The sequence below is a fragment of the Metabacillus arenae genome (assembly GCF_014773385.1).
Classification (GTDB): Bacteria; Bacillota; Bacilli; order Bacillales; family Bacillaceae; genus Metabacillus_D; species Metabacillus_D arenae.
The window spans coordinates 1-115,343 of record NZ_JACXAI010000015.1 but is presented as its reverse complement, the minus strand read 5'-3'; the positions used below and the strand labels follow the sequence as shown (position 1 = coordinate 115,343).

At 36.7% G+C, this 115,343-nt stretch carries 106 protein-coding genes, 1 tRNA gene, 7 pseudogenes and 1 riboswitch (1 of these 115 running past the window's edge); of the genes and pseudogenes, 41 read left to right on the top strand and 73 right to left on the bottom strand.

The window, feature by feature from the left end:
• From iolD to iolA, 4 genes are all read right to left on the bottom strand, one after another.
• Positions 1 to 1,857: the 5' portion of a 3D-(3,5/4)-trihydroxycyclohexane-1,2-dione acylhydrolase (decyclizing) gene (gene iolD, locus IC621_RS12855; protein WP_191158739.1), read on the bottom strand. It extends 60 nt beyond the left edge of the window; 1,857 of the gene's 1,917 nt are visible here — the first part of the coding sequence; it begins with the start codon at positions 1,855 to 1,857; the stop codon falls past the left edge of the window.
• The gene (gene iolC / locus IC621_RS12850; protein WP_191158710.1) at positions 1,851 to 2,861 is read right to left on the bottom strand and encodes a 5-dehydro-2-deoxygluconokinase; all 1,011 of its coding nucleotides are present in this window, start codon (positions 2,859 to 2,861) and stop codon (positions 1,851 to 1,853) included. The genes iolD and iolC overlap by 7 nt, the downstream gene beginning before the upstream one ends.
• Positions 2,862 to 2,889: 28 nt before the next feature.
• On the bottom strand, positions 2,890 to 3,705 hold the full coding sequence (gene iolB, locus IC621_RS12845) for a 5-deoxy-glucuronate isomerase (protein WP_191158709.1): 816 nt from the start codon (positions 3,703 to 3,705) through the stop codon (positions 2,890 to 2,892).
• A gap of 213 nt (positions 3,706 to 3,918) precedes the next feature.
• Complete coding sequence (gene iolA, locus IC621_RS12840) at positions 3,919 to 5,382, bottom strand: methylmalonate-semialdehyde dehydrogenase (RefSeq protein WP_191158708.1); 1,464 nt, start codon at positions 5,380 to 5,382, stop codon at positions 3,919 to 3,921.
• A 534-nt stretch (positions 5,383 to 5,916) separates the two neighbouring features.
• Between iolA and IC621_RS12835 the strand changes: the two genes are divergently transcribed.
• Both IC621_RS12835 and IC621_RS12830 read left to right on the top strand, forming a co-directional pair.
• Positions 5,917 to 6,672, top strand: a complete 756-nt coding sequence (locus IC621_RS12835) for a DeoR/GlpR family DNA-binding transcription regulator (RefSeq protein ID WP_191158707.1) — start codon at positions 5,917 to 5,919, stop codon at positions 6,670 to 6,672.
• A gap of 104 nt (positions 6,673 to 6,776) precedes the next feature.
• A complete protein-coding gene (locus IC621_RS12830; protein WP_191158706.1) occupies positions 6,777 to 7,166 on the top strand; it encodes a tautomerase family protein in 390 nt (129 codons plus the stop codon).
• 187 nt (positions 7,167 to 7,353) lie between these two features.
• Here IC621_RS12830 and IC621_RS12825 read toward each other — a convergent pair whose 3' ends face one another.
• From IC621_RS12825 to IC621_RS12800, 6 genes and pseudogenes are all read right to left on the bottom strand, one after another.
• Positions 7,354 to 8,373, bottom strand: a complete 1,020-nt coding sequence (locus IC621_RS12825) for a MupG family TIM beta-alpha barrel fold protein (protein WP_191158705.1) — start codon at positions 8,371 to 8,373, stop codon at positions 7,354 to 7,356.
• Positions 8,370 to 9,731, bottom strand: coding sequence for a PTS transporter subunit EIIC (locus IC621_RS12820; RefSeq protein ID WP_191158704.1), 1,362 nt, complete (start codon positions 9,729 to 9,731; stop codon positions 8,370 to 8,372). Before IC621_RS12820 ends, IC621_RS12825 begins: the two co-directional genes overlap by 4 nt.
• A gap of 320 nt (positions 9,732 to 10,051) precedes the next feature.
• Positions 10,052 to 10,900 carry a MurR/RpiR family transcriptional regulator gene (locus IC621_RS12815; RefSeq protein ID WP_191158703.1) on the bottom strand — a complete coding sequence of 283 codons (849 nt, stop codon included), beginning with the start codon at positions 10,898 to 10,900 and terminating at the stop codon, positions 10,052 to 10,054.
• A gap of 11 nt (positions 10,901 to 10,911) precedes the next feature.
• Entirely contained in the window at positions 10,912 to 11,820 is a 909-nt protein-coding gene (gene murQ / locus IC621_RS12810; RefSeq protein ID WP_191158702.1) for an N-acetylmuramic acid 6-phosphate etherase, read from the bottom strand.
• 1,412 nt (positions 11,821 to 13,232) lie between these two features.
• The gene (locus IC621_RS12805) at positions 13,233 to 13,412 is read right to left on the bottom strand and encodes a hypothetical protein (protein WP_191158701.1); all 180 of its coding nucleotides are present in this window, start codon (positions 13,410 to 13,412) and stop codon (positions 13,233 to 13,235) included.
• 213 nt (positions 13,413 to 13,625) lie between these two features.
• A pseudogene (locus tag IC621_RS12800) lies at positions 13,626 to 13,709 on the bottom strand (FtsW/RodA/SpoVE family cell cycle protein); the annotation flags it as partial.
• A 389-nt stretch (positions 13,710 to 14,098) separates the two neighbouring features.
• Here IC621_RS12800 and IC621_RS12795 point away from each other — a divergent pair.
• The 3 genes from IC621_RS12795 (at position 14,099) to IC621_RS12785 (ending at position 16,109) form a co-directional block, all read left to right on the top strand.
• Positions 14,099 to 14,425: a cyclic-phosphate processing receiver domain-containing protein gene (locus IC621_RS12795; protein WP_191158700.1), complete on the top strand. Its 327-nt coding sequence runs from the start codon at positions 14,099 to 14,101 to the stop codon at positions 14,423 to 14,425.
• 168 nt (positions 14,426 to 14,593) lie between these two features.
• Positions 14,594 to 14,743: a hypothetical protein gene (locus IC621_RS12790; protein ID WP_191158699.1), complete on the top strand. Its 150-nt coding sequence runs from the start codon at positions 14,594 to 14,596 to the stop codon at positions 14,741 to 14,743.
• Positions 14,744 to 14,852: 109 nt separating this feature from the next.
• The gene (locus tag IC621_RS12785) at positions 14,853 to 16,109 is read left to right on the top strand and encodes an ATP-binding protein (RefSeq protein ID WP_191158698.1); all 1,257 of its coding nucleotides are present in this window, start codon (positions 14,853 to 14,855) and stop codon (positions 16,107 to 16,109) included.
• A 25-nt stretch (positions 16,110 to 16,134) separates the two neighbouring features.
• Here IC621_RS12785 and IC621_RS12780 read toward each other — a convergent pair whose 3' ends face one another.
• The 3 genes from IC621_RS12780 to IC621_RS12770 form a co-directional block, all read right to left on the bottom strand.
• Positions 16,135 to 16,761: a DUF1648 domain-containing protein gene (locus tag IC621_RS12780; protein ID WP_191158697.1), complete on the bottom strand. Its 627-nt coding sequence runs from the start codon at positions 16,759 to 16,761 to the stop codon at positions 16,135 to 16,137.
• Position 16,762: 1 nt separating this feature from the next.
• Positions 16,763 to 17,032, bottom strand: a complete 270-nt coding sequence (locus tag IC621_RS12775; RefSeq protein ID WP_191158737.1) for an autorepressor SdpR family transcription factor — start codon at positions 17,030 to 17,032, stop codon at positions 16,763 to 16,765.
• 958 nt (positions 17,033 to 17,990) lie between these two features.
• The gene (locus tag IC621_RS12770) at positions 17,991 to 18,617 is read right to left on the bottom strand and encodes a metal-dependent hydrolase (protein ID WP_191158696.1); all 627 of its coding nucleotides are present in this window, start codon (positions 18,615 to 18,617) and stop codon (positions 17,991 to 17,993) included.
• A 689-nt stretch (positions 18,618 to 19,306) separates the two neighbouring features.
• On the opposite strand from IC621_RS12770, the pseudogene IC621_RS26495 reads away from it, so the two are divergent.
• Positions 19,307 to 19,402 (top strand): annotated as a pseudogene (locus tag IC621_RS26495) (YjcZ family sporulation protein); the annotation flags it as partial.
• Positions 19,403 to 19,526: 124 nt separating this feature from the next.
• On the opposite strand, the gene IC621_RS27025 reads toward IC621_RS26495, so the two are convergent.
• Entirely contained in the window at positions 19,527 to 20,369 is an 843-nt protein-coding gene (locus IC621_RS27025; RefSeq protein ID WP_191158694.1) for an STAS domain-containing protein, read from the bottom strand.
• 328 nt (positions 20,370 to 20,697) lie between these two features.
• Here IC621_RS27025 and IC621_RS12755 point away from each other — a divergent pair, with 328 nt between their 5' ends.
• Both IC621_RS12755 and IC621_RS12750 read left to right on the top strand, forming a co-directional pair.
• A complete protein-coding gene (locus IC621_RS12755) occupies positions 20,698 to 21,498 on the top strand; it encodes an SDR family NAD(P)-dependent oxidoreductase (protein ID WP_191158693.1) in 801 nt (266 codons plus the stop codon).
• 51 nt (positions 21,499 to 21,549) lie between these two features.
• The gene (locus tag IC621_RS12750) at positions 21,550 to 22,053 is read left to right on the top strand and encodes a cupin domain-containing protein (RefSeq protein WP_191158692.1); all 504 of its coding nucleotides are present in this window, start codon (positions 21,550 to 21,552) and stop codon (positions 22,051 to 22,053) included.
• 87 nt (positions 22,054 to 22,140) lie between these two features.
• On the opposite strand, the pseudogene IC621_RS26485 reads toward IC621_RS12750, so the two are convergent.
• From IC621_RS26485 to IC621_RS12720, 6 genes and pseudogenes are all read right to left on the bottom strand, one after another.
• Positions 22,141 to 22,236, bottom strand: a pseudogene (locus IC621_RS26485) (metal-dependent hydrolase); the annotation flags it as partial.
• Positions 22,237 to 22,356: 120 nt separating this feature from the next.
• Positions 22,357 to 22,638 (bottom strand): AbrB/MazE/SpoVT family DNA-binding domain-containing protein, encoded by a 282-nt coding sequence (locus IC621_RS12740; RefSeq protein WP_191158691.1) that lies wholly within the window; start codon positions 22,636 to 22,638, stop codon positions 22,357 to 22,359.
• A gap of 342 nt (positions 22,639 to 22,980) precedes the next feature.
• Positions 22,981 to 23,334, bottom strand: coding sequence for a VOC family protein (locus IC621_RS12735; RefSeq protein WP_191158690.1), 354 nt, complete (start codon positions 23,332 to 23,334; stop codon positions 22,981 to 22,983).
• Positions 23,335 to 23,488: 154 nt separating this feature from the next.
• Positions 23,489 to 24,019 carry a chromate transporter gene (locus IC621_RS12730; protein ID WP_191158689.1) on the bottom strand — a complete coding sequence of 177 codons (531 nt, stop codon included), beginning with the start codon at positions 24,017 to 24,019 and terminating at the stop codon, positions 23,489 to 23,491.
• On the bottom strand, positions 24,016 to 24,570 hold the full coding sequence (locus IC621_RS12725) for a chromate transporter (protein ID WP_191158688.1): 555 nt from the start codon (positions 24,568 to 24,570) through the stop codon (positions 24,016 to 24,018). The genes IC621_RS12730 and IC621_RS12725 overlap by 4 nt, the downstream gene beginning before the upstream one ends.
• A gap of 97 nt (positions 24,571 to 24,667) precedes the next feature.
• Positions 24,668 to 24,889 (bottom strand): annotated as a pseudogene (locus IC621_RS12720) (Lrp/AsnC family transcriptional regulator); the annotation flags it as partial.
• A gap of 228 nt (positions 24,890 to 25,117) precedes the next feature.
• On the opposite strand from IC621_RS12720, the gene IC621_RS12715 reads away from it, so the two are divergent.
• Complete coding sequence (locus IC621_RS12715; RefSeq protein ID WP_191158686.1) at positions 25,118 to 25,453, top strand: DUF3889 domain-containing protein; 336 nt, start codon at positions 25,118 to 25,120, stop codon at positions 25,451 to 25,453.
• Between the two features lie 368 nt (positions 25,454 to 25,821).
• On the opposite strand, the gene IC621_RS12710 is transcribed toward IC621_RS12715, so the two are convergent.
• Positions 25,822 to 26,949 (bottom strand): 2-methylaconitate cis-trans isomerase PrpF family protein, encoded by a 1,128-nt coding sequence (locus IC621_RS12710; protein ID WP_191158685.1) that lies wholly within the window; start codon positions 26,947 to 26,949, stop codon positions 25,822 to 25,824.
• A 145-nt stretch (positions 26,950 to 27,094) separates the two neighbouring features.
• On the opposite strand from IC621_RS12710, the gene IC621_RS12705 reads away from it, so the two are divergent.
• Positions 27,095 to 27,958 (top strand): LysR family transcriptional regulator, encoded by an 864-nt coding sequence (locus tag IC621_RS12705; RefSeq protein ID WP_191158684.1) that lies wholly within the window; start codon positions 27,095 to 27,097, stop codon positions 27,956 to 27,958.
• 267 nt (positions 27,959 to 28,225) lie between these two features.
• Complete coding sequence (locus IC621_RS12700; protein WP_191158736.1) at positions 28,226 to 29,533, top strand: CitMHS family transporter; 1,308 nt, start codon at positions 28,226 to 28,228, stop codon at positions 29,531 to 29,533.
• Between the two features lie 360 nt (positions 29,534 to 29,893).
• Here IC621_RS12700 and yyaC read toward each other — a convergent pair whose 3' ends face one another.
• Both yyaC and IC621_RS12690 read right to left on the bottom strand, forming a co-directional pair.
• A complete protein-coding gene (gene yyaC, locus IC621_RS12695) occupies positions 29,894 to 30,478 on the bottom strand; it encodes a spore protease YyaC (RefSeq protein WP_318153038.1) in 585 nt (194 codons plus the stop codon).
• A 316-nt stretch (positions 30,479 to 30,794) separates the two neighbouring features.
• Complete coding sequence (locus IC621_RS12690) at positions 30,795 to 31,931, bottom strand: AbrB family transcriptional regulator (RefSeq protein WP_191158683.1); 1,137 nt, start codon at positions 31,929 to 31,931, stop codon at positions 30,795 to 30,797.
• A 171-nt stretch (positions 31,932 to 32,102) separates the two neighbouring features.
• On the opposite strand from IC621_RS12690, the gene IC621_RS12685 reads away from it, so the two are divergent.
• Positions 32,103 to 32,975 carry a LysR family transcriptional regulator gene (locus tag IC621_RS12685; protein ID WP_191158682.1) on the top strand — a complete coding sequence of 291 codons (873 nt, stop codon included), beginning with the start codon at positions 32,103 to 32,105 and terminating at the stop codon, positions 32,973 to 32,975.
• Positions 32,976 to 33,208: 233 nt separating this feature from the next.
• On the opposite strand, the pseudogene IC621_RS12680 reads toward IC621_RS12685, so the two are convergent.
• Positions 33,209 to 33,578: pseudogene (locus tag IC621_RS12680) on the bottom strand (hypothetical protein).
• 304 nt (positions 33,579 to 33,882) lie between these two features.
• Here IC621_RS12680 and liaG point away from each other — a divergent pair.
• A complete protein-coding gene (gene liaG / locus IC621_RS12675) occupies positions 33,883 to 34,734 on the top strand; it encodes a LiaG family protein (RefSeq protein WP_191158681.1) in 852 nt (283 codons plus the stop codon).
• 229 nt (positions 34,735 to 34,963) lie between these two features.
• Here the strand turns inward: liaG and IC621_RS12670 are convergent, their stop codons facing one another.
• Complete coding sequence (locus IC621_RS12670; RefSeq protein ID WP_191158680.1) at positions 34,964 to 35,821, bottom strand: VOC family protein; 858 nt, start codon at positions 35,819 to 35,821, stop codon at positions 34,964 to 34,966.
• Between the two features lie 110 nt (positions 35,822 to 35,931).
• Entirely contained in the window at positions 35,932 to 36,567 is a 636-nt protein-coding gene (locus IC621_RS12665; protein ID WP_191158679.1) for an FMN-dependent NADH-azoreductase, read from the bottom strand.
• 227 nt (positions 36,568 to 36,794) lie between these two features.
• On the opposite strand from IC621_RS12665, the gene IC621_RS12660 reads away from it, so the two are divergent.
• Complete coding sequence (locus IC621_RS12660; RefSeq protein WP_191158678.1) at positions 36,795 to 37,205, top strand: Rrf2 family transcriptional regulator; 411 nt, start codon at positions 36,795 to 36,797, stop codon at positions 37,203 to 37,205.
• 42 nt (positions 37,206 to 37,247) lie between these two features.
• Here IC621_RS12660 and IC621_RS12655 read toward each other — a convergent pair whose 3' ends face one another.
• From IC621_RS12655 to IC621_RS12620, 8 genes are all read right to left on the bottom strand, one after another.
• Complete coding sequence (locus tag IC621_RS12655; protein WP_191158677.1) at positions 37,248 to 37,448, bottom strand: hypothetical protein; 201 nt, start codon at positions 37,446 to 37,448, stop codon at positions 37,248 to 37,250.
• Complete coding sequence (locus IC621_RS12650; protein ID WP_191158676.1) at positions 37,449 to 38,225, bottom strand: SDR family oxidoreductase; 777 nt, start codon at positions 38,223 to 38,225, stop codon at positions 37,449 to 37,451. It abuts the gene before it with no gap.
• 330 nt (positions 38,226 to 38,555) lie between these two features.
• A complete protein-coding gene (locus IC621_RS12645) occupies positions 38,556 to 39,539 on the bottom strand; it encodes a 2-hydroxyacid dehydrogenase (protein ID WP_191158675.1) in 984 nt (327 codons plus the stop codon).
• Positions 39,540 to 40,170: 631 nt separating this feature from the next.
• The gene (locus IC621_RS12640) at positions 40,171 to 41,280 is read right to left on the bottom strand and encodes a histidine kinase N-terminal domain-containing protein (protein ID WP_224752500.1); all 1,110 of its coding nucleotides are present in this window, start codon (positions 41,278 to 41,280) and stop codon (positions 40,171 to 40,173) included.
• Between the two features lie 637 nt (positions 41,281 to 41,917).
• Positions 41,918 to 42,976: an N-acetylmuramoyl-L-alanine amidase gene (locus IC621_RS12635; protein ID WP_191158674.1), complete on the bottom strand. Its 1,059-nt coding sequence runs from the start codon at positions 42,974 to 42,976 to the stop codon at positions 41,918 to 41,920.
• Positions 42,977 to 43,264: 288 nt separating this feature from the next.
• Positions 43,265 to 43,717: a hypothetical protein gene (locus tag IC621_RS12630; protein ID WP_191158673.1), complete on the bottom strand. Its 453-nt coding sequence runs from the start codon at positions 43,715 to 43,717 to the stop codon at positions 43,265 to 43,267.
• A 384-nt stretch (positions 43,718 to 44,101) separates the two neighbouring features.
• Complete coding sequence (locus tag IC621_RS12625; protein WP_191158672.1) at positions 44,102 to 45,127, bottom strand: serine hydrolase domain-containing protein; 1,026 nt, start codon at positions 45,125 to 45,127, stop codon at positions 44,102 to 44,104.
• A 322-nt stretch (positions 45,128 to 45,449) separates the two neighbouring features.
• Positions 45,450 to 46,049: a histidine phosphatase family protein gene (locus IC621_RS12620; RefSeq protein ID WP_191158671.1), complete on the bottom strand. Its 600-nt coding sequence runs from the start codon at positions 46,047 to 46,049 to the stop codon at positions 45,450 to 45,452.
• Positions 46,050 to 46,295: 246 nt separating this feature from the next.
• Here IC621_RS12620 and IC621_RS12615 point away from each other — a divergent pair, with 246 nt between their 5' ends.
• Positions 46,296 to 47,726: a Na+/H+ antiporter NhaC family protein gene (locus IC621_RS12615; RefSeq protein ID WP_191158670.1), complete on the top strand. Its 1,431-nt coding sequence runs from the start codon at positions 46,296 to 46,298 to the stop codon at positions 47,724 to 47,726.
• 46 nt (positions 47,727 to 47,772) lie between these two features.
• Here IC621_RS12615 and IC621_RS12610 read toward each other — a convergent pair whose 3' ends face one another.
• The 9 genes and pseudogenes from IC621_RS12610 to ssuE all read right to left on the bottom strand — a co-directional run bounded on the left by IC621_RS12610 (position 47,773) and on the right by ssuE (position 55,071).
• A complete protein-coding gene (locus IC621_RS12610) occupies positions 47,773 to 48,372 on the bottom strand; it encodes a hypothetical protein (RefSeq protein WP_191158669.1) in 600 nt (199 codons plus the stop codon).
• Positions 48,373 to 48,472: 100 nt separating this feature from the next.
• Positions 48,473 to 48,634, bottom strand: a complete 162-nt coding sequence (locus IC621_RS12605; protein WP_191158668.1) for a Fur-regulated basic protein FbpA — start codon at positions 48,632 to 48,634, stop codon at positions 48,473 to 48,475.
• A gap of 170 nt (positions 48,635 to 48,804) precedes the next feature.
• Entirely contained in the window at positions 48,805 to 49,827 is a 1,023-nt protein-coding gene (locus tag IC621_RS12600) for an aliphatic sulfonate ABC transporter substrate-binding protein (protein ID WP_191158667.1), read from the bottom strand.
• Between the two features lie 23 nt (positions 49,828 to 49,850).
• A complete protein-coding gene (locus IC621_RS12595; protein WP_191158733.1) occupies positions 49,851 to 51,182 on the bottom strand; it encodes an LLM class flavin-dependent oxidoreductase in 1,332 nt (443 codons plus the stop codon).
• A gap of 25 nt (positions 51,183 to 51,207) precedes the next feature.
• The gene (locus tag IC621_RS12590) at positions 51,208 to 52,056 is read right to left on the bottom strand and encodes an ABC transporter permease (protein WP_191158666.1); all 849 of its coding nucleotides are present in this window, start codon (positions 52,054 to 52,056) and stop codon (positions 51,208 to 51,210) included.
• 15 nt (positions 52,057 to 52,071) lie between these two features.
• A complete protein-coding gene (locus IC621_RS12585) occupies positions 52,072 to 52,848 on the bottom strand; it encodes an ABC transporter ATP-binding protein (RefSeq protein ID WP_191158665.1) in 777 nt (258 codons plus the stop codon).
• 11 nt (positions 52,849 to 52,859) lie between these two features.
• Positions 52,860 to 54,066: pseudogene (locus IC621_RS27340) on the bottom strand (LLM class flavin-dependent oxidoreductase).
• Positions 54,067 to 54,345: 279 nt separating this feature from the next.
• Positions 54,346 to 54,528, bottom strand: a complete 183-nt coding sequence (locus tag IC621_RS12575) for a YezD family protein (RefSeq protein ID WP_191158664.1) — start codon at positions 54,526 to 54,528, stop codon at positions 54,346 to 54,348.
• Complete coding sequence (gene ssuE / locus IC621_RS12570) at positions 54,529 to 55,071, bottom strand: NADPH-dependent FMN reductase (RefSeq protein WP_191158663.1); 543 nt, start codon at positions 55,069 to 55,071, stop codon at positions 54,529 to 54,531.
• A gap of 565 nt (positions 55,072 to 55,636) precedes the next feature.
• Here ssuE and IC621_RS12565 point away from each other — a divergent pair.
• Positions 55,637 to 55,945 carry a PadR family transcriptional regulator gene (locus IC621_RS12565; RefSeq protein WP_191158662.1) on the top strand — a complete coding sequence of 103 codons (309 nt, stop codon included), beginning with the start codon at positions 55,637 to 55,639 and terminating at the stop codon, positions 55,943 to 55,945.
• Between the two features lie 15 nt (positions 55,946 to 55,960).
• Positions 55,961 to 57,151 (top strand): chromate transporter, encoded by a 1,191-nt coding sequence (locus tag IC621_RS12560; protein ID WP_191158661.1) that lies wholly within the window; start codon positions 55,961 to 55,963, stop codon positions 57,149 to 57,151.
• 44 nt (positions 57,152 to 57,195) lie between these two features.
• On the opposite strand, the gene IC621_RS12555 is transcribed toward IC621_RS12560, so the two are convergent.
• Entirely contained in the window at positions 57,196 to 58,215 is a 1,020-nt protein-coding gene (locus tag IC621_RS12555; RefSeq protein ID WP_191158660.1) for an LLM class flavin-dependent oxidoreductase, read from the bottom strand.
• A gap of 307 nt (positions 58,216 to 58,522) precedes the next feature.
• On the opposite strand from IC621_RS12555, the gene IC621_RS12550 reads away from it, so the two are divergent.
• Both IC621_RS12550 and IC621_RS12545 read left to right on the top strand, forming a co-directional pair.
• The gene (locus tag IC621_RS12550) at positions 58,523 to 59,320 is read left to right on the top strand and encodes a sporulation protein (RefSeq protein ID WP_191158659.1); all 798 of its coding nucleotides are present in this window, start codon (positions 58,523 to 58,525) and stop codon (positions 59,318 to 59,320) included.
• A gap of 436 nt (positions 59,321 to 59,756) precedes the next feature.
• Positions 59,757 to 60,377: a protein kinase family protein gene (locus tag IC621_RS12545; protein ID WP_224752498.1), complete on the top strand. Its 621-nt coding sequence runs from the start codon at positions 59,757 to 59,759 to the stop codon at positions 60,375 to 60,377.
• 490 nt (positions 60,378 to 60,867) lie between these two features.
• On the opposite strand, the gene bglA is transcribed toward IC621_RS12545, so the two are convergent.
• Together bglA and IC621_RS12535 are read right to left on the bottom strand one after the other, a co-directional pair.
• Positions 60,868 to 62,307 (bottom strand): 6-phospho-beta-glucosidase BglA, encoded by a 1,440-nt coding sequence (bglA, locus tag IC621_RS12540; RefSeq protein ID WP_191158658.1) that lies wholly within the window; start codon positions 62,305 to 62,307, stop codon positions 60,868 to 60,870.
• A gap of 13 nt (positions 62,308 to 62,320) precedes the next feature.
• Positions 62,321 to 64,198 (bottom strand): beta-glucoside-specific PTS transporter subunit IIABC, encoded by a 1,878-nt coding sequence (locus IC621_RS12535; protein WP_191158657.1) that lies wholly within the window; start codon positions 64,196 to 64,198, stop codon positions 62,321 to 62,323.
• Between the two features lie 174 nt (positions 64,199 to 64,372).
• Between IC621_RS12535 and IC621_RS12530 the strand changes: the two genes are divergently transcribed.
• From IC621_RS12530 to IC621_RS12500, 7 genes are all read left to right on the top strand, one after another.
• Positions 64,373 to 65,083 (top strand): GntR family transcriptional regulator, encoded by a 711-nt coding sequence (locus tag IC621_RS12530; protein WP_191158656.1) that lies wholly within the window; start codon positions 64,373 to 64,375, stop codon positions 65,081 to 65,083.
• A gap of 258 nt (positions 65,084 to 65,341) precedes the next feature.
• Positions 65,342 to 66,043, top strand: coding sequence for a response regulator transcription factor (locus IC621_RS12525; protein WP_191158655.1), 702 nt, complete (start codon positions 65,342 to 65,344; stop codon positions 66,041 to 66,043).
• Positions 66,040 to 67,014 carry a sensor histidine kinase gene (locus IC621_RS12520; protein WP_191158654.1) on the top strand — a complete coding sequence of 325 codons (975 nt, stop codon included), beginning with the start codon at positions 66,040 to 66,042 and terminating at the stop codon, positions 67,012 to 67,014. The genes IC621_RS12525 and IC621_RS12520 overlap by 4 nt, the downstream gene beginning before the upstream one ends.
• Positions 67,015 to 67,227: 213 nt before the next feature.
• A complete protein-coding gene (locus IC621_RS12515; RefSeq protein ID WP_191158653.1) occupies positions 67,228 to 67,998 on the top strand; it encodes an ABC transporter ATP-binding protein in 771 nt (256 codons plus the stop codon).
• A 61-nt stretch (positions 67,999 to 68,059) separates the two neighbouring features.
• Positions 68,060 to 69,916 (top strand): FtsX-like permease family protein, encoded by a 1,857-nt coding sequence (locus IC621_RS12510; RefSeq protein ID WP_224752497.1) that lies wholly within the window; start codon positions 68,060 to 68,062, stop codon positions 69,914 to 69,916.
• Positions 69,917 to 69,931: 15 nt separating this feature from the next.
• Positions 69,932 to 70,534, top strand: coding sequence for a DedA family protein (locus IC621_RS12505; RefSeq protein ID WP_191158652.1), 603 nt, complete (start codon positions 69,932 to 69,934; stop codon positions 70,532 to 70,534).
• 244 nt (positions 70,535 to 70,778) lie between these two features.
• A complete protein-coding gene (locus IC621_RS12500) occupies positions 70,779 to 71,609 on the top strand; it encodes an undecaprenyl-diphosphate phosphatase (protein WP_191158651.1) in 831 nt (276 codons plus the stop codon).
• A gap of 421 nt (positions 71,610 to 72,030) precedes the next feature.
• Here the strand turns inward: IC621_RS12500 and IC621_RS12495 are convergent, their stop codons facing one another.
• From IC621_RS12495 to IC621_RS12485, 3 genes are all read right to left on the bottom strand, one after another.
• Complete coding sequence (locus IC621_RS12495; RefSeq protein WP_191158650.1) at positions 72,031 to 73,254, bottom strand: cation:proton antiporter; 1,224 nt, start codon at positions 73,252 to 73,254, stop codon at positions 72,031 to 72,033.
• Positions 73,255 to 73,256: 2 nt separating this feature from the next.
• Entirely contained in the window at positions 73,257 to 73,751 is a 495-nt protein-coding gene (locus IC621_RS12490; protein WP_191158649.1) for a cation:proton antiporter regulatory subunit, read from the bottom strand.
• A 357-nt stretch (positions 73,752 to 74,108) separates the two neighbouring features.
• The gene (locus IC621_RS12485; protein ID WP_191158648.1) at positions 74,109 to 74,432 is read right to left on the bottom strand and encodes a hypothetical protein; all 324 of its coding nucleotides are present in this window, start codon (positions 74,430 to 74,432) and stop codon (positions 74,109 to 74,111) included.
• A gap of 170 nt (positions 74,433 to 74,602) precedes the next feature.
• Between IC621_RS12485 and IC621_RS12480 the strand changes: the two genes are divergently transcribed.
• Positions 74,603 to 75,088, top strand: coding sequence for a cation:proton antiporter regulatory subunit (locus IC621_RS12480; RefSeq protein WP_191158647.1), 486 nt, complete (start codon positions 74,603 to 74,605; stop codon positions 75,086 to 75,088).
• A gap of 348 nt (positions 75,089 to 75,436) precedes the next feature.
• Here the strand turns inward: IC621_RS12480 and IC621_RS12475 are convergent, their stop codons facing one another.
• Complete coding sequence (locus tag IC621_RS12475) at positions 75,437 to 77,494, bottom strand: catalase (protein ID WP_191158646.1); 2,058 nt, start codon at positions 77,492 to 77,494, stop codon at positions 75,437 to 75,439.
• A gap of 626 nt (positions 77,495 to 78,120) precedes the next feature.
• Between IC621_RS12475 and IC621_RS12470 the strand changes: the two genes are divergently transcribed.
• From IC621_RS12470 to cotJC, 3 genes are read left to right on the top strand one after another with little or no spacing between them, the layout of a single operon-like run.
• A complete protein-coding gene (locus IC621_RS12470; protein WP_191158645.1) occupies positions 78,121 to 78,369 on the top strand; it encodes a spore coat associated protein CotJA in 249 nt (82 codons plus the stop codon).
• Positions 78,362 to 78,625, top strand: a complete 264-nt coding sequence (locus tag IC621_RS12465) for a spore coat protein CotJB (protein ID WP_191158644.1) — start codon at positions 78,362 to 78,364, stop codon at positions 78,623 to 78,625. Before IC621_RS12470 ends, IC621_RS12465 begins: the two co-directional genes overlap by 8 nt.
• 22 nt (positions 78,626 to 78,647) lie before the next feature.
• Positions 78,648 to 79,217 (top strand): spore coat protein CotJC, encoded by a 570-nt coding sequence (gene cotJC, locus IC621_RS12460; protein WP_191158643.1) that lies wholly within the window; start codon positions 78,648 to 78,650, stop codon positions 79,215 to 79,217.
• 308 nt (positions 79,218 to 79,525) lie between these two features.
• Here cotJC and IC621_RS12455 read toward each other — a convergent pair whose 3' ends face one another.
• The gene (locus IC621_RS12455; protein ID WP_191158642.1) at positions 79,526 to 79,867 is read right to left on the bottom strand and encodes a general stress protein; all 342 of its coding nucleotides are present in this window, start codon (positions 79,865 to 79,867) and stop codon (positions 79,526 to 79,528) included.
• Positions 79,868 to 80,374: 507 nt separating this feature from the next.
• Between IC621_RS12455 and IC621_RS12450 the strand changes: the two genes are divergently transcribed.
• Both IC621_RS12450 and IC621_RS12445 read left to right on the top strand, forming a co-directional pair.
• Positions 80,375 to 81,031 carry a CPBP family intramembrane glutamic endopeptidase gene (locus IC621_RS12450; protein WP_191158641.1) on the top strand — a complete coding sequence of 219 codons (657 nt, stop codon included), beginning with the start codon at positions 80,375 to 80,377 and terminating at the stop codon, positions 81,029 to 81,031.
• Positions 81,032 to 81,277: 246 nt separating this feature from the next.
• Positions 81,278 to 81,880 (top strand): YczE/YyaS/YitT family protein, encoded by a 603-nt coding sequence (locus tag IC621_RS12445; RefSeq protein ID WP_191158640.1) that lies wholly within the window; start codon positions 81,278 to 81,280, stop codon positions 81,878 to 81,880.
• A 184-nt stretch (positions 81,881 to 82,064) separates the two neighbouring features.
• On the opposite strand, the gene IC621_RS12440 is transcribed toward IC621_RS12445, so the two are convergent.
• The 5 genes from IC621_RS12440 to IC621_RS12420 form a co-directional block, all read right to left on the bottom strand.
• A complete protein-coding gene (locus IC621_RS12440) occupies positions 82,065 to 83,690 on the bottom strand; it encodes a M4 family metallopeptidase (protein ID WP_318153035.1) in 1,626 nt (541 codons plus the stop codon).
• A gap of 282 nt (positions 83,691 to 83,972) precedes the next feature.
• Positions 83,973 to 84,686, bottom strand: a complete 714-nt coding sequence (locus IC621_RS12435) for a class I SAM-dependent methyltransferase (RefSeq protein WP_396653015.1) — start codon at positions 84,684 to 84,686, stop codon at positions 83,973 to 83,975.
• Between the two features lie 40 nt (positions 84,687 to 84,726).
• Entirely contained in the window at positions 84,727 to 85,209 is a 483-nt protein-coding gene (locus tag IC621_RS12430) for a DinB family protein (protein ID WP_224752496.1), read from the bottom strand.
• Between the two features lie 187 nt (positions 85,210 to 85,396).
• A complete protein-coding gene (locus tag IC621_RS12425) occupies positions 85,397 to 85,906 on the bottom strand; it encodes an RNA polymerase sigma factor (RefSeq protein ID WP_191158637.1) in 510 nt (169 codons plus the stop codon).
• A gap of 376 nt (positions 85,907 to 86,282) precedes the next feature.
• Positions 86,283 to 86,747: a DUF523 domain-containing protein gene (locus IC621_RS12420; RefSeq protein WP_191158636.1), complete on the bottom strand. Its 465-nt coding sequence runs from the start codon at positions 86,745 to 86,747 to the stop codon at positions 86,283 to 86,285.
• 211 nt (positions 86,748 to 86,958) lie between these two features.
• On the opposite strand from IC621_RS12420, the pseudogene IC621_RS12415 reads away from it, so the two are divergent.
• Positions 86,959 to 87,159 (top strand): annotated as a pseudogene (locus IC621_RS12415) (KGG domain-containing protein); the annotation flags it as partial.
• 423 nt (positions 87,160 to 87,582) lie between these two features.
• On the opposite strand, the gene IC621_RS12410 reads toward IC621_RS12415, so the two are convergent.
• From IC621_RS12410 to IC621_RS12385, 6 genes are all read right to left on the bottom strand, one after another.
• Positions 87,583 to 88,032 (bottom strand): GNAT family N-acetyltransferase, encoded by a 450-nt coding sequence (locus tag IC621_RS12410; protein WP_191158634.1) that lies wholly within the window; start codon positions 88,030 to 88,032, stop codon positions 87,583 to 87,585.
• A gap of 35 nt (positions 88,033 to 88,067) precedes the next feature.
• Entirely contained in the window at positions 88,068 to 88,256 is a 189-nt protein-coding gene (locus tag IC621_RS12405; RefSeq protein WP_191158633.1) for a hypothetical protein, read from the bottom strand.
• Between the two features lie 18 nt (positions 88,257 to 88,274).
• Positions 88,275 to 89,009 carry an ABC transporter permease gene (locus tag IC621_RS12400; RefSeq protein WP_191158632.1) on the bottom strand — a complete coding sequence of 245 codons (735 nt, stop codon included), beginning with the start codon at positions 89,007 to 89,009 and terminating at the stop codon, positions 88,275 to 88,277.
• Positions 88,990 to 89,922, bottom strand: a complete 933-nt coding sequence (locus IC621_RS12395) for an ABC transporter ATP-binding protein (RefSeq protein ID WP_191158631.1) — start codon at positions 89,920 to 89,922, stop codon at positions 88,990 to 88,992. Before IC621_RS12395 ends, IC621_RS12400 begins: the two co-directional genes overlap by 20 nt.
• A 299-nt stretch (positions 89,923 to 90,221) precedes the next feature.
• A complete protein-coding gene (locus IC621_RS12390) occupies positions 90,222 to 90,359 on the bottom strand; it encodes a hypothetical protein (protein ID WP_191158630.1) in 138 nt (45 codons plus the stop codon).
• A gap of 155 nt (positions 90,360 to 90,514) precedes the next feature.
• Positions 90,515 to 91,198 carry a DUF421 domain-containing protein gene (locus IC621_RS12385; protein WP_191158629.1) on the bottom strand — a complete coding sequence of 228 codons (684 nt, stop codon included), beginning with the start codon at positions 91,196 to 91,198 and terminating at the stop codon, positions 90,515 to 90,517.
• A 733-nt stretch (positions 91,199 to 91,931) separates the two neighbouring features.
• Here IC621_RS12385 and IC621_RS12380 point away from each other — a divergent pair.
• Complete coding sequence (locus IC621_RS12380) at positions 91,932 to 93,125, top strand: glycosyl hydrolase family 28-related protein (RefSeq protein WP_191158628.1); 1,194 nt, start codon at positions 91,932 to 91,934, stop codon at positions 93,123 to 93,125.
• A gap of 226 nt (positions 93,126 to 93,351) precedes the next feature.
• Here the strand turns inward: IC621_RS12380 and IC621_RS12375 are convergent, their stop codons facing one another.
• Both IC621_RS12375 and IC621_RS12370 read right to left on the bottom strand, forming a co-directional pair.
• A complete protein-coding gene (locus IC621_RS12375) occupies positions 93,352 to 94,302 on the bottom strand; it encodes an acetylxylan esterase (protein ID WP_191158627.1) in 951 nt (316 codons plus the stop codon).
• Between the two features lie 154 nt (positions 94,303 to 94,456).
• The gene (locus tag IC621_RS12370; RefSeq protein ID WP_191158626.1) at positions 94,457 to 95,320 is read right to left on the bottom strand and encodes a sugar phosphate isomerase/epimerase family protein; all 864 of its coding nucleotides are present in this window, start codon (positions 95,318 to 95,320) and stop codon (positions 94,457 to 94,459) included.
• A 605-nt stretch (positions 95,321 to 95,925) separates the two neighbouring features.
• Here IC621_RS12370 and IC621_RS12365 point away from each other — a divergent pair.
• The 3 genes from IC621_RS12365 (at position 95,926) to IC621_RS12355 (ending at position 97,490) form a co-directional block, all read left to right on the top strand.
• Positions 95,926 to 96,336 (top strand): VOC family protein, encoded by a 411-nt coding sequence (locus tag IC621_RS12365; RefSeq protein ID WP_191158625.1) that lies wholly within the window; start codon positions 95,926 to 95,928, stop codon positions 96,334 to 96,336.
• Positions 96,337 to 96,802: 466 nt separating this feature from the next.
• Positions 96,803 to 97,111 carry a hypothetical protein gene (locus IC621_RS12360; protein WP_191158624.1) on the top strand — a complete coding sequence of 103 codons (309 nt, stop codon included), beginning with the start codon at positions 96,803 to 96,805 and terminating at the stop codon, positions 97,109 to 97,111.
• Positions 97,112 to 97,160: 49 nt separating this feature from the next.
• Positions 97,161 to 97,490, top strand: coding sequence for a hypothetical protein (locus IC621_RS12355; protein ID WP_191158623.1), 330 nt, complete (start codon positions 97,161 to 97,163; stop codon positions 97,488 to 97,490).
• A 549-nt stretch (positions 97,491 to 98,039) separates the two neighbouring features.
• Here IC621_RS12355 and IC621_RS12350 read toward each other — a convergent pair.
• Positions 98,040 to 98,345 (bottom strand): hypothetical protein, encoded by a 306-nt coding sequence (locus IC621_RS12350; RefSeq protein WP_191158622.1) that lies wholly within the window; start codon positions 98,343 to 98,345, stop codon positions 98,040 to 98,042.
• A 384-nt stretch (positions 98,346 to 98,729) separates the two neighbouring features.
• Between IC621_RS12350 and IC621_RS12345 the strand changes: the two genes are divergently transcribed.
• The 3 genes from IC621_RS12345 to IC621_RS12335 all read left to right on the top strand — a co-directional run bounded on the left by IC621_RS12345 (position 98,730) and on the right by IC621_RS12335 (position 100,443).
• On the top strand, positions 98,730 to 98,954 hold the full coding sequence (locus tag IC621_RS12345) for a helix-turn-helix domain-containing protein (protein ID WP_191158621.1): 225 nt from the start codon (positions 98,730 to 98,732) through the stop codon (positions 98,952 to 98,954).
• Positions 98,955 to 98,964: 10 nt separating this feature from the next.
• Positions 98,965 to 99,105, top strand: coding sequence for a hypothetical protein (locus IC621_RS12340; protein ID WP_191158620.1), 141 nt, complete (start codon positions 98,965 to 98,967; stop codon positions 99,103 to 99,105).
• A 762-nt stretch (positions 99,106 to 99,867) separates the two neighbouring features.
• Positions 99,868 to 100,443: a hypothetical protein gene (locus tag IC621_RS12335; protein ID WP_191158619.1), complete on the top strand. Its 576-nt coding sequence runs from the start codon at positions 99,868 to 99,870 to the stop codon at positions 100,441 to 100,443.
• Between the two features lie 1,111 nt (positions 100,444 to 101,554).
• On the opposite strand, the gene IC621_RS12330 is transcribed toward IC621_RS12335, so the two are convergent.
• From IC621_RS12330 to IC621_RS12310, 5 genes are all read right to left on the bottom strand, one after another.
• Positions 101,555 to 101,627 (bottom strand) — tRNA-Val (locus IC621_RS12330).
• Between the two features lie 286 nt (positions 101,628 to 101,913).
• On the bottom strand, positions 101,914 to 105,489 hold the full coding sequence (locus IC621_RS12325) for a heparinase II/III domain-containing protein (RefSeq protein ID WP_191158618.1): 3,576 nt from the start codon (positions 105,487 to 105,489) through the stop codon (positions 101,914 to 101,916).
• 371 nt (positions 105,490 to 105,860) lie between these two features.
• The gene (locus IC621_RS12320; protein WP_191158617.1) at positions 105,861 to 107,834 is read right to left on the bottom strand and encodes a TRAP transporter permease; all 1,974 of its coding nucleotides are present in this window, start codon (positions 107,832 to 107,834) and stop codon (positions 105,861 to 105,863) included.
• Entirely contained in the window at positions 107,821 to 108,351 is a 531-nt protein-coding gene (locus IC621_RS12315) for a DUF1850 domain-containing protein (protein ID WP_191158616.1), read from the bottom strand. Before IC621_RS12315 ends, IC621_RS12320 begins: the two co-directional genes overlap by 14 nt.
• A 221-nt stretch (positions 108,352 to 108,572) precedes the next feature.
• Positions 108,573 to 109,565 carry a TAXI family TRAP transporter solute-binding subunit gene (locus IC621_RS12310; protein WP_224752495.1) on the bottom strand — a complete coding sequence of 331 codons (993 nt, stop codon included), beginning with the start codon at positions 109,563 to 109,565 and terminating at the stop codon, positions 108,573 to 108,575.
• 652 nt (positions 109,566 to 110,217) lie between these two features.
• Here IC621_RS12310 and IC621_RS12305 point away from each other — a divergent pair.
• Complete coding sequence (locus IC621_RS12305) at positions 110,218 to 111,825, top strand: alkaline phosphatase D family protein (protein ID WP_191158615.1); 1,608 nt, start codon at positions 110,218 to 110,220, stop codon at positions 111,823 to 111,825.
• 588 nt (positions 111,826 to 112,413) lie between these two features.
• Here the strand turns inward: IC621_RS12305 and metC are convergent.
• From metC to IC621_RS26480, 3 genes are all read right to left on the bottom strand, one after another.
• Positions 112,414 to 113,598, bottom strand: coding sequence for a cystathionine beta-lyase (gene metC / locus IC621_RS12300; RefSeq protein WP_191158614.1), 1,185 nt, complete (start codon positions 113,596 to 113,598; stop codon positions 112,414 to 112,416).
• Entirely contained in the window at positions 113,585 to 114,709 is a 1,125-nt protein-coding gene (locus IC621_RS12295; RefSeq protein ID WP_191158613.1) for a methionine biosynthesis PLP-dependent protein, read from the bottom strand. The genes metC and IC621_RS12295 overlap by 14 nt, the downstream gene beginning before the upstream one ends.
• A 92-nt stretch (positions 114,710 to 114,801) precedes the next feature.
• A riboswitch (SAM riboswitch) is annotated at positions 114,802 to 114,923 on the bottom strand.
• A 236-nt stretch (positions 114,924 to 115,159) separates the two neighbouring features.
• Positions 115,160 to 115,343, bottom strand: a 184-nt coding sequence (locus IC621_RS26480; RefSeq protein ID WP_224752494.1) for a hypothetical protein, incomplete at its 5' end; no start/stop codon positions are given.

Genomic DNA, 115,343 nt, shown 5'->3' with positions numbered 1-115,343 from the left:
TTCTCGTTCTGACACTTCAGGTACTCCAAGATTCCACCAGCTGCCTTCATAGCCATCTGACATCGTTTTTGGAAGGACCTTCATTTCAATTAAAGTTGATTTATCTTGTTTCATTGCATCTTCTAAGGCTGCTTTTAATTCTTCTACAGTATTTGCACGATATGCTTTAGCCCCATATCCTTCTGCGATTTTTGCATAATCTATATTTAAAATTTGATTGTCATCTGTTCTAAATTCACAATAGTAGCTGCCATTTCCGAAATCCATCTGTAAATTATTAATGCAGCCATATCCAGAATTATCGAAAAGAAGCACATTGATCTTTTTATTGTATTGAATCGCTGTAATCAATTCAGAGTGCAGCATTAGGAAACTGCCGTCTCCAACAATTGTGTATGCTTCTTTTGATGGATCTGCTAATTTCATCCCTAATGTCCCTGACACTTCATAGCCCATACACGAATAACCGTATTCAAGATGGTACGTGTTTGGCACATTTGAATGCCATAGACGCTGCAGATCTCCTGGAAGTGACCCGGCTGAACAAATAATCATACTATCCGGATCGATCGTGTCATTAATGGCAATCAAAGCTGTCGTTTGGGCAAGTTCCGTATTTAATACATCCGCATATTCGTTTAATACATCCTGTGAAAAATGATTTTTAATCTCAGGATCGAAATTCTCTCTGTTAAATGTCACTTTACCTAAACGGTCACGCTCGGCTAACCATTCTTCTTTTAGCTCAGTGATCACTTCACCAAACTCACTCATGTACCCTTCAAGCATTGGAATTAATGCCTCAAAGGTTGTTCTAGCATCTGCCGCAACTGGAAACGCATCCAATTTATATGCCTGCATGCGGCTAACATTGATATTTAAGAATTTTGTTGTTTCAAAGTCAAAAATCGTTTTTGAGGAAGTCGCGAAATCGGTGAATCTCGTACCAACACCAATAATTAGATCCGATTGACGCGCTGCTTTATTTGCTGCTAATGTTCCAGTGATTCCCAGTCCTCCTAAATTGTTTTTGAACGAGGATTCAACCGTTGATTTACCAGCTTGAGTTTCTACTAATGGAATATTGTATCTTTCTGAAAATTCCATTAAAACCTCGCGCGATTCTGAATATTTCGCCCCGCCGCCCACTACAATTAATGGTTTTTGACTAGCTTTAATTAATTCAGCTGCGCCGATTAATTCACGCTCTGTTGGTATTTTACGATCAATATAATGGACACGTTTTTCGAAGAACTTCACATCATAATCGAATGCTTCCCCTTCAACATCTTGTGAAATACAAATTGTCGCAGGGCCAGCCTTTGCTGGATCTGTCATGACTTCAAATGCCCGAATTAAACTAGACATTAATTGCTCAGGGCGAGTAATACGGTCCCAATATCTCGACACTGGCTGAAGTGCATCATTTGTTGTAATCGCAATGCTGTGTTCTTGCTCCATTTGTTGTAAAACAGGATCAGGTTGGCGTGTCGCATACGTATCAGCCGGCAACAATAAGACAGGAATGTTATTTGCCAGTGCTGTACCTGCTGCAGTGACCAAATTGGCTGAACCTGGTCCGCTTGAACTCGTAACTGCATAGATTTTTTTACGCAGCATTTGTTTACTATAAGCAATGGCTGCATGTGCCATTCCTTGTTCGTTTTTCCCTTGAATGACCTTTAAATGTCCTGAATCTCGTTCAAGCGCCTCACCGATTCCTAATACATTTCCATGTCCAAAGATATTGAAAATCCCTTCGACAAAAGGAAATTCTTCGCCGTCAATATGAACATATTGCTGATTCAAAAACTTGATTAATGCTTGTGCTGTTGTTAACCTAACTGTTTTCATAATCGATTCACCTCAGGTGAAGAAGAAATGGTTTCATTTTTAGCAATTAATTGCTCGATTTCTTCTATTGTCGGCATCGCTTCTGAAGAACTATGTTTACTTACTACAATTGAAGCTGAGGCACTCCCGTATTTTAATGCGGTTTCAACATCTTTCCCTCTGATTAAAGCGTATAAGAAAGCTGAAGCATACGAATCACCTGCACCAAAGGTTTTTAATACTTTGGTTCGATAGGCTTGGCCTTTATAAGTTTCACCTGATTTCATATAAGCATATGAACCATCTACTCCATGTTTAATGACAATCAGTTCAGGTGAATAATCAAACAAATGACTGATCGTCATTTCGTTATTTCCTTCTTCGATATTTTCCATCACATCGAATTCATCACGGGTACCAATTACAACATCTGCCTGCTGTGCTACCAATGAATAATAAACAGCTGTTTCATCAGAAGAATCCCATGAATATGGACGATAATCCAATTCAAAAATAACCTTTACTTCATTTTTCTTAGCCAGGTTGACTGCTTTAAGCACGGCCTCACGGGATGGACTTTTTGACAAGGCTGTTCCTGAAACAAGCAGGATTTTTGATTTTTTTATATAATCCTCATGAACCTCGGACGATGCCAGATAAAGATCAGCTACTTCCTCCCGGTACATTAAAATACTGCACTCTTCAGGACTCTTAATTTCTGTAAAGGTTAACCCTGTTTTATGCCCGTCTTTATCGACTACAAGATTTGATGTATCTATTCCAACACTTTTCATATACTGCTCGATAAAGCGTCCATGCTGGTCATCAGAAATTTTACCAATAAACCCTGTTTTTAGGCCTAATTTCGAGCTGCCAATGACGATATTTGCAGGCGAACCTCCAACATATTTTGTAAATGTCATGGTTTCTTCCATTGGACGGTTATACTCTTTTGCATTTAAATCGATGCATGCACGGCCAATCGCAATAATGTCAAATTCTTTTTCAGTATTAAATTCATATTTCATCCCAGTAACAGCTCCTCTGCATTTATTGTTATCGCTTTACGATCCACTCATGATCTGGATCATTGTAAAATTTCCAAATCCTTGTCGGGCCCGCCATTACATTTAAATAATAGGACGTATAGCCATCTGGAACCCCTACTGGATGATATCCTGATGGTACGATTACAACATCACCGGACTCTACCGTCATCGTTTCATCAAGGGAACGATCATCCGTATAAACACGCTGAAAAACAAAGCCTTGCTGCGGGTTCATTTCATGATAATAGGTTTCCTCTAAAAATGACTCATCCGGCAAGTTATCACGATCATGCTTATGCGGCGGATAGCTTGACCAGTTCCCGCTTTCTGTGTACACTTCAACAACTAACAAACTATTAGCAGATGGATCAGAATCTGGTAAAATATTGTGTACCGTCCTTTTATTGTTCAGAATTCCTCTATTTTCTATTCCAATATCTGCAGCTTTAATCAGTCTAGTAGGCAATTGTTTTTTTGAAGGTGAATAGCATAATGCTACACGAGCTTGGGTTACCGCCTCTATTTCAAAACGGCGATCATTTGAAACGTATACACTGTCTGTTGGCACCTTCTCGAATACGCTCTCACGGGTACCTAGGTTTTTGAACGTTTCTTCATGATCTGTGACGTTTATTTTTCCCGTTAGGGCCACAATGCAGCACTCTTGCTTCCCTAATAATTCTGAAAATTTTGCACCTGGGGCTATTTCAACTAGTTTAAATTCAACATATTCTAATTGAGAATTTTCGGCCGTGACTTCCTGAACAAGAGTAACTCCCTGTGTAATTTCCCTTTTTTCTGGTTTTCGAAGTAGTTTACTCATATATCCTCCTTATATCACCCTGGAAATGTACCATCTTTTCACTATATTAGCCACAAGAAGGGTTCTGCGGGCTTTAGCTGCTTACAAGGTCATGATTTAAAGATCCGCCCCATTATATTTTTCACAAATATAATGGGCCGGTTGTTCGAACTTCAAATCGTCATTTTTTACTAAATCTATTAATCTAATAAATTTGCCTGGATGAACGATTACTTATTCAAATGTAGGCGCTTTGTAGCGTGCTGTAACAACTTTTTTCCGTGTATAGAAATCGACACTATCTTTTCCGTTTGCATGCAAGGTTCCAAAGAATGACGATTTCCATCCAGAGAATGGGAAGAACGCCATTGGAGCTGGAACGCCTAGGTTAACCCCTAACATACCTGCATCGATATTTTCACGGAAGTAACGGATGGACGAAGCATTTGTTGTAAATAAACATGCACCATTTGCAAATTCTGATTGATTGGCAACTTCAACAGCTTCTTTTATATTCTTCACACGCATAATAGACAATACCGGAGCAAAGATTTCATCCTTCCAGATGGTCATATCTGTTGTGACATCATCAAAAATGGTAGGCCCAATGAAAAACCCATCATCCATAGAACGTTCACGTCCGTCACAAACTACACTTGCTCCTTCTTCAATGCCTTTTTCAATATAATTGATTGTGCGTTTTTGATTTTCTTCCCTGATGACAGGACCGAGCAATACACCATCATCCAGTCCATTGCCCATTTTAATGGCTGCCGTTTTCTCTTTCAACTTAGCAATAAACTTATCTGCAATTCCTTCTTCCACAGTTACAACTGCGCATGCCATACAGCGTTCACCAGCTGAACCAAATGCGGATGCGATAATATCTGTGATCGTCTGATCCAAATCAGCATCATTTAAGACGATGGTATGGTTTTTAGCACCTGTTAATGCTTGGACACGTTTTAGATTCTCACTTCCTCGTTTAAATACGTATTCTCCAACAGGCTTAGAGCCAACAAAGGAGATCGCTTTAACTTCAGGGTGATCTAATATTCCGTTCACAACATCATGTGCACCGTGAACAATGTTAAATACGCCTTTTGGAAGTCCTGCTTCTGTAAATAACTCTGCTAATTTTTCTGTTAAAAGCGGAGTTCTTTCTGATGGTTTTAAAATAAACGTATTTCCAAGCGAAATAGCCATTGGAAACATCCAGCATGGTACCATCATTGGGAAGTTAAATGGTGCAATTCCACCGACAACCCCAATTGGATAACGGTAATTTGTTGCTTCGACATCTGTAGCAATCGAAGATAGTGAATCTCCCATCATTAAAGTAGGTGCCCCCGCTGCAAATTCAACATTTTCTATTCCGCGCTGGACTTCGCCTAATGCTTCTGACAGGCTTTTTCCATTTTCCATTGTGATCAAATGGGCCAATTCTTCTTTATGCTTTATCAGTAATTGCTGATAGTTAAATAGAATTCTTGCACGCCGGGGAACTGCTACTCTTTTCCACTTTTCAAATGCCTCTGCTGCAACTTCTGCCGCATATTCAATATCCTCTTTAGTTGATATCGGAACTTGGGCTATGATTTCTTTTGTAGCTGGATTAAAAACATCCTCATATTTATTTGTTTTACTTTCAACCCATTCACCATTTATATAATTTTTTAATTTAATTGCTTCCGTCATGTTTTCTGCCTCCTTGGAAAATTTGTTTTATTTCTTAAATTAGTAAATCTTTAGATTGTATTCTGCAAATTTAGATAAGCCTTCCTTAATTCATTTCACAGTCCAAACTATATTTTTCTCTTTTCACCTCTTCTTGGAGAACTTTTGTTATGTTTTGGTTAAGTTTTGGTGATTTCTGATTTCATGATAATATTAAAAGCGTTTTCAGTCAACTATAGTTTTTAAATTTTTTCGAGATTCGAGTAAAAAATGATAATTCGTGATTTAAATTCGAGAATCCTCCCTTATCACCAACTAAAAAAGCAAAATTTACTCATTTTTACAAGTTTTATAGTGATTTTTCCAAAAAAAAAGCAATTATTATAAAAAGAATGGGTAATTTTTGGGTAACTATTGATAAAGCAAAGTAGAACATTTATAATTTTACTAGAAGTACATTTCTGGCTCTATTGGAAGTAACTATACATTTGTCATCGTGCATTTTTTGTCACCACCTATTCATTCATATAAATAAAGGAAACAAGAGGGGTAAATATGTTAAAAACAAAACGAATTGAACAAATACAGGAATATGTGTTGGAACATCAAACAGCATCCTTAGATGAGCTGGTCAAGAAGTTTGATGTATCAAAAAATACGATAAGACGTGATGTTCAGCAGTTGGTTGAACGAGGGGAAATTAAGAAAGTCTATGGCGGGGTAGCTGTAAATCATGCAACACTTAAAACATTTAACGAAAGGCAAACACGTAACCAAAAACAAAAAGAGGCGATTGCAAGAGCTGCAGCTAATTTTGTGGAAGATGGGGATATTATTTATATTGATTCGGGAACGACAACATTAGAAATGGTGGAATATTTACAGACAAAACATGTAACGATCATTACTAGTAATCTAGATTTTATTACGAATTCTCTTCCTTATCATAATTTAAATGTCATTTCAACAGGCGGAGTCCTTGACCGTAAGACAAAATCGTTTGTTAGTTTTAAAAACATGGATTTATTAAAAGCTTATAATATCAACAAAGCTTTTATGGCCTCGACCGCCATTTCCATTACAAATGGGGTGACTAATTCATCCCCTCTTGAAAGTGAGATAAAGCAAACGGTTGTCAGGCGGAGCTCAGAAGTGTATTTGCTTGTCGATCATTACAAATTTGATAAAGCTGCTTTGATGACCTATTGTGGTCTGGATGAAATTGATTATATTATTACGGATACTCAGCCAAGCAAAAATTATCAAGAATATGCAAAAAAGCATGATATTGAGCTTATAATCTCCGAATAACTAAATGTATAGCAAACACCAGTTATTTTGAAGTAGAAGAAAATTGTTTGAAACAAGCCTTTGGCTATTCCCAATAATAAAGCTTTTAAGGAGGAAATACCTATATGCCATTATTACGTTTTGATTTAATAGAAGGCCGTGACGAAAAGTCTTTAAGAAAATTATTGAATACTGCACATAACGCTATGGTTGAAGCATTTAATGTACCCGAGCGAGATCGTTATCAAATTGTCCATCAGCACCCTTCCAATGAACTAATTATCGAGGATACAGGATTAGGTTTGAAAAGGAGCAGCAATTTAGTCATCATAAGTATTGTTAGCAAAGCAAGGACTATCAGCCAAAAAGAAAAATTATATGCTTTGCTTGCACAAAAACTTGAATCCGAGTGTGGTGTTTCACCCGAGGACTTAATGATTTCCATTACAGAAAATGGAGATGCCGACTGGAGTTTTGGACTCGGGGAAGCACAGTTTTTAACAGGGAAATTGTAATTTATATACAACCTAAGAACAAAGAATCCACCTGGAATAAATAAAAGCTGTTCCAAAAAGACAAATCCATTACTAATTAAAAGTTAGAACCATTGCTATAGCCGCTTTACTGAAATACTAAAGGGGGTCTCTAAGACGAAAAATCGACTTATGAGATCCCCTTTTAACTACTTCTTCTAAAAAGCTTTCACTTACTAATCTCTTTTAATTCCAATTTTTGTCCAGGCTGAATAAGTGAAAGGAGCGGCAAATCTTCAGAAATGACCTGCCCAATGACATTGACTCGTTCATCAGCCGGAAGATCCTTTAAAGCAATTTGCACTTCCCCCCGATAACGGCCATAACGATCATTATCCATCGAAATCGTTCCTCGAAAACGCTCTGCCATATTTTTCGGATGAACGGATTTTGTACTTCGTGTATCCATTAAGCGAAGCACATCTCGTGCAAAGTCTGGACGGGGGCGATACTCACCCTCTTGCAAGCCGGACGATTGAATGCGGATAGGCATTACTTTATCTCCGTCGTATTTTATAAGCTGTTCTAAAAGCCCCTGTCCAGGATCCGGATCACCGATAAAGACATCCGTAATGCCGTGATGGTACTGGTCAACAGCTGCAACAAATGGGTCTATATCACGGTGTTGCTCCAAAGTAGGGAGACCATCGTATAGGGGTCCTCTTTTCTCCCCCCGCCCTGGAACATATGCGTAGACTGGAATCTCAAAGCTTTTGAACAAATCCGTTTGATCTTTGAAAAAAGCATCAGCAAGTCCTGTTTCACGGCGCGGGTAAAAGTTATGCCAAGCGATTAACCTTTTACGGTCAATCCCGCTCGATAGCAAAGTATTGAGGTCCTGCTTTAAAATAATGCTTGCATTGAGAGCAATGTGAAACTGCTTCGACAACCTAATGATTGTTTCATGATCAAAAAAATCATCCAAGCGAAGTCCGATAACCCCAAGAGATGTTAAATCTTCTAAAGTTTGAATCCCTAAATGCTTTGGTGTTTTCAATGAAACATCTGCATATACTTTGATTTCATGATCCTTTGCCACATGAAGTAAATGTTTTGCACGGCTTGCAAGGTCACCTTTTTCTTCAGGGATGTGAAGCGAGGTAAATGCCCGCTTCACCCCCTTTTGACCTGCCTCAGCAATACGCTGCTCTGCTAAAGGGTCACTTAAATAAAATGAAATTCCGATCAATCAAATTCACCTGCCATATCATCATGAAACCCAAATAAATAGGTAAAGATAAAACCAGCTACATAAGCGATCAGTAATCCAATCAAATATAAAAGAATCTGATGGGCATGTACAAGGAAGCTTAGCGGCAATCCGGAAACACCAACGGCTATCGTTGCAATATTAAAGTATGCTTGAAATGCACCGCCAACCCCTGCTCCAAGACATGCTGTTAAAAACGGCCGGCCAAGCGGCATCGTCACCCCGAAGATTAACGGTTCCCCGATCCCCAGCATCCCTGAAGGAAGAGCTCCTCCTATTGCTCGTTTTAAACGTGCTTTCTTTGTTTTCATATAAATGGCAAAAGCTGCACCAACTTGTCCAGCACCGCCCATTGCTAAAATCGGAAGGAGCGGATCATCGCCAATTGAGTTAATGAGCTCAAGGTGAACGGGTGTTAAGCCTTGGTGTAAGCCGGTTACAACAAGAGGTAAAAATGTTGCGCCCAACACAAAGCCTGCAACAATTCCGCCGACTTCTAAAATAGAAAGCAAACCATTTGTAATCCCATCTGAAATAAATCCGCCAATTGGCATAAATACAATATAAGTCACGATTCCTGTAATGAGTAATGCTATCGTGGGAGTAACAATAATATCAAGTGACTGAGGGATAAAACGGCGAACACGCTTTTCTACTGTTGCCATAAAAATTGCCGCAAATAAAACTCCGATTAATCCGCCGCGACCTGGCAATAATTCTTCACCAAAGAGGGTAATGCCAGCAACAGCCGGGTTAATCACTAAAATACCAGCAAGTCCGCCTAATGCAGGAGAACCGCCAAATTCCTTCGCCGCATTGACCCCTACAAGAATGCCAAGGTATGCAAACAGCCCTCCGCCAATTACTGTTAAGATTGTGGCAATTTGTGAATCCGCCGGCAACCATCCTGCTTGAACAACTGCCTTTGTAATACCTGTAATCAATCCTGATGCAACAAGAGCAGGAATCAGCGGTATGAAAATACTTGCAATTCGACGTAAAAACATCTTAAATGGAGTAGCATTTTTTTGTTTAAGCTCTGATTTTTTCTGTGCCGCCCGCTCTCCTAAATCAATACCTCCAGATGCTTCAATCAGTTGTCCGAACTCTTCTGTCACTTTATTTACTTTTCCAGGACCTAATATAATTTGCAGCGTTTCTTCTTCAACGAGTCCTAAAACGCCATCAATCTTTTTTAAATCTTCTTTATTTACCATGGTTTCATCTTTTGGTGTTACACGGAGACGAGTCATACAGTGTGTATAGGACTCAATGTTTTGAGCTCCGCCAAGTTGTTCTAATATCTCATTTGCTAAAACTTTATTTTCCCCTGCCATTTCAAATCCCCCTCTTTTTACAAAAAATGTCTCTATCAGGATCTTTAAACGAAAAGCTCAGAGGCGCTAGTCCTTCGGCAACAAGCATTCGGGCGAGCCGGCAGAAAGGTTGTTCTTTAACCTTTTGACGGATTAGCTTATAACCTAAGGTCCGATGGCGCCTGGAGCTGGACAAGAATAACTAACTTTAATGCATTAATACTTTCATCTACTTAAATTTTCTGAAACAACAAAAATTGCAATTCCATTTCATTGAAAACGCTTTTTTAAAAACGTTATATAAAGCACAATCCATTTGAAGCAACAACAAAACAATTGACTTATTTTTTCAAAAATTTTATTGCTTCCCTTGTTTTATCAATATAATCAACTGTCTCCTCATACTGCTTGGTGGCCATACATAAAAATAGGATATCAATGACATAAAGCTGGGCAAGGCGAGAAGATGTTGCTGCACTCCGAAAGGGTGCTTCAGTTGAATAGGAAGTATTTAAATGAATATCCGCTAATGATGATACAGGTGATTGGCCGTATTTCGTTAAACTAATTGTTTTCACACCGCGGTTTTTTGCAAGTGAAAGAACATTTGTAACCTCAGGTGTTTCCCCTGAATGAGAAATGCCAAATACGATATCATTTTGATCAGCGTTTGCAATCAATGTTGCGACAAGATGCGCATCTGTAAAGGCGGTTGAACCTTTATTAATACGAAGAAACTTTTGTTGAGCATCCTTCGCAATAATATGCGAGGCGCCTATGCCGAAAAAATGTACATTCTTTGCTAAAAGCAATGCAGCTACAGCTCGCTCCAGTTCCTCGTGGCTGATAATTTCCGCTGTATCACTTAAACTTTGAATACTATTACTAGTTGTTTTTTGGACAATCGATTGTATCGATTCATCAGGCTCAATATCACGATAGCCTTTTTCAGCTGGCTTTACTAAATCCCCTGCAATCCTTACCTTTAGCTCTTGAAATCCTTTTACTCCAACCGATTTGCATAGCCGAATAACTGCTGCACCACTCGCATTGGCTAAAGATCCCAGCTCCCCTGCAGTACTGTTTACAACATCATGAGGATGCTCTAATATATACTCGGCAATTTTCCTCTCAGATGCCGGGAGCTGTGGAAGAATATTTTTGATCATGTTTATTCCGCCTGTTGCCATCCTTACCCTCCTTACTCAATTTCCAGTTCAATTGCTTTTCTAACATAACCATTAGCCTGTTTAAGAAGGGCTGCCGCCGCTTCATAATTTTTTTCCGTTTTAAGCATCACAATGGCTGTTTTTACTTCATTATTTGCTGCTTCCAGCGTTTCTTTTGCTTTATCATAAGAAGCTCCTGTAATTTTACATATGATATGGATGGCTCGTTCTTTTAATTTATGGTTACTCACATGCACATCCACCATTAAATTCTCGTATACTTTTCCAAGATGAATCATCGTTGTTGTCGAAATCATATTTAAAATCATTTTATGGGCTGTTGCTGCTCTTAACCTTGTTGATCCAGTCAATACTTCTGGCCCAACAACAACTTCAATCCTATGGTCTGCGACTTTGCTGATCGGCGAGTTCTCATTACAGGACAAGGCAACGGCTTTTGCGCCAATATTGCGTGCATAGTTAAGCGCCCCAATGACATAAGGTGTCCGGCCGCTTGCCGCTATTCCTATAACCGTGTCATTTGCTGTGAGGTGAATATTTTTTAAATCTTGCTCTCCAAGCTCTTCTTTATCTTCAGCGCCTTCAACCGCCTTGATAAACGCTTTTTCCCCTCCAGCCATAATACCCTGAACCACCTCCGGGTTCGTACTAAAAGTGGGCGGGCATTCAACCGCATCTAATACACCCAGCCTGCCGCTTGTACCGGCACCAATATAGATAAGACGCCCACCTTTTTTAATTGATTCATAAGCAAATGTAACCGCGACTTCAACATCAGGAAGAACCTGCCCAACAGCTAAAGCAATTTTTTGATCTTCTTCATTCATCATTTTTAAAATATCCTTTGTATCCGCTGTATCTATCTGTAGCGTTCGATCATTTCGGGATTCTGTTGTCAAAAGGGTCAGTTTTTGGTCCATTGATCCGTCCTCCAATTTTAATGGTATAAAACTATATTTCACTTATCTCAGTTACATTATAGAGTTTTTGAAATTATATTTCAATAAACAATTAATTTAAATGAAATATAATTTTAATTTCTGTAGCTTTAAATTAAATTTTAGTTAAATTAGCTATATAAACCTCGTAAAAGAGCAAATATTAAAAGCGTGCTTTGAAAAAAGAGGATCAAAACACGCTTTTAATATTTTTAATTTGAATCATTCTTTAATATAAAAGTTTGAACGCTACGCGTCTTTCTGAAGGTGTGAGGTTGGAGGTGGGAATTGATGAAATCAACCAAAAGAGCTGATTTTTTCTCTTCTCTTTAACTAGTTCTTTGGGGTGCCAGCTTCATTTTGGCCACACTTCAAACGATTTCTGTTTGTTCATTCCATAACAAATAGCTTTTTGCTCTTGCCCCCCCACCGATCGTTTACTTATCTTCGATTTTTCCCCTTATATCTTCGAAATCTGAAATTTATCTACGAAATCGGCAGACTTATCTTTGAAAATTTCAAAATATCGATTATTCGACATAAATCATCATTTTCCTTCTTTCACCTGCTTGTGGCTCATAAAAAAATTTAAATAATGAAACCTCCTGTCGATAGGAGGTTCATTTCATTTCCTTTAAATAAAATGTAAGAATTTGCTGAAGGCTTTCTTCCTTATCAAGCTTATAACTAATGAATTTAGTTTTAATATGATTTCTGATATTCAATTTGTTTAAAAATCTATATATTGGAAATTATCAGGATATAACCGTCGATTTTGAAGATCTATTTTCGAAGATAAATCAAAACACGCTCGAAAAAGATTACTAGAATCTCTTATTTCCTTACGTAATCTGTTAGAAAGACATAAACGTTTCAATAAATTACTCCTTCCCATCCGCCTCTCAAAGACACAGACGATTGTTTCACCTCCTCCTTTAGAGATATGGATTAGAGTTTCTTCAATAAGGGTATATTTTTGTAGGAGAGGTGATATGTTTGCTAGATGCAATAAGAGATTTCTTTTTATTCCTAGGGGGCTTTTTTAGCATTACGATAATCACAGCGATTATTGTCCTTTTCTTTCTTATAAGAAAGGTAAGGAAGAAAAATAGCAAAAAAGCCGGTTATTTAAAGGATGAGGAAAGGAAATATAATTCGGGATCCTAGGTCAAATAGGCCATATATTCCTCACATCTTGTTCAAAAAAGCGTATGTAAGGCCAAAACAACTTTTAGGTTAGGAAATGAATAGGAGTCTGTCCTGGCTTTAAGTCCAAAATGGAAGGCAAAGGAGAGCCTTCCATTTCTTCTATGAAAATAAAACGTTATTTACAGACTTCCTCTCAAACTTCTCTAAAAACTTGTGATTATGTATTGCAATTGGATGAAAGCTTGTTAAAGTTCTTTGTTGATATTCTCATGTTTCTCTTCTCCATCATGATCTTTTCCTATAAGGATAAAAATAATCACAATTCCAGAAATTGCCCATATAAAGCAAGAAAGGACAGGGTTATTCAAGTCAGTAAGCAAAAAAACAGCAAAAATAATGAACGAAATGCTAATGACTTTTTCCATTTTACTACCCCTCACCTTATAATAACGGGAACCTGGTCTTAATAACTGATCACGACATAAAGAAAACCTATAAGCAATATAAGAAATAAAACAGTCGCTACCATCCTGATTCCTTTTAGTCTTCTTTTCATCATTTTTTTAAAATACCGATCATTCATTTAATCATCTCCAGAAAACATAAACATTCTTGTCTTTAGAGAGCTGTTCAAGACAAGGCAAAGGAATTCCTGTTATCGGTATTAAACCACTTACCATCCAAATATTTTGAAACACATGGAAGTAAATTAACGTAATTACTTTTCAAGCCAAGCAAAAATCCAATTCAATTGATAGTCGTCAAGGAAGATTTAAAGGAACTTAGTAATATATTCGATCCATTCGTTTCTCCAAGTTTATTATAGTCTGCCAATTAAGACGTAAAAAAATTTAATAAAGTTTCACAAATTGGAAAATTTGATTAGAATTGGTATGCAATGCAGAACTTTAGAAGCTAGAAACACCTTAGTTAAGCATAATTTACTAGTATTAATGTTTGAAAAAGAAAAACACAACTTAATACCTATTTCCATTCTGGACTCTTTACCTCTACTGGCTTACACTCTTTTAACGAATCCCGGAAGGAAGTTAGCAGAAAGGAATGTATGTTAGAATGAGGACAAGTCAAATTAATAAATGGGGGAATCATCATGAAGATCAATGTTTTTCTTGATGATTATCGAACATGTCCGGCGGATCATGTGCTTGCAGAGACCGTTGAAGAATGCATTACATTGTTAGAAAAAAACTCCATTGATCATCTTTCTTTAGACCATGATTTAGTAAACAAAACAAAAAATGGGCTAATGCTTGTACATTATATGGTAAAGCACAAGCTTTATGCTGAGAGAATTACGATTCACTCAGCAAATTCAGTCGGCAGTAAAGCCATGTATAACTATTTAAAGCAAGCCCAACTAAATTTAAAAATGCCTTCAGCTATTAAAGTGGTTCAAAGACCTTTACCGTTGAACTAGTGGCTGATTAACAACCTGAAACTCCTATTATTCAAATAAATATCTATCTATTATGCCAGTCTACTCATATTAACAGCTTTGTTCTTTCTGAAGTTGCAAGTGAGGTCTGGCTCTTTTTATATAAAATCAGAATGTTAAAGTTCATTAAAGCACTAAGGTACAGGGGGTATGTATAAAAAAATCAGCTCTTTCGTTGATTTTATCAATTCCAACCTTTCAGTTTTAGAGGTGGGAATAGAAACAATCGGCGGAACACCAATTGCCTTTATTATTTCTTGTCACCTTTTTCGTACTCCTAAGCTCCTCCAAAAGCTCTAAATTTATCTTAATTTATTGTAATGTTATTGTTATAATATTCTTAAAGAACTAGAATAAGTGACTAATAATGAAATAGTTACGTTAATTTTGACAAGGTATGGTGAGGAATGTGCTTTTTAGTCCAGAGTTTTTATGTAATATGCTGCTTGCTTTGTCTCCATTACTTCTCGTGCAATTCCTATATCTTTACCAGGAAGTTAATAAGGAAAGCCAAGTCAGGGATTGGGTAATGTCACTCGTACCTGCAGCTGCCATCATTTTAACAATGTTTTTTCCAATATCTATAGAAGAAGAATTTTTTTTCGACTTAAGGCGAGTCCCTTACATATTAGGCATCTTGTATAGCGGATACAGTATGAATATTTTTCTTTTTTTCCTCACTGTTTTGGTTCGTATAGCAATGGGTGGTGATGGAATTATTGTAACCGTTATCTCTTTTGGCTTACTTAGTCTTATTACACCATTCTTTTCAAAACGTTATTTAAAAGGATCCATAAAAGAAAAAATTGCGATTGTTTCTTTAGTAATGACAGCTTCTGTTTTCTTTTCTATGATTCATATTGAATTTTTCTACACCTCTCCATATAGCATGCTTTTTTGGACTGAGCTGCTTATCATGAATCTCATCGTGATCATCCTTGCTACTGTTTTATTTGAAATTTTTTTAAAGAACTTTCAAATTTTAAAACGCGTATTAAAAGCGGAGAAGCTAGAGGTTGTCAGTCACCTTGCAGCAAGTATATCTCATGAAGTTCGCAACCCGCTGACCTCAATAAAGGGATTTCTTCAGCTTATGTCAGACAAGTCCCTTTCTCAAGAGAAAAGAGAAGAGTACGTGAAAATTTCTCTCCAGGAGCTGGACCGCGCGACACAAATTATTAATGATTATCTTACATTTGCCAAACCAGTCAGTGAGGACACAGACCGAATCAATGTACATATGGAAATACAAAATTGTATAAATGTATTAACTCCACTTGCCAACATGGCTAATGTTCAATTTCGCATTAATTTTCTTTATGAAGACATTCACGTAATTGGTGAAAAATCCAAACTAAAGCAATGCATGATTAACACGATTAAAAATGGCATTGAAGCTTGTGAGAACAGCGGAATTATTGAGATTCAAACGGAAATAATTTCTGATCAAGTCAATATAAAAATCAGCGACAATGGCAAAGGAATGACGAAGGATCAGGTAGAACGGCTAGGTGAACCATATTTTTCAACAAAAACAACTGGAACCGGCCTTGGAATGATGGTTACATGCAGTATTATCAAAGCGATGAAGGGAAAAATACAATTTCATAGTGAGGTAGGTGTGGGTACAGAAGTTCTTATGTCCTTACCAACCGAAAAAAAATAGCGGCCTTAAGGGCTGCTATTTTCCTTTATGCATGCTCAAAAGCACGATAGATATGCAGGATAATGGCTGCAAAGGTTAGAGCAAGAACAGTAAAAAATGAAACAATCATAAATGGATTTGGAATCAGTCCACATAGCAGGATAATCAAACCACCGATCATAAAGCGGTGTGAAACGGGTCTCGCCACTCGATTCCATAAAGTGTGGGATCTTTCTGACAAGAGTGGGTTTTGTTGTTCATGTACAAGAAATCTTGGAAGAGTGTTCCCTGCAGCAATAAAAATAATTCCTACACTGATCGGCACAACTAAAAGAATATTAAAGGAAACATTGATAGCTTTTAAAAGAATGGCGCCATGAACAGTAAAAAGCAAGAATAAAAGGGTCAGAAAAATACTTTCTAATCCTTTTTCATATCTTTTAAAATAAGATACATTCTTTTTAAGTCTTTTTATAAAAAGAAATTGAAACTGGATGAGCAGCATCACTACAGGTAATAAAAACACAATTATTTCTTTCCGACCATATCCAGTTGCCGTCCCATTTGCATCAGCAAACTGACTTGGAATAGAGCTCGGAACGATCGGATAAAAATAAATACTTACACCAAAAGCCATAAACAATAACAACCATGAAACCAATTTTTTCATCATCCTACTTCCCCTTTTCAGATTGTTGTAAATGCATAAACCACTTCATTAAATCTTGAAAGACAGATGTGTTCAGCGAATAATACACAAACTGCCCCTTCTTATGGGCAAACACTAGCTCTGCATGCTTCAAAATGGTCAAATGTTGTGATATCCCAGGTTTACTCATTTCAAAATGACCGGCAATCTCACCCGCTGTCATATCCCCTTCTTTTAATAAATCCAACATCTTTCGTCGATTTTCATCTGATAAAGCTTTGAACAGGTCGTTAATGGGCACATCTGCTCGTCCTTCCACGAAAATAAATATTTAAGTAATTACTTAATTAAATTATAATTGATCTATTGAAAAAGTAAAGCCATTTTCATAACAAATAGGGAATTTTTCTCTCTAACAAAAAAAGATAGGGCTTTTTACAACGCTCTCTAATAATCGTTAGGGCAAAATCTAAACTCTTTTTATAGTTTATTGGAATGTTCCACATAATTCTGGCGAAGTTTCAAACGATTTCTCTTTGTTCATACGATCACATCTGTATTTACTCTGGATCTGCCAACAATTATTCAATCTTATCATCGATTTTTCACGCTGTATCTTCGAAATCTGAAATATATCTTCGATTCTTAACTTATTATCTTCGAAATCGGCTCATTTATCTTCGAAAATTTCAAAATATCGATTATTCGACAATAACTGACAATACTTTATAGGTATAGAATTTTTATATATTTTTAAGAAACCTCCTAAAAAAGGATAACATATACATTCTGAAATGAACGAAAAGTGCAGAGCGCTAGTCCTTCGGCGACAAGCACTCGGGCGAGCTGTCAGGGATTGACCCTGAGACCTAAGGGCCGATGGCGCTCGGAGCTGGACAAAGATCACACTCTTTATCACGTTAATACTTTAATCAACTTAAACTTTCATAACTGACAAAAAATACCACAGTATCAAGGACTGTGGTATAAAAAATATGACACTTTCTTATCTTTTTCCAAAGGAATTTTTTATATTATTTATATTTTTCAGGGATCATACAAAAATAGAAAGCATAACTGGGATTTAATAAAGCGGGTAACACAATTGTTAAAAGTTCCATCCTTCTCCACCACTGTTTATTATTTTTTAATGAAGCAGGCCACCTATTTTACTTCCTTTCATTTCCTATCATTTTATTTTAGAACATTTTTTGATAAGTTGGTAGAATTTTTAATTAAACTAGAATCAAATTTTATAGCTCTTTTGAAGAAAAAGGCAAAAACAATTTTACCCCTCTTTTATTAAAAGGGAGCACTTTCATGTCTGCAATTAAATGGCTGCTGTATCCAATCATACAAGTAATAAAAATTCCCTCTACTTGCATAGAAATTTGTAATTGATTTGCCATAATTCCAAAGTAGATTAGCCCTGCAAGCGAGTGAGTGTAGCTTCTGTGAGGAAGAAATGAAGCTATAATAATATAAATCCCCAGTAATATCAGCCAGTTTTCTTGGAGAGAAAGTCCTCCAGCAAGGACTCCTATTCCAGTCATTGTGAGCATCCTTTTTTGTGTTAAAAAAGAGGCGAGGACGATCATTCCCGTTCCAGTTGCCATTCCAAGCCATTTTTTCTCTTGGACTCCATCTATAAAACTATAGATAATCATCAATAATCCGATAAATTGAGCAATTGACCTAACAAGTTCATGAGAGAACGTAATTTTTTTACTTAAAGCGCCGTCAATGTCCATATCAGGGATTAACCCTGCTATTGCGCCTGCTCCTATAAATAAAAAGGTCATCATAGAATCCGCTTGAGAAGTGCTGGCAATAATAAAGCCTCCTGCAGCTCCTATTGTTGCATGAGTTGTTCCGTTCATTGGTGTTCACCTTTCTCTTTATTGTATATGAAGGAAAAGGGACAGCTTCTCTTTTAATAATTTGAGGCAAACATGGTTAAAAATATGTAGTAAAAAGCTCTGTCCCTTAATTGGAGGGTGTAAATCCCTGCAACACATTGTTCCTTTATCTTGCACGACTTGTATAAAAACGCCATGTTGTTTAAAGCTTCTACCCTAGTTTATATGATTATCTCTAAATCATAAACTCCTATTCTAGCTGGGCTAGAGCCGTGTCTCTATAAGCTATCCGTACATACATTATAAGAAGTTTATACACCTTAATTATATAGGATATCATTACACGCTGTATATGTATTAATAAATATTTAAAGCAATTGCCACCCGGGATGTTGTTGATACAGGTCAGCTGGCAGCCATGACCTGAGAACATTTCTCCTGCTTATATCATTCACACAGAGCCCCGTTTATATTAACCATTTATTTATGATAAATGTTGAAGCTGTCACTGGATCATTACGGAAATTTACTTGTTTAGCTCCCTTACTACCATTAAAAGGAAATTATCATCTGAATCTTGTTTAATTTAAAACAAGATCCAGACCTAAATTGATAAGAAGTACGCAAAAACCGACTGACTAAAGAACACTGCCCACTCCATATTCACACTATCTTCATAGAATATAAAGGATTATAAAGGAGGTGTTTGTATGAGCAAAGATTGCGGAAGAGGAAACAATGGCTTTGCATTGATCGTAGTTCTTTTCATTTTGCTAATTATCGTTGGCGCAGCATTTGTGGGTGGTGCATATGACGATAACAATGGCTGCTATGGCGGAGGCTATGGTGGAGGCTATGGCTGGTAATAATATAAAAAATGATCAAAGAGCTAGGCACTTTGCTTAGCTCTTTTTCTATTTATATTCTCCATCATTTTATCTTAAATCCTATATATTCTAAAGCTTGGTTTAAGCTTGAAAAAGAATCTGTATCTTTGAAATTAAGTCCAAGTTGAATCATTGTTTGCGCAATTTCCGGCCTAATCCCGCTCAGTTTTGTTTCAACACCTATAAGACTTAAAGCATGGATGACTTTGAAGATTTGATTGGCCACCATTGTATCAATAATGGGTACACCTGATAAATCAATAATCAAATGCTCCAACTCAAATTGAGAGCTTTGAGTTAAGGCAACGTCCAGCAAAATTTGGGCTCGGTGGGTATCAATATCTCCTATTAACGGAAGAATACCTATCTTCTCGGCTATTCTTACAATTGGGACAGACAGTTCATCTACTGCTTCTTTAGCAATTTTGAGATTGGCATTATATTCCTTCATATACGAAATATTAATTTGCTGAATGGCGTAGTCTACAACAGAATTAAAGGCAGCAACCACTTCATAAAATTGGTCCAAAGTAAGATGAGAAATCTTAGCTTCTTCTTTTATGATAGTCCCTATTAAATTTCTATAAAAACGAATTTCCTCATTCGCTAAATCTAATGGCAAATTAATTGTTACCAATAAATCGGCTGCTTCGTTTCCCCACTGATCAACAAGATGATAAGCCTCTTCCTCATTCAATGTGATTGAATTGGAATACATCTGAATCACATTTTCTCTCCATGTTATTAGATCTTCTGTTTGGTTTAAAACATTTGCTGGGTAAGAAATATTTATTTGTTCCGTTATTAAATTTAATAAATGACCTTTATTCACTTCAATCTTTCTGCTAATTTTCTCGAGGGTTGGATGAATCTCTTGCTCACTCACTCTGACTTATAGCTCCTTTCGTATTGAATATAAATAAATGGCATTAATATATACCCTTATTTTTTTCATGTAAACATATTTTCATTATACAAAAAAAGGGGGTGGTTTACAGTTTGTACTAATCTCAGGTGCAACTGATAAGCCCACCCTTCTTTCTTTCCATCTCTTTAATGATTTTAGCTGTTATACTAATGATTTGCAGGTTATATCTGCGAATATCAACTTCCTAGTGTTTTTCTGTACTTTTGCTGGGGTATAAAATGATATAGATAGATAAGTTTAGATCATTTTCAAAAGATGTCATTCATTTTAATTAGGAGGATTTTTAATGCCTGTTTTTCATAATGAAGCACTGAAGAACGAACATATTCTAATTACGGGAGCAACTGGAGGAATTGGTTATAGCACAGCAAAGGCTGCTGTTCTTGCTGGTGCGAACGTTACCCTTACAGGAAGGAATGAAGAAATGTTATCTAAGATTGAACAAGAATGTAATGAGTTAAATTCAAATGCCAAGGTTTTTTCCTATAAAGCAGACCTTACAAATAAAGAACAACGCCAACATTTGCTAAAAGCATCAATTGATGAGATTGGTTCCATTACAGGGCTTGTAAATTCAGCAGGTATTAGCGGCGGAGCAATTTTGGAGGATTTATCAGAAGAGGATCTGCGAAATATCATGGAACTTAATTACATGTGCACAGTTTTATTAACTCAGGATGTTTATTTGCAGATGAAAGAAAAGAAAAAAGGTTCAATCGTTAATGTTTCCTCCTTATCCGGATTAAGAGGGACTCATGGAAACACAGCATACAGCGGTTCTAAATTTGCTCTAATCGGTTTTACTCAATCGTTCGCTTTAGAAGCTATAAATGATCAGATTCGAGTAAATGCGGTATGCCCTGGCTACGTTGATACAGAGATGGGGAGAAATGCCATTAAATCTAAGGGTGAACGGGAAAATCGAAGCTATGAAAAGCAATTAGAAATAGCAAAAGAGAGTATCCCTTCCCGCAGACTTTCCACACCTGAAGAAGTTGCAAACACGATTCTATTTTTGCTGACAGATGCTGCCGTTAACATTGTTGGTGAGTCAATAAAAATATCTGGCGGAAGTGTCATGAGGTAAAGTGAATCAAGTTATTAGTAAACAATTTTAAAAAATAAAAGGAGAGATTTGATGACTGTAAATGAGATCGTGACTTACACTTTTCAAGACGACGGCATTATCCCAAATAACTCTAAACTTTCAGTCCTTCTGTACCCTGGCGTGTTTAAGGACCAACCTAATGATATAGAGGAAATTTTCAACAAAAATAATTGGCTGAACAGCTGGACAAACGGGGTTTTCAATTACCATCACTATCATAGTAATGCCCATGAAGTATTAGGAGTAATGAAGGGCTCTGCTACGATACAGCTTGGTGGTGAACAAGGAAAAGAGGTCATTGTTGCTGAAGGCGATGTCCTCGTTCTTCCAGCGGGAACAGGTCATAAAAAAATCAAATCAAGTCCTGATTTTAGAGTGGTTGGCGCCTATCCAAACGGAATGAGTCACAATATGAAAACTGGAGAGCAATCAGAACGACCTGTAGTTTTCGAAGAAATTAGCCAGGTTCCTTTGCCTGAAAGAGACCCTGTTTATGGGGCTGAAGGCCCTTTGCTTGATAATTGGTCATCCTAAAGACCTTATAAATAAAACCGCCTCCTAACCGAACTCGTTAAAAAATAGAAAGGCGGCGGTTTTAATTAGACACCCACATGCTTATGCCGTCCGATGACCAAACAGAAGGTTTATTATTTTAGATAAGATCGGAAACTTCCGGCCAATCTTGCTACCACCTTGACAAACATCCGGAAGCAAACTCCTAGATTCTCCCACAACAGTGAAAAGAATAGTTTCATAATGTATGACATGAACTAATGTGACACTTGCAGCAACACTTAAAAATAGAATTTAGACACTAGGATTGTTAAATAACTAGAATTATAAACCCATGCCTTCCTTTTCCTCTATCTCCTGAAGAAGTAATTCCGCACCTTCAGGACTTAATATAATTCCACCTGGGTACATCTTGTTCTTATCTGAAACTTCACCGGTTACCGCACAAGCTTTGTAAGGTTTGTACTTTTTGAGGATGATTTTATCAACCTCGACAAAAATTTCTACTGGATCCTTTATATCAAGATCAAGAGTACGCCTCAATTCAACCGGAAGTACGACTCTTCCTAGTTCATCTACTTTTCTTACAATACCTGTACTTTTCATACTTATCATCTCCCTTTGTAATCATTCGTTATTTCATGGTCCTGATATTCAATAAAGTATTTGGTGATTTTCCCCATATAGTTCTTCACCCTAAATTGAAGAGTGAATTAAAACTAGGGCGGTATATTTTGTTTGTCTACTATCTTATTAATTTGATTAAATGTATACCTCGTAAAATAGGATTGTTTTTACATAATTTTCTTCTGGCTGTTCGTTCCCTTCGCTTTCAAGAACTTTTTCCTCTCATGTTGACATTCCATTGGATCAATTCAGGATGATCGTTTGATACATTCGTGATCTCAAACGATTCAGGAAGTACTTTTGCTTGGGTAAGCGCCCCGGTCATGACTTTCTTTCTATTAAACCAAAACCAATCCCCACTGGATCCACTAAATAGGCTAGATAAAAATCAGCAAATTCCATTTTCTCACGAGCTACTTGTGCACCATTTCCCTTAGCTTTTAACAGAGCGTTATCTATAGAATCCACTTCAATCTGAATTCGAGTACCATGAGGATAATCACTTGGTCCGAGGGCGACACCGCCGTCTACTCCTGGTTTTTCTTTTGAACCGGTGTTAACTCCCCAATAATCCCATTGAGGCTCACTAACCTTCCAACCAAACACTTCAGAATAAAAGGCAGCAGCCTTTTTAGGATCCTGACTGCTCATTTCAAATGATACGACACGTCCCATATAAGTTCTCCTTTACCATTTATTAGCGCTACATTGAAAACTTTTTACAGGGACATATTTCCATATTGTACCGTCAATATCCTTCTTCTTTATTAAAATAAATCCTTTAAGAATAACCAGCTCTTGAAGCATTTAATTTTAATACCGGTCTGATTTACCTAAGAAAAACCGCTCCGTAACAAAGCGCCCCTACAATGACATAAGCTGGCTGCACCTTCCACTTTTCTAAAAACAAGCAGCTTGCTGCAATTAGAATCAAGCTGTGAAACCAGCCTGCCTCAAAGTAAGAGCTTCGGAAAAATTCGAATGTCATGACTCCGAGTAACACGGCAATAGTCGGACGAACCAAATTAGTCAGAGCCTGCACTTTTGGTGAATCTTTAAATTTGTATAAGATCCCCAAAAGGCCAATCATCAACATCAATGAAGGCGCAACGGTTGCAAAAACACCAATGAAAGCACCAAGAAGCCCGCCTTCCATATAGCCGATATACCCAGCCATTTTGGTAGCAATTGGACCAGGAAGCGCATTTCCAATCGCCAGCACCTCACTAAATTCTGCTGTCGTCATCCAGCCGTAACGGTCAACCACCTCATTTTCCACCAATGGAATGGATGCCGGCCCTCCTCCATACCCAAGGATGCCTGGAATAAAGAAAGCCAAAAAGATATCCCAATAGATCATGAGGTTTCCCCCTTTTTCTGCTTTTCTTTTTTCATTAGCGAATATAAAAGGATAGCGCCTATTACTATTCCAGGATGAACATTTAGGAGCTGCATCAATAAAATACTGACAATTACTAAAATAGATGTAGTGAGCCACCCCATCTTTTCTTTCGATTTCTTAAAAAAGTCCCAAGTTAATACCGCCAGCATGACTCCGACAACTGGAACAACCGCTTTTGTCATTCCTGCTACCCAAGGTAGATCTTTAAAGGAAGTAAGGGAAGTAAGCAAAATAATCATGAGTAGAATCGTTGGCAGGATTGTCGCAAGAACAGCTGTACTCATCCCTGCAACCCCAGCGACTCTGTGTCCGATATACCCAGCCATTTTGGTAGCAATCGGGCCTGGGAGAGTATTTCCCAGTGCTAATATGTCTCCAAATTCATCATCTTTAATCCACTTATACCTTCCTACTACTTCTTTATGAACGAGCGGAATCGAGGAGGGCCCTCCTCCATATCCAAGCATACCCACCTTGAAAAAAGCTAAAAAAAGCTGCCAATACTTCATTTGATCAAGTCCTTTTCATGTTGTTTCACCAGGCTGCAACTGTTCCGTCTGTTCTCGTTTCACTTCCGCCGCACAATACACCTGTTTTATTGTCGCGCTCACAATCGACTTCAAAGAAGGCAGACACCGTTTTACCTACAGCCTCTGAATTTATCACGACACTAAACTTTTCGATAATGCCCTTTTCCATCATTTGGTTAACACGTTCTCTAACCGCAACTCGTGAAAGACCAAGCTCTTTTCCAATATCCACATAAGACATTCTGCCATTGATTGAAAGCAATTCAAGAATTTTTTTATCGGTTTGGTCAACTTTCAAATTTTTCACCACTCAAAACGGAATTTTTTTAATAATTTTATTACCTAAAGATGATCCTCACAAGTTTTATTCTATATCTAAAGCTTTGAGAATACCTAATCTTTATTAAGGTTTGTTTCTATACTATACCTATCCTTGGGGCATTGCCGATTTTTCTATCACATCCCATTAAATTTGAATAGTCTTGCCTTTCATGCAAACACTATTCAAAAAGAAGGAAGTGATATCATGAAACGATTTGTTAATGGCTTGCTCATCTCAATTATGGCTTTAACTACTTTTTTTCAAATGACACTTCAAGTTAATGCAGAAATAACCGCACCAGTGCCTGAATATGCGAAATGGGGAAAACTTGCCGTTAATAAAACAAAAGATAAATATCCAAATGCTCAAGTCATTGACTACCTTCACATTGGAAAGGAAGAAAATAACCGAATCTCAAAGGAAAAATTCAAATTAATCGTCAGGCAAAACAGCAAAGAGTTCGGGGTATTTGTCACGATTGAATTTAATGAGGACACAGAAGAAGTTAGAAACATCTCTTTTCAAGAAACAACTCCTTAGGAGCTAAAAGCACGAGGTGATCCCGTGCTTTTTTCTATTTGAAGTTTTGCTTGTGACCCGGGTTTCGGACTTAGCACCGGAGCTGGAAACCAATAATATTTTTGAGATACTTTAATTAAAACTTCAACTGAATCTAGCTCCCTAAAGTTATTTTACATAAGTGGTAACAGTAGGTGGTGCTCTTAGTCTGTGTTCTTCTTTTTTCCGGAGAACAGCGGGCAAGTTATCCCCCGCCTATCTACTTTGTTCCTTTTAACTGTATGTTAAAAGTATGTCTCAAGGGTTATAAATTACGAATAAGTTACTTAACCACCTCTAAGATGGTAGAAAGCGAAGAGCTCCCTATGTCTCCTTTTAGAAGTATAAATTTACGCTAACATGGAGGAAGATTTGTAATTTTTCTTAGTATATACATATCCCTCCAATATTGTCCTTGCTGTGCGGGCTACCTTTATTGCATTAATATGCCCGGCAATTAAATCTACCTTGGTTTGCATAATGCCGGCAGGATGTGCTAACCGAACTACTTCTTGATTAACAGTAATAATTTCTGACAAGATCGTATTGTTTAAAAAGGCGCCTGCAGTTGTACAAATGGCACCTGTTATTGCAAGAGCTTGATGAGGTTTTTGCATGGACATCATTCTTACCGTACAGTCCATATCCGAAGCTTTTCTTTCCACACCCATTACATCCATATAATCCATAGGAGGAGAGATGATTGTCATTTTTGGGACAGCGGGAGATTTTTTAGTTGCGTCTTCTTTAGGAGCAAATTTACACATTTCAGCCGCAATTGACCTTATTTCCTCTAGTTCGGTCAATTTTTCTTGAGTAAATTCATGAGGCAATTCAGATCCAATAAGACCGACATCTGGAGCATGTACAAAGACTAATGGATTGGCCACATCAATAATAGAGACATTTATATGACCACTAGATGTTTGAATCGCATCGATAGAGTTTCCAGTCGGAAAAACTTTTCCGGATACTGCTCCTTCAGCATTAGTGAAAGAAAGGTAAATAGGAGAGCCTGTACCCGGAACACCTGGAATTGAACATTTTCCATCCGTTTTGACTTTCCCATTTTCAACTTCCACTTCAGCAATAATAACCTTCTTAGTATTTGTGTTATATATTCTAACTGTTGTAATAGGCTCTATCGCGCGTACTAATCCTTGCCCAATAGCATATGGCCCTACCGCAGAGGAAATGTTTCCGCAATTGCCTTTATAATCAACCAGTTGATTTTCAATACTTATTTGTGCAAATGTGTATTCCACATCGATCTTTTCTAAATCTGACTTTTTGATAATAGCCGCTTTACTCGTTAATGAATTTGCACCGCCAAGCCCATCAATTTGTCTGCGATCTGGACTTCCCATAATATCCAATAAAAAGTCATCCCACAGCAATCGATCGGCTGGCATGTTCTCAAAATTAAGAAATACACCTTTACTTGTCCCGCCACGCATAACAACTACAGGCACTCTCATCTCAATAACCACCTTTTTTTCATTTTAAAAAAGTTTCAGTTCTTCTAAAAATATAGTAAGATAAGTAAAATCATAAGTAAAATAGATATTTTATTAAAGAAAAACAAAAAAAAACTTATAATTAAAATGATTGGAGCTGGACAATATGGATGAAAAAGACTGGAATGCTATACGAATTTTATATGAAGAGAAAAATATTAGTCGCGCATCAGAACGTTTATATATTTCTCAACCAGCGTTAACCTACAGACTTAAAAATTTAGAGAAAGAGTTTGGGACTAGTTTGTTTTTTAAAATAAAAGGAGGCATTGAGTTTACTTCTGAGGGTATGCACTTAGCACAATACTCAGAAGAAATGATAAAAAAATTGCAGAAAACAAAAGACTTTGTGTTAAATATGCAAAGTGAAGTCAGAGGAACATTGAGGCTCGGAGTATCAAGTAACTTCGCTCAATATAAGCTGCCTAAACTATTAAAAAAGTTTTCGATTAAATACCCCAATGTGCAATTTAATGTGAATACAGGCTGGAGTGCTGACATTATGAACCTGCTTGATTCCTCTACCGTGCAATTGGGAATTTTACGCGGAAATTACGATTGGTATGGAATAAAAACCTTGTTACATAAAGAAAGACTTTGTTTAATTTCTAAAAAAGAAATAAATATAGAAAAATTGCCCGAATTACCATTCATTAACTACAAAACAGACAGCTCCCTGAAAAATTTAATTAATGGATGGTGGCAAGACAGGTTTTCTGAGCCGCCATTCGTTACGATGGAGACAGATAGACAAGAAACGTGCAAAGAGATGGTCAAAAATGATTTAGGTATTGCCATACTGCCTGAAATTTGTCTTCAACGTTCTGATAACCTCTATACTTATGGTTTATCTTATAAAAATGAAGAACCTGTATTAAGAAATACATGGTTAATGTATAATCAAGAATCTTTAAAACTATCCACTGTTAAAAATTTCATAGATTTTTTAAACAAAAATCCTAACATTTAATTAAATAAAACGCTAAAAAGAACGAGAAAAGCAATCCGAAATTTTTCTCGTTCTTTTTATGCTCATTTTTCCCCTTAATAATTATAAGTTTTTTATTAAAAAAAGTGCAAAAAATTTATATTTTACTTATTTATTCAAGTGTAATACGCTAAAAAAAGGAATATTCCGAATATACTTAAAGTTCTATGTGCACTATGAAGCTTCATTCCGAAATACTATTTTTAATTACATTGTTTGTAAGCGATTTCTTAATAGGAGGAGATTACTATTCTTACTTTTTTAGGAATTTCAATGGTAGTAGTTTTTACTTATTTAATCATGGCAAAACGGTTGTCACCTGCTGCTGCTCTTGTAATAGTGCCAATTGTCTTTGCACTTATTGGCGGGTTTGGCTTAAATCTCGGGGATATGATGCTGGATGGATTAAAAGAAGTTGCTCCTTCAGCAGCTTTACTATTATTTGCTATTCTATTTTTCGGAATTCTAATCGATGCCGGATTATTTGATCCACTAATCAATAAGATGTTGAAAATCGTCAAAGGAGACCCAGTTAAAATAGCTATAGGTACTGCAGTTATCGCAATGACAGTCGCATTAGATGGTGATGGAACAACTACTCATATGATTACAATTTCCGCAATGTTGACACTTTATTTACGGTTAGGTATGAACCCTCTCGTTCTTGCAACAATTTCCATGCTTTCCGTTAGTATTATGAGTGGTATGACTCCTTGGGGAGGTCCAGCTACAAGAGCCATCGCATCTTTAGGCGTCGATGCAAATGAATTCTTTCTTCCGTTACTGCCTACAATGTTCGCAGGTATGGCATGTATTCTTTTTATATCCTATGTTCTTGGAAGGAAGGAGCGCGCAAGAATTGGTATTATCCATATCGAGGAAATTCCCAAGGATTCATTAGAGCTAAGTGAAGCGGCTGCAACTTATTCTCTGCAAGACAATATTAAACGTCCTAAATTAAGATGGATAAACCTACTATTAACACTCACCATTATGGTCATTTTAGTAATGGGTATACTGCCTGTTCCAATTTTATTTCTAATCGGATTTGTGATCGCTGCCATGATTAATTATCCTAATTTAGAACAACAAAAAGATCGGATCGGATCTCATGCTGGTAATGCCTTAACAGTTGTTGTATTAGTATTTGCTGCCGGTATTTTCTCTGGAATTTTTTCCGGAACAAAAATGGTAGACGCAATCTCAAATTCATTGGTGTCCATCATTCCTGAATCTGTAGGTTCCTTCTTCCCGATAGTCGTTGCCCTAACAAGTATGCCGTTTACTTTTGTTTTGTCAAATGACGCTTATTACTTTGGCGTATTGCCAATTTTAGCTGAAGCAGGAGCTGCTTATGGAGTAAGTCCTTTAGAAATTGCAAGGGCTTCAGTGCTAGGGCAGCCGGTGCATTTTCTAAGTCCACTTGTTGCATCCACGCTATTACTAGTAGGAATGGTCAAAACGGACATTGGTGAACTTCAGCGTTTTGCATTTAAATGGGCTCTTTTATGTTCGCTGGTCCTTACACTCGTTGCTTTCTTAACGAGTGCTATATAGTGAACCTTCCATCAGTGGGATTATCTTCATCCCCACTGATGGGTTAGATGTGGCCAAAGAAATGTGGGTCACATAGACTTTGCCACGGACGCCTGCGGATAGTCTGTGTTCCTTATTTCAGGACACCTGCGGACAAGTTTATCTTTTTTTTGTTTCTGAAGATTGAGAAGGTGGTTTTACTGCCCGCTTTGAGTGAGATGAATCAATGATTAACTCCCAATCTTCATTTTTATTCCAGCAATAATAAGCGGGGCCTTCCAAACTCAGAAGATAATCTGGAGTTTTGGATGGGCCCGGCTATTTTTACAAGAAAATAACCTAATTTTAAGATATAATCGTTCGTAACATATAGCTTCTCTATCAAATTGTTTCATTATTTTCTTCTATTTTACTTATCACTTTAAAAATAACCTTTGCCAGGTTCATTACGGTATATAATCGGGTATCATTTAAAAACTGTGATGATGGCAGCGGATCGATATAATTAACAATTCCCTTGAAATGATAATCTCCTACCTCCGGCAATATCTTCTGAAGGGCTTTTCCTGGAGCAAGGGGGCCCTCTTTAAAAATAACATAACCCACTTGATTTTTATCACCTAGACAAGCATCTATACTAAATATAAGAGGTTTTTTAAATTGTTTATTGATTTCTTTCAATATTCCTTTTAAATTAAACGCATGAACGGGTTCTTCTAATGTTCCGTAAACGCGGTAAGGTAGTTGGCTTTCTTTGAGCATCGTTCCAACCAATGGACCTAATGAATCTCCAACGTATCGGTCTGAGCCAATACATAAAAAGACAATATCTTTATTCTCAAGTAATGATTGCTGAATAATTTCTTTTATTTTAATTGCAATTATTTCTATTTCCCTTTCTTTTCGTCCATTGGTTTTCACATAAAATAGATCTTTTTTTTCTTTATCGTTATAAAAAGGACTCACTACTATCCCCCTCAATTTGATCTAAGCAACTAATAGTAAGCTGTTTTCATAATTATAAAGTAAAACTTCGATCAGTAGGAGGTTTTCTGTATCCCTCCTTATGGTTAGTTCCTATAAGGATTGCTTAAAGATCTTTGAGACCAACAGGTTGTGGCTCCACAAACGCTGCCACATGATGCGACGTTCTTAGTCTATGTTCCTATTTTCGAACCTTTACAGGCACGCTAACTTCTTATTTCAACTAAATCTAAGCCCAATAGGATTTACTGCCCAATATGAGTAGAAAAAAATCAACAGAAAATTAAAAACTGTATACCTAAGCTGATATGCGAGAGTGTGTTTTCTTTTTTAACTCCCAATGTCTTAAGAATCTAAAGATTGGGGGGAGTATGAGGCAAACGGCGACCACCCGGAGCACCTGTACCGCCACGACAAATGTAGAGTCAGCTTCTAAAACGACTGCAGTAGTAGTCATTTCTGCGATGCCGCCTGGAGCAAATGCTAAAGCGGAAGTGTGAAAAGGTATACCCGTTACAGTCGAAACAATAAAAGCGCATAAAAACATGGAGAGGATCAAGCCAATTGTACTCAAAAACGAGATGAACAAGGTTCGCTTTAATCCTCTAAACATATTTTTATGGAAACGAGAGCCAATGCTTGCACCTATAAAAATTTGAGAAACAACGATAAAACCTTGCGGCCACCAGGCAACGAGATCGAATCCGATAAATACAGAACTAAACGACTTAACAATGGCAACACTCACCATACTGCCGATTAGCCATGGGGCAGGAAACTTTAAATATTTTCCAAAATAATATCCAACCCATGCTGTCAGTACTAATGCAACGGTCCATAAAAGCTGCTCTATTTCAAAATTTGTGCTTTCTGTTGAAGCAGTATGGCTATTTTCAAAATCAACAGAATTGCCGATCCACAAAGATATGATTAAGGGGATAGCAAGTATGACTAAAAATACACGCATCGTTTGAATTATGCTGACAATACCAGTGTTAGCACCAACATCTTCTGCAATACTTGGGAGAGAGGACATGCCGCCAGGGGCAGTTGCAAAAAAACTAGTGAGCATATCCAATTTGCTGTATTTCCATAAAACGAAACCAGAAAGTAAAGAAAAAAAGATAGACAGAAGAAGCATAATGAGAATCGTTGCCCAATTTTCTTGAAAAATGAATAGAACAGAGCTATTTATTTTCTGGCCTAATTCAATACCTAAAATACACTGTCCAATATATAACCAATATTTCGGGATCCCCTTTTGATTATGAGGTACTTTCCAGAATTTTGAACGCAGAATAGAAAGAAAGGTTGCCATGAGGAGTGTTCCAATCATCCAGCCAATTGAGAGGCCTGTTAGAGAAAGAAGTAATCCCCCTACCCCGCTTATTGCTACAAAACGAACAAATTGTAAAAAAGCTTTATTTTCTTCCATTCTGAATCCTTCTTTCGGTTTTTGAACTTGGATAAAATCACTTATAAAATGTAACTAATTTACTATTTTTGATTGTTACAACAAATATAGTATACTTTTAGAAATAAATAAAATATCGAAAATTAATATTTATATATAAAAATAATTGATGGTAAAACGGAGGTTATTCGTTTGGATATGCGGGATTGGATGGTCTTACAAACCCTTTACAAGGAAAAAAACATTACAAAAGCAGCTCAACATTTATATATTTCTCAGCCTGCTTTGACAAATCGTTTGCAGCAATTAGAAAAAGAATTTGGCGTTCAAATTGTAAACAGAGGAAGACGAGGAGTCCAATTCACCCCGCAAGGAGAATATTTAGCAAGATGTGCAAATGAGATGTTGTTAACCATTCAAAAAATCAAGGAGAATGTCCTAAATATGGAGCAAAACGCAGCAGGAACATTAAGGTTAGGCGTTTATAATTTTTTTACGGATTACAAGCTTCCCAATCTATTAAAGCTATTCAAAGAACAGTATCCCAATATTGAATTCAAGGTGACGACAGGCTATAGCAGTCATATTGCTCATTTAATTTATAATCAAGATGTCCATATTGGTTTTGTTAAAGGAGATTACAGCTGGAAAGATCAAAAACGTTTGTTATTTGAAGAGACCATATGCATTGCTTCTAAAGAAAAAATAGATATTCATGATCTCCCCAGCTTGCCAAGAATTGACTATCATACCGACGCTCTCCTAAAGACTTCCGTGGATAAATGGTGGTCCGAAAATTTCATCCAACCACCACTAGTCAGCATAGAAGTCGATAAAGCAGATACATGCAAAAAGATGGTCGTTAACGGTTTGGGTTATGCTATTTTACCAAGTATGATTTTAAACGATGTTGATGATGTGTATAAAATTGTGCTCAAAACGAAAGGTGGTCAACCGATCATTCGTAAGACATGGATGCTTTACCATGAGGATTCCTTAAAATTAAACATCGTTAAATCATTTGTTGATTTTATTGAAAATTTGGACATAGAGAATGACATTTAATAATGAGCTTGGTTATCTGTTCTAAAAATCTATTATCAGCAGTAGCTTTTTTAGCGGGGGCATCTAATGATTTTCATTACGTCAGGCTGTTAGAGGATTTCGAATCGTCATATTACTCAATGCTTTTCAAATAAATAGATCTTTTGTACTCTCAATCCTTATTTTGCGATCCATCACCGCTTTATTTTTCATTTGCTCATTTCTTATTCCATTTCGACATCCCAAAGTAAAGCTTAATCTTCCTCCAACTTCCTTAATCTGTCGCGAATTTTCAGCATGCCTTCGCGTGGATTAGGTTGTTGAATAATAACATACCGATATTTTTCATGTCCTTGCAGTTCGATAATGAGCAGAGGTTCACGACTGCCGTAAGAAAGAAAATACCATTCATCCGCATACTTGAAGCTTCCCTCATAAATGTTTAAAAACGGTAGAAGTTCCAGGCATTCGCAGCATCCATGCTGGAGCATCAAAGTAATCAACAAATGCCTTTTTTATTATCGTGTAGGGCATGGTCACCTTAGATTTCAGGGCAAAAAAACTTGTTAATCCAGTCAGCTTTAACGTTACTTCTTTTTCACCAAAATGCAGTTCCCTTCCCATTTAAAATATTCTCTCCTTTTCCTTCTTTTTAAAATATCAATTTGGTATGTAACCAATTATAAACAACTTCTATTTATGGAACAGTTTTTTCATTTTAGTGCTTCGATAAATGGTGATTCCATTCATTTCCTTATCTTATAAAGCGAATTATACTCTTCAACAATTCTTTATTAATCCTTACCTTCCATTAACCCATATCAAAATACGCCTCAAGACTTAGTGGTTACTAGTGCAACAGTACATTGTCGAAATTTACCACCTATATTAAAATCAAATTATAATAAAACAGAAGGAAGGGACAGACGTGAACAATAAACTCATCATATCTATTGTCATTTTAACGGGAATTTTTATCGCTTTATTTGTGAATGTTTACTCGATTTTTCCGTTTGGAAACAAAGAAACAGAGGCTGCCGTTACGGACAGCACAGATGAATTGAATTTGAAGATTTCTGATGCAGAAACGAAGGTAATCCCAGTAAAAGACAACAAAGTAAGAGCAGAGCTTAAAGGAAAAGGGGACTTGAACGTTTGGCATAGCGGAAATACTGTGAATGTAGAATATAAGAGCAATTGGTTTGAATGGTTTTTGGCTGGCGAGAATCAGGTAACCATTTATTTACCTGAAGATTATAATCGAGACATGTCTGTAAATGTCGGTTCCGGAAGCCTGACATTTGATCATAATGATAGTCAACCATTTGAATTAAACGAATTCTCTTTAAATATAGGCTCTGGCGAAGTGAATTTAAACAATTTGACTGCAAAACATTTTGACCATGATGGTTCCTCTGGAGATTTAGCCATTGAAACGTTAAAAACTGTGACAAGTGAATTTAATATTAGTTCAGGCAGTGCTGCTATTAAGAATTTTAGCGGAAAAATAAATGGAGAAGTATCCTCAGGCGAACTTCTTATTCAAATGAATCAGCTGACGGATTCGATTGAATTTGATGTCAGCTCAGGAGATGTTGAACTTGATTTACCGACTGAATCTGATTTCACACTCAAGGGTAACGCGAGCAGCGGAGAGATCACTTACGATTTTCCCCTTAACAGTGTGAAAGAAAATGATGAGAAAATCGAAGGAACCCATGGATCAGGAAAACACTCTATCGATCTTAATGTTTCAAGCGGTTCGATTGAGCTCTACTAAGATGCAAAAGAGGAAATAGAAATGGCAGCTTTCTATGTGTCATTTCTATTTTTTATGGTACCTATTAAATTATAACAAGAGAGTACCCTCAAAAATAGAGCGTGTCAAACCTACGCTGCCACTCGGGAGACCTCTCCGGAAAGGGAATGACTTTTGAACACAGAGGGGTTTAGCGCCTGGAGCTGAACAACTCACTTTAGTTTTTAATTAACTTACAAAACAGTCTAAGTTAATTTTTTAAAACTTGTAAAACAATATTTGTTCCCGAAGGATCCTGTGTGAAGTTTAATTCATTTTCTTCGTTTACAATTGAACCTATTCGATCTAATTGTTCCACGATTTTATTTTTCACATCATTATTAGGAAGTATGAGCGAATACCATTTTAAACCTACACTATTTTTTTTCGGTGCAGGGATTCCTGTTCCATTCCATGTATTAAAAGCAATGTGATGATGATAGCCTCCTGTTGAAATAAAAGCTGCCTGATCCCCATACCTTGCTGCCAAATCAAAACCCAATCCTTCGAGATAAAACGTTTCTGCCTGTTTGATATTTGCTACATGTAAATGAATATGCCCAATTATTGTCCCGCTCGGCATCCTATTCCATTCTTCCCCGTTTGCTTCAGCAAGTAAACTCTCAGCGTCAAGAGGATTCGTCACCATGCTAATTTCGTTATTTTGCCAAGTCCATGTTCTAGAGGGGCGGTCAGCATAAATTTCAAGCCCGTTTCCATCTGGATCATCCAAATATAGTGCTTCGCTTACTAGATGATCAGAAGCTCCGAGTGGATACTGTATATTGATTAGATGAGCGAGCATTCTTCCTAAATCTGAGCGGTTTGGCAGCAGCAGAGCAACATGATATAGTCCGGTTTTTCTTGGCTCTTTTTGTAATACTCCCTCCGGCTGTTCAATGGTAATTAGAGGTCTTTTCCCATCAGCAGATAATACAGCTGTTTTCTCAGTTTGCCTTAGCACCTGAAAACCAAGAGTATCCCGATAAAATATCATTGACCGCTTCAGATTTTCAACAATCAACTGAACTTCACCAACGAAAATTTGTGGAGCCTGATGAAATGTCATATCCTTATCCACCTTTCCTTTTACAATAATAAGGGAGTTACTTATGTAGTAGAGATTGAAGGTTAAGAATAAGCCGATTGTTTTTTCAAAACAACCGGCTTTTTTTAGATTTAAAATGTGCGAGCCAAATCTTTTGCACGGACAATTCCATTCTCTTTAATTTCTTGTGCCTTTTCTGGCATTGCATTATGTCCTTCTATAAATAAGCCCTCAAAAGAAGGAACTCCATAGAACTGCATGATGATTCCGATATAACGATGTCCCATTTCCATTTCAGCCGCAGGGCCTTCAGAATAGAAACCGCCGCGAGCTTGAATGTGTAATGCTTTTTTATCTGTTAACAAGCCGACTGGACCGTGTTCTGTGTACTTGAATGTTTTTCCTGCTACTGATACTGCATCTAAATAAGCTTTCATAACAGGCGGGAATGAGAAGTTCCATAAAGGAGTAACAAATACATATTTATCTGCATCCACGAACTGTTCACTTAATTCTGCTAAACGGGAGACTTTTATTTTCTCTTGTTCAGACAATTCTTCAAATTTTGTACCTGATTTAAGCTTTCCCCAGCCGCTGAACACATCTACATCCATTTGAGGAATATGTTCTTTATACAGGTCAAGATGAACAATCTCATCGCTTGGATTTACCTCTTTGTAAGTATCAATAAATGCTTTTCCTGCTGCCATACTAAACGAAACAGCATCATCATGCGGATGAGCCGTGATATAAAGTAGCTTTGCCATAATTGTTTCATATCCTTCCTTTAATGAATTATCACAATACTATATTATCCGTGGAGGATTAATCTCTTATACAATATTAATAGTAGGAGCTCCAAATGTAACTATAACAGTTACACCAACATGTCGTAACCATTATAGTTACATATAGATCTGTTTGTCAAATAAAAACGTCTAAGATTGAAAATTGAACAAATTCCAACTACAATAAAAGTGGATGGTGAAAAAACATGATTAATTCCCGCTTTTCAGTCGCAATTCATATATTAACTTTAGTGGCATCGCAAGCAGAATGCCATCTCAAATCAGAAATCATTGCAAGCAGTGTAAATACAAATCCTGTTGTCATTAGACGAATAAACGGCATGCTTAAAAAAGCAGGTATTTTATCCTCCAAAGCTGGAGTAATCGGATCAACTCTAACCCGTGACCCTTCAAACATAAAACTTTTAGATATTTATAAGGCTGTACAAACTGAGGACGACCTTTTTGCCGTTCACGAAAAACCTAATCCTGAATGTCCAATTGGTGAAAAAATTCAACAAACCATTAATACCAGTTTTCAAAAAGTACAAGCTGCCATGGAAAAAGAACTCGCTAAACAAACCTTGCAGGATATTTTGGACCATTTGCACTCATGAAAAAAGAACGCTATCACTCGGACAGCGTTCTTTTTTTATCTTTTAGGGGCAATTTTTTAAAAAAATAGATCGTTCTGCTTTGTTTGAAAAAGCAGGCAGATTGTTGTTTACAGATTCGTGCAGGACAAAAAGCAGGACATGATCAGAATAGTCAACTTTCTGAATAAGAACCAATTGTTCAATCCCACCTATATGAACAACCTTCATTTCAAGGAAAGTACTTGTTTGTGAAGAGGCGGCCACTTAACCTCTTAGCAGCGATTCAGCTCCATCAATAAAAATATCAGTCCCGGTAATATGACTTGATGCGTCCGATGCCAAAAACGCAACCAGATCTGCCACTTGCTCAGGGGATCCTGACTTTTGTTCCAAAGGCTGGCTTCCTTCTGGAAACTCGACTGGTATTTCAACCTCTTCAACTGCCTCATCTTTTTCTGTATTTTCTTCAATATTCGTATCAATTGCACCCGGACATATCGCATTTACTCTTATTTTATATTGAGCAAGCTCTAAGGCCGCCATTTTCGTAAAAGCAACCTGTCCTGCTTTTGACGTAGCATAAGCGGACATTCCAATGTTCGAAAAAGTCCGGTTTCCATTGATAGAGCTTGTAATAATAACACTCCCGCCGTTCTCCTTTAAAAATGGGATGCTGTATTTTAAAAATATAAAAGTGCTTCTTAAATTCGTTTGCATGACTTCATCCCAGTCATTCACGTCAAGTTCTTCAATCGAGGAGAAGGTTCCATTAATACCTGCATTTAAAAACAGACAATCAATTTGCCCCCATTTGTCTCCAATTGCCTCAATGCATTCATGGATTCGCTCTTCATCTTTGATATCTACATCTAAAACGATTGCTTCTCCTCCCTTATTTTCAATTTCCCCTTTTACCTTTTCAGTCCGATCCTCTTTTAAGTCCACTAATGCAACTTTCATCCCTTGCTCAGCAAGCTTTATTGCCGATGCCCTCCCAATACCTGAACCTCCGCCTGTTACAACCGCAATTTTATTAGACATAAGATTCCTCCCTTTCCTAGTTCATAAGATACTATCTATTTCCCTCTGTCATTTTTTTTAACCCTTTATTCTTGAAAATAATGCTTACTTACCTATTATTACAATTAATTACAATTTTTATAAAAAATCTTGACTCTACCCAATCTCTGCTTATTCTAACTAGCTTCCATGATGAATAAGCCAGAGTTTTAAGCTTTGACCGAAGTTTCGATGAAAATATACAATTACATTAACCAAAGGAACTTAATTAACTCTATCTAAATGAAGATAATGAAACAATCTTTCAACTAAAAAACCTAGCCCTCTGCTTTCAAGCAGGGCTAGGTTTAATCATGGGTTAACTAACCCTCTTAGCTCTGGTACAACGTGTTTAGGTATTTTTCCAGTTACTCCGGCAACCAGATTTTCTGCAGCAACCATTGCCATTTGTGACCTTGTTTGCATTGTGGCTGATCCAATATGAGGAAGGGTTATGACATTATCTAACTTAAGAAATGGGTGGTTTTGATCAATTGGCTCCTGCTCGAAAACATCAAGACCGGCACCACGAATTTCTTTGTTCTCCAATGCTTTAATTAGGGCTTGTTCATCGATTGTTTCTCCTCTTGAGGTATTAATAAAAAAAGCGGACTGCTTCATTAAGGAAAACTCCCTTTCCGCGATTAGATGCTTTGTTTCCTCAGTCAGCGGAACCATCAGCACAACAAAGTCGGCTTCTTGCAGTAATTCATTTAGCTTTTTATAGACAGCACCAAGGCTCGTTTCAACGTCAAGCTTTCGATTTCGATTATGGTACAGCACGTTCATATTAAATCCAAGCTTGGCCCGCTTTGCAATTGCTTCTCCGACACGACCCATGCCAATAATACCGATTGTTTTATGATGAACATCAAGTCCAAATAAATCATCTTCTAATTTCTCTTCCCATTTTCCTTCCTTCACAAATCGATCAAGCTCAGGTATTCTCCGGGCTGCTGAAAGTATGAGTCCAAATGCCAGATCGGCTACTGTATCATCGAGCACAAATGGAGTATGTGTCCCAATCACATTGTGCATAGCCATTTTTTCAATATCAAAATTGTTATAACCGACAGAGCTGTTACTTACGATTTTCAGATGTGGAGCTCGTTCTAACAACTGAGAGTCAATCTTTATTCCTGATAATAAAAGGCCTTCTACTTCCTGTATCTTATTCAGTAGTTCGCGTCTAGGAATCGGGCTTTCCCCTTTCCATACTTCAACCTCCGTGTGTTCTGTTAAAAAAGATATCACCTCATTTGGAACTTGTTTTGCCAGAAATACTTTAGGTTTCATAATATTCCTCCTTAAAACCTGCCTCTAACAGGATTTCCTTTTAATAAAGTGAATAATCTGATATTTCCATATTAAGGTTAAGAATTGTTCATATAAATCTTTGCTTAAACTAAAGAAGAAACAATCTACCATATTGCAAATAGCTTCCAATAGACTTTATTTCTTTTTTTGTATATTTGGCAGTTAGTAAAGTATATATATAAACTTTTGTTTTTTTTAAATAAGAATTGAATGAAAAAGAAGTTTAGCTTCATCAAATTCCAATAAAGATCGTCATTTTCTCTTTTAGTTGTTTATCATAGTGAAGATATGGGCATAGTAATGAAATTACAATATAAGCACTTTTACCTGTTTTCTTCTCTGCTTTCAGTTTTCTACAATGTTTGCAGAAATAGTTTGATAACTTGTTTTTATAGAAAAAGGAGTGATTTTGATGAAAAGAGAAATGAACCTTGGATGGTTTATGGCAACGGTACTTGGCGGCACATTGCTAGTCATTTCATTAGGAGTAGCCTTCGGTCAATAGAAACCAGAAGAATCACCTTTCCTTCTGGTTTCTAATAGTCTGTTCGAATGTTTTTGCTATGTACTAGTTTCAATAAACCCTTCTCTTCTCTATCGCTTTTTCATCTTAATTTAATGGAAGGGTAATAATAAACGAGGTTTTGTCATGAGAGGACTCACAGGAAATGTGCCCATTATGATTTTCAATTATTTTTTTGCATATGTACAAGCCAATACCAGTTCCTAATTCCTTTGTTGTATAAAAGGGCTCAAAAATAGTCGCTATATTTTTTTCAGGTATAATCGGTCCGTTATTAGATAAGATCAATTTGACCTCATTATCACTTAAAATATAATCAATTGTAATTTTTCTTTCTCCATCAACATTCTTAAGGGCATCAATAAAATTTAAAATAATATTTAAAAAGACTTGTCTGAGTTCACCCTTGTTGGCATATAAAATAATATCATGGTTAATTGTAGAATGTATTTCTACATCTCCATCAAGTAAACTTGGATAGATAAATCCAAACATATCATCGAACAGGTTGTATAAAGAGAATTCTTCCCGCTTGTTTTCTAAAACTTCCTTCTTTGATACGTGAAGAAATTGTGAGATCCGATAGTTCAATTCCTTTAACTCATGACTGACAATATCTAAATATTTTAAATTTGGCTGTTCCTGCTGGATAAGCTTAATAAAACCAATTGCTGCAGTAAGAGGATTTCGAAATTCATGGACAAACGTCGATGCCATTTGTCCTAAAATTGTTAATCTTTCTTTATGTGTCTGATCGATAAATATATTCTTATCATTCAGTTCTTTTTCTTTTATCTCCGTATATTTCTTAACAGCCACATAAGAAAATTGATCAAATAAGTCGTTAACCTCTTCCAGGTAAGGCTGCAGCTTCTCAAATGATATATTTGATCGATACATATGTTTGATTATTTCACTTCTTCCTAAATTCACATTGTAAACAAAATCACTTATGTTCACATCGGCTTCCACTCTCTGTATAGCAACTAAATTAGCCAGCTCCCCAATTTCCCTGGAACTTAAAGGATTTCTAATTGTTTGCTTTACAAGCTCATACATGGCGATTCCGTTTTTCTTCACCTCATCTTTATGGAAATCTGTATCAGAGATGATCACCCGTTCAAGCCATGATTGTACAAATACAGATACATTCTCCTCTAAAAAGTCAATGAGATTCTTAGATGTATGTCCCAACAATGTTCATCCCCCTTTTATGTAATTACTGGTTATATATTCAAGATAAAAGTCCTTTTCCCTGCACTCAGGCAAGAATGTTTAGGTTAATTAGCGTATGTATATCATTGATTAGCTCCAGCATTCCGGTTACATATAAGAAGAGCTTCCTAGATAGGCTCTTTCATTTTATTAGTGAATATTGAGTGTAAACCATGGGCTGATACCAATAACCCAAGGAATAATGAAAAGCATTCTTCTATTATATTAACAGGAATATTGAAGAACAGAGTATAAAAATGCAGAGAAAAAGTGTTCTATTTCCCAAAATTGAGTAAAAACGAATAGATAGATATTTTTAAGTATTGTTATAAAGACAGGAAGAGTCTGGATAGCAAATTAAAATTAGAATCGCTTGGAAAACAAGGATGCCAGGGAAGAAAAAATATTTCTGAGGGATAAATTACACATTATCGAAATGCTGGAGAAGCTCGAGTTTAAAGTTAATGTAAAAAATAATTGAAAGAACATGCCACAAAACCTGCATTTCACCTTAAAGAATGTGTACAGCTTGATCCTGTGGCAAATTCTAGTGAAAACGATCCATCTACCAGAAAAGCTGAGAAATTAATTTTAGGGCAGCTTTTGAGAAATTTCTTGCTTAAAACATCCGATTCCAAGTGATCGGGCCGACTATTCCATCAACTTCAAGACCTTGTCTTTTTTGATAGTCTTTGATCGCAGCTTCGGTTTTCGGACCAAATATCCCATCTGGTGTAACCCCAACCGCTCTTTGAATTCTTTCTACATTTTTTCCTCTAAACCCGAGTCTGATCAATTGTCCTGGGTATGGAACAATTGCTTTAGATTGATCTTTTTTAGAAGCTTCGTTGAGTTTTACTTTCGTCTCAGGGCCAACAATTCCGTCTACTGTCAATCTAAATGTTTTCTGAAATGCTTTTACTGCACTCAGCGTCTCACTCCCAAATTTTCCATCTGCTCCAAACTTGGGTAATCCAAAACCTGACTTCAACAGTTGATTTTGAATGGCCTTAACTTCATTTCCCTTGTCCCCAAATTGAATGAAGTCCTCTATAATAATTGAACCTGTTTCTTCTTTTGGCTTGTCTGCTATTATTGGAATTTCAGCTGTAGATTCTAGTTTAAAATGGCTCACAAACGCATTAAAAACAGCCTGGGCAATAGTTTCCCGGTAAGAATTCACTTTTAATAGCTTCGCTTCCTCTCTATTGGTCATAAATCCGCCTTCTTGTAATATTGCCGTCATTCTCGAATGGCGTAACACAGCAAAGTTTGCTGTTTTTACTCCACGGTTTGAAAGACCGGTTGCTTCAATAATGTTTCGCTGAATCGCTTCAGCTAAGGAAACAGCCTTGGGGGATCTTGACGTATAAACAAATGTCTCAATCCCTCTAGCCTCATTAAATCCCCCTGAACCAAAAGCGTTTGCATGCTGGGAATAATAAACATCTGCCTTCCAATCATTTGCTTTATCAGTTCTTTCCAGTAATGGGACATCTATCCTGCCTTTCGGATCATCAATCCTTAGTATAGAGACCCCTTTACACGTTAGTAATTTTACTGACAGCTTTTCTATCACTGCACTGTTAAAATCCCATTCATACATCGAACCATCCGGTACTCTTTTTCCAGGAGTAACGCCAAACCCAGCATGTCCAGCATCTAATGCAAATCTCATTTTCCCTTCTCCTTCCACTACTACTTTTCATAAGAGATATATGGAATTTGAAATGGCTAGTAACCTAGTACAAGCGTTTTTTTAATAGTAGGATATTTATTTTTGACGTATGACTTCATAGATTTCATTTACACTTTGATAGTAAGAGGGTCAGTAGTAGATGATTGTATTTTTCATGCGCAAAGGATGTCCCTAAACTGTTCATAGTATTTACCAGAAATTTTTTATCAAAAGAAGCAGAACGAATATATATAGGCCCAGACAAAAGAAAAAAGTATAACCCATAGGTCATACCTTTTTTCCTTTTTGTTTATGAAAGTGGGGCAAAACCAATTCTTTTCTAAGTTCATTGTATTTCTTCCGTACAAACAGAAAAAGTTCCTTGTCTTGGTCGATCCTTACATCAACTAAATTCCATAATTCTTTATGCTCCATGATCAAGTCATTTCGAAATAAAACATCCTCAAGTTCCGGCTCTATAAAAGAGACATTGGCATAAAGGACTGAACGTATTTGTTTATATTGAGTCAGTTCTAGCCCATTATATCCTTGATTCTTCACATAGTCCTCAAATAGAATTCTCCAAACAGGCTCATACACCTCATGCAGCATTTTTTCTGATATTTCTCGTTCTTTTTTAAATATCTCAATTGATTTAGCCGATTTCGCACCAAGAAAGCCTCCAATAAAAACGATGAGCAATTGAATACATAAATTAAATAACTCGGCCCATATCTCCATTTTGATCACCGCTTAGCTTTTGCTTATTCTTACATTTTATTGGCAAAATGGGAGGGTTATTACATTAAAGAATTCTATTCTCATAATTGATAGGGTTGATCATCTGGATATTTAGATTTTTTGCGCCTTCATCCGGATATTTGCCTCTTTTAAGGATTATTTGCACCCGTATTCGAATATTTGCACCGTTTCAGAATTTTTTGCATCTTCATCCCGATAATGAACTATTTCTACAATTCTCCATAAACATCGACATCTTGAAACAGGATAGATAATATGAACCGATCACGTGGTGCAGTAATTATCCACTTACAACCATTGAATAATCGATAGCAGGTCTATTTTGAATTGTTCCGTTTCCGTGCCGCTATTAAAAATTTTATATTACGACCTGCCATTTAAATACTTTTCTACTTCTTCCATTATATTAAATGCACCCTTTGAAGCATTCGAGCACACAACCAAAATCGTCTGTGATGAAGGATAATATGCAGAATGGAAGCTGACTCCGGGATCATACCCCATGATATGATATTTAGAAATCGTCCCCTCTGTTTGATTTATCCATACGCCATACCCGTAGAATTTTTTATCCTTATGATTAACATGTGGTGTAAGTAGTTTTTTAGTATAGGGTTCACTTAAAAGCTTATGTTTGAGTAAAGCTTCCCATAACAAAACCATGTCTTCCACTGTTATGTATGCACCGCCATCAGACCCTCCTCTTACTGGAAGAGAATAGATATTCGTTTTCCAAGTTCCATCTACAAAGTCAATATAACCCTGAGCCGTTTTAGGTGGTAAGGAATCAAATGCAAAGTATCCCGAGTTAACCATATTTGCTTTTTTAAAGATATTCTCTTCTATATAATCAATAAATTGTAATCCACTTACTTTTTCAACTATTAATCCTAATAAAATATAACCAGTATTATTATAGTGAAATTGTTTTCCAGGAGTGAATTTCATTTGATCATTTTCAAAGAAAGGTAAAAAATCTTTTACATGACGGATTGTGTACATTGGGGTATTTCTCCATAAATCTTCAAAATCATCCATTACTTCTTCATCGAAGTAATCCGGCACACCAGAAGTATGGGTGAGCAAATGATGGATTGTTATATTCTCTGAAAAATTAGGAAGTTCATATTCTATACATTCGGATAACTTTGTATCGAATGCAATTTTTCCTTCTTCAACCAGCTGACAAATGGCAATCGCAGTGAAAAGTTTACATCCAGAAGCGATCCCATAACGAGTTCCAGGCTTATTCGGTAATTGTTCTGCACGATTAGCATAGCCTCGACTAGATATGACTGGTGCTTTTCCAGCTTGTTTGATAAGTGTAGTGCCTGAAAATCGTCTAGACTCTTGAGCTTCATTAACGACTGATAATATTTTCTTATTCATTTTATTTCTCCTAATTTGTTTTTTACAGTTTCAATTGTATATGTGTGTACTTCAGCAAAATATCTTGAGGAATCTTTTCACATAATAGTAATTAACATCCAACTTTATACACTTATTCTAGCAGAAGTTTCTGTTAAGCTAACATCTTTCTATAACACTTGACACATATCCATATTTTTCTATTTATAAGACGGGAATTGTACTGTCGTTTAGAGTGGGAAAAAGGAATACGAAGCAACTATTTATTATTCAAAAAAACAGACCGCTTTGCGGTCTATTCTAATATCAGCTATTAACTAGCAATCTTGCTTATATCATTCTTCTAGCTGTTCGTAAGCTCTTGATCTTTAAACTGAGAAAGATGGCCTACTTGGTTGTAATCGCGGATGCTCCACTTCTGATCTTGAAAATAAATGTTGTTAATACAAGCATTTAATAATTTTGTTTTACTTGAATCAATTTCTCCATTCGAAAGAGTGGCTAACACCATATTGATTACTGCCCCGTGGGCAACTAAAAGTATTTTTTTCGTTGGATAGAGATGGTTTATTTTTTCTATGCCGTTTACTACACGTTCTTTAAAATCTTCTATTTCTTCTTGATTTGGGAACTTTCCATCTGGATAGATTTTTGTTCTTTTTTCAACCGTTAGTCCTTCAGCGTCTCCGAAAGAACGCTCTTTAAAATCTGACATTTCAATGAGTTCAAGATTCAGATTATCATTGATAATGATTGCCGTTTGTTTTGCTCTTTTTAATGGGCTTGTAATAAGGAAATCAAAATCTGACACGCTGAAATAATCTCGGCAATCCTCGGCTTGCTTGATCCCCGTCTCATTCAGCGGAATATCGGTGGTTCCTTGTAATTTCCCCAGTTTATTCCAATCAGTTTCTCCGTGCCGAACCAAACAGATCGTTGTCATGATGGTCATCCTCTCAAATTTTTATTCATTTTCATCTATGTTATCGATTGTGTCATGTTTTATTTTGATGATCAACCAATTTCTTTTTCACAAATCCATCATACACGACTAAGATTACTTGCGTAAAAAGCTGCGGATGATAAAGGTGAACCTTTTTATGCCTTCATTCTTTTAATGAATATTTAAGGAGCTGCTGGGAAAATTAAACAAAATAATGATAGTGGTTGATGAAGGGGGGAAGAGACATTGGAAAATGCTTGGCTATCACTATTGCCATTTCTTATCGTCATTGCAATGTCTATCTGGCTAAAGGAGATCTTACCTGGGTTGGTGCTTGGTATTCTTGTCGGGTCATTGATTGTTAAATCCGACCTATTAGGCGGGTCTCAGCAAACTATAAACTATATTGTTAAGACGTTGTCCAACGACACTAATATTAAGATTATCGGGTTTCTTTATTTATTTGGCGGTCTTGTCGGCATGATGAAAATATCGGGAGGAATTAAAGGGTTTTCCGAATGGATCGGCACGAAGATCAAGTCTCAGCGCGGGTTGCTTGCACTTATCTGGCTAACACTGCCCTTCACCTTTATGATGCCGATGTTTCGCATCATGATGATTGGTCCTGTCATCAAATCTCTTATGGAAAAAATGAATTTATCGAAACAAAAAGTCGGTTTTACGATGGATGTTTCAACAGCATCTGTCATTGTGCTTTTACCTGTAGCTACGGCTTTTGTTGGCTTCATGGTATCTCTTGTTGAAGGTGGTATACAGAAGCATCATTTAGATATGTCACCTTATCAGGTTTTCTTACTTAGTATTCCATTTAACTTTTTTGCGATAATTATGCTCGTTATCGGCCTCCTGAAAACATTTTGGCCTTTTTCTAAAAAAACAAAGGAGGACAATAAAAAAGGAGAACAAGGAAAAGTGGAACAGGAAGATCACCAATTTCACCGCATCGGGATAAAAAGAGAATTAGCTATGGTTAAAGCCCAGCCATGGAATTTGATCATTCCCCTCTTTTTGCTCCTCGGCTTGTCATTATTCCTTTTGTGGCAAGATGGAACGGCTAAAGGAGCCAAAACGATTATTGAAGCATTTTCGCAGGCTGACGCAACATTTGTCATGCTGCTGGCTATTTTTATTTCACTCTTTTTAACATTTATCTTCTACCTTTTTCGTAAACAGCCTCTAGATGAAATTCTGTATCACTTTTTTGATGGAGGAAATCAATTGATGCAGGCAATTATCCTTCTTATTCTTGTATGGTCACTGTCGCTAACAGCAGAGGATCTTGGTTTTTCAGATTTTATCGGTTCCACATTAGGGGGATTTTTACCTGCTTTTACGATCCCGGCGATTATTTTTTTAATTGGTTCCATGGTTGGTTATTTTATTGGATCTTCATGGGGGACTTGGGGATTGTTTATGCCACTCGGAATGACCTTAGCTACTGCTACTGGAGCATCAATTCCCTTGACTGTTGGAGCTGTTTTTGCAAGCGGATCATTTGGTGCAATGACCTCACCGCTTGGGGATACAACGATAACCACAGCTTCTATTCTTGAAATGCCGCTTGTCGACTATGCACGCTATAAATTAAAAATAACCGCTATCGGCGGAGTAATCGCAATCGTTTTGTATCTTGCCAGCGGTTTCTTTGTAGTGTAAAAGAAAATCCCCAGTTTTTTCAAAACTGGGAATTATTATAGAAAGTCTACATACGAACTATTGTTGATCCGCCCCCTCCTCCGCCGCCAGTCGATACGAATTTACTTTGTTCTTGGAGAATTAAACGCAATAACTGGTTGTTTTGATGAATAATTAACATAATTAGGTGAGTTAGCGTCTGTATCGTGTATTGTACATCGTTCCCTGGCGGCATTATAAATGGTTGATTTTGGATGCCATCTGTTGGAATAGCAGAAATTCCATAGTTTTTAAGAATACCATCAAGTTCTTGAGTATAGCCCAGAGGAATTTGACCTTGCCCTCCGTATTGTTCATGGAAAGCATTATTCTGATTGTGAGTGTGAGCTGTTCCTCCAAAATTAATGGGTATTCCCTGTTGAATATTGCTGCATCCCTGCAAATAATGAACGGTTTCCGGTCCATTAAAGCCCGCATATCCTTGGGCTCTGCCGTTACCTGACATCGCTATTGGCCTACCGTTTGAAGAACTGCTCTGTGGTTGACTATTTCTATAATAAGCAGAGTTCTGATTGTAATTTTGCCGATTTTCTTGTTCTTGATTTTTCCTACTGTTTTGGAACTGCTGATCGTTCCAACCCGGCTGAACAGGATAAAAGTTAGACATACAGCTACCTCCTTCCTAATTATCCTATGCAGTTTTTCATTTACTGGTATATGTGACTAGAAAATAAGTGAAGGAGGTTTGCCTGAAGACCCAAAACTTTTTAATCGTTCATCGATTGTTGAATTTGCCTATATTCTTTTTCTAGATCCTTAAGAGGTATTTCAAAGAGCTGCCTGTAATCACCTGAATTGTATACACCATTATTTATTAAAAACTCAATAATTGATTTTTTTCGCCTCTCAATCATTTTAAAAAGTTTCATATCTAACACTTCCTTAAAATATGAACTTTGTTTGACAGTCTCCGTCCAAAAAATCGCTTTATTTGAAACGGAGAGGGGAAGGCCCCTCCCTAATAGCTGAATGCATTCTATTTCCATCGATAAACTCGGATTTGAAATAAGAACTTCTTAAATAAAACACACCTTATCTATCATTTAGCTTCCAATTCTTTTAATACTTGTTCAATATACTTATTTTCAATCACTTCCGTTGTATCTAATTCTTTATTGATTCCTCCTGCTGAATATAAAAAGTCTGCCTGTTCTTGATGGGCCTTCTGAAATTCTTTAGTTGCCGGAGAAAAAATAAGGTCTGTTTTCTTTAATACTTCCTTGATTATTTCAACATCTACCTTTTCTTTATCAGCTATTTCTTTTGATACTTCATCAAGATTGTTACTAAAATGCTGTCTGACTTCTTCGTATGTTTTTAAAAATAGGACTGTGAGCTCTGGATGCTCAGCAGCAAATTTTGACCTTGCTACCAAAAAGCTTGGAGCATTAATATTTAAATCCTCTCCACTAACTAGGATCTTTGCAGCAGTTTGATGAACTACCGTCGTTGCGTACGGCTCCCATGTTGACCAAGCATCAATAGATCCATTATCCAGTGCTGGTCTTGCTTCATCTGGTTGTAATTGCACAATCTTAATATCCTTTTCTTTTAATCCAGCTCGATCAATTGCCATATATAAAAAATTATAGGCACTGCTTCCTTTAGCAACTGCTATTTTTTTCCCTTTTAAATCTTTAAGGTCCTTAATTTCACTGTCTTTTGCAATAACTATCGAATTCCCCTTTTTCCCATCAGTGGTAACGGCAATTGCTTTAAAGTCGACACCGCCCGATTGACCGGCAATAAGAGGTGTTCCCCCAGTGGCCCCTAAATCGAGTCTTTCTGCAGCTAGTGCTTCAAAGTGGGGAGGACCACTCGTAAATTCATGCCATTTCACCTCAGCCCCGACCTTCTCAAAGGCTTTTTCAAAGTACTTTTTCTCTCTAGCATATGGTAAGACGCCTGTGCTCCCTTGCACTCCAATATTTACGACTACGTTTCTCTTAGATTCGCCAGAGGCTTTTTCACTTTGTTTATTAAAAGAACCGCACGCAGTTAAAATAATAGAAACTGCTGCTATAAGAATGATAAAGCTCCATCTAGCCCATATCTTGAACATGGAAGTCAACTCCTTTCTATAAATTAAATAGCTTTCATTTTTTGCCCGACATCCTTCAAACCTAAATTTCCCCGAAGGGTTTGACTCCCGTATTCTGTTCTAAACAAACCTCGGCTCTGCAGTTCAGGGACTACTAAGTTGATAAAATCATCAAGTCCCCCGCTCATTAACTGTGGCATAATATTAAAGCCATCAGCAGCCCCATTTGTAAACCATTCTTCCAGCTCATCTGCGATTTGCTTCGGACTTCCAGCTATCGTATAATGGCCTCTTCCTCCCGCAAGCCGAAGGAGCAGCTGTCTAATTGTCAAGCTTTCCTTTTCAGCTAACTCCTTTATTAATTGAGTTCTGCTTTGGTGTCCCTTTATTTGCCTTGTATTAGTCAGGGTAGGTAAAGGTCCGTCCAATGGATAAGATGATAAATCGATTCCTATTCGATTTGATAGTTGAATCATCCCATACTCTGAATTGGTTAATGAATGAAGCTCTGCCTCTTTTTCTTTCGCTTCCGTCTCTGTTTCTCCTACAATTGGGCATATTCCAGGCAATACGATAAGGTTCTCTTTAGATCGTCCGTACTTAACAGCACTTGATTTCAATCGAGAATAGAAAACTTGAGCATCTTTCAAAGATTGTTGAGCTGTGAAAACGGCTTCTGCGTATTGTGCTGCAAATTCTATCCCATCGCCAGACGAGCCTGCTTGCACTATTACAGGCTGACCTTGGGGAGATCTAGAAATATTTAGAGGTCCGCGCACTTTGAAATTTTTTCCATCATGCTCAATTTCATGAATTTTATTGTTGTTTGCGTAGACTCCTGTAATTTTATCCATAATTAGGGCATCCTCTTCCCAGCTGTTCCATAGTTTAGTCGTAACATCTACAAATTCCTTTGCCCGTTTATACCGTTCTCCATGCTCCGGTATAGAATCGAGGTTAAAATTTTGTGCTTCTTGCTCAGTACCTGATGTAATGACATTCCACCCTGCTCTGCCTCCGCTCAAATGATCAAGTGACGCAAAGCGGCGAGCAATATTATAAGGCTCGTTAAATGTTGTCGACACTGTGGCAATAAGACCTATCCTATGGGTCACTACAGCTAAAGCAGACAATAATGTAAGAGGTTCTAAACCTCCCCAATCTCCATATTTAACAGCTTGCCTTGAAATAGAATATCTGTCTGCAAGAAATAGAGAATCAAACTTTGCTTGCTCTGCTTTTAATGCAATTTCTTTATAATAGTCAAAATCGAGTGTTTTTTTCACCTCTGATAAAGGATGACGCCATGCTGCTTCATGATGTCCCAAGCTCATCAAAAATAAATTCAAATGCATTTTTCGATTAGACTTCTCCATATTTTTCACCTCGTTCATTATGATTCTACCCTTGAAAACTATCCCGCCATTTGAGGAGCTTTCTCTCAAAATGCCGGACAAATGAGTCAGATGCTTTGCCAAACACTGCAAAAATAATAATTCCTACAAATACAATAGAGGTTTGTGAAAACTGTCTGGCATCCATGATTAAATAACCAATCCCCTCACTTGAACCCATGAGCTCTGCAGCTACCAGTGCCAGCCAGGCAGTCCCAAGGGCTAGACGCAAACCTAATAGAATATTAGGAAGGGCAGATGGTAATACAAGATTTGTAATTTGCTTCCACTTGCTAAATTCCAGAACTCTTGATACTTCAAACATTTTGCTATCTACACTGCGTATACCGAGAAATGCATTCACATATAAAGGAAAGAAAGCTCCCTTCGCAATCAAGAGCAGCTTTGAAACTTCTCCAAAACCAAACCAAAGAATAAACAAAGGAATGACCGCCAGGGTAGGAACCGTTCTTAGCATCTGCATGGTCGGATCAAAGGTATGCTCTGCTTTCTTAGAAAAACCTACTGCCAAACCAGCAAAGAGACCAAGGCTTCCTCCTATTAAGAAACCTCCCAAAGCTCGAAATAAACTTACCTGAAAGTGATATAATAGATTCCCTGATGCAGCTAAATCTATAAATGTGGTCATGATTTCGCTGGGACGGGGCAGCATGTTCTCGGATACTGCTCCCATAAATCCTGCTAATTCCCAAACAACCAGAACAAAGATTGGGAAAATAAAACCTCTAATGAGTACGATCCCTTTCTTATTTTTTTGCTGATTCTGAATCGTTTTTCTAATGATCGTCTCTTTTTCGTCTGTTCTCGTAGACAGCCATTCTGCTTTTTGACTCATCCTTCGTCACCTCCATTAAATTCCTGCACTATTAATTAGCTCAAGCTCTTCGACTTTTTCAAACTCATTTAAAACCAAATGGCGATATTCTTGAAATGATTTTGTTGATTTTTTTCTAGGATATGGAGAATCAATTTTCACGATCTTTCGAATGGACCCGGGCCTTGCATTCATAATAATCACACGGTTTGCCAGATAGACCGCTTCGTCAACATCATGAGTAACAAAAATCATTGTTGTTCGATTTTCTTGCCATATATCAAGCAATACTTCTTGCATATGTGACCGAGTAAAAGCATCCAGTGCGCCAAAAGGTTCATCTAACAGAAGTACTTTTGGATTTCGCAGGAGTGCACGGGCAATGGCCACTCTCTGCGCCATCCCTCCAGATAACTCTTTCGGATAAGACGTTTCAAAACCTTCAAGCCGAACAAGCTTGATGAGTTCATTTACTTTTTCTTTTATGTTTTTATCTTTAAGTGAATAGTTTGCAGCAATGTTTTTTTCTACGGAAAGCCAAGGAAATAATCTGGGCTCTTGAAAGATAAACCCCTTATCAACACTTGGCCCTGTAACTTGTTTCTTGTCTAGACCGACTTGACCATTATAGTCAGCATCTAACCCCGCAATAATTTTTAATAGCGTACTCTTTCCGCACCCGCTTGGACCTATAATGGTAATGAACTCTCCTTTTTCTATTGATAAATGAATATCTTTTAATGCGTGAGTTACCCCTTTGTCTGTTTGAAATCTTTTGTCAAGCTGATGGATCTTTAAAAGCGGCATAATCATTCTCCTTTCTTTCAAATGAGTTGAGATTTAATTGGAATTTTAGAACTTATTTTCCTTTCATCAAGCTTCTTTTTTACTAAGGGTAAGAGGAGATTGCCTGTGATCTTTGCTTCTTCCAGGTTGGGATATCCGGATAGAATAAAAGAAGAGATTCCTAAATCTATATATTCAATCAATCGATCAGAAATTTGCGCTGGCGTTCCAACAAGTAAAACAGAGCCCCCTCCCCTCACAATAGAAAGACCTGCCCACAAATTCGGTCCTATCACATAATCTTCATTCTTTGAATGTTCTCTAAGAGAATTTTGCCTTCGTTGATTCGTCGCATCCGTTTGGGAAAATTGTTGATTTGAAAGCTCAATCGCCTGTTTATCTACTTTGCTGATAATCTCCCAGGCTTCTCTCCATGCTTCCTCCTCAGTTTCTCGCACAAGAACCTGTGCACGAAGACCGTATCGAAGGCGGCGATCAATTCCTTTATCTGCTTTTACTTCAGACCGGATTTGTTCTACTTCATCTATTTGCTGTTTTATCCATTCCAGTGGTTCTGCCCACATTAAGTAAACATCAGCCGTTTCTGCTGCCGTTCGCTTTCCTGCCAGTGAGCTGCCGCCAAAATATACCGGGGGATGTGGTTTTTGAATGGGCGGAGGATAGCTTGCTCCTCCCTCTATTTCATAGAATTCTCCTTTAAAATAAAGAGAAGCTTCAGCTTCCACAGTCTTCCTGCCTGCAAGAAATTCACTTTGATGTTGATTGGGTTGGTGAATCCATACATTTTTTTACAATTTGCAGAAATTCAAGTGTACGATCATAACGTCTATCGTGATCGTTTGCCAGCGGATCACCCGTTGCTGTTAAATCCCTTGGCGAACCCCCAGTCACGACATTAATTAATGCCCTTCCTCCTGAAATGACATCCAATGAAGCAGCCATCCTTGCTGCTAATACAGGAGCTATCAGGCCGGGTCTCATTGCAACCAAAGACTTCAGGATTTTTGTATGAGTAGCTATCGCAGATCCTACCACCCAGGCATCAAGGCAATTTCCTCCAGTTGGGATTAAAGCAAAAGTAAAACCAGCCTCTTCCGCTGTTTTAGCAACTTCAACCATATATTCCGAGGTTGATTCCCTTTCCGGCTTTATTCCAATGTATTTCCCATCACCAGTAGTTGGGATAAACCAACCAAATTCAACATTATCAATGCTTTGATTCATGCCTTTCTCCCCTTTTGTTTGGTTTTTTTAAAATTCAATTACTCACGCCAATCTTATGGTTGCTTCGAAAAGCTCTATTTACAAATTCAATTAGTGATTCGTCAATTGCTACTGCCTTCTAATTGTTATGAGCTTGTTGTGATAAACTCTGCTCAAGATTTGCGAGAATAGCCCAATAAAAAAAGAGACACCGTCTATTGAATAGAACTCGTGTCTCCGGATGACCGGTCGAACAAACTTCAACGTATTATAGGCTTTTCGACCAATTCCCTTATCAATTCAGCCAATTCCATTTGCTTTACGTTTAGATTGACTTACTTTCGTTTTTAAAAAGCGATTTTTTTCGGTGCGGTCGATTTGCGTAATTTCTCCATCATGTACCGTGATTAGTAATGAACCATATTCAATCTGTTTTAAAGCAGAAAGAATATGCTGAGTTTTTGCTTCGCTTAGATTGGCCATTTAGTTCCCCTCCAGTTTTTTTGAAATCTTAACTAATTGATGCAATTGCTGGTTTACTCTTTCTTCTAATTCGCTGTCAATAATCGGCTTTAATAGATTTGATTTTTCAATTTGTGCATCTGTAAGGTAAACCCCTCTTAAAATGGTTTGGGCATGTAAGGTAGCTAATAAAGGCTTTAAAGAAAAATCGATTGCAAGTAAATGGGATTTACTTCCTCCGACCATCAGCGGATAGACTGGCTTTCCTTTAAATATATCTTGGGGAAGCAGATCTAATAATGCTTTTAAAACCCCAGAATAGGCTGCTTTATAAACTGGTGAAGAAATAATAACTCCTTTTGCCTTTTGGATGTTTTCGGTAATTTCCACGACAGAAGGATGATGTACCTGAGCATTGATTAATACAGCAGGGTCGACATCAAGAACAGAAATATTTTTTACGCTTAATCCTTCATTTTCCACTAGCTTACCAAGGTAGCTCAAAAGAATGGAGGACCTTGACTCTAAAGATGGGCTGCCGGCAATCGTAACAATATCACTCATTTGTTCCCTTCCTTTCTGATTGGAAAAATAAAAGCCCCAATGCTTACATGAAGTAAGTTCTGGAGCCTTCGGTTTTCCGATTAGCACGATGATTTTTTTGTAAACTACACACTTTTATATTTCATATAAAATAGGACTAAAAGTGACGTCCATTTATTTTCTTTCCAAAATGAATGAAATGGAAAGAAAATGAATTTTATTAATTGTTTGTATTTTAATCTACATTAATCCGATATGTCAACTATGATTTTAACAAAAATGAAATTGAGACAATATTACTACTCACTCTTCTCCCTCTAACGCTTCTTGTCAAAAGTATCGAATATATTAAGTATGATATTTGTAAAATTCTAAACAAGCCTCTCCACCTTACAGTTTCATAATAATGGTGAGGTCTGGTTCATACAAACTTTAAACATAACATCCTGGTTATTGTGCCATTTGTAAATGGGTTGTAAATTAACTATACGATGTTGAAATAGCGGGTCTATCATGGTACTGTTTTGTTATGGAATTCAATATCGAATACCGATTTCGAAATTAGATTTGGGAGGTGCTTAGCTTTTTGGAAGACAAAGTATTACGGAAATTATTTCTAGGATTTATCCATATTCATGTCCTCCACCACGCAAAAGAACACCCCATTTTTGGTTCTTGGATGCTTGAAGAGCTAAGGGAACATGGTTATAACATAAGTCCAGGAACACTGTATCCGATTTTACACACAATGGAAAAGGATGGGCTTTTAACAAGAGAGGACCGGAACGTGGAAGGTAAAATTAGAAAATATTATTCCATAACAGAGGAAGGTACTACTGTTTTGGTTGAGGCACGCCAAAAAGCTTATGAGCTTTTTAAAGAAATAATAGACTAAGTGAGGATTTACGGCATGACAAATAAAACAAAGAGGGATTTCAAATCATTCATCGAAATACTGCTCATATCTACCAGGCTTGGCCTTACATCATTTGGGGGACCAATTGCTCATTTAGGATATTTCCATGAGGAATATGTCCGCAGAAAAAAATGGCTAGATGAAAAAAGCTATGCTGATTTAGTAGCGTTGTGCCAATTTTTACCTGGTCCAGCAAGCTCCCAGGTTGGGATTGGTATTGGCGTTATGCGTGCAGGGGTACTTGGCGGGATATTAGCATTTATTGGATTTACGCTGCCTTCTGTTATAGCTCTAATTATTTTTGCTTTAATTATGCAAGGGCTCGATATTGAAGATGCTGGATGGATTCACGGTTTAAAAATAGTTGCCGTAGCTGTAGTAGCACATGCTATTGTAGGTATGGCTCAAAAATTAACACCTGATTTGCAGCGAAAATCTATTGCTTTATTTGCATTGGTTGGCACTTTATTATGGCAGACAGCATTTACACAAGTCGGTGTGATTTTATTATCCGGGTTAGCAGGCTTTCTTATCTATAAACACCACAAGGAAAATGATAAATCTAAGTTATTTTTCCCTGTTTCCCGCAAATTTGGAATAGCCTGTTTATCCCTATTTTTTGGGTTACTCGTTCTTCTGCCCATTTTAAGAGAGGCTACTTCATTACATTGGATTGCCTTATTTGATAGCTTTTACCGGTCAGGTTCATTAGTTTTTGGCGGTGGTCATGTTGTATTACCATTACTAGAACGTGAATTTGTTCCAGCCGGCTGGTTAAGTGAAGAAGCATTTTTAGCTGGTTACGGTGCTGCTCAAGCTGTACCAGGACCGTTGTTTACTTTTGCAGCTTATCTAGGAGCAATTATGAATGGCTGGCAAGGCGGATTATTAGCAACTGCAGCCATCTTTCTTCCAGCATTTCTTCTTGTTTTAGGTACTTTGCCCTTTTGGGAAATTTTACGTCACAATCCAAAGATAAAAGGGGCTTTAATGGGGGTAAATGCAGCAGTGGTCGGGATTTTAATCGCAGCTTTCTATCATCCAATTTGGACCAGCACCATTTTAGAACCAATTGACTTTGCATTTGCAGCCGTTTTGTTCAGCCTGCTAGTCTACTGGAAGCTGTCGCCTTGGATCATTGTTTTAACAGGAGCTATTGGAGGTGCTCTTTTATCTCTATTATAAATATAGCGGTACCAGGTACCATTGATACCTGGTACATGCTATATTTATTTTTTCACAATTTCTGACAAAATTTCAAATGACCGCAAACGGGCTTTGTGGTCAAAAATTTGAGCATTAACCATCACCTCATCTGCCTGGGTAGCTCTTAGAAAATCCTCTAGCTTACCTTTTATGACCTCAGGACTTCCAATCATTGATCCTCCAAGCTGCTGGTCGATCGATGCCTTTTCGAAATCATTCCATAAATCATCCATATTTTCAACAGGCGGCTTAAGCTGTCCTGGATTTCCCCGCACTAAATGCAAAAATTGCTGCTGCATTGAAGTAGCTAACCACTTAGCTTCTTCATCAGTATCAGCGGTAATTACATTCGCTCCAACCATAGCATATGGCTCCTTCAGGAATTCTGAAGGTTGGAAATTACTCCGATATATTTGCAAAGCAGGAAGCGTATTATTCGGGGAAAAATGACTGGCAAAAGCAAACGGAAGCCCTAGTTGACCGGCAAGCTGGGCACTGAAACCGCTTGACCCCAGCAACCAGATTGGAATATCCAATCCTTCTCCGGGAACAGCACGAACATGTTTTTTCCCTGAAGGACTAAAGTATGATTGCAATTCACTTAATTGCTCTGGAAAGTCTTCACCACTGCTTCTATTCTCGCGGCGCAGGGCCCGAGCGGTAAGCTGATCGGTCCCTGGTGCACGTCCAAGGCCAAGATCAATTCGACCGGGATACATAGATTCCAAGGTCCCAAACTGCTCTGCGATAACTAACGGCGCATGATTAGGAAGCATAATTCCACCAGCACCAACACGGATTTTACTTGTACCTGAAGCTACATAGCCAATTACAACAGAGGTTGCAGAACTTGCGATACCGGTCATATTGTGATGTTCTGCCAGCCAGTATCGATTATAGCCCCATTTTTCAGCACATTGAGCAAGCTCCAAAGTATTTCGGAAAGATTCAGCAGCCGTACCACCCTCTACAATCGGAGCTAAATCAAGAACCGACCATTGAACATTATTTAGCTGTTTTTTACCAAGTTGAACATCGGACATTTCCTTTTGTCCCCCTTCTTTATATATTTGTTTTCATCTATCAGAAAAAAGTTTGATAAATTTAATTACCTTGGCATTATATCAATTTTTTTTGATTAACTAAAATAAAATGAACTTTTATACAGATTAGTCATACAGATATTTTCTAAATTCGCTTACACCATGCATGACACCATTCCATTAATGATCTCAATTGTCTAACAAAAATAAAATAGTAATGAAATAGTTTTTTACAAATTGAAACCAATTCTAACCTAATCCGTAGTATACGACATAAGCTTAAAATATGAATATGAAGGTGATTCTTGTGTCCTTATTTAAAAAAGTAGTTGCGAGTATCGGAATTGGTGCAGCAAAGGTTGATACAAAGTTGAAGAGTTCTGTATTTATGCAAGGTGATTTTCTGGAAGGAGTCGTGGAAATAAAAGGTGGAGATATGGAGCAGAATATTGACTCTATTAATCTTCGTTTAATGACGCTCTATGGTCATGAAGATAATGACAGACTAACACATGTTCCAATTTATCAGCATAAATTGAATGATCCTTTAACGATTGGGAAACGAGAGGTGAAAGAGATTCATTTCCGTTTTAAGCTCCCACTGCATACACCGATGACAATGCAAGACTCTAGAACCGGCAAAAACGTTCCTCCGGTTTGGATAGAAACTGGATTAGATATAAAAAATGCAGTTGACCCAAAAGATTTAGACCACATTTCAGTTGAACCTTCAGAGGTATATAAAAACATATTGGACGCAATAAAAATTGTTGGATTTAGATTTTATCAAATGGAAAATCAAGCGACTCCTCGAGGTATCAAAAATCACCTCCCATATGTACAACAGTTTGAATTCAAACCATCCTATGGAAAATATCAACATAAACTTGATGAGCTTGAAGTATATGTTATCCAAGGTGAACAAGAAACAGACATTTATTTTGAAATAGATAAAAAGAGTAAAGGAGCATTTGGCTCTATTCTTGAAAAGCTTGATTTAGATGAACATCGGGGTCACATGACGTTATTAAACACCGATATCATTACTAACCGCAGTTTGGTAAGTGATCGTTTTGAAGAAATTATTGATTCGGTTTTGAATTAATCCTTGCAATATAAAGGAATCCGACTTTTTCATCTGTATATTTTAGATGATTTGACCTATGTTACATTATTAAATATAATAATTATAAGACAATTAAACATATTATCCTTTTTTAAAGGGGAGTAGCTAAGACAGTAATGCCGTCAATACAGGTTTATCCTCGGCTTTGCTGGCAACATGTGTTGTTTGCGAGACCTTTACCATTTATTGGGCGAGGTCTTTTTTTTGTCATATTCAACCACTTTCTGAAAGGAATGATTTTTATGTCTATTAAAAAAATAGTAACTGCATATATAAAGAAAGAGGGGCCTAAACTTTTGAAGGAGAAAGGGATCCCTTTGCTAAAAAAAGAGCTGAACAAAAGGAAAGGTAAAAAATCCTGAAATTGCTTGCAATAGCTTGCTTAGGATGGGATCGGGGGAGGAGGAAAAGGTTATTGAATAAATATTCGGTTTATGCAGAGAGTATAGAATTTAAACCTAGCCGAAAAGGAAGCATTCAGTTTTACAAACACCACCCTGATCTAAAACTAATCGGGACAGGCAGGAGTGCTTGTGCTTTCAGAATACGAGATACAGACAAAGTTATTAAGATATTCCCTCCTCAATTTGAGCATGTTGCTCAAGAAGAGGCAGAAATATATAGAGTCTTAGAGAATACTGACTATTTTCCAACTATATATGAATCTGGCAGTAACTACATTGTTATGGATTTCATTGAGGGACATACTCTTTTTGAATGCTTAAACAAGGGAGTACCAATTGACTCCGAAAAAATTAAAGAAATAGATATTGTCTTGGAGCTTGCTAGACAAAAGGGCTTAAATCCTTCTGACATCCACTTAAGAAATATTTTTCTTACACCTGCAAGTGAAATCAAGCTGATTGATGTGGCGAGATTTAAGCAAAAAAAGCAATGCAGCCAATGGGACGACCTGAAAAATGCCTATTATCGATATTATTTGAAACCCTACTTTCCAAGGAAAATACCTAGCTTTCTCTTAAACCTGATTGCTGCATTATATAAGAGTCATCTTATCCCAATACCAAGGAAATAATAGAATTTAAGTTGAAGAGCTTATCAAAAGGTACGAAAAATACTTAATGATAAGCTTTTTTTGCAATTTCTGCTTTTAAGACCATTTGACAGACGATCAAATTTAACTATTAATTTGGCAGTTTTGTTAGGAAGATTTGCTTTTAGACATACTTCCCTCATATTCACTGGTGCTGATGTGGAATAAGAGAATTTTGTAACTATTCCAACTAAGGTTATTTGGCCTTCGACCGCTTGAAACACAAAAACCCGAATAAGGCACTTTTTTATCCCACTCTTAACGGGCAGTAAAATCCCCTCCTCAATCTTCAGTGGGACGAAGATTGAGGAGGGGGCCTAACTGCCCGTAAAGGTCCGATTGGTTCATCTAACCATCAATGGGGGATGAAGAAAACCCCCACTGATGGAAGATTCACTTTATAAGTGTCCATTATTCGGGTTATCGTTCACCACTAAGTTAGTAGGATGAAGTGGTTTACTTTGATTTTATTTTATAATTCTTCACCATTTGTTTGAATAACATTTTTATACCATCCAAAGGAATCTTTCTTATATCGCTTCATTGATCCGTGTCCTTCATTATCACGATCAACATAAATCATACCATAACGTTTTTTCATTTCACCTGTTGTAAACGACACGATATCGATGATTCCCCATGGCGTGTACCCAATTAAATCAACCCCATCGTAAGTGACTGCTTTTTCTAATGCTTCAATATGTGATTTTAAATAATCGATTCTTTCCGGGTCATGGATTGAGCCATCCTCTTCTAACGTATCCACAGCACCAAATCCATTTTCTACGATAAATAATGGAATTTGGTATCGATCATAAAAACGATTTAATGTATATCGCAATCCAGTTGGATCAATCGCCCAACCCCAGTCACTAGATTTAATGTATGGATTTTCCACACCATTTGGTAATCCACCATTCACGACATCTCCTGTATTATCATTTACGACATCGCTTTTTACTGTTGTAGACATGTAATAACTAAAACCTAAATAATCAACAGTACCATTTCTTAAGATTTCTTCATCGCCGTCTTCGAACTTGATATGATAACCTTCTCTTTCAAACTCTTTTAAAGCATAGCTAGGATAATAGCCGCGAACATGTACATCAGGGAAAAAGTATCGTTGTCTCATTTCCTCTTCAGCTAACATGACATCTTCTGGATTTGATGAATAAGGATAAATCGGTACATGTGAAACCATTGCCCCAATTTGGAACTCTGGGTTAATTTCTTTTCCTTTTGCTACAGCTAATGCACTTGCAAGTAATTCATGATGTCCCGCTTGATACATGACTTCCTTAGCGTTTTCGCCTTCTTCTACAACAACACCCGAGTTTGTCCATAAGAACAGGGGATTATTAACATCCATTTTGTTATTAATTTCGTTAAATGTCATCCAGTATTTCACTTTATCTTTATATCGATTGAAACAAACTTCAGCGAATTTTGCGAAAAAGTCTACTACTTTTCTATTTCTAAATCCACCATATTCTCTTGCTAGATGTAACGGCATTTCAAAGTGAGATAATGTAATGACAGGTTCAATTCCATGCTTCAGTAATTCATCAAATACATCATCATAGAATTGTAATCCTTCTTCGTTAGGTTCAGCTTCATCACCTTTTGGGAAAATTCTGCTCCAACCGATCGATGTCCTTAAGCATTTTAATCCCATTTCAGCAAATAAAGCGATATCCTCTTTATAATGATGATAGAAATCAATAGCTTCATGGTTCGGATAAAACTCATTTTCTTCGAATGTTTCTGTTATTTTTCTTGGTACGCCATGTGCACCTGCTGTCATGACATCCACTACACTTGGCCCTTTACCGCCTTGATTCCATCCACCTTCGAATTGGTGAGCAGCTAAAGCACCGCCCCATAGAAAATCCTGTGGCAATTTTTTCATTTTCATTTCCTCCTTATTTCACTACAGTAAATAATTTCGTATCTAATGTACTATCATTATTATCTTCGATGATAATTTCTTTATAAGCATGTGAATTCGTTATAATAATAGGTGTAATTGTTTTTAATCCTTGATTTTCGATTGATTCTTTATCGAATTCGATTAGTACATCACCTTTTGTGACTTTAACGCCGTCTTCTACATATAAAGTGAAAGGTTTTCCAGCTAATTTAACTGTATCTAAACCAATATGCACAAGTAATTCAACACCAGATACTGAACGTAAGCCGATCGCATGCTTTGTAGGCGCAACCATAACGACCGTTCCATCAAACGGGGCATATAATTTATTATCTGATGGCTCTATCGCTATACCTTGTCCCATCGCACCTGAGCTGAATACTTCATCCGGAACCTCTGAAAGTGGAATTACCTTACCGCTAAATGGAGCATTTACTGTTTCTTCATTACTATTAGGATCATTTGATTCTACTAAGCTTTCACTACCTGCTTTTTTCGCTGTATCTTCACCATATCCAAAGATTTGAATTAAAATGACAGGAAGAATAACTGCAATCACACCACCTAATAAAATTCCCCATATGGACATTGGGTAATCCGAGTCTATACCATTTACAATGGTTAGCGGTCCTGGTAATCCTGCATATGCAAAGTAATAAGGATTAAAGAAACTTGCTGCTATGGCACCGATGGCACCTGAAATACAGCCAAATATAAACGGCTTCTTAAATCTCAAATTCACTCCGTAAATGGCTGGTTCTGTAATCCCAAATATTCCAGTTACCCCAGCCGAAACACTGACTTTTCGTGTTTCCTGACTTTTAGCCTTCAGAACAACGCCAAGTACCGCGCCAACCTGTGCAATAACTGCAATTGTTTGATACGCCTGGAATGAATCTCGGCCGTATAAATCAAAATTCGCTAATACCATAGGTGTGATTCCCCAATGCACACCAAAAATAACGAGCACTTGCCAGAATGCGCCAATAATCGCTCCAGCCACAGCAGGTGCGTTTTCTGCTAAGAAGTTATAACCACCAGCAATCCCATTTGCTCCCATAGTAGAAACAGGACCAATTAATAAAATCGTTAAAGGTACCATAACGACCATACATATAAATGGAACAAATAACGGTCTGATCACTTCGTTCATTTTCTTATTTAAAAATCTTTCAAGATAAGACAAAATCCACACTAAAAATAACGGCGGCAGCACTGAAGATGTATACACTGTTTCAGATAAAGCCATACCAAAGAAAGTAATGGTATTTCCTTCTGCAATTTGGGCTGCCATCTCTGTCCATGTTGGACTGACTAATGCAGCACTGCATGCTACTGCAATATACGTGTTTGTTTTAAAATGTTTTGATGCTGTTATTGCAATAAAAATAGGTAAAAAAGTAAATGGCGCCCATGAGATAAAACTTAAAACTTGGTAGGTTCCCGTTTCTTCAAAGCCAGCAAAGAATAAATTAATTATTATTAACAACCCTTGCAAAATACCAGCTGCAGCTAAAATATATACAAACGGTGCAAAAACCGCTGACATCGTAGCAATTACACGGTTTACTATCGTTCCTTTGTTGTCACTTTTTTCATCAGATGTTTCAACGTTCACTAAACTTGAAAATTCTTCATAAACTTCTCCTACATGTTGACCGATAACAACTTGGAATTGTCCGCTATTTTCTACTACTGTAATGACTCCTGGCATAGATGATACTTTTTCTTTGGCTTCTGGTTTAGACCGCTTTAGTACTAATCTAAGTCTGGTTGCACAACGTGTAACTCCAATTACATTCTCTTCTCCGCCAACAGCTTCTAAAATATCTTTCGCAAGCTTAGGATAATCTCTAACTTTTCCCGACAATTTAAATCCCCCCTTAATTTATTTGATAACACTTACATTATAATTGTATCGGTATAATTTATCAATAACCGAATAAATTTTTTATATATGTATAATATTATTGAATGAGCTTTTGATAAGTTTATGCTATAATTCTGATATTGAGTGACATAAATCAACTAATGAGGAATGTATATGTTAAAGTACCAGCAAATTGCAATCGAAATTGAAAAGTTTATTGAGGATCATACGCTTCAACAAGGAGATAAACTGCCAGTATTAGAAAAATTAATGACTCAATTTGAAGTGAGTAAGAGTACGATTACGAAATCTTTAGATCTGTTAGAGAAAAAAGGGGTCATATTTCAAGTAAGAGGCAGCGGAATTTTTGTTAGAAGGCATAAGAGAAAAGGTTATATTAGTTTGCTTTCTAACCAAGGGTTTAAAGAGAGTCTTGAGGATTTTAATATCACTACAAAAGTAATTGAATTAGAAGTGAGAAAACCAACACAGGAAGCGGCTCATAATTTAAATATTGAACCTGATAACGATGTCTATTATGTAAAAAGAGTTCGCTATATTAACGGGCAAACGTTATGCTTAGAAGAATCGTTTTATAATAAATCCATCATTACCTATTTGAATAAAGAAATTGTTTCTGAATCAATATTTAACTATATTAGGGAAGGATTAGGATTAAAGGTCGGTTTTTCGGATTTATACCTTCGTGCCGATAAGCTTAAAGAGGAAGAAGCGAAGTATTTAGGTTTAAAAAAAGGGGAACCTAAAATTTACGTTGAAACCATTTTTCATTTAACCAATGGACAGCCATTTGACTTTTCAAAAGTTTCTTATAACTATGAACAATCACAGTTCTTCATCCAAGCGAATAGCCATTTTTTATAAAAATATAAAGAGAAGCTTGGTTTCTTATTCAGAGAGATCAAGCTATTTTTGTTGCCAGTGCCTGCCCCTGGAACGTTAGAGGATTTCCCCCCGCTGACTCTGTTACTAAAGCATCTCTTCCTTTAAGTATACTTAAGCTGTCCTTCTAAAACTCAGATATTCTTCATCTAGTATTAGAATCCTACTGATGAGAAGGTGATATTTTCCCAGCTTTTTAGTACAATACATACATCCATTATTAGTTCGGGGAGATTTGTTATGTTTAAAATATTTATAGTAGAAGATGATACAGGGCTTGCCCTGCTGCTAGAGGAACATCTCAATAAATATGGCTATCAGACCTTTGCTGTCCAGAATTTTGACACGGTTTTAAGTGAGTTTAAAAAATTTGACCCCCATATTGTATTGCTTGATATCAATTTACCAAAATATGATGGCTTCTATTGGTGCAGGCAGATACGAACGAGCTCTACTTGTCCAATTTTATTTCTTTCAGCGCGTGAAAGTAAAATGGATCAAGTAATGGCGTTAGAGAATGGTGCTGATGACTATATCACCAAACCATTTGATTATGAAATTGTAATCGCTAAAGTTAAAAGTCAGCTCCGTCGTGCTTTCGGAACCTATTCGGTCAATGAACAAATTCGCACATTGGATGTTGAAGGATTAATGCTTGATATCGAAAGACTAAGCCTTTCTTTTCATCATGAAAAGGTTGAGCTTAGCCTGACAGAAGCCAAAATCCTTGATGAACTGATGAAGAAAGCAGAGCGTGTAGTTAGCCGGGACAGGCTGCTTGAGAAAATTTGGGACGACCAAGCATTTGTCGATGACAATACATTAAACGTGTATGTGACCCGGGTTAGGAAAAAGCTAATGACCTTAGGGATACACGATTCTATTCAAACAATACGCGGACAAGGCTACCGTCTCTATCCGAATTGGGGTGATCAGGAATGAAACTTTTCTTTCGCGATCAGCTGCCCCTCTCATTCCTTTACATCGTGCAGCTGCTAATTATTTCCTTTGTTTATTGGCTCGATGGAAATCAAAACATTACAACTAGTTTGTATGCTGCTTTTCTAAGCTTCACCCTATTCATCGGTTATCTTATTTTTCGTTATTTAAAAAATCGAGTATTTTACTATCGTTTGGAAAGATCACAAGTTTCCCTTGAGGATTTTCCTAAACAGGAATCACCTTCCCCATTAGTAGAAAGCCTGCACGAGCTATTAAAAAAACAGTTTCGCCGTTTCCAAAATGAATTACATAACACTGGGCATAAATTAGAATCTCACATTCAGTTTATCAATCAGTGGACCCATCAAATGAAAACTCCAATTTCTGTCATCTATTTACTTATTCAGGATGAGGAGGATAAACGCTTTTCTGCTATAGGATATGAAGTGGATCGATTAAAAAAAGGGCTCGATATGGTCTTGTATAGTTCTCGGCTAGATCATTTTGAGCATGACTTTCATGTGCAAATCCTAGATTTAGAAAGAATCGTCCGCTCAGCTGCATCTGAACAAAAAAGGCTGTTTATCCGCAAAAAGGTTTTTCCGCATATTCTGATCAAGGAACCCATAAAAATCACTTCAGATGAAAAATGGTTAACTTTTGTTGTCACACAGCTTATTACGAATGCGGTTAAGTATTCCATGGGAGAAAACAAAAAAATCTATATTGAGGGGTTTTACTCTTTAAACAATACCACCGTTTTAGAAATTCGTGACGAAGGTGTAGGTATTCCCAAAAGCGACTTGCCGCGGGTATTTAATCCTTATTTCACTGGTGAAAACGGGAGACGATTTCAGGAATCAACAGGAATGGGCCTTTACCTTGTCAAACAAATATGCAGAAAGCTCGGTCACCAGGTCGAGCTGGAGTCAGAGACTGGGAAAGGAACTACTGTAAGAATTTTATTTTAATTTTTTCTATAATAATCCAGAAGTTTTAGTTTTAAGTGAAGACAAGCGCCAAAAAACTCCGGCTCGACTAATGATTTTTCCCGCTAGAACAGGGATTTCCGCTTTTCTAATGAAACCTTACAAACTTGTAAGGTAATGTAAGATAGTGAAATAGCAACGTTTTATATGCCTTTATATAATGAAGACATTAACCTGAACAAGGAGTCGTTTCATTTGTCGATAGTAGAAATTAAAAATGTAACAAAAATTTATGAAGGCAAAGTTTCTCACAGAGCATTAAATGCCGTCCATTTTTCAATCAATAAAGGTGAATTTGCCTGCATCATGGGACCTTCTGGAAGCGGGAAAACTACGTTGCTAAATGTCATTGCCACGATTGATGAACCTACTTCAGGAGAAATTATGATAAATGGACAAAATCCTCATATACTTAATAAGAAAGAAAAAGCATTATTTCGCCGGCATGAGCTCGGGTTTGTCTTTCAGCACTTTAATCTTCTGGACAGCCTCACAGTAGAGGAGAATATCGTCCTTCCATTAACACTAGACGGAGCATCTGTAAAAGAAATGGAGATAAAATTATCTGCTGTAACTGAGAAGCTAGGGATTGAGCATATTTTAAAAAACCGGACATATGAAATTTCTGGGGGACAAATGCAACGAACAGCAATTGCCAGAGCAATTATCCATCAACCATCCCTTATCTTAGCAGACGAACCAACGGGTAACCTGGACTCAAAAGCTTCCAAAGATGTAATGGAAACGATGGCTGCCATTCATACACAAGCAAGCACAAGCATTTTAATGGTCACCCATGATGCAGTTGCCGCAAGTTATTGTGATCGGGTTATTTTCATTAAAGACGGCAGTTTTTATAATGAAATTTATAAAGGAGAAAACCGGCAGGCATTCTTCCAAAAAATTCTGGATATGTTATCGCTATTAGGAGGGGATCAAACTGACCTTTCCACAATTCGTCTTTAGAAATTTCATTCGCAATAAAAGAACTTATGCAGCTTATTTTCTCAGCAGTTCGTTTTCTGTTATGATTTTCTTTATCTGTGGATTGTTTCTTTTCAATCCATTTATTCAAAAAGGAACCATTTATTCTGTTGTCGCTCTCGCCACAATTGCAGCTGAATGTATCATGTACATTTTTTCATTCTTTTTTGTTTTTTACTCTGTCAGCTCCTTTTTAAAAACAAGAAAACGCGAATTCGGCATTTTATTAATGCTGGGTATGACCAAAAAGCAGCTAAACAAAATGGTTTTTATGGAGAACATGTTGATTGGCATTTGCGCCATCATAGGAGGGGTTGGTGCTGGACTTTTTTCAGGAAAGCTTTTTTTAATGATCGGTGCTAGGTTTCTCGGGATCTCTTCTCTCCCCTTTTATCTATCACTAGAAGCTCTAGCTCTTACCATCGTATCCTTTTTAATTTTGTTCCTTATCATTTCCTTTTGTACAACATTTCTTTTGAAAGAAAATAAACTAATTGATCTCTTCCAATCTGTTCAGAGACCAAAAAGAGAACCAAAGGCTTCTGTTTTGCTTTCGTTATTATCATTTGGGCTGTTAGTAGTTAGTTATACCTTATCAGCCACTGCAACGTCAGAAACAGTATATATTTTGATGCTGCCTGTTAGTATTATGACGATTGCCGGAACATACTTTTTTTACAATCAGCTTAGTATTTTTATTATTCGGTATTTAAAGAAAAAGCGATCTTTATTTTGGAGAAAAACGAACATTATTACTCTATCAAGCCTTGCCTACCATATTAAGGATAACGCAAGAATGTTCTTTATGGTTACAATCGTTTCAACCGTTGCATTTTGCTCAGTCGGAGTTTTCGCCTCAACAAATAGCTTATTTAAACATTTTAATGATGATTATCCAGCCGCAATCAGTTATATAGAAAAAGCAGGGAGTAGGGTCGCCCAAAAGCATATGGAAAAAATTAAGCTGGAGTTAGAAGAAAAGAATCTTGACTATCAAACTCTCACAATTCCTATTAAATATGTCCAGGCAAAATCTTCTTTATCATCAAAATCAAAACATTTAGTACCGGTCATTTCATTCTCTGATTACAAGAAAGCAATAATGATGGCTGAATTTCCTGTTTCAGATCAACCTTTAAAAGAAAATCAAGCTCTTGTCGTTCTTACTTCAAAACAGGAACTAAAATCCAGCAAGGAAATGGAAGACATTTCAGTCACCTTCACCTCTAACAAAATGAATTTTGAAACACTCGGCTATTCTAAACACGTAGCAATACCGGATTATCTATTGATTGATGTAGAAGATAACTATAATTCTGGAGGTTTAATCATAAGCGACCGCCAATTTAAGCAGATTAATACCCCTGTAAAAGTCGATCATTATACTGGATTTTATATGGATGATTTTGAAAGAACGAGCGGAATTGCTGAACAAATCTCGGATAATGGAAAAATCCTGTATAGCTCAAATAAACCTTATGCTATTGCAGTAAGCGGGACCTTAATCGATATACAAAGAACCTTATTTCAGACAATGTTTTTTGTAGCATTGCTTGTTGGAACAGTATTTTTCATAGCTGCGGGAAGTTTTCTTTACTTCCGTTTATATGCAGATTTAGAATATGATAGACGGCAATATCTTTCCCTTGCTAAGATGGGATTGACTGAAAAAGAATTAAATAGAATTGTTACTAGACAGCTCAAACTTTTGTTTTTTGCACCGATCGCAATAGCCGTCATACATAGTGTTTTCGCATTTACTGCCCTGCAAAGCTATTTTTATTTATCAATTGCCGGTGAGATGGCCTTTGTATTAAGCGGTTTTACAATCGTACAAATCCTTTATTTCTTTTTTATTCGCCATCACTACTTAAGAAACATTAAGAAAGTACTTTTTTAAATACGGGAGGAAACAATGGAGAACTGGATCACAGATTTTATGCAGCAATTTGGCTATTTAGGAATATTTCTTATGATTGCCCTGGAAAATGTCTTTCCACCTATCCCTTCGGAAGTCATTCTCACATTCGGAGGGTATATGACAACTAGATCCGAGCTTACTATTCTCGGAGTGGTTATATGGTCTACCGCGGGCTCTGTAGCGGGGGCAATCATTCTATTTTGGATTGGTTACTTACTAAACGTTGATAGATTAGAAGCTATCGTCGATCGCTGGGGTCATATTCTCAGAGTTAAAAAGGAAGATATTCGGCGCGCAGATGCCTGGTTTGATAAATATGGATACTGGACCGTTCTATTTTGCAGAATGGTTCCACTTATTAGAAGTTTGATTTCTATTCCTGCTGGTGTTTCGCAAATGAATTTTGGGCTGTTTCTTCTTTTTACAACGATTGGAACACTTATTTGGAATATTGTTCTAGTCAATGTAGGAGCAGCGGTTGGCGAATCATGGGAAGAAATTGTTCAAATTATGGATATTTATTCTAATATTGTTTATGCCTTAATCGCAGTTGCCTTGATTATTTTTATTTGGCTCTTTATAAAGAAAAGAAAATAAGCATAAAGTATCCTTACAATAAGATTCATAGAGTTAAATCGATTGGGAATGTTTTTAATACGAAGAGGTTATCCCACCTCTTCGTCCTAGAATATACGGGATAAGTACAAAAGCCCTTGAAAATACGGGGATTATCCCAAACCTAGCTTTTGGTTCCTTTATATTAAGGCAGTTCGGGTTTACTTGCCCGTTAAGGGTGAGATAAACTAAATCTATTACACAATAATGAAGGAGATAATACATAATGGATTTTCTTAATCTCATAAAAGCAATTATTTTAGGGATGGTTGAGGGGTTAACAGAATTTGCTCCCATTTCCTCTACAGGACATATGATCATTGTTGATGATCTATGGCTTCAATCTGAAGCATTTTTAACAAAATATGTAGCAAATACGTTTAAGGTTGTTATCCAGCTTGGTTCCATCCTTGCTGTTGTTGTCATCTATAGAAATCGTTTTATCGAAATGCTCGGACTTGGAAGAAAAAAGGAAGGGAACCATCAAGGGACCTCTCATCTTAAACTCACTCAGGTTATTGTAGGCCTGTTACCTGCTGGTATTTTAGGAGTGTTATTTGAAGATTTTATTGATGAAAATTTATTTTCTATTGAAACGGTTTTAATTGGTTTAGTTATCGGAGCTTTTTTTATGATTGCTGCAGACTATTTTGGACCTAAAAAACCAAAAACCAATACAGTTGACCAAATTACATATAAACAAGCTTTGTCAGTTGGATTGATCCAATGCTTTTCCTTATGGCCTGGTTTTTCACGGTCGGGGTCGACGATTTCAGGCGGTGTTTTACTCGGAATGAGCCACAAAGCAGCTGCCGACTTTACATTTATTATGGCTGTTCCGATTATGGCTGGAGCAAGCTTTCTATCCTTGTTGAAAAACTGGCAATATTTTTCAATGGATGCAATGCCCTTTTTTGCAGCAGGCTTTATAACAGCATTTGTATTCGCGCTAATCTCAATCCGTTTCTTCCTAAAGCTGATTAACAAAATTAAACTTGTTCCGTTTGCCACTTATCGAATTGTTTTAGCTGCGATTATCTATTTTGTTTTCTTTTAGGATCAAGCGGCTATTAGCTATTTCTATATCCACGAGGTTAAAGAAGAACAAAAGGACCGCGTTTGACTAATATAGATACAGTTATAAAACTCAGTTAAGGCTTTACACGGAGCTCAAGCAGCGGCAGCACCCTTTAACTTAAACTGATAAAAAAGGCAGCATCTCAAATGAAAGAGATGCTGCCTTTTTGAAATACTTCGCAATTTTATTTATCTTTTTCAGACTTCTCATCTTTCATAATCCCTTTTACCCCATTACGGAACTCAGTATTCTATGAAAATTAGGAAGGGATTTAAAACCGAGCATCTTCCTTTACTCTCCTGTTAAAAACAAGTTCAATAAAACAATTTTACTTGATTTGATTCCCTAAATTACGTTTACACTTGCACAAATAAGCTTTTTTTCTTACTTATTAGTGCATCTAATAAGAATTTTCTCCGGACTTTCTTTTACCTTTTGTATTCCACTTGAATATGTTGTTTAAAAAGGAGTAAATATGCTTTGATTCTTTGGTTAAGAGCGGTCCTAAAATGGCTAGGATTAACACATAAAGTGCAGAAAATGGCTTTAAAATAGGCATTAACCCTCCTGCGATTCCTAAGTTAGCCATGATAATAGAGAATTCACCTCTTGATACAATTGTCAGCCCTATGTTTGAAGAGGCCTTATGTGACAACCCGCTTTTTCTTCCGGCAATCATTCCAGCTGTAAAGTTACCAATAATAGTGATAATCACCGCTCCAATTGCCAGCCAAAATGCATCTCCTAAAGTAAGAGGATCAATACTCAACCCAAAGCTAAAGAAAAAGAGGGCACCAAAGAAATCCCTAAATGGAACGACTAAGTGTTCAATTCTGTCCCTATGCTCTGTTTCAGAAAACACTAAGCCTAATAATAAGGCACCGATCGCTTCTGCCACATGGATCGTTTCTGAAAAGCCTGCAACAAAAAATAGGGAAGCAAACACAACAATAATAAAAATTTCATCTGATGAAATATCTAATAACCTGTTAAGCAGACCTGATGCTTTCCTAGCGATGATGAAGAAAGCCATCATATAGCCGAAAGCAATTAAAACAGACAACAGCGAGCCCCAAATGGTTGCAGTGCCACCCAGCACTAACCCTGAGATGACGGAAAGATAAACGGCAAGAAATATATCTTCAAACATGATGATACCCAAGATCAATTCAGTTTCAGGGTTAGCTGTTCTTTTTAGATCAACAAGCACTTTTGCGACAATTGCACTCGAGGAGATGGTAATAATTCCGGCAATAATTAAAATTTCCAGGACCGGATATCCCATCAAGTAACCAAAAAGCAGACCCAAAATAAAATTAATGAGAATATAGATGGTTCCTCCAAATGCGATTGATCGTCCAGATTTAATGAGCTTTCCGACCGAGAATTCAAGCCCAAGGTAGAATAGTAAAAATAAAACCCCTATTCTTCCCATAAATTCTATAATTTCAAAGCTTTCAATAAACTTCAGATCAATAATTCCAATTGTAGGTGCATGCGGTCCAACAGCCATACCAAGTAAAATTAGAAATGGGATAATGGTGAACTTTAGCTTTCCGGCGATTAATGCTGCTATAGCTACCAATACAAGCGCTGTACCTACTTCAAATACTAAATGGTCCATCCTTATCCTCCTCTAGTTAGTAATTCTTTGATGACTGTTTTTAATTGGGTTCTTTCTCCTGAAATAACTATGGTGTCATTTTCATTTATGATTTCATCTGGTCCGGGATTCAACACCTTTTCTTGATTCTTTTTGATAAGCGCTATGATGGTTACACCATATTGATTTCTTATATCCAGTTCTCCAATTGTTTTCAGGTTAGCTTTTGCATCTTTTTCAACTTTAAACCATTCAATAATTAAATCATCAAACGCCATTTCAATCGTTTCAAGGGCTTTTGGTTTATAAAAGATACCGCCTAAGATTGCTGCAAGTTGTCTCGATTCTATATCATTAAGGGTCAAATTAGACACACTTTCATCGGAATCTTTTGAATCAAAATGGTAAACTTCTCTTCTCCCGTCATCATGTATGATAATGACGATTTTTTCTTTAGACTTTGTAGTAATTTCAAACTTCCTTCCAATACCTGGTAATTCACTTTCTCTAATGTTCATATAAACACTCCTTGAAAAAATAATCATGACAAATAAAGCAAACCTTTACTTTTGGGAGAGGACGCTGGAATTTATAGACCTTTATTTTCTAAATGAGGGTTAATCATAATAAGTTGAATTCATGGACACTTTACTTCCACAGGAAATGATTCACACAGACGAAGCAATCTCTAAGCAGTACTCTTAGTCCGTAGACCATTTACAGTCAGCTGTTGTCCGCTGATTTTCTTTTGTTTCCTCTGGGATTGAGCAAAGACATATATTGCCCTTATAGGTATTAAAAAGACCTTCCATATTCGGGCATGCTAAATAGCCCTATACTTTTATAGGTAAAAATTAAAAATTGAAATTTTTTAATTAAAGGTAATTTGCATGGTAATGAATAGGAGTAAGAAAAGCTTGTATTTTTATAGGGTATACAAGATTTCCTAGATGGAAAGGATGGATGTATAAATCCGTTTCGTCAGCCGATGCGAAAAGATCGTCTGAAGGATTGATATAATGATCATCCTCTTTTAGTTTATAGGAAAAAGGGGACTTCACCATTTCAGATTCAGGCTGAAAGGTAAAGGAAGAAAACTTGATTTCATTTGACAAACCAACAAAAAGTTGATCCTCATGATGAATAGGAGAAATTAACATAAAGAAAATAAACATAAAGCTCGTCAGTATTATTTTCACTATCCTATTACCTCCATTCATCAAAAATTTTTACATCAAATTTAATTTTACTAAACTTTTTACATTGGAGCAAATAAAAAACTAATTCTTATGTTGAATTCACTATTTATTTTAGCTATAATGTAAAAATTGAAGTGAAAGAATTCTACTCTCATATACGGAGGAAGATTATGAATATAAGAGAAAGTGAACTCCCCGGAATTGGTTATAAGTATGAAATCATAACCAAGGATAGGGAAAAAATTGCATTGGTAGTACACGATGATGGCAGGCGTGAGATCTATCACTTTGATGAAGAGCATGAAGAGTGTGTTTCTAATATAACCTTCTCCGATTCTGAAGCAAGGCAGCTAGCTGCCATTTTAGGGGGAATGGTCTACCAGCCAAAGGCATTGGAATCCATTGAAGTTGCTTTGAACGATTTAGTCATTGAATGGTTTAAAATAGAGAAAGATTCACCAAGTGCTGCGAAGACTATTGGTGAAATAGAAATTAGACAAAAATACGGGGTAAATGTCATCGCTGTTATCAAAAAGAACGGTCAAAAAGTGCTTAACCCTGGATCTGATGAAATCCTTGAAATTGGCGATACGATTGTAATTTCCGGTGAAAGAAAAGAAATTAGAGAACTGATCAAAAAAATTTCCAATCGTTAAATAAACCTTTTTAAGTATTACCTATCTGGTAGTACTTTTTTTATATCCAAATATTCGACTTCATGTATAATTGGCTAACTATTTAAATTGGGACAAATTGCTGGAGAATTTGTTGAAGGAGTAGATTTTTGGTTATGGAGGTTGTGTAATTGCAGGAAAAAAAGCTCAGATGTCACAAGTACTTTAATGGGAAACATCGGGCGGCTAATAACCAAATGGCCGATGGCGATTAGTGCTAACATTGGCAACACTCTTTAACAAATTAACACTTTAATAATCTTAAACTTCTGAAATAATAAGAAAGACGCTTCTGCGGAAGCAAAAACGTCTTTTCTTATTTCTCAAAACTTAAATTTGTCTTGACCAATGACGATGCTGAGAAATGGCATCAATGAATTTTTTATGATGAGAATTCAAATTCGCTTGTTCTCTTGAGGTGACCACCCCTGGTCCATCTATCTGTATTCCTGCTGATGTAAGCAAATCGCAGCCCTCATTTACTGCTCCAATTGATTTAAAATGACTGTACGCTTCTTGAATAAAGTGCAGCGCCCCTCTTTCCTTTTTCAGAAGATCTATACTTTCCTTTCCGCCGGCCACATAAATCGCATCGAATAATACGGAATCACTTGTAAGGAATGTATGTGTCACTTCAAGCTCTTGACCCTCTGAGCTTTTAATCATTCCTAAATTATGACTGATAATTTCAGCAATGACCCCTTTCTTCTTTAAGTCTTCCATCACTTGATTTAATCCAGGATAGCTGAAACCATCTGCAGCTAAAACAGCCACTTTTCTTGTTTCAGGGATTTTAATCGTTTTCTCCTGACTCAATGCTGGTGAAGTAAGCTTTTCTACTGAATCGTCCATATTTTCAGGCGGCTTAGCGCCAACTCCAATAGCTACCTGTCTCGCAAGCTTGACATCTACTTGGCTGATTGTCTCCACTACCTGCTGCTGGACAGATTTACTCTTCACCTTTCCTACTTCAAAACAAAATGCTTTAATAATGTGCTGTTTCTCGGGATCAGTCATACTGTTCCAGAAAAGTTTAGCCTGGGAAAAGTGATCCTTAAAGCTTTCACTTCTCTGGCGGATTTTACGGCCCTCAACCTTTTCTTGATAATGAACATAGCCCCCTTCTTCCTCTGAAGCGGGTTGGGGATCATTATTTTGAAGAGAGTTTTTATGATAGGCAGCCTGCCCTTTATTAATGGTCATTCGATGGTATCCATCATTTTGATTGTTATGAAACGGGCAAACTGGACGGTTGATCGGAAGCTCATGGAAGTTAGGTCCTCCAAGCCTGATTAGCTGGGTATCTGTATATGAAAAAAGTCGTCCTTGAAGCAGCGGATCATTCGTAAAATCGATTCCCGGTACAACATTCCCTGGATGGAACGCAACCTGTTCAGTTTCAGAAAAAACGTTATCTTGATTACGATCTAATACCATTTTTCCAATCATTTTTACCGGAACCATTTCTTCCGGCCAAAGTTTAGTAGGATCTAAAATATCAAAATCAAATTTAAATTCTTCCTCTTCTTCAATCATCTGAATGCCCAGCTCGTATTCAGGATAATTTCCCATTTCAATAGATTCCCATAAATCACGGCGGTGAAAATCAGGATCCTTTCCTGCAATTTTTTGAGCTTCGTCCCAGACGAGGGAATGGACTCCAAGCTTTGGTTTCCAATGAAATTTTACGAAATGCGCTTTGCCTTGTTCATTTACAAATCGGAAGGTATGGACTCCAAATCCTTCCATCATTCGATAGCTTCGCGGAATCGCACGATCTGACATTGCCCACATGACCATATGAGCCGATTCTCTGTTGTTTGCAATAAAATCCCAAAACGTATCATGAGCTGAAGCAGCCTGCGGCATTTCATTATGAGGCTCTGGCTTTAAAGCATGAACCAAATCGGGGAATTTGATAGCATCCTGAATAAAGAAAACAGGGATATTATTACCTACTAGATCGTAATTTCCTTCCTCTGTATAAAACTTTGTCGCAAAACCCCTGACATCCCGAACAGTATCTCCTGAACCTTTCGAACCAGCAACTGTTGAAAAACGAACAAATACCGGAGTTTTAACGGACGGATCCTGAAGAAACTTCGCTTTTGTAAACGGCGCCATTGATTCATAAGGCTGGAAATACCCATGGGCGCCAAACCCTCTTGCGTGAACAACCCTTTCTGGAATTCTCTCATGATCGAAATGGGTCATCTTTTCCCTGAAATGAAAATCCTCCATCAGCGTTGGCCCACGGTCACCCGCTTTTAAAGAATGCTCATCCTCTGATACATGTAAACCTTGATTTGTTGTCATCTTCTTGCCCCGGTTATCTGCCCTATACTCTTCTAACTGCTTGTCCTTCCTATTTTCATCGTTATTATTCATGTCTCCAGCCTCCCAATCTATTATTTATAAAAATATCTCATATGTAACAGACATATATTATGTGATTACCACAGTGCTTTTCTAAATAAACCGACTTACATGAATATATTGACACTTATCTACTTTTGGTAGGTTGAATAGGCTAATTTCTTTATATATACTCTTTGACTAGTTATTTAGGATTTTTCGCTTAATTTCGGCCACATTTCAAACGATTTCTTCGTTCATACAATAACAAACGCTATTTGCTCTTGATCAACCACCCAAAATTCAAAAATTCATCTTCTGTTTTTCGTTTTTTTCCAATATATCTTCGAAATCTGGAAAATATCTACGATTTTTCACATTTATCTCCGAAAACAGTGGAGTTATCTTCGAAAATTTCAATATATCGATTATTTGACAAAAATCGACAAAAATGAATTCTTTTACAGGTTTCTTCCCTTCCAAAAAGTGAAAACGAAAAAAAATTCCGAAATTGTAAGAAAACCGCAAAGCCCGTCTTAAAGTTACAAGCATAAGCCAATCGGCTGCTTAATATCTCTTCATCTGTTTTTAAAGTGTAGAAATAATCTAAATATTAGTGAATATAATCATAGGAGAAATTATTTGGTGAGGTGTAAAAAATGAAAAACCAGCCCAAGACGTTCACAAAAGTAAAGTCGTACGTCCCTTTCCATAGTTCTTTTGATCCTTGTCCTCCAATCGGAAAAAAATATTACCGTACTCCCCCTAACCTGTATTTAGGCTTTCAGCCTCCAAATCTTAAACAGTTTTCTCCTTATGAGGCATTAAAAAAAGGAACATTATGGCAATTTTTTTATGATTACTATGAAAATCCTTATGAAGATGGGGGAGGTAATAGACATGAGTAAAGCTTTACCTCAAGAGTACTACAGCCATCTGGAGGAAATTCAAGCAGTGGATTTTGTACTGATTGAATTATCCCTTTATCTTGATACTCATCCTAATGATTCTCAAGCTATTCAGCAATACAACCAATATGCCCAGTACGGGAAACAAATTAAAGAAAAGTTCGAATCGAAATTTGGACCATTGGAACAAAGAAGTCTTAATCCATCAAATGAATCTTGGGCCTGGAAAAAAGGACCTTGGCCATGGCAAGTTTAATGAATAAAGGGGAGATATAGAAATGTGGACTTATGAAAAAAAGCTGCAATACCCTGTAAAAGTAAGCACCTGTAATCCTACTCTTGCAAAGTATTTAATAGAACAATATGGAGGGGCAGATGGGGAGCTGGCTGCTGCCCTTCGATACTTAAACCAGCGCTATACTATTCCAGACAAAGTGGTGGGGCTTTTAACAGATATCGGGACAGAGGAATTCGCTCACTTGGAAATGATTGCAACTATGGTTTATAAGTTAACAAAGGATGCGACCCCCCAGCAGTTAAAAGAAGCAGGACTAGGTGCTCATTACGCAAATCATGACGGGGCCTTGTTTTATCATAATGCGGCAGGTGCTCCATTTACTGCTACATACATTCAAGCAAAAGGCGACCCGATCGCTGATTTATATGAGGACATTGCCGCAGAGGAGAAAGCGAGAGCAACCTATCAATGGCTCATTGACATGTCCGATGATCCAGATATAAACGATTCCTTACGCTTTTTAAGAGAAAGAGAAATCATTCACTCCCAGCGCTTTAGAGAAGCAGTTGAAATTTTGAAGGATGAACGTGATCGCAAAAAAGTTTTCTGACGTTATTTAAATTGTAGAGAAGAGATTATCTTTAAGTTGGGTTGTTCTCTTCTCTTCCTTTATTGGTGGAAATATGGAATTTAGAGGATGAAGGGCTGAAAAAGCTTTTCTAAATAATCACTTCACAAATTAGAAAAGCGCAAGGCGCTAGTCCTGCGGCGACAAGTATAAGACGAGCCGGCAGAAAGGTTGTTCTTTAACCTTTTTGACAGATTGGCTTATTACCTGGAACCGATAGCGCCTGGAGCTGGACATCGAGAACTATCATTAATTTTGAAACGATAAAAAAAGGCCAATTTTACAAGGCCTTAAAACTTAACTTCATCTTGATTTGTTACCACTAGCAACGTTTTTCCCTTGTCTAATTCTTCTTCCAGCTGCTCAGCCTTAGATGAGTCAAAGCCTATCTCTTTCATTTTAGATCTTAATTTATCACCTTTACTCTTAAAAATATTTTTCACCGCCGTGCCTACTCCTGTCACATTAACCCCAATCTTATTGGCATCCGTTTCCTTTCTTGAACGTCTTACATGATCATTATCATGAGCGAGAATGTAAATATCCTCATCTCGAACACCATTGTTTCTAAGCTTATCAATTGATTCACTCAAATGTTCATCATTATGAAATATTTTAAACTTCGGTTTCAATTAGATCTCCTCCTCTTGATAATATAACTACCCACTTTAAAATAAATAAAACAATAGATTTGTTTACGAATGAATCGAAGAAAGCCCACTGCTTCAGCTGTGGGATGAAAGAGATCATTAACATAACTAATGAAGTATAGTGTCAATTCTTGTCTTTTCCTTATCAAGATAGTATAATAAAGGAAACGTATGTTCGATTTATACTTTCCTTATAGAAGAAACAGGTTCTAGGGTTACATTATCGCAACACTTTGACAGAATCACTCCTCTGGAAGAGGAGATCAAGGATTAAGAAATTGGATTGAAATGTTTGGCAATATACTTTTGGAAGGAATTATTGACGAGACTAAAGAATGATTAATAAGCAAGGTAGAAAATATCATGCGAGATAGATAGTATCAAAATGGAAGCTGGATGGCGGATTACAAAAAAAATTTAGCAAGGCTAAAATAAAACCATCCTTTTTGACATAAAAAAACCACTAATAGTTTTTTTGGGGGAGGCAGTATGTATAAAACAGCACTACTTTGTATAGGTCCTGCTCTCATGATTTTTATAGGCTTGCATTTATTCCACAGTGTGCCAGTCACATTTATGCTCTTTTATGGCTGGCTGCTGCTCATCCCTGTCATTTCATATATTCAAAACAAGAAAAAGCCTCATATTTTCAAAAAGTACTCATTATCATGGAAAGTAATTATGATAGGTTTAATTTCGGGTATTATTTGTCTTTTTACAATTTATGGACTTGCATCTATCCTATTAAACACTATTTTTGATTTAGTGATACTTCGGCAGCTTTTGGAGGATTGGGGGTTTAATGGCTCGTATATACTCGGTCTTATTTTTGTACTTATCTTCATTAATCCGGTTTTAGAGGAATTATATTGGAGAGAATTTATGCACCAACGATTAATAGTAGAGATAGGGCCTTTTCCTACAATTTTTATGACCTCTTTTTTTTACAGCTTGTATCATCTTCTCTCACTAATGCCAATGTTTAATTGGCCTTTTAACTTAATTGCCGTTCTTCCAGTATTTATTGCCGGTTTTCTGTGGGGCTATTTCAGATATAAATTAAAGTCGATTGCTGCTTCTATAATATGTCATACCTTAGCTGATTCGGGGATTGTTCTTGTTTATTTAAGTTACATAATGGAATAAGGAGGGGTAAACTTCAATGGAGGAAATCGTTGCTCGATGCCCGATACTCCTCTGTCTATGGGCAAACTGTGAGTCCTGAATCAGCAAGGAATTCTTGTTTCCAAATTTCTAAGGAAGTTTTTCGAATTACCCTTAAGGCACAAAACACAGAAAAGAGACTTAATAGAAGATTTCGTTGAAAGAATCCTTATACATTTTAAACTTATAAAATAATAGAGAAAAAGAATGATTGTAAAGGGTGTATCGATGGGGAAAAGAATATGGATTTATTTAATGGGATTAGCCGTAACTGCTTTGGGAATAGCATTAATCATTTTATCAGCCGCCGGGGCTGGACCTTTGGATACTATTTCAGTGGGTTTAACAAAACATTTTGGATTAACCATAGGCATCTGGTCCATTATTTCACAAGTGTTTTTAGCATTTTTGACCTGGATAATTGAAAGAAAAAGATTGCCAGTAGAGTCTTTTATACCGATCATCATCCGAAGCTGGTTTTTGGATGCTTGGATTTATATAGTATTTAACAATATTGATTTTTCAGCTTCATGGGAAATGCAGTGGTTAAGTTTTATGATTGGGGTCATTGCATTAGGCTTGGGAATCGGTATTTATATAGAGGCAAAATTCCCTAAAACACCTGTTGATGGGTTAATGATCGCTATACATAATAGATTTGGTTTGAGCCTTAGTATCTCAAGGATCATTATTGAAACAAGTGCCGTTCTAATAGGTTTTTTATTAGGCGGGCCAGTAGGACTTGGAACATTGATTGTGGCTTTAACGTTAGGAAGAATTATTCAAGCCTCTAATCATAGCATAAAAAAGATATCGAATATGTCGGTTTAAAAGAATGCATTATTCAAAACAGGCTTTATACACCCCTGGACAGTATCACTTTTAAATAGCAAAAACTAGGATTCACCGTTTAAGGGAAATCCTAGTTTTAAGAAACACTTATTCTTTTTTTAACTCTGCTTCTCCTGAAGCCTAAACCATAAGGTTTAACTGACCGTTAAAAGTGGGGTTAATTTTAGTTAACTCCTACATTACTCCAAGCAGAAGAGATTGCATTAGCTTCGGTTGACCCATAAAGATCTGTCGCAGATTGAATGAGCGCCTGTCGTGCTGAAGCAAAATCACTATTTGGTGTTAAATAGATTGTTAATGCACGATAGTAAATCTTTTCAGATTTAGCACGGCCGATAGCGTTAATTGTATAATAAGCTGCCTTGTTCGGTATTCCGCTATTGATATGAACGCCTCCGTAATCACCTTCCTCTGTGTTAGGAAGGGTTCTGTATTCATTCATATGATCCGGCTGATCATAAAGATTCGGATTTGACAAGCTTCTTAATGCATCACCTTCTCTGCCGGGTGTGTAAACATCTTCACCGATCATCCAATCATTAGGATCTAAGAAAAAGCCGAATACATCTGAGAACGATTCATTTAAGGCCCCAGGCTGAAATTCGTATACTAGATTTGCTGAGCTGTCTGTTACAGCATGAGTCAGTTCATGAGCAACAATATCAATAGCTCCTGATAAAGGGGCAAAAACCTTCCCATCTCCATCACCATAAATCATTTGATTTCCGATCCATGCTGCATTGTTATAATTAGTGTCAAAGTGAACTGTCGAAATAATATCAGAACCATTGCCATCATAGCTCACTCTGCCAAACTTATTGTAGTAGTAATCAAAAACTTTTCCAGCATAATGATGAGCATCTACTGCAGCTCTTTGGCTGGTTTCAGTAAATCTGTTATCTGAGTCTGTAATATCATAACCAGGCAAACTATTAAATCCGCCATTACGGTTATCTAACGTATAAATTCTACCATCCATCTGTTTTGTCGAATCTACTAAATAATAAGTATTATTTTCAAAATGAGTATTTAATGATTTTGAATCCCCAAGTACACCTGTACCTGAACCAGCAGCTTCTTTAACTTTATTTACAGATTTTAAAATTTTACCATTTTCAGCGTTTACCCAGATTTGCCAATTAGCAGGATAGGGCTCAGGGAATTGAAGCTGTATATGATAAGCAAGTGTATATGTACCATCATCATGATAAACGACTAAATCAGACTTTTCTGTTAAGGTATTTTTTTCAGCATCTACAGTTTTTAGATTTTTTGATGAATCTTTTCTGTCGACATCAATATGGGTCCAAGCAATAGATAAAGCCTTATTTTCAGACAATTTCTTGCTTTGCTCTAGCTTCTTTGGTGCATTCTCATGAAATTCACCATTTGTTGCAACAACATTGCCATTTTTGTCGGTATGTACAATTACCTTTGCTTTAGAAATTGGCACATTTTGTATACTTGGTTGATAAACATAGTGTGTCATACCAAGGTCGTCTGTCTCTTTCTCTAAAAGAACTAGGTTAGAATCCGGGTCTACACCAAAAACCTCTTGATTGATTTTCAAAAAGCTTTTCACATCTTTTTCTGACTTTACTTTATCAGAAGTAAGTATTCCCCTTAAGAACGTCTTATTGTCCTGCTTCCATTCAACTTTTACTTCCGGGTTTAATTTAAATACTGCATCTAGTGTTTGACCATAAGCTGTTCCAGTACCAGTGCCAACTAATATAGCACTGAAGGACAATATACCTATAACAGTTTTCCAATTCTTCTTTTTTATCACAAAATTCCTCCCAAACTATTATTCTAGTAAATTAATTTGTTTTTTTATAATAATCGGAATTTTATTAAAAAGGAAGAAATAAATAGAAAAATGTCTTAAATTGATAGAATACGCCTAATAAAAGGAATATATTTTAGATTTAATAGTTTAAAAGATAGAGCACAAAAGAAACATATTTTATTTGATGTATGAAGAGTCACACACTTTTCTAAATAAGCTGAAAAAGCCCCCAAATTTCTTTAGATCAACCTAAAAAACTTACACTTCCAGTTAGATAATTCTTTAATTTCTAACCCTTGCTTGAATGATTAAAAAATGAGGATTTGTCATTAAATAATGATAAGAGTCTGGATTTTTTTCTTTAAATGCTTCTTCTGGTTGGGGTTCGATTAATTTCTCAATCGAAAAAAAATGAGAGGTCACGGAAATGATATCCTGCAGAGCTCTCCTATAAAATTGTACATCAATTGTTATACCCGGTTTATTCCACTTATCTATTAAAAGGTTTTTTTGAAAGTAATTATCACAATTAAACCTAGTAAAATCCATAAAAGGATGATGAGTCGAAAATAAAAACATCCCATTCGGCTTTAAAACTCTTTGAAATTCGGTGAAAGTATTTTCCCAATCTTTTAAGTAATGAAGGGTTAATGAACTAACAATGATATCAAACTCATGATCTGGAAATGGTAAAGCTTTTTCTAAGTCATGACATAGAACAGCTGCTTTCCCCTTTAGTCTTCGCTTTGCTGTGTTTATCATTTCTTTACTTATATCAATACCAGTAACATTTGCTCCTCGATCAGCCAATGCTTCTGAATACCAACCAGCAGAACATCCTGCATCTAAAACACGAACTCCGCTCAATCGCTCAGGAATTTGTTTCATCATTGCCGGCCGTTCATAGTCGGCATTAAAAGGGCTGTCCATATCGATGTCTTTTTCATAGGTTTTAGCTAATAAATTATATGTTTCTGTTGTAGACTTAGACAGTATGTATTCCCCCTCATCATTGTATTATGGAAGCAACAATATCCTACTGCTCTAAAAACCATTTACGAAGCTGATTGATATGGGCCTGATGATATCTATTATGGTCAGCGATATGCCATAGCCCCCATTGTACTGTTGCTTTTTTTCCCCCTTCATACTCTACTGTCTTTTTCAAATCATTGTCTGTCAAGCAAAAGCAGAGACCCTTAAGCATATGAAAGATTTCATCATAATCGTTTAATAGTTTTTCTAAAGAAATTCCTTTGATTAAAGGAATCTGATTATTTTCATCAACCATTGGTCCATATTTTTCGTTAAGAGACTTTGGCATTGGTTCATTCTTGATTCGATATATCCAATTAAGATCGACAAAAGCTAAATGTCTTAATAGTTGTGCTGTACTATTGTAGATATGATTTGGCCCTTTATAATCTAATTCTTCCTGATCCATATCTTTTACAATTGATTTAAGACGGTGAAAATTACCCTCAACCATTGAATACAGCATCCCTGCTATAGGATCCATTTTCTGCTCCCCTATTAGATCCAATATCATATTACTCACCTCTAAAAATGATTATCGACCCAGTTTTTAAAAGTTGAATTGGGTCTAAAGAATCCGTTTAAGTTCATAGGATGTACTTACTTCCTTCTAAATATTTATATTGATATGAGACTATCAAATTCTTAATAGAAACATAACTGTTGCATTGTTAACCATTGATTTTCTGATAATGAGCATATTCCTTTATGAATTCCTGTCTTGCCCGGTGAAGAATGGTTTTGGTTGAGCTGACTTTTAATTGAAAAAGCTCCGCTATTTCTGTCAATTTTAACCCTACAGTATATTTTAAAAGAAGAAATTGCTTGTGTCTTGGTTTAAGCTTATTAAGAATGCTATGTATATCTTGTGATTCCTCACTTTTTAAAGTCGAGGCTTCAGGAGTTTGTTCTTCTATCCATCTATTAATCTCATGCTTAAGCAAAATCTTCCTTTGCTTATCATAATTTCTGCGAGTATCGTAAAATTGATTTAATGCCACCTTAAAAAACCAAGCGTTCACATTCCTAATCTCGTTAGACTGTTCTTGTGAAAGAAACCGATAAATGGTCTCCTGGATAATATCTTCAGCATCATGTTTACTTGCTCCTTTTTGTAAAAGATATCTATAAATAAATTTTAAGTACTCACTCATCTCGTCATTCAAAGCATAATGTTTCATGCAAACCTCCTTGTATAACTAAATCCCATTAGAGGGAATTTCTACATCATTACTTGACTAGATCATTCATGGAAACTATCATTTATCTATCTTTTCTTTATATTTCTCTTAATGATGAGAAGGGTTATCCCTTAATAGTGGGATAAATTGTAATTAAGTGTAATTTTACACTCTATTATCGTTATTTACATGGGGAAATAGTACCTTATTTATTTGGGGTATTCTTTTTTGTTTTTTCTATTGTAGAAGGTTCTATGAATTATGCTGCTCGTTAAGATAAGGATTGCTAAAATCGAGTTTTTCTCATTCACTAAATTACCTCACTATCTAAGTCGTTTAAGAATCTTAAGAATAGAAATAACGTCATCCAATATGGCTAGCTCAATAGTTTAAGCTTTGCCAATTCCTTCTCTGAGATAACTTTAAAACCTTCATTTGTTAACAAGGCAGAGGTAACACCCTCTCCAGGAATTTTTTCATTTTGAAAATTGCCATTGTAAATCATTTGGGACCCGCATGATGGGCTTGCCTCTTTTAATACTATGTATGTTGCATTCAAATCTTTTGCCATCTTCAACGTTTGATAGGCACCTTTTATATAAAGGTCTGTTACGTTTTTTCCAGACTTTTCAACAACTTTTGCTGTCCCATTTAACACATCTATTCCAGTACCACCGATAATTTCTGCTGGTTCCCTTGGAGTAGAAAAGCCCCCTAATAACTCTGGGCAAACCATGGTCGCTTTCTTTTGGTTAACTAATTGTTGGATGGTATTTTCCAAGCTGTCAGTACCATTATATCGGCATTTTATCCCCGCAAGACAAGAACTAACTAGAATCATATTTGATTACTCCTCAAGTATAAAAAATTTCTTTTAAAGGGTTGGATTGTTTTAAATAAAATCCCTCGTTCAACTTGTAATCTCACACCTTTAGACTATTATACCAGCAACCAAGCAAGGAGGAGAAAACTACTATTTTTAGAAAATAACGTTTAATAGAATGAGAGGGAGGTAGTTTAAAAGTACTGCACTAAAAAAGGAGGAATTAAAAATGGCACAAAACAATAACAATGATAACAAAATGAGTCGTGAGGAAGCTGGAAGAAAAGGCGGAGAAAAAACAAGAGAAAATCACGATAAAGAATTCTACCAGGAAATCGGTGAAAAAGGTGGAGAGCAAACTAGAAAAAATCACGATAAGGATTTCTACCGTGAAATTGGATCTAAGGGCGGACGCCAAAGCGGTAATAACGACAATAACTCATAAAGAGAAGGGAAGAACTGATGGACCAGTTCTTCCTTTTTTGTGTTTAAGCAGATTAAAGTATTAACGCATGAAAGTTTGTTATCATTGTCCAGCTCAGGCGGACAGGTCGTCCTAGTGCCGGCAGGCATAAGGACGTGACGCCTTTGCCGGCCAGGCCCCATCGGTCCTTAGCTCATAAGCCAATCCCTGCCGGCTCGCCCGAATGCTGGTCGCCGAAGGACTAGCGCCCCTGAGCTTTTCGTTCTTAACAGAACTTTTAAGTTCCTTTAGTTATTGAGGGATGAAAGTGAGCTTCTATTGTCCAAGAAGTCCCTCTAGCTCACAAGTCGATCTTTAATACCTCTCTGTCATGGAGGTCTTGTTTTTGCCCTAGGTTAGTTGCCGATTCCTTCATTTCTTGAGTGAAAATTATATTTTTTCCAATAAAGTTATATATACCGCTTGAGCAACTTCAATGTCCTTTACTTCTTTAAAGCCAAAGCTTTTGTATAGTTTTTTTGCTGGCAGATTTTTTGCCCCAGTACTTACAACTGCTTTTTTATCTTTCACCATATTCATCATCACAAAAGCGACTAGTTTCCTAGCAATTCCTTTTCGAAAATGACTAGGATGAACAACCAACCTGCAAATTTCAATTGCAATATGATTTTCAGTATAGGAAATAAAGCCGGCCAACTCATCTTCCAGCATAAATCCAAGGAACTTTTCCTTAGAATTCATTATAGTTCCAGGTGTATCTTTTAATTGAGGGATCCCATGGAAATTAATCATTTCTGCCTCAACCTTATAGGCTGGTATTTGTACATTCAGTATTTTTTCTGCCATTTCTGCATTGTTAACATTTAAGCTTTTTATCATGCTTTTTCCTCCTCAGGGCCAAAACCATTAAACGATCAATTACTGATAAATAGAAAACCAGCAAAAGTGATGACATATAAGAGAAAGATTCCGAACATTGTTTGCGTGGATTTGTTAGATAGTTTAAATGCTTCTCCTAAGCCGCCGCTTAATACCTTCGCAATAAATATAATAACGGAAATTCCTAATGATGCCATTGAAATTAAAAATAAAATCTGTTCCAAATCGAACGCCTCCTTTAATTAAAAAACCCTTACTTTCTTAGAATAAAGATAAAGCCCCAGAAGTGATATGGATACGTATGCTGCTAATATCACTGCCCCTCCTGTTTGCAGGCCGATCTCTGAATACCCCATTGAGCTGATATATGTTTGAATACTTATTCGGTATATATAGGAGAATGGGAAAATAATCGAAAGATCTGCACCTAAAAGAACTGTCATGATAAAAAATGAAGCAACTCCTAATATCATCACTACTACAATGTTTTTAGTCATAAATGCCACTAATCCAGCAATTGGAATAATCAACAAACTTAAAACTGTAAAAATCATTGATGTGAGGAAAAGTGTCAATAACTCTGAAAATAATATATCGTTTTTAAAAACCAGCCATAAAGTAGTTAAATGGATGATGTGATTGACGAAAGAAATGCCAAACAATAAAAAATAGATTGCTAAAATTTTAGAAATGATGAGTTGAAATTTGTTATAGGGATATGCCATCCAATTTAATACCGTTTTATTTTTAAATTCGATATTAAAATAGAATCCTGAAAAGATGAAAATGACAGTAGGAAGAAGCACGGCATATTGGTTGTAAACAAACATATAGTATTTTTCCCAATCAAACTCGATATCCATGAAAAACAAACCCATTGTATTAACAATGTACGGGAAAAAGCCAAAGAGCAAGACAAGATAAACTGATTTTAATCTTTTTAATTTCATAAATTCATTACGCACTAATAAATTCATTCGTCTTCACCTTTGCAATTAATTTTAAATAGAGATCTTCTAAAGAAAGAACTTTCACTTCCATTTCATTGTAAGAAACACTATAATTCTTTAGTTCCTTACTTAATTTTTCTGGATTTAAAGCAGAAATAAATTCGTTATATGCTTTACCGCTTGTTAGAACATGTTCAGATATTTTATCTATTAAAGCTCTGTCTAAATGTTTTACAGGGAATTTATATAAGAAGATTTCTTGAGTTCTTTTCAAGGATTTAGATTCAAAAACAACTTCCCCGTTATTCATAATAATCAGTTCATCTGCCATCAAATTAATTTCACTCAACAGATGACTGGACACTATAACTGTTACCTCTCTATCTTTTACAATCCTTAGCAGCATTTCCCTAACCTCTTTAATCCCTTGAGGATCCAGACCGTTCGTCGGTTCATCCAACAGTAGAAGTTTAGGATGATGGGCAATGGCTCTACCTATCCCCAGTCGCTGCTTCATGCCAAGTGATGTTTGTGAAAAAAGCTTATCCTTATGCTCATGCAGCCCCACATCAAGCAATACTTTGACTATTTCCTCTTTGGAGTAATCCAATTTTAAGTATTTTAAATGCAGCTCGATATTTTCATATAAAGTTAAATTATCATAAAAACCTGGAAACTCAATGATACTTCCAATCGAATGTATGGCACTCATATTAGAACTTTTATATAAGTCATGATGATCAAAAGCAATCGACCCTTTTGTAGGTGGAAAAACCCCCAGCAGAACCTTTAATAATGTAGTTTTCCCCGCACCATTTGGACCTAATAGACCATAAATTTTCCCCTTTTCAAAAGATAAATGAATATCTTTTAAAATTGCTTTTTTTCCAACTGACACATGAACATTTTCTGCTTGTAATAATGGTTCTAATTGTCGCATTACTTCAGGCTCCCTTCTGTTTGATTTATAATCAGTATAAATTTCTACATTTAAAACAAATAAAGATTCAGTTTAAAAATAGGTTAAAAAGGATTTTTTTACTCAATACGTTTTTCATGGTTCCTTTTAACAAACAAAAAAAAGCCGGTTATAGCAATCGCTATTAACCAGCTGAAAGGATTCGAGGAAAAAGTTGGTTTCACTAAAACAAATCTTTTTCAAAAAATAGGTGATTCCTCAATTCGATTCGTTAGAATTTGCATTCGAGTGAAAACATAAGCAGTTTTATCAAGGTCTAACTATTCATATATTTCATCTGCATTTTCATATCTTAATTTTTCTGAAAGGATCGTATCCTTTTTGTCATTTTTGATTTTCTTCTGTTCTAACTTATGATCAATATTCATTTTGCTTTGATTTTTTTCCTTACCCTTCACAAATTATCATTCCTATACTCTGGCATGTTGGTCATCGCCTGGTTTTATCTTATTTTTACCATTCAAAATCTATATGTAATTTAAAAAGGGAGTTTCAAAAAAACGAAAAACTATTCTGCTTAAAATTATTATACTATCCCTGATTATGGAACGAATTATATTGATCCCAGATTTCCTTTCCCATCATCGACTTTTAATGAATGATTGGTATCTCGAACCGACGCATAAAAAATTGTATTCAATTTTGAATACCCAGCCGCTTCAAGTTCTTTTCTGAGCCATTTTTCATCCTTATTGATTAATTTCAAATTATGAAACTGGATGTTCCCCTCGATGACAACAGCAAGCGGCAGCCCTTGATAAGTCACTTGATGGTCTAATAATTTTGGAGTTACTGGCAATGTGTCCTCTTTTGGCAAAACACTGATTTCACCGTTTGGTTCAAGAATAGCATACTGGATATCAGCAATATCAGGATATCCTTTATTTCTAATACTTGACACTAATTCCCGTAAAGACAGACGACTGGACTCTAAGTTCTTTTTGATCAACTTGCCATGTTTAATTAATATAGTAGGTTCTCCAATGACATATCGATTTAGCAAGCGATAAAGACTAAGCTTTGTCAAGACGATATGTACCACAATGACTATGACAATACCGATGACTGCTTGACTAACCCCCTTCACCTGAATGGGTTTAATAGCGAGGGTAATGATAAAAAATAATGCAGCTAAGTCATGGGGAGTAAATTGTGCTAAAGCTGATTTACCCATAAATCGAATAACGATAATGGTTAACAGTAATAGAAATATTAATGTTCCGATAAAAAAAAGCATCAAAACACCTCTATATATTGATACAGTGTTGTAACATGAGTGGTTCATACATATTTTTTACAATTTCTCTTTCATTGTACTGGATTATAGAATGGACACCGCTTTTTCATTAACCTATTGTTGGAAAGTTTGAATTCAAAATGGTTCCATGAAACTCTCCGAAATATTAATATCTGCCGCGTCGATATGCTTCAATATGAATACCATAACCCCTTCAAAATAAGTAAGTGAGTTTCTTAAGCAAAAACACCTTTTTATTGTATGGATACTTTTTGAAACTATACGTATGATAAATTCCCATTGCACGATATAGAGGTAAAGTCTACTTTTCCACATGATTGCAATTAATAAGACACGACAGCATTTGTTACATGCTAGAATTACATTGAATTTTTAAAAATCACTATGCCGGAGAAAGGAAAAGGGAAAAAGTTTGTTTAGATGATGCCCTTAAATGCAGGTCACAAATGCTTACACTCCAAACCGATATACCCCATGCTGCACGTTATTGGTCACTTAAGATGCAATAAACGATAGAAGTCAATTTCTCCAAGATTACAATGTTAATATTATTAATTTTTCAATAACAATTTTGAACATTTCACCTTCATCGATTGACCAATTCTTTTCCCTCCTATATCCTTATCGGAGAAACATGTTTTTTATCTTACTAAAATAAAATTGAATCAATGCTGGTATTGATACCAAATTCTAATCATGAAGGAGTTTCATAGTGGTTAAAAGAATCATTTTTTCATTTTTTGTTATTGTTGCTTCTTTTTACATATTTCCAACTCTCTTAACTGATGAAACGATCGTCATAAATGTAAAAAATTACGGTGCTAAAGGAGATGGAGTGTCCGACGACACAGCTGCCATCCAAAGCGCTTTAAAAGATGGAGCTGACAATAAAATTTATTTTCCAGAGGGTGAATATAAGATATCGAAGGAATTACATATTTCTGATAATACTGAGGTGTACGGGTCAAATGCCAAAATAAATGCATCAGCTGACTTAATAACGGTTATGAGAGTGAAGGGATCGAATATCATTATTCGTAATCTTACAGTGAACGGAAAGAAAACTGCCCTGCGTGGTATTACAATCGAAGAGAGCTCTAGTCGTGTCGTCATTTCGGAAAATGTCATTCAAAATTTCACACAACCAGAAGCCCGCTCCCTATCTCGCTTAACCGTAAGTGCGATAAGAGTAAAGGGCGGAACAAAAAACATCATAATGGATCAAAATTACATAGAGAATGTGATGGCTAGAAACCCTGTAAAAGGGTGGGGGCACTATGTGGCTAGAGGGATATTAATCCGCCCTGACAGTAGCAATCAGCCGGCTCCAAAAAATATTACAATCAGCAACTCAAGCATCACAAATATTGGCCCAAAAGATGATGGAGATGGAATTGTCGTACAAGGGTTTAAAGATAAAATTAATCTTAAAATACTTAACAATTCATTTTCATATACATATAAAAGAGCAATAAAGATACAATCTCCTGGAGTTCTGATTAAGGGGAATAAAATATATAATAACTTTTATCAAAACAATTTCTATACCACCTATCCAAATAACAACCTTCATGACATGTGGTCAGCTATCTCTATCTATGCTGATCATTCTACAATAGTTGATAACACGATCACTGGGGTTGGCCATTATGGAAGAATCATTGACGTGGCGAATGCAAGTCATATTAAAATAATAAAAAATCATCTGAAAAATGGACATAAAGGAACTGATAAAAATACATCTATAATAGCAATTACCTCTAATCATTCAAATGATGTACTTAAAGATTATACAATATTAGACAATACCTTAATAAACGCAAAGTATGGAATTTATACGAACAGTGATATTACAGATTTAAACGTCTGGAACAATAAACAAGTGAATATTAACAAAAACTTTTAGAAGCTTTCTATTTAAAGTATGAGGTTGAAAAAGAACTCTAAGCTTTTACTCCCCTTCTAATCACCAACATTTTAATAATAGTTGGCTTTACGAAGAAACCACAGCCTTTGCTGTGGTTTCTTCGTGTCAAAGGGAGGAAATATCTTTCCTAAACCATTTAATCCATAAAGCTTGCAGAAGGATAAGTTTTTTGTAAAAATGTATGAAAAAAATTTCTAAAATCCAGTTACAAATTCTCCCTAACAAACTGAATCAACTGATCGATATGCTCTTCTGTCCCTGGTGCATCATGGCCTGCATATGGATGAACAATCAATGTTTTTTCAGATGAGATATGATTATAAACGCCAAAGATTGTCTGGGGGGGACAGACAGGATCTTTTAAGGCAACTGAGATTCGAATCTTTTTTTGTATCCGGTTTGCAAGGTTGAGATTATCAAAGTAAGACAAGGTTTCTAAAACCTTGTCGACATACTTTGGGTTTTTGGCAAGATAAGTTTCAATAGCAGTAAGAGACCCTTCCATTTTTTGCTCGATGGCGAGCTCAATGTTACACATGTTTGGTACATCTGCGGCGAAGAGTTTAGGTCTGGAATCTAACGCAGCAACGGCTAAACTAATTCCCCCGCCAAAGCTTCCCCCGATAATGCCGACTCGTTCATGATTTATTTCTGGCCGATTCATGACAAAATCTATTGCTCTTTTTGAATCAGTATATACTTTGTAGTAATAATATTCTTTTTTATCAAGCAGTCCTTGAGTCGCCCATGAACCAGCATGCCCTGTCGTATAAACAGAGGATTCTCCTGTTTTTCCATGCCCTCTTGCATCCACAGCCAGCACAGCATAGCCCTGAATAAGCCAGTGCGTATATCTAGATGGAGAGCCTTTACTGCCGCCATAGCCATGAAAACAAATCAAACAAGGTAATGGATCAGGTGCTTTGCTTGGTAAAAGATAATAGGCTTGAATCGGTGTGCCATCTATTCCTTGATAAGTTACCTTATTCACGATTACTTCATTAATTGGATAATCCATTTGCTCAATAGTTTCTTGCAGGGGAGTCGAATTAGAGAGCTGGATTGCTGAATCCCAAAAATCATCAAAATCTTCTCGTTTTGTTAACATAGGTTTATAATTATTAAAATCAGAAATTGTTTGTTTATAACGATCCATATAGTTTCCACCTCATCTATATATTATTGACTGTCCCCTTCGGCAATTCTAGCAAAAATGCCCGGGTGTTGGTGAATCGGGCAAAAAATTTTACGTGTAAAGATCGTTTTAACATGAAAACGGATTCAATGAGTAAAACAACTTCAGAAGAGCCTTATTTGCCATTCCAAATTCGCCGAATATTATCTAAACCAATTTTTATAGCGTTCTTACATTCTTCCATTCCTTCAAATTCTAAAGATATGTGCCCGTCATAACCAGAAGATTGCATAACCTTAACAATGCCCGGAATGTCAACATCACCATGGCCGACAATGGCTCCGCGTAAATAATTACCTGTTGTTGTCTGGAAAAATCCATCTCCTGGGTTATGGGAAAAAGGACGAATATAAAAGTCCTTAACATGCACCATTGATGCAATCGATAGATTCCGTATAACAGACGATAATGGATCTTCATCAACACATAGGAAGTTACCAACATCAAGTGTTGTCCTAAAATTATCTCTATCTACTAAATGAACGATTTTATTGACACGATCTGCATGCTGCACGTGATAACCATGATTTTCAATACTCGTTATTATCCCATATTCCGCGGCATAATCTGCAATTTCCTTGCAAACCTCTACAATAATCGGTAAATCCCTTTCAAACTGAATGATTGAAGTATTGTTCCGAGGCCTTGAAGCAACATCATGGCGCATCCTCTTGACACCAAGCCTATTTGCGATATCAACCTGCCTTTTTAAATTTTCAAGTTCATCTTGAAACTGACGTTCATTTTTATCAACAAAATTTGCCTCTACTGCATAATTAGAAATTTCGATTCCCACTTCTTTTGTGTGTTTAACAATATCAGCGATTAATGAGTCATTGTCATCTAACGTAAATCCTATAGGAACAATTTCAATATGCTCCCCATTATTTGCTTTTATCCAATGAATAGCATCTACAATCGTCATTTCCCCAGATTGCAGTGCAGAATAAAAGCTATATGAGCTGACTCCTAGTTTCATTTAAATCCCCCTGGTATCCCGTTTTTTGAAATTTCAGAATTAAAGAGATATACTTCTTCCTTATAAAAGACTTGAACTTCCAAGACGCGTGTTTCCCTTTAATTCTACATAATTATTCCAATTCAAATCAATTATACCATCTGCATTCAGCAGCTGAAATACCTCTGTTAAATCTTTTCAATTCATTTTCACTAGTTAGGACAAATTTAATATTAAGTGTATTCTGAGATTTTTCATGATGAGCTCCATTATGTTTTCTTAAGCAAAAGACTTATTACCATTTTATGCTTATTTATGTTAGAAAATATAAATTTAACATTGACAAAGGGAACGTTTGTTCCTACAATAAAAGTGATACGGGTCCGAAGGAGGAATGAAATGAGGAGCTGGTCTTAAAAAGTACATATTGGGCCAATTGATCATGCTTGGGTCTCTTAACAGAAAAGCTTATGCCTCAGGTGATGGAATACTCCTAAAAAACTGGAAGTGTTTAAAATTTATAACAAGCAAAGTAGTTGTGACTTCGTTCATTGAGAAAAATGTTACTAATGCAATTAGATTGGTTATCATTAAAAAATATTAAAAATGTAGAAGGAGTGTTGAAAATGAAACATCAAGCAACGCCATATCTTACGTTTAACGGGAATGCCAAAGAAGCATTAGAGTATTATAAGGAAGTATTTAATGGCGAAGTCTTAAATATCCAAACCTTTGGTGAGGCAGACTTTCCAACTCCACCAGAAGCAGATGAAAGAATCATGCATGCTCAATTTAAAAAAGGCAGTTTATTTCTCATGGCATCTGATACATTTTTAGACCATTCAGTAGAGATCGGCACTAACGTTTCATTAGCTCTTGAATTAGAAAGTGAAGAAGAAATTCAAAAATACTACGATGCTTTAAGTCAAAAAGGTACAATCCTAATGGAACTTCAAGATACATTCTGGGGAGCAAAATACGCTAAAGTCAAGGATAGCTTTGGGATCATTTGGGATTTGAATTATACCAAATCTTAAAATCATCGTAAGTCAAATAATGTATAGCCTCTTAAGCTGTATAAACTAAAAAGCATTGCCTGAAATTCTATTAAGACCATTCATCCTATCTTAGATGTAGGCTGAATGGTCTTTCTTTGTGGTCCTGGATATTTAGGTTCAGGTAGATGATTAACATTGTTGTTCTCAGGGCCTCCTGGCTCCACCTGTACCTAGGTCATTAGCCTTTCTGCAAGAAATCGAGTTTTAGATTCTTGAGATTTCCTCCTAAGTTTAATCTCTGATTCCTCTTTGGAAGATAGAAAATTAAATGAATGTTGAAAAAGATTAAGTTTTTGGACTGGTGAAATACCAACTATTTTTATTTTCCTTATCTTTTTTATTATTCTTATGTTTTCAAAATCAGGCTAATCTTCCAAGTCAATAATCTATTCAATTTTTATAGATACACATATACTATTACAAACTGAAAAGGAGTGATGAGGAAATGGGAGATTATAAAGAAAAAAATTGTCATTCGGATGACGATCAATCCAAAAACTTGAGCAAATCTAAATCAGATAGTCATGCAAAAGCAGATATTGACTTTGATAGCAAAATTTTTTCAAAAAATGATAACGATCTAAAAAACGACAACAAATTAAAAAATCTCGATGAAAACAAAAATGTTAACATCGCTAAAGTCTTTGATAGTGGAAATTCTAAAGTTTATGTTGATATTGACATTGATTCTGACTCTAAAGCAAAAGTACGTGCTCATTCTAAATCTGATTCTGATTTGGATCTAGATAAATAATTCAGGTTTGAATTGAAATTAATATGTACTAAATAAGTGAGGAAACTGTATGGGAAATTCAAATTATGAACAGAAAGTAACAGACCTTTTATCATGGGGAAGAGAAAACTACGATGAGCGTATATCAAATACATCGCACATGAATAATAGCGGTAATTCTGATGTAGATGTCAATGTAAACGTCCTAGTTGATGTTATGCCAATTGCATATGCAATACTATGTTCATCTTTGGCAAAAAATGAAATGTCCATTCAAGAATTTGATAAAGCTATACAAAAGCTTGAAGAGTTGACAAAGAAAAATAATAGACCCAAAACTATTTACGATGAAAATGATATAAAAAAAGTGAAGTGCTGCAAACGGAGAAAACATAATTAACAGTGAAAAGGGCAGGTAATCTGCCTTTTTTACATCAAAAATAAAAAACCCTAGAACGGTTTATCCTCTAAGGGTTTTGTGTATGATTCCCACTGGTCTCGAACCAGCGACCTCCACCCTGTCAATGTAAGTTATTCATAATGACTAATACAGATCGTGTTCGATTAAGCCCGATATCATAGCTTTTCCCATAGGATAGAATATGCTCCATTTTATAAAATTGGGGACAGTTTGGCTGATTGTGTCCCAGTTTGTCCCCACTACCATAAACACCACCATACCCATACTGATTAGTACACTAATTCGAGTTATTTTGTCGATCTCTTAAGATTCCTAATATTTGTTTAGATATATAAGTACTTCTCTTTTATTTTAAAATAGAATAACATCTACATTATCTACATGATCTACATAGGCCTTGATATATCAACGTTGCTATTTTTATAAGTCTGATATAATCCGGCATTCACAAAACACTTATTTAAGTGACTCTTAGCCTTATGACGTTTAATAAATTCATTAAGCATCCCATAACCCTCCTATATGATTTTAAATAGGACCCAAATTATGAAGCTGAATGTACCAACAGGAAAAATAACACGGGTTATCGACATTCTCAAACCCACTTTTAGCTGCGTTCACTTCAATTAGGTGTGAAAGTATGCCTAAAGCTCCTGCACCTAATACAAGGGCATACAGTCCTGTCATCTGAGGTGACATATTAAAAAAACTTTCTATGGACATACCAGGCAACAAAGAATATAAAATAGGAGTATAAGGTTGTTCTTTTAGGGGTATCGCTTGCCGGCGCATAAATTCTCTAAAAGGTATAACCTCTGTTTTTTGTTTGAACATTTTTATTCCCCCTATCTCTTTCCTATCTCTTTCCTTTCTCTCCCTCGCGCTTTCTCTCATTCCTATCTCTCACCCTTCTAAGTTCTTAACATGTTTTCTTTTTCTTGCATAAACAATGTTTCTACTTGTACAATTGCAGTAACGATACATAGTTGAATCTATTACGGAATTGATTTTCAAAACATATGAAATCCTGTATAGAAATATTTGCTGCACGTTTTCTGCTGTTTTTATTTCGTGTTATAAGCCTATGTCATACCGCTTGTCCATGTTTCACCAATTAGTAAAATATTTTTTTAATAGCTGGCGAAACTATTTTGAATAGGTTGTCTAACTCTTGTCGATAATGCTTGTAAATAACAAGTATGAAAGGGAGATCCTGCAATGTGGGGAATTGGCAAAAAACGCAGTAAAGTTGGAAAATTTATAGATAGGCATGGATATACTCAGGAGGATTTATGCAAGGCTGCTATGATCGGAAGGAATACAGCAAGCCGAATTTGTTCCGAACCCAATTACTCTCCAAGTATGAGCACGATTAAAAAAGTTATGAAAGCAATAAGAAAGATAGAACCAAACGCTAAAGCGGACGACTTTTTTGATATGTGAAGGAGGATATATGAAGGTAACTTTTATAAAGGGACCTAATTTTGAACAGACAGAAAAAGAAGCTTATAAATATTTATATAAAATTTTACGTAAACAAGTGATGGAAGATTTGCGAATGAAGATGAAAAAAGATCAAAAAGACAACAAATAGACCTTAAGTCAAATGCAAAAATTAATGTTTTTTTGGATATGTGAGGTGAATTTATTGAAAGTGACTATAATCAAGGGGCCACATACTGAAGAAAACATACGAAAATGTTACCACTACATACTAAAACTTTATCGGGCAAAACAAAGGAAGTTAGAAGAAGAAAAAAGAAGTAAACAATGACCTCTCAGATTAGTCTGTATGAGGTTATTTTTAATTGGTCAATGGGGTTCAGCGTCCAAAAAACTCCTTACAGACCTTTTTTCAAGCTTATGATTAAGGTCTAAATAAAGTTTAGGGCAAATGAATATTGATTCTCTTTCAAAACCGACTAATCGTAGCTTGATAACTCAATGGATAAGGTAATTACGTAACAAAAAAAGAGTGATTTTATCACCCTTCTTGATCAATCTTATTGATTTAAAAAATGAAATTTTGTCCTACAAAAAATATTAAACAAAGTAATAAAAAGCCTGTAAAATCCATGACTATATCTTTTTTTGATGGTTTTCTAAATATAAATCCTGAAATAAAAAGTCCAGCTGCCATGATATAAAGCCAAATCGAAAGTTTTGTTACCGAAAAGAAACCAATACAAATTGCTACAACTACCCCTATCAACAATAGTTCAGTTTTATTTTCCACTTTACGAAAAATGGTAATCAACTCCTAATTCCGTTAAAAAAATGTTTATTTTCCATGAAATTTAGTATATCATAATATTTGGTATTACTAAAAACCACATTTTTCTATTGGAGGTAAGAAATGAAAAAGATCGCAACATCTATCTTAGCAACCGTCGTTTTAATTGGTAGTAGTGCAACTTTGCTACCACCAAAAACTCAAGCAATGGAACCAGTAAGTCCAACAGTAGAGAAAGAAGTAAATCCTCAAGTAGATTATACTACCGTGTCAGATTCCGCAAAAGTTATTTCAAAAGAAAGTCAAGTACTATTGAAAGAGGAAGTTCAAGGCTCTGGTGATCATACCGCTTTTGTTAATGTTCCCGATGGTCCTGTTTATACTTGGGATTATGTAGGAACTACTAAGGGTAATAATGTGTTTTATAACGAATCAAGAAGTTGGCTTTCTAAAGCCCTTATGGCTGGCATTTCTGCAACTATTGTAGGACAGATAGGAACTGCATTTTGGGCAGGTGTAGCAGGGTATGCTATGGGTTCAGTTAAACTTCCAAAAGATAAAAATTATTGGTGGAAAGTTAAGAAATGGATGGATAGTGATTCAAAATACTATTATTTCAAATATGAAATTAAAATCTATTCAAATTCTTCAAGAACCAAATTAGTAGATTCATATTTTACTATTGAAAGAGCATCATAGTACTCAACAAATGGGAAAAGGACTCGTTATCGAGTTCTTTTTTTAAGGAAAAAACTCAATACAAAATGTTATGTAAAAAAACGACCCTGCAATTTTGCTGAGTCCGTCAATGTTTTTAAAAAAAAAGCACCAAAAAGGATGCTTAATCAGGAATATAATCATCGAAAGTTATTTTCTTTTCGAATCGTGCTTTACAACACCCCAAGGTGACTTTCCCACTGAATCACTTAAAAACTCAACCTCTTTAATTTTTTTAGTATTTTTCTAAGCATTCTGAACAAAGGTGTTTTTTTCTTATTTTTCTTAAGATAAATCTATAGAATTCGCTTTTATGGTCACTATCAAGGTTAACTATGGAAGTCATCTCCTTCCCCGCGTGTATCGTGTCAAATAAATCCTATCCTTGCGCGTTCGTGTTACAAAAACTCGTTTTAAAACCTCATATTACATTGTTTTATAAACTCCCTATCTCTTTTGGCCTGTAAATCAACCAATTTACTTTTAAGATAGGCAAATGTTTTATAGTGCATGTTTTTAGGTTTGAAATAAGGAATCTCATTAACGTTAGGATTCTCAAGCCCTAACTTCCTCTGTAATCTCCGGATTTTTAAATAAAGATAATCAAGGGGATCTCCTGATTTCTGACATGTTAGATATGTTAATCCGTGACAATCGCGACAACAGAAGTATCTACCCAGGATATAAAGGCGGGATGTTCTTGTTTCGCAAGAAGGACAATTAAACCACAGTCTTTTCCCGTACCCAACTTTTGTTGAATCGATATTTGCCCTGGTAGTTATCTTTTTTTTGTCAGCATAGTAAGAAAGGATAATATGATCTCCTTTTGTTAACACTCTTATAGATTTTTTACCTTTATCCCACGAATAAGTTAAACTTTTTTCATTTAAATGATCCTTAAAATTCTGTATGTGTAAATGCATCGTTTCCTCAACTGTCCGTTTCCGAACTAACGGGCCCATAAAGCCATAAGCCCCACTCCCTAAACCGCCCATTTTAAGTCGCCATCTCGCGAGTAAACTCCTTCATCATAATCTGTCCTATAAATAAGAAAAACCCCTTTATAACAAGGGGTCTCGTGTTTCTGTACTAATGATTCCGACTGGTCTCGAACCAGCGACCTCCACCCTGTCAAGGTGGCGCTCTCCCAGCTGAGCTACGGAATCATGGTATGATACTGTTTAGCTGACAAAATCTATTATATGACGGGACTTGCGTTGAGTCAATAGATTTTTTGCAAAGCTTTTATTATTGCCCTTTTTTTCTAAATATATAAAATTAGCTCTAGCAGGATTGGATTGCATAAAAAAAGTATTGATCGATCAATGTACTTCCAATCTCATGATGAAAAGTTCAATTCTGAAGGCTGTCAGGATACGATAGTGCTTATTTCCCAGAAAATATTTCTTAGGTAAAAAAAGAAGACCACGATGAAGTGATCTTCTTACTATTTTATTTCTCACCTTTTGTCCAGTTAATATAAATATATCCATTTGAAGCTTTGACCTTTACTTTTTTCCCTTCAATTTGGTACTCTTCTATATCTTCCGCTTTTATGACCAATTCAATTGACTTTACCTTTGCTTTAGCCTTGATTTGGACTTTTTTATTCTTTTTCGTAATAGATAGTTGATCAAACTTGAAATTACCGTCTTCGGTGGTTGTTCGACTTATTAAAACTTCCCCGTTTTGCGCTTCACGGTTATAGTAGATATGATCTGTTCGATCCGGCAAGTGAATTTGCATTTCATTTTCATTAAGCTTAGTTGCTTGTATTGGATTCTCTCCTGATTTTAATGGTTGCAGAACAGTAGCAAAGTTAGCTTCATTTCCAGAAATTCTTTGGATAACCATCGGGATTTTGACATTTGGCTCTGTTGAAGGTCCAGGTCCGTTGCCAACGATCACTTCAGATTCTCCTGTCGGCATAGAAATCATATGAAGACCTTTACCACTTTCTTTCATCCATGTACCTTCCCATATCTCTGAAGTTACCGCACTCTTTGGTTCGGCAATATGCTGATATCCATTTTCAGTGCCTACTGGTTGCTGTCTAGGAGAAAGTGATAGATTTGTTGTATATTCCCCTAATCCATGTAAGGATAAATCATATTGATGAACTTTTGTGCTGTCCCCTGCATGGAACCAATCAACGATATAGTTTTGGTCGGCAAGCACCGCTCTTTCATAAGTGACACCTGGATAGGCTTCCGGTACACCAGCCTTCATAAAGCCGAATCCTGGTTCATGGAACGAAAGCTGCAGTTCTCCTTCCACTTGTTCTTGTGAGGTACCATCTACTGTGACTGTGTTATGGCTGATTGTTTGTTTATACCACTCTCTAAAAAGGTTGTGTATATAAGTTGGCGTTCCAAAGTCAGGTGCCAACATTTCCCCTTCCCCAAATAAGTCAAGGTGAAGTTTGTCTGGATGACCATGGGAGCCTCCATATGGACCATAGTCCATCATGGCAAATGTTTGATCAGCCGCTTCTCCTTGTCTTAAAATCGTCTGACCAATTCCTTCAAAATTTTGTCCGGCGATAGTTGGAAGTGGAGTTTCAGGTATCCTGTCTATTCCATGGAAAAGAGCAAACCTGCCTTCTCTCGGATTTAATTCATACTTTTTACTCAAAATAGCTGCAAGGCTGCTTTCCTGATAAACACTGTAGGCCCCTTCAAACTCATGATTACCGTTTTCCTCAACCAAATCTATTAATGAATTTCCGTAGCGGCCCCCATCATTGTTGTGAGGCAGAGTCAAGTTGGGATAAGCATATTGCAGCGGCGTGGTGAACATCTTTTTCAAGTTAGGGTGGCTGTAAAGATCATATCCCCAATTGCCGCCTGCTTCTGCAAGGAAATTAAGCGCACGTAATGTGTACATATGATAGGCAATCGACCCTTCCCACCAAAAACCGTCACTTAATACACCATTATTCATTAAATAGTTGAAACCCCGGTCTCCGTTAATTGCTTTTTCTAAGAAGTTTTTATCACCAAGTGTTGCCCCAACCATCCCGATGGCCGCATCATGCCATGCTTGCCAGTTTGATTTCGTGTTGTCAGCATTACTTAATGTATTTGCTGATAACCGCAGCAGATTTAATTCGATTTTAGCCTGTTCTGTATCAGTTAACAAACCGCTGTCAAGAATCAGGTCATAGGCGTTGGCAAGCTCTACCATACTCACCGACTCATCAAGTGACTGCCAATGAAGCTTCCCTTTCCTTGCCTGCAGCTTGTAGTTAGGATATATGTTGGCATAATCCAATAAAACAGCTTTAATCTTTTCGGCATAGCGTTCTTCCCCGCTAAGAGCATAAGCTGTTGCCGTATCTCTTAAGCCTTCAATTATGTCATTGTGACGATAGTACCGCCAGCCTGCATCATATGAATATCCAGTATAATACTTATCTTCTGACGGACAATAATGACGGTTTGGACTATCAGGATTGTATTCTAATTGTTCATGATCCCCGCAGCGGAACCACATGCCATGACCGCCTGGAAGATCGGGTACGGTGGTATTTTTCAATACATATTGATCTGCCTTTTGAATCAATTTTTCATAGTATGTTTTCGCCCATTCTTCTGATTGAATCCTTTCTTTTGCTCGAGTTAATTCGTCTTTTGAGACAAGTGAATTTGGATTTTCATGAGAGGACTTATTCCACTGAACTATTTCATAGGAGAGTGTCATAGATGGTTCTTTGTTCAAGGTTAGTTCTGTATTAATAGGAATGTTTATTTCTTTTTTGGTACCTGGCTGTTCATCTGCCTCGATGTTGACTGAGAACGAAATTTCTTTCTTTTCTCCAGGTTGAAGCGTCCCTTCTATAGGACTAACCGTTACTTTGCCGGAGAGCTCTTCAGGAATATCAAATTTAAAGGTACCAGGCTTTGTTGTTTGGTTCGTAAACGATGTGACATAATTCAATGTATCCATTTGGACGGCAGCTTGCTTGTGAATAACAGCAGGATTGATATAGAGTGGTTCTTTTACAAGTTTCATGGCGTCAAAATAGACAACCGTTTCCGGGTCAGGATTTGCAGTTGCAAACCATTTGGAATGGAATTTTAATAGATCAATTTGGTCAAAGCCGAGCGGCTGATAGGATGGTGAAAAGTCATCTTTATAAAGCTTAACCTGCTTCCATCCACTCCAGTCGACGTTGATGCTGGCAAGATAGTAATCGTAATTTGTTGTTTCCGGATTGTCTGAGCCCAAAATGGTGTAAATATCTGTTCCTGTAGCTTTTTCTGAATAAAGCCAGAATTCCAAGTAATCGTGGTGGCTCCAATCTTTTGGTATGGTTCTAGACTGTACTACGGTTTTTTTGTCCAGTTCCGACCATTTACCTGATTTGGCTCCTTCTTTTACATGTGTTGTATCTGCAGTGAGTGATGTCCATTTACTTATGTCCTCGAAACCATCGACAGGCAATAAGCCAAGATCAGCAAGTTTTGAAATTTCCATAGAGTCAAAAATAAGTTCTGTTTCCGGATCAGGTGTTTCTCCTTGCCATGAAGTGTGGAACTTAATCATGTCAATCTTACCAAATCCAGCCGGTGTTCTTGATGTCTTAAATGTATCAAAAGGAATCGTAACCTTTTTCCAACCTTCCCAGTCAGCTATCATGGTAGTGGAATAGTAATCAAGTCCCACTGTCTGTTCATTATCGGAATAAAGAATTAAATAGATTTTGCTTCCGGTGGCTTTTGCTGAGTGTGCCCAAAATGTTAAAGCATCATGATTGCTCCAATTATGTTCGAAATCTTCAGTAAATACAGTCTTTAAATAGCTTCCTGTTGTGTCATTGTATATTTCCCAGCGCCCTGCCTTACTGCCTTCCTTTACAAGTCCTTCTTCAGGCTTTAACCCTTTCCAGGTGTCTTCCTGTTCAAAATCTGAAATCATTAATGGTCCGTTTGTTGTGCTTTTTTTCATAGCAATCAAATCCTTTGGAAAAAATAGACCTATACACCATAATAACACAAATAACAATAAGATTTTCTCTCTTTGCATCTTTTTTCCCCCTTCACTAGTATTATTATCCTTATGTTGGACCGCACGACTAGATAACTATACTTATAATTTGTATGCGCTTACATTCTATTATAGTACCAATAAAACTTTTTTAATAGGACAAATTATTCTTTTTATAAATATTTTTTAATTCATAATTCCTATTTTCCTTGAAATATCAATCAAAATAACCATGATAAATACATCAATAATCAAACAAAAAAAGGGATTCGCATAGTAAAATGTGAACCCCTTTATCATATAAGAAACATATTTTCGTGTATTTAAGCTCTAAGTGGTATAGAGTGATTTTCTTGATTTCGTCAAGTGCCTGCCTATCCCCTTAAGTGGGACGCACAGCATTTTTCTGATTATGCTTGTAATGATTTTACTGGCTGATCTTTTTTATATTTCCACAGGTACTGAATAGCTAATAATGCGACAAAAAAGCCTAAACCTATATAGTCTGATATTGCTCCTGGATAAATGAGCAGTAAGCCTGCAACTACTGCCACGATTCGTTCAACGATAAACACTTTTCTCATCCAGAAGCCTATAACACCCGCACTTATCGCAATCATCCCAGTAAATGCTGTGAATACTACCCAAATTACTTCAGTCCACGTCGTGTTAATCATTAATAATTCTGGAGAAAGGACAAACATGTACGGGATAATAAAGGCAGCAATCGCGAGCTTCGATGATGTAATTCCTGTTCGAATCGGCTCTCCTCCTGCTACTCCTGCGGCAGCAAAAGCTGCTAGTGCTACCGGCGGGGTAATATCCGCAATAATGCCAAAATAGAATACAAATAAATGTGCCGATAAATCTGGTACAGACAGCAAAATTAAAGCTGGTGCTGCGATCGTTGAAGTAATAACATAATTGGCCGTTGTCGGCGAACCCATTCCTAATATTAAGGAGGCGATCATTGTAAAGAACAATGTTAAGAGGATCTCTCCACCTGCTAAATCAATTAAACCATTTGCAAGTTTCAGTCCGAGACCGGTTTTTGTTACAATACCAACGATAATTCCTGCCGCAGCCGTTGCTGATGCAACAGATAAAGCCGTCCGGGCACCATCGACAAGGGCACCGATGATTTCAGCAAATCCCATCCGGATTTGCTTGTTTAAAAAGCCTGATACAATACAAAGTAAGATTGAATATAATGCTGCATGCATGACCGTTATCCCTGACATTAGAAGAACAACCACTGCAACAATTGGAAGTAATAGATATAGCTTGCTAAAGACTTCCTTTCGATTAGGCATTTGCTCTTTCGTTAACCCTTTTAATCCAATTCGTTTCGCTTCAAAATGAGTCATGATCCAAATGCCTGCAAAATATAAGACAGCTGGGATGGCAGCAGCTTTTGCAATATCCCAATATGTAATTCCTCCGCCGATGAATTCAACCATTAAGAAGGCTGCAGCTCCCATAATTGGAGGCATCAATTGACCGCCAGTTGATGCTGTTGCTTCCACTGCCCCTGCGAATTCTTTTCGATATCCAAGCTTTTTCATCATAGGAATGGTAAAAGATCCTGAGGTTACAACGTTTGCTACAGAGCTTCCAGAAATTGTTCCTTGTAGAGCACTTGAAAAAATAGCTACTTTTGCAGGTCCGCCAACGCTTCTCCCTGCAACAGCTACGGCAAGGTCATTAAAATATTGACCGACCCCTGTCTTAACTAAAAATGCGCCAAACAAAAGAAATAAAAATATAAAAGTAGAAGATACACCTAATGGTGTTCCTAATATCCCTTCAGTGGTAAAGAACATCGTTTGAACGAGTCTTTCAAGCGACAAACCTCTATGGGATAAAAATCCTGGCATGTACGGTCCAAAAAATCCATATGCGAGGAACAATACTGCAATAATTGTAATCGGCAAACCAACCGTTCTCCTTGTTGCCTCTAATACTAATATTACTGCAAGAATGCCGATAGAAAAATCAAGTGTGGATAGACGCCCGACTCCCATAACAATCGTTTCAAACATCACAGGCCAATAGGCACCTACTACAATACTTAATAATGCCAAGACACCATCATACCATGCTATTTGAAACTTGCCTGATTTCTTTTTTTTGCGATTAGCCGGAAATAAAAGGAATATTAAGGATAGAGCAAATCCTAAGTGGATGGAACGCTGAATTTGCGCTGTAAACACTCCGAAAATAGCTGTATAAACTTGGAATAATGAAAAAGTTAGTAAGCCAAAAAATACAACCCATCCTAACACACCTTTTAGTTTCCTCGTGCCGGCTTCAGGATCGTATTTCTCAAGTAATTCCTGCTGCTCTTCTTCTGACAATGTATTGAATTCTTTATCTTTCTCCAAATATATTCACTCCTTTCGCTTGCTGCAGTAGATTCATTTTCGTTTTTTTTATTCTAACCCAGCTTCCTGGCTCTATATAGTCCTTTAGAAATGCTTGTTTCCTATCATATTTCACCTTATGATTCGCAATGACTTGGCCTGTCCTTAAATCTATATGGTCAAACTTACGATTCATGTTAGAAATAATGTATTTTCCATTTTCTTGTTTGAATACTTCATTTTCTTCTGCTTGAGAAGGCATTCCTACTGCAAAATCCTCATATTCAAGCTTTTTTTGAACAATTTTACCTTCCTCAAGCAAATAGGATTCCTTTACATTTGATAAATGAATAGAATGCTTATATTCTATTTCAAATCGATCCCCGCTATTTACCGGAAAATAAGCAAGAATTTTAGAGGTATTCTGATAATAAAAAGCGACAACCCCTTTGTAAGGTATGAACAAAAAGAGAGCTAATAGAGAAGGAATGAATAAAAGCACGATGATATATTTATAGTGAAATACGCTTTTCTTCATTTAATACCTCCGTAAAACTACGAAAATCTCTGGGTGTCATGAACAACCGATGAAAACTAGACAAGCCTCAAAGGAAGATGAGTTTTCCCTTAATTTGAGGCATAGCATGTGAGATAACAACAGAGTTAGACGACAAGAGCTTGACTAACTTTTTTTCTCGGGTACAACGATAAAACGATAGACCAATGCTAAGCATCAGTCTATCAAATTGATTCTATTCATTATTTGATCCCTTTTTCATCAAAATACTTTTTCGCCCCAGGGTGTAAAGGAAGATCTCCAATTCCGTCTAAGGCTGTTTCAGCTTTGATGAAATCACCCTTTGCATTGGAAATGCTGTCTGTTTTCTCAAACAATGCTTTCGTCATGTTATATACTGTTTCCTCATCTAAATCATTAGATGCTACAAGCATTGCATTTACTGCAACTGTATTAACGTCTTCCTCGATCTTATATGTGCCTGCAGGTACTTTATCATTGGCATAATAAGGATAAGCCTCCTGCAATTCTTTCATTTTGTCATCCGCCAGAGGAACAATAACAACTTCTTCTTGCACAGATAAACTATCTACAGCTGCAGTCGGAGCACCAGCTGTTACGAAGGCTGCATCAATGCTGCCTGATTGAATTCCGTCAGTAGATTCATCAAAAGACAAGTTTTGATGCTTAATATCATTAACTGACATTCCATGAATCTCTAAAATTTGAGTTGCGTTAATGTTTACACCCGATCCAGGAGCACCGATAGAAACTGCTTTCCCTTTTAGATCTTCAACAGACTTAATACCGCTATTCTTCGTCGTTACGATTTGGATTGTCTCAGGATAAAGTGAAGCAACAGCACTTACATTGTCAACTGCTTTTCCTTCGAACATTTCTTTTCCTTCAACTGCGTATGTTGCGATATCTGTTTGTGAGAATGCTATTTCCGCATCGCCATCTTTAAGAGTCTGCATGTTTTCAGCAGAAGCACCAGACGTTTGGGCCGTAACACTCACGTTTGCTTCATTTCCCCAAAGGTTTGCAATTTCCCCGCCCAATGGGTAATATGTACCACCTGTTCCACCTGTCAACAAGCTTAATTCCTTGCTTTCGCCGCTTCCGCCTTCACCTGAATCACCTGATGCCCCTTCACTTCCACCGCCGCAAGCTGCCATCAGCATAGAGATTGCAAGTGTCATAGCCATTACAAAGCTTAAACGAAACCTTTTCAATTGAACTCCCCCTTTTTCTTTTTGAATAGTTTGAAAAGTAGCACATTAATATTCTAACATATTGTTACATATAATTGTCAATTGTTACATTTGTTTGAAAAATGTTGGACTGATCGATTTTTTACTACAAGTCTACTTTTATATTTCATAAATTAGCACAAAATTCTATTCAAATCTCATAAATACGAACTTATACACTTGAAGAGTTAATTAAGTTTAGTACTTAGCTATAACATAGAAAAAATTAATTTTTACCTATTTTTTCATTAGACAAGGCATATGAAGCTATCATAAATTATTTGTAAATTTCATAGAGAAATTTCGTATTAGTCCAAATGATATACTCCTATTTTTAAAATATAGTTAAAATAAACCGTCAATTTCCTTATCATGAGAATGAATGGATATTATATGGATAGTTATAGGAAAAAATAAATAAAACTTTAATCTTGCACTTTGATATTTTTGACAGTTCACTCAAAGAGTTTTGTAAAAATGTTAACCCAACAATATGAATTTATAAATGAAATGACGGAAAAATTAACTAAATATCCTTTCCATATTCTTTAGGTAAATTCGACGATTGCGGACCCGATTTTATGATATTTATATGGGTGTACAATTCGTATATCTTGCTAAAGGAGTGAAGGAAATGGATTTGGAAAAAATGATTAAGGACATGAATTCAAAAAAAATGAATCGCCGCACATTTATTGGGGCTTCTGGGAAAACAGCACTTGCAACTACGATTGGACTTACTATTCCTAATTCAATAATGGCAAAGGAGGCAGATGCATCCTTTAAATTTAGTGAATATCCATTTACTCTTGGTATTGCTTCCGGTGATCCTCTTCCAGACGGTGTTGTATTATGGACAAGGCTCGCTCCAAAACCAACGGCTGCAGATGGACTTGGCGGCATGCCTGACAAAAATGTTTTAGTGAAATGGGAAGTAGCAGAAGACGAAAAATTCAATAAAATTGTAAAGCGCGGAACAGAAGCGGCAATTCAAGAACTGGCTCATTCCGTCCATGCTGAAGTCCACGGTTTAAAACCGGGAAGAGAATATTTTTATAGATTTACAGCTGGAAATGAAACCAGCCCTGTCGGTAGAACAAAAACAGCTCCGAGAGGCAACATGCATGTGAAAAACTTGAAATTCGCAACAGCATCTTGCCAGGCATGGGTAGGCGGGCGATATGCTGCTTACCGCAATATGGCTCAGGAAGATTTAGATTTTGTCGTCCATCTTGGTGACTATATTTACGAAAAAAGAGATACCGAATCTCTTGCAGATTTTAGAAATCAACATGCTCTATATAAAACTTCTCCTGATTTACAAGCTGCCCATGCAGCGTTTCCGTTTATCGTTACTTTTGATGATCATGAAATCGAAAATAACTGGGCAAACAACATTTCACAGCCAGACGGTGAAGAGTCTAATCAAAACTTCCTTGAACTCCGCGCGGCAGCCTTCCAGGCGTATTATGAACATTTACCATTAAGACTTCGCTCAAAGCCTCATGGGACAAATATGCATTTATACCGTCAATTTACGTTTGGTGATCTAGCTGAATTTAACGTGATGGATACCCGCCAATACCGTGATGATCAGCTTCACGATGGTTTCCCTGGAGCTCCGCTTGATCCTGCTTCATCAGATCCTTCAAGGACGATGATGGGTTCAAAACAGGAAAAATGGCTTTACCGCAATTTAAAAAATTCAAGAGCCAGCTGGAACGTTCTTGCTCAGCAAACCATTATGGCCAGGTACGATTACGATACAGGCTCCGGTATAAGTGTAAATCACGACCAGTGGGATGGATATGATGCTGAACGAGACCGTATTTTAAACTTTATTAATAGACATAATATATCAAATCCGGTTGTCATAAGCGGAGATTGGCATTCAAGCTGGGTAAATGACTTAAAATTGGATTTTAATAATGCCGAATCTAAGACGATTGCAACTGAATTTGTCGGCACATCGATTAGTTCAGGCTGCGGATGGAAGGATGATGTTGAAGCATCACTTTCTGTAAACCCTCACGTTAAATTTTTTAATGGAGATCTGCGTGGATACGTTCGTTGTGAATTAACACATGATTCTTGGCGAAGCGACTATCGTGTTGTTTCATCTGCTAACAGTCTTGATGCTAAAGCTTATACAATGACATCCTGGGTCGTAGAAAATGGAAAGCCGAGTGCAGCTGAAATTGGCGTTTCCAAAGAGAACAAAACAGGTATCCTAGTGAAATGATAAAATTATCTAACGAGGACAACGTTACAAAATATAATTTAATCCATAGTTTCTGTAAATGCACTGAATATAAAAGATATTGTAATATTTGTCCTTTAAATCGTAATCTAGAAAATCATAATACTAGGATGACGGTGAACAAAAACTATTTAAATAGACATGATTTAAGTCTATTAGTATAAGATAAAAGAGGCATTTGCCTCTTTTTTTCAGTTAAGAAAATTTAAGTTAATTAAAGTATTAACGTGATAAAGAGTGGTATCTTTGTCCAGCTCCGAGTGCAATCCGCCCCTAGGTCTCAGGGTCAATCCCTGCCGGCTCGCCTTGTGCTTGTCGCCGATAGACGGGCGCTCTGCGCTTTTCGTTCTATTGTATGAATGAATTTATATGCTATTTCTTTAAGGATAAAACATTAGTTTTAAGACTTGAAGAGATCAGCGGTTCACTAATTGCCTTTCTTTATAGATCCCTTATATGTTATGAGCACTCCCCTCATTGAATGAGCTTTTTTACAAGTCCATTAACCTGAGGGTCTCAACAATCCCATTTTACTGAATTTCAGAAAAAAATACAGCAGCCAATTATAGGCTACTGTATTTTTTGAAACGTCTTTCGAGGGGAGAGCTTATTAAGAGCTTGTTTAAAATCCTCGATCAAATCTTCACAGTTTTCCAATCCTACACTCATCCTCAATAGTCCGTCTGTGATGCCTCGTTTTTCACGTTCTTCTTTTGGCATTGCAGCATGAGACATTCTTGCCGGATACGAAAGTATCGACTCTACTGCACCAAGACTTACCGCAAAAACAGGTATTTCTACGTTATTTACAAATGTTTTGACAGCTTCTTCATCGGCAAGCCTAAAGGAAAGTACTGCCCCATGCCCATTCGTTTGATAATGGTGGACAGCATGTCCGGGATGATAGGACAGTCCTGGGTAGTAGACAGCTTCGACTGCAGGATGTGTTTCAAGGTAGTTTGCCAGATCCATCGCTGAATTGCTCGATTGTTCTATGCGGACATGCAGCGTTTTTAATCCTCTTAAGACAAGCCATGCGTCTTGAACACCGAGAACGGCTCCAAATGAGTTTTGAAGCTTATAAATCTTCTGGCCGAGCTCTTCATCTTTCACAGCAGCTAGTCCTGCCAAAACATCACTATGCCCCGCCAAAAACTTCGTTGCACTGTGCAGCACAACATCTACCCCTAAATCAAGAGGGCGCTGCAATGCCGGTGTCATAAAAGTATTGTCAAGAAAAGTTAAGCAGTTGTTTGCCTTTGCAAGCTTGGTTACTCCTTCAATATCAGTAATTTTTAGTAATGGATTTGATGGAGTCTCCATATAAATGACCTTAGTATTTGGCCGTATATTAGATGCTACCTCGTGTAAATCAGTCATATTTACAAAAGTATGCTCAATCCCGAATCGGCTTAAAACCTCGGTGATCATCCGGTAGGTTCCTCCGTACACATCCTCTTGGACAAGCACATGGTCATCTTTTGATAAAAGCAGAAAAGCCGTTGAAATCGCAGCCATTCCAGATGAGAAAGCAAACCCTCTTGTACCGCCTTCTAAATCGGCAATCGCCTGCTCAAGTGCATCTCGAGTTGGGTTACCAGAACGGCTGTAATCAAATTTTCCGTATTCATCAAAATTTGTTTGGTGGAACGTACTAGCGTGCTGAATAGGTACGCTCACGCCCCCAGTAACAGGATCGAATTTATGATCATTATGCAAAAGCTTTGTCTGAAATGTCCAATTACGATTGCTCAACAGTTTCTGCCTCCTTTACTTTTACAAATGCCTGCTCCAAATCGGCAATTAAATCCTCTTCATGTTCTATTCCGACAGAAAAACGTAATAACCTATTGCATACTCCATTTTCAATCCGGACTTCTTCTGGGATATCCATATGTGTTTGTGTTGCTGGATAGGTCATCAAGCTTTCTACCCCGCCAAGACTTTCAGCAAATGTGATCGTCTGCAAGTTTTTCAGGAACAAATTCACCCATTCTTCCTTTAAAATCCGAAAGGAAAGCATTCCGCCTCTTCCTGGGTATAAAACATCTGTCACTTCTTCTTGTTCTTCTAAAAATTCAGCAATTGCCTTTGCATTTTTTTCATGCTGATTAATTCGCAGTGCCAGTGTTTTCATTCCGCGAATGAGCAGCCATGAATCAAATGGTGAAAGGACAGCTCCGATTGCATTTTGATGCTGAAACAGCTGCTCACATAAAGCTTTTCCTTTTGCTGTTACCAATCCGGCAAGGACATCGTTATGGCCGCCAAGATATTTTGTTGCACTGTGAATGACTATGTCAGCACCTAATGTGAGCGGTTTTTGAATAACAGGCGTATAAAATGTATTATCGACAATCAAGTATAGATTATGCTTTTTTGCTAGTTTAGCCAATTCTTCTATATTTGCTTCCTGCATTAGCGGATTTGTCGGTGTTTCTACGAAAAGAGCTTTTGTGTTTTCATTAATCAGCTTTTCCGCTTTCTCGATACAGGCAAAATCATCATAATGAAATTTCAACCCATATTTACGCCATTCTTGTTCAAATAAACGATATGTTCCGCCGTACAAATCAGCTGATACAATAAGTTCATCTTCGCTTTTGAAAAGAGCCATAATTGTCTGAATGGCTGCCATTCCAGAACTAAAGGCAAATCCTTGATCCCCTTCCTCTAAATCAGCAATCGCCTGTTCTGCGATTTGTCTCGTTGGATTTCCGGTCCTAACATAGTCAAAGCCTGTAGACTCCCCAATTCCATTGTGTCTATAAGCTGTTGTGAAATAGACCGGTGGATTGACTGCTCCAGTTGCTGCTTCACTGCGATTTCCGATTTGTGCTAGTTTTGTCTCGATTTGTCTACTCATTCTGCTCACCAACCTCAGGATATTTAAACGCTCAAAAAGATATAAAAAAGCCTTCCTCATAAGAAGAAGACTTTGGAATCTTAGAATGCTTCTTCTTATCTTTCAAGCACATACTTGCTGGAATTAGCACCTTGGTACGAAATAATCATTATTTCGCTTCGACCGGTTGCTGAGGCTTCACAGGGCCAGTTCCCTCTGCCTCTCTCGATAAGAGTTATATTGTTTTAAATATTCAAATTGTTCTTATCACTTTAACGTATAACTGTAGAAATTGCAAGAGGATTATTGTAAAAGTTTTATATCCTCTAAAATTTCCTTAAGCGGAGGATTAGATACACCATCAAATAGTTCATTTAGCGTATTCCTTTTTAATAAAAAAATAGAAGTGGTGTGGACTAACTCCTTCCAATTTAGCGGCTGGTGCCCTGAAAATTCGGATTAAAAAAAGATTCAATCTCTTACTGGCTGTAACCAGTCACAAACGGCTAGTTGAAATGTTGAGAAGTTAATAATGGACTTTGAAAACTTTTCTCGAATCGTATGAGTAAAATGTTTGTGGGAGGAAACGTACCTCTTCAGGATGACATGGATCGGTAGAGCCATGTCATCCTGAAGAGGCAAACAAGCGGAAGCG

What these genes read in the sequence shown, in the direction of transcription:
- IC621_RS12805 (WP_191158701.1), bottom strand. Translation starts at nt 13,412, where the DNA reads ATGGAAAAAGTCATTAGCATTTCGTTCATTATTTTTGCTGTTTTTTTG.
- IC621_RS12795 (WP_191158700.1), top strand. Translation starts at nt 14,099, where the DNA reads ATGAAGATCAATGTTTTTCTTGATGATTATCGAACATGTCCGGCGGAT.
- IC621_RS12375 (WP_191158627.1), bottom strand. Translation starts at nt 94,302, where the DNA reads ATGGATCGTTATAAACAAACAATTTCTGATTTTAATAATTATAAACCT.
- IC621_RS12735 (WP_191158690.1), bottom strand. Translation starts at nt 23,334, where the DNA reads ATGGGACGTGTCGTATCATTTGAAATGAGCAGTCAGGATCCTAAAAAG.
- IC621_RS12510 (WP_224752497.1), top strand. Translation starts at nt 68,060, where the DNA reads ATGATTTTCTTTATCTGTGGATTGTTTCTTTTCAATCCATTTATTCAA.
- IC621_RS12495 (WP_191158650.1), bottom strand. Translation starts at nt 73,254, where the DNA reads ATGGACCATTTAGTATTTGAAGTAGGTACAGCGCTTGTATTGGTAGCT.
- IC621_RS12420 (WP_191158636.1), bottom strand. Translation starts at nt 86,747, where the DNA reads ATGATTCTAGTTAGTTCTTGTCTTGCGGGGATAAAATGCCGATATAAT.
- IC621_RS12815 (WP_191158703.1), bottom strand. Translation starts at nt 10,900, where the DNA reads ATGGCAACAGGCGGAATAAACATGATCAAAAATATTCTTCCACAGCTC.
- IC621_RS12395 (WP_191158631.1), bottom strand. Translation starts at nt 89,922, where the DNA reads ATGCGACAATTAGAACCATTATTACAAGCAGAAAATGTTCATGTGTCA.
- IC621_RS12500 (WP_191158651.1), top strand. Translation starts at nt 70,779, where the DNA reads ATGGATTTTCTTAATCTCATAAAAGCAATTATTTTAGGGATGGTTGAG.
- IC621_RS12770 (WP_191158696.1), bottom strand. Translation starts at nt 18,617, where the DNA reads ATGAACGGAACAACTCATGCAACAATAGGAGCTGCAGGAGGCTTTATT.
- IC621_RS12410 (WP_191158634.1), bottom strand. Translation starts at nt 88,032, where the DNA reads ATGATAAAAAGCTTAAATGTTAACAATGCAGAAATGGCAGAAAAAATA.
- IC621_RS12610 (WP_191158669.1), bottom strand. Translation starts at nt 48,372, where the DNA reads ATGTCTAACTTTTATCCTGTTCAGCCGGGTTGGAACGATCAGCAGTTC.
- IC621_RS12835 (WP_191158707.1), top strand. Translation starts at nt 5,917, where the DNA reads ATGTTAAAAACAAAACGAATTGAACAAATACAGGAATATGTGTTGGAA.
- IC621_RS12560 (WP_191158661.1), top strand. Translation starts at nt 55,961, where the DNA reads ATGACAAATAAAACAAAGAGGGATTTCAAATCATTCATCGAAATACTG.
- IC621_RS12385 (WP_191158629.1), bottom strand. Translation starts at nt 91,198, where the DNA reads ATGCTTTTTTTTATCGGAACATTAATATTTCTATTACTGTTAACCATT.
- IC621_RS12575 (WP_191158664.1), bottom strand. Translation starts at nt 54,528, where the DNA reads ATGGCCAATCTAAGCGAAGCAAAAACTCAGCATATTCTTTCTGCTTTA.
- IC621_RS12715 (WP_191158686.1), top strand. Translation starts at nt 25,118, where the DNA reads ATGAAACGATTTGTTAATGGCTTGCTCATCTCAATTATGGCTTTAACT.
- IC621_RS12450 (WP_191158641.1), top strand. Translation starts at nt 80,375, where the DNA reads ATGTATAAAACAGCACTACTTTGTATAGGTCCTGCTCTCATGATTTTT.
- IC621_RS12600 (WP_191158667.1), bottom strand. Translation starts at nt 49,827, where the DNA reads ATGTTCAAGATATGGGCTAGATGGAGCTTTATCATTCTTATAGCAGCA.
- IC621_RS12365 (WP_191158625.1), top strand. Translation starts at nt 95,926, where the DNA reads ATGAAACATCAAGCAACGCCATATCTTACGTTTAACGGGAATGCCAAA.
- IC621_RS12670 (WP_191158680.1), bottom strand. Translation starts at nt 35,821, where the DNA reads ATGACATTTCATCAGGCTCCACAAATTTTCGTTGGTGAAGTTCAGTTG.
- IC621_RS12755 (WP_191158693.1), top strand. Translation starts at nt 20,698, where the DNA reads ATGCCTGTTTTTCATAATGAAGCACTGAAGAACGAACATATTCTAATT.
- IC621_RS12635 (WP_191158674.1), bottom strand. Translation starts at nt 42,976, where the DNA reads ATGAGATTTGCATTAGATGCTGGACATGCTGGGTTTGGCGTTACTCCT.
- IC621_RS12525 (WP_191158655.1), top strand. Translation starts at nt 65,342, where the DNA reads ATGTTTAAAATATTTATAGTAGAAGATGATACAGGGCTTGCCCTGCTG.
- IC621_RS12505 (WP_191158652.1), top strand. Translation starts at nt 69,932, where the DNA reads ATGGAGAACTGGATCACAGATTTTATGCAGCAATTTGGCTATTTAGGA.
- IC621_RS12370 (WP_191158626.1), bottom strand. Translation starts at nt 95,320, where the DNA reads ATGAAACTAGGAGTCAGCTCATATAGCTTTTATTCTGCACTGCAATCT.
- IC621_RS12335 (WP_191158619.1), top strand. Translation starts at nt 99,868, where the DNA reads ATGAAAAAGATCGCAACATCTATCTTAGCAACCGTCGTTTTAATTGGT.
- IC621_RS12345 (WP_191158621.1), top strand. Translation starts at nt 98,730, where the DNA reads ATGTGGGGAATTGGCAAAAAACGCAGTAAAGTTGGAAAATTTATAGAT.
- IC621_RS12630 (WP_191158673.1), bottom strand. Translation starts at nt 43,717, where the DNA reads ATGGAGATATGGGCCGAGTTATTTAATTTATGTATTCAATTGCTCATC.
- cotJC (WP_191158643.1), top strand. Translation starts at nt 78,648, where the DNA reads ATGTGGACTTATGAAAAAAAGCTGCAATACCCTGTAAAAGTAAGCACC.
- IC621_RS12650 (WP_191158676.1), bottom strand. Translation starts at nt 38,225, where the DNA reads ATGTCTAATAAAATTGCGGTTGTAACAGGCGGAGGTTCAGGTATTGGG.
- IC621_RS12430 (WP_224752496.1), bottom strand. Translation starts at nt 85,209, where the DNA reads ATGGATCCTATAGCAGGGATGCTGTATTCAATGGTTGAGGGTAATTTT.
- IC621_RS12465 (WP_191158644.1), top strand. Translation starts at nt 78,362, where the DNA reads ATGAGTAAAGCTTTACCTCAAGAGTACTACAGCCATCTGGAGGAAATT.
- IC621_RS12295 (WP_191158613.1), bottom strand. Translation starts at nt 114,709, where the DNA reads ATGAGTAGACAAATCGAGACAAAACTAGCACAAATCGGAAATCGCAGT.
- IC621_RS12490 (WP_191158649.1), bottom strand. Translation starts at nt 73,751, where the DNA reads ATGAACATTAGAGAAAGTGAATTACCAGGTATTGGAAGGAAGTTTGAA.
- IC621_RS12530 (WP_191158656.1), top strand. Translation starts at nt 64,373, where the DNA reads ATGTTAAAGTACCAGCAAATTGCAATCGAAATTGAAAAGTTTATTGAG.
- IC621_RS12665 (WP_191158679.1), bottom strand. Translation starts at nt 36,567, where the DNA reads ATGGCAAAGCTACTTTATATCACGGCTCATCCGCATGATGATGCTGTT.
- IC621_RS12750 (WP_191158692.1), top strand. Translation starts at nt 21,550, where the DNA reads ATGACTGTAAATGAGATCGTGACTTACACTTTTCAAGACGACGGCATT.
- IC621_RS12480 (WP_191158647.1), top strand. Translation starts at nt 74,603, where the DNA reads ATGAATATAAGAGAAAGTGAACTCCCCGGAATTGGTTATAAGTATGAA.
- IC621_RS12690 (WP_191158683.1), bottom strand. Translation starts at nt 31,931, where the DNA reads ATGGAAGAAAATAAAGCTTTTTTACAATTTGTTCGTTTTGTAGCAATA.
- IC621_RS12660 (WP_191158678.1), top strand. Translation starts at nt 36,795, where the DNA reads ATGATTAATTCCCGCTTTTCAGTCGCAATTCATATATTAACTTTAGTG.
- IC621_RS12625 (WP_191158672.1), bottom strand. Translation starts at nt 45,127, where the DNA reads ATGAATAAGAAAATATTATCAGTCGTTAATGAAGCTCAAGAGTCTAGA.
- IC621_RS12470 (WP_191158645.1), top strand. Translation starts at nt 78,121, where the DNA reads ATGAAAAACCAGCCCAAGACGTTCACAAAAGTAAAGTCGTACGTCCCT.
- IC621_RS12355 (WP_191158623.1), top strand. Translation starts at nt 97,161, where the DNA reads ATGGGAAATTCAAATTATGAACAGAAAGTAACAGACCTTTTATCATGG.
- IC621_RS12790 (WP_191158699.1), top strand. Translation starts at nt 14,594, where the DNA reads ATGTATAAAAAAATCAGCTCTTTCGTTGATTTTATCAATTCCAACCTT.
- IC621_RS12780 (WP_191158697.1), bottom strand. Translation starts at nt 16,761, where the DNA reads ATGATGAAAAAATTGGTTTCATGGTTGTTATTGTTTATGGCTTTTGGT.
- murQ (WP_191158702.1), bottom strand. Translation starts at nt 11,820, where the DNA reads ATGGACCAAAAACTGACCCTTTTGACAACAGAATCCCGAAATGATCGA.
- iolB (WP_191158709.1), bottom strand. Translation starts at nt 3,705, where the DNA reads ATGAGTAAACTACTTCGAAAACCAGAAAAAAGGGAAATTACACAGGGA.
- IC621_RS12645 (WP_191158675.1), bottom strand. Translation starts at nt 39,539, where the DNA reads ATGAAACCTAAAGTATTTCTGGCAAAACAAGTTCCAAATGAGGTGATA.
- bglA (WP_191158658.1), bottom strand. Translation starts at nt 62,307, where the DNA reads ATGAAAAAATTGCCACAGGATTTTCTATGGGGCGGTGCTTTAGCTGCT.
- IC621_RS12340 (WP_191158620.1), top strand. Translation starts at nt 98,965, where the DNA reads ATGAAGGTAACTTTTATAAAGGGACCTAATTTTGAACAGACAGAAAAA.
- IC621_RS12520 (WP_191158654.1), top strand. Translation starts at nt 66,040, where the DNA reads ATGAAACTTTTCTTTCGCGATCAGCTGCCCCTCTCATTCCTTTACATC.
- IC621_RS12445 (WP_191158640.1), top strand. Translation starts at nt 81,278, where the DNA reads ATGGGGAAAAGAATATGGATTTATTTAATGGGATTAGCCGTAACTGCT.
- IC621_RS12710 (WP_191158685.1), bottom strand. Translation starts at nt 26,949, where the DNA reads ATGAGAGTGCCTGTAGTTGTTATGCGTGGCGGGACAAGTAAAGGTGTA.
- IC621_RS12705 (WP_191158684.1), top strand. Translation starts at nt 27,095, where the DNA reads ATGGATGAAAAAGACTGGAATGCTATACGAATTTTATATGAAGAGAAA.
- IC621_RS12605 (WP_191158668.1), bottom strand. Translation starts at nt 48,634, where the DNA reads ATGAAACTTTTTAAAATGATTGAGAGGCGAAAAAAATCAATTATTGAG.
- IC621_RS12555 (WP_191158660.1), bottom strand. Translation starts at nt 58,215, where the DNA reads ATGTCCGATGTTCAACTTGGTAAAAAACAGCTAAATAATGTTCAATGG.
- IC621_RS12305 (WP_191158615.1), top strand. Translation starts at nt 110,218, where the DNA reads ATGGATTTGGAAAAAATGATTAAGGACATGAATTCAAAAAAAATGAAT.
- IC621_RS12475 (WP_191158646.1), bottom strand. Translation starts at nt 77,494, where the DNA reads ATGAATAATAACGATGAAAATAGGAAGGACAAGCAGTTAGAAGAGTAT.
- IC621_RS12620 (WP_191158671.1), bottom strand. Translation starts at nt 46,049, where the DNA reads ATGACAACGATCTGTTTGGTTCGGCACGGAGAAACTGATTGGAATAAA.
- IC621_RS12315 (WP_191158616.1), bottom strand. Translation starts at nt 108,351, where the DNA reads ATGAAGAAAAGCGTATTTCACTATAAATATATCATCGTGCTTTTATTC.
- IC621_RS12740 (WP_191158691.1), bottom strand. Translation starts at nt 22,638, where the DNA reads ATGAAAAGTACAGGTATTGTAAGAAAAGTAGATGAACTAGGAAGAGTC.
- IC621_RS12830 (WP_191158706.1), top strand. Translation starts at nt 6,777, where the DNA reads ATGCCATTATTACGTTTTGATTTAATAGAAGGCCGTGACGAAAAGTCT.
- IC621_RS12730 (WP_191158689.1), bottom strand. Translation starts at nt 24,019, where the DNA reads ATGATCTATTGGGATATCTTTTTGGCTTTCTTTATTCCAGGCATCCTT.
- IC621_RS12590 (WP_191158666.1), bottom strand. Translation starts at nt 52,056, where the DNA reads ATGAGTCAAAAAGCAGAATGGCTGTCTACGAGAACAGACGAAAAAGAG.
- IC621_RS12725 (WP_191158688.1), bottom strand. Translation starts at nt 24,570, where the DNA reads ATGAAGTATTGGCAGCTTTTTTTAGCTTTTTTCAAGGTGGGTATGCTT.
- IC621_RS12325 (WP_191158618.1), bottom strand. Translation starts at nt 105,489, where the DNA reads ATGCAAAGAGAGAAAATCTTATTGTTATTTGTGTTATTATGGTGTATA.
- ssuE (WP_191158663.1), bottom strand. Translation starts at nt 55,071, where the DNA reads ATGAGTGATATTGTTACGATTGCCGGCAGCCCATCTTTAGAGTCAAGG.
- IC621_RS12350 (WP_191158622.1), bottom strand. Translation starts at nt 98,345, where the DNA reads ATGTTCAAACAAAAAACAGAGGTTATACCTTTTAGAGAATTTATGCGC.
- IC621_RS12360 (WP_191158624.1), top strand. Translation starts at nt 96,803, where the DNA reads ATGGGAGATTATAAAGAAAAAAATTGTCATTCGGATGACGATCAATCC.
- IC621_RS12425 (WP_191158637.1), bottom strand. Translation starts at nt 85,906, where the DNA reads ATGAAACATTATGCTTTGAATGACGAGATGAGTGAGTACTTAAAATTT.
- IC621_RS12585 (WP_191158665.1), bottom strand. Translation starts at nt 52,848, where the DNA reads ATGATTATGCCGCTTTTAAAGATCCATCAGCTTGACAAAAGATTTCAA.
- iolA (WP_191158708.1), bottom strand. Translation starts at nt 5,382, where the DNA reads ATGACGGAAGCAATTAAATTAAAAAATTATATAAATGGTGAATGGGTT.
- IC621_RS12595 (WP_191158733.1), bottom strand. Translation starts at nt 51,182, where the DNA reads ATGGAGAAGTCTAATCGAAAAATGCATTTGAATTTATTTTTGATGAGC.
- iolC (WP_191158710.1), bottom strand. Translation starts at nt 2,861, where the DNA reads ATGAAATATGAATTTAATACTGAAAAAGAATTTGACATTATTGCGATT.
- IC621_RS12400 (WP_191158632.1), bottom strand. Translation starts at nt 89,009, where the DNA reads ATGAATTTATTAGTGCGTAATGAATTTATGAAATTAAAAAGATTAAAA.
- IC621_RS12820 (WP_191158704.1), bottom strand. Translation starts at nt 9,731, where the DNA reads ATGGCAGGGGAAAATAAAGTTTTAGCAAATGAGATATTAGAACAACTT.